Origin of the sequence: Methanobrevibacter gottschalkii DSM 11977 (genome assembly GCF_003814835.1) — an archaeon.
Taxonomy (GTDB): Archaea; Methanobacteriota; Methanobacteria; order Methanobacteriales; family Methanobacteriaceae; genus Methanocatella; species Methanocatella gottschalkii.
The window spans coordinates 1-115343 of sequence record NZ_RKRG01000004.1 but is presented as its reverse complement, the minus strand read 5'-3'; the positions used below and the strand labels follow the sequence as shown (position 1 = coordinate 115343).

The following is a 115343-nucleotide window of genomic DNA, read 5'->3' as shown; positions in this document are numbered from 1 at the left end:
TAAAACATATTCTATTTTATGTATATTGTATTTGAAGGAATTGATGGTGCTGGAAAATCAACTCAAATTCAATTATTAAAGCAATGGCTTGAAGATAACGGGTTTAGAGTTGAAACGTTAGTTGAACCAACAGATTCAGAAGTTGGAAAACTAATTAGAAAAATATTGCAACGTCCAGATGCAACAACAGACAATGTTCAAAAAACATTGGGGCTTCTCTTTGCAGCGGATAGGATGTTAATAATGGATAAACTGGAAGATAAATCGAAAATAATTATTTCAGATAGGTCTTTTATTTCAAGTTTAGCTTATCAAGAACCTGTTGATTGGATTGAAGTTTTAAATAAGTATGCTAAAAAGCCTGATTTATTAGTTTTACTTGATTTGGATGTTAAAAAATCAGTTGCAAGAACCTCTGGTGAGGATACATTCGAAAATGAGGAATTTTTAATCGGTGTTAAAGATAATTATTTAAAATTAGCTAAAAATTATACAAGTGAAATTATTGACGCAAATAATGGTGTAAATAAAGTATCTTCAGATATCAAAAAAGTGATTGCACCATATCTCGGAATCTGTCCGGATTGTATACAATAAAAAATAAAGGAGATTATTCTCCTTCTAATTCTTTTAGTCTGTCACGAATTCCAGTTTCTAAGAATTCTTTTACTTTTATAAGTTCATCATATTCTCCGATAAGTTTGGGTCCAAACTCAGTCTGCTCTAATTTAATATCAAATTTTTCGAATGCATGAGCAAGCATTTGTTCACCAACACCATTTGGCAAACCCATTTCGAATTCTTCTTTTTCTTCAACCATTTAGTTTTCCTCCATGTATTCTCTTACAGGAGCAAAGAATTCAATTAAGAAATCTTTAATTCCATTTTTTAAATCCATTGGGTGTAAATTACCTTCACTAAATTCTTTTATTAATTCATCATGTGTGAGTTCAATGTCTCCACCGAATTTTTCAGGTCTTTTAATGAGTAACTTTTCTTCATTTGGATAAACAAATGTTTCTGCAATTTCAATCATTGGATTGCCTTTAATTTCACCCTGTGGACAGTAACTTTTATTGATTTTTTTAGTAATATCTTTAATGGAGTCATCAACTGCAATATAATTTCCTTTACTTGAAGACATTTTTGCATCTCCATCAAGACCATGTAATAATGGGGTGTGAATACAAATAGGAACATTTTCCCCAATTTTCTCTAAGTTTTCACGTGCCAACATTTGGATTTTTCTCTGTTCCATACCTCCAAGAGCAATGTCTACTTTAAGTGCAGCCATATCTACAGTTTGCATAATCGGATAAATTACACTAGCTACTTTTGGATTATCATCTGCACGACTTACTTGATCCATACTTCTCCTTGCTCTTTTTAAAGTGGTCATTGTAGCTAATTGATAGACTTTATCAGTATAATCGGGTTCTAATTGGAATGATGAACCGTAAATATATTCAGTTTTTTCATCAAGACCGAGAGCTTGAAAACATTTTTTATTGTACTCAGCAGTTTCAGCAATTTCTTCAATAGTTCCTTTTCCATTTAAAAATGCATGGTAATCTGCTAGGAGGATTTTTATTTTGAATCCTAATTTTTGCAATTGTTTGAGTTTTTGTACAGTTACAGCATGTCCTAAATGGATTTTACCAGAAGGTTCGTAACCTGTATAAGCTATAGGTTCTTTTTTAGCAAGTACTTCTTTTAATTCTTCAGTGTCTATAACTTCTAAGGTTCCCTCTTCGATTAACTGAATCTTTTCTTCAATATTCATTTTATCACTTAGTTTAGTAAATATGTGTAATTATCGATTTTTATAAGTCTTATTTCGTCTCCAATATTATAATTAGCAAATTCATCTTTCATTTCTAAATCAACTGCGGAGTAATCAGCAGGGTCTAAAATTTGTATTGTACTTGGAGACATTGAAATTATTGTTGTTGTTTCAATATCTGATGATTTTTTAATAAGTTTAATTTTTTCCATATTTTTTAATGGAATATTCTGTTTTTTACCTGTTTTAATATCGTTACCAACAATTCTATTCTTATCAATACTTGTTACTTGAATTAGTTTATCTTCAAACATGATAAAGTCATTAATTTCAAATTCAGGTATTCTAACTGAAATCCAAATTCTGTATAATCCTTTTCCAGTAGATTTATCTTCACTGATAAGTCTTGGAGATTCTTTAATTGTTCCTCCAAACTCTTCTTTTAAAGCCTCAGCAACTTTTCTACCACTTTTCAGTGATCCAATGTAATAATCATGACCTTCTTTAGGTTTTGCTATTTGTGGGCAATATGCTAATTTGTCATTTTTTAGTTGTTTTATTAAAGTTTTTTCAACTATTTCATCAGCTTTGTCATATTCTTCGCTTTTTATTTCTCTTTTATCTGCTCTGAATTGTATGACTGATTCATAATATCCAGATTGTATTTTACTGCATGTTGGACAAACGGTTTTTAAAATTTTAACTTCAGTTTCTTGAGTTTCTTCAATTTCAGTTCCTTCAACATCTCCAACAATTTCTACATAGCATTTGGCGATTGTACCTTTCATTTGGTCAATTTCTAAATTAATAATTTCATTTGAGACTTTATCATCTATTTTTATGTTTCGCTCAAGTGCTCTGTAAATTATTTCTTCTTCGGGAATGAATTCTTCGCTCCATTTTCCTTCTTCAAGTTTACTATTACAATGGCTACAAATTTGAACTTCGATTCTTTTAGGCAGTTCAATCATCTGAAAATCTTTTAAAAAACAGTTTATGCAGATGTTGCCAATCATTTTTTTATCAGTACTTCCACACTCTGGACAAAACATATTATCAATAAAAAAATAAGAAAAAAGGTAAAACTATAAAGATTTTAAAGGTGCTGTTGCACCGCATGCAGCACATTTAAGTAAGAATATTCTACCTTCTCTGATAATTCGGGTATCTGGTCTGTTACATTCATGACAAATTACATATTTATCTACATAATCTTCAATTCTTTCATTAATTAAGTAATGAGTAAATTTACCTTGTAAAATTGCTCTTTGACCTTCAATATTTCCTGCAGTACCTAATTCTCTCATTAAGAATTTTAGTAAGTGTTGCGGATCTCTGTTTAAACCTTCTGCAACATCTTTGAAGTTTTTAATGAATGTTCTATTACCTTGAATATCTGAATAAGCTTTAGGGATTTTAAATCTTTTATGTTCAAATACTTCAGGAGGTAATTGGTCAATTGCTCTTTCTAATAAATCTTCGTATTTATCCATATTATCTCTCCTTGAAAATTAGTATAAATATAATATATTAAATTTTATTTTAATCCTTTATTAATGTATTGCTAATTAAGGACATATTCAATTTTTTTGAAATTTTATTTAATTGAATTTTGTTTTGTATTTTCTTTATTTTTCATCCTTAATTATTTAATAAAATTTTTAATATAATCCTAATATGTTTCAACGAATTTTACCAATTATCTGAACTGTAATGATTCATTTAGTTTTGTTTTTCTATTTTCATATTTAACATCAAGGATTATGATGTCGAGTGTTCGCCAAAAGTAATTTTTTTGATGCAAATTTTTCTTTGTTTTTGAATTGGAGTACTTTTAATCAGTTACAAAAATTAATTTTAGATTTTTGGCGGACACCCTGTCAAAAAAAATAAAATGTGGAATTTAAACCACACGTTTGAAGTATCCATTCACTGGCTGGTATATGACTCCTTTCTGGACCAAGTTTTTGACAATTTGTTCTGTTTTATCTTCACTTACTCCATATTTGTCACTCATATTGGATATTAATACATTTAAAGGAGCTTGTCCAGCATATTCTTCTTCAAGCTGTTTGATTTCTTCTGTTACTCTTTGTATTTTATCTCTATCTGATTTTGGTGTTCCACCACTTACGATATCAGCATCTAATTCTCCAGTTTCAGGATCAACACCAACTTCCTTAAGACAAGCTAACTGTAATCTAACAGCTTTTTCTGCATCTTCTTTATCAACAGTTTCTTTAAGTTTAATTTTAGCACTGGCTTCGGATAAACGGATAATTGCTTCTAGTTGCCTTGCAGTAATAGGAACTGCTCCTTGTTCTTCAGGATTGCTGTTTCTTGTACTCACATAAAATTCTTTTAAAACTTCATTAGCTTCTTCTGTTAATCTTGGATTAACATTTTTACGAGCATAAGCGATATATTTTCTAAGTAATTCAGGTTCAATTTCGTAATCAACAGTGTTGAATTGGTGAGTTTTTAAAATATGCTCTGCTAATTTTGAATCTCTTTCTTTACTTGGTTTATCTTCAATTACAAAAATCAAATCGAAACGAGAAATAATTGGGGCAGGTAAATCAATTTGTTCTGCAAGCACTTTGTATCTGTCAAATCTCCCAAATTTGGGGTTTGCTGCTGCAAGTACGGAACATCTGGAATTTAATGTTGCCATAATGCCTGCTTTTGCAATACTTACGGTTTGTTGTTCTAATGCTTCGTGAAGTGCTGATCTATCTTCCGATCTCATTTTATCGAGCTCATCGACACAAACATTACCTTGATCTCCAAGCACTAATGCTCCTGCTTCAAGAGACCATCCTCCAAGTTCATCTCTTACAGCTGCAGCTGTTAAACCTGCACCGGTTGTACCTTTACCACTTGTATAAATACTTCTTGGAGCGAGTCTAGAAACATATTTTAATATTTGGGATTTACCAATACCAGGATCCCCAACAATAAGAATATGGATATCTCCTCTTAATTTGGTTTCATCTTCTAGTTGTTTAGCGGCCCCTCCAAATAACTGTAGGGCTATCGCTTCTTTTACATCCCTATATCCTCTAATGGATGGTGCTGTTGATTTGATGATTTTATCATAAATATTAGGGTCTTTTGATAATTCGATGATTTGTTCTTCATCTTCTTCGGAAAGTTGCAATTCTTCAAATTCTTGTTCAAGGGGTTCAATATGATTTACATAAATGTAATTTTTAAATTTACCGCTTCTTTCCTCTCTGAAAGTTTTTAATGTTCCGGTAATTCTTACTTTATCTCCGGGATTTAATTTATCTACTAAATCATCTTCTAATATCATTAACATCTGTTTAGGTTCAGTTCCTCCAGATAAATTTTCTAAAGGTTCTTGCATTCTTGCAGTCTGCGTATCAACATATTTTGATTCTTCTTGAAGTAATCTAAATGATCGTCCTCCACATTCGCTACATAATGAAGGTTCTATTATTCTATTTGCTGAACTTTGTTCTACTTCATGTAATCTCATACAACCTCTACATTCAAACACTCCAGTTTCAATACGGGGTCTGATTTCATCAGTTTTTCTTACAATCCCATCTGCAGCAACAAAAGTTCCGATATATTTACTTAAAAGTGTTTTTAAGGGAATAATGTTACTTAAATGTTCAAAACGAATGTTGATATCTGCATCTTTAACAAGTGGATCAATATTTTTTATAGCTATTTTAGCAGCATCGATAACTTCTTCTGGTTTATCTATTAATAAATCTGCTAAGTCAGGATCAAATATTTCTAATGCACGATAATCTACATTAAGTGATCGTTCATCAGGGTATTGTTCAAGGATTTTGAATACGTCGTCCTTATATGATGTAGCAAAAAATTCTTCAAATTTTGCAATTGATGTTTGTGATTTAGTAGTTGAATTCATTATCTTATTATTATTTTTTCATAGTTAAAAAGAATTTTGTTATTGTAAGATTAGTAATAAAAATTATATACTAAAATTAATATACTATAATCTAATATTTTTTTATTAAATTATTCGAGGATAATATGAGAAAATCTAGATTAAGTTTATTTAAATCTACTTCTATGATGATTTCTGTTGTTGGAATCATAATGATAATTTCAACAATTATCGTTGTGGCATATGTGGGGTATAGTATTGTTTCATCCAGTATTACTAATGATATATCCTCTGGAACACAATATGATGAGCTTGCAGAACTTAAAGCTGAATACAGCAATTTGTCTGTTAAATTTGATAATATTAAATCAACATATTATGCAGGTGATGCTGATGATGTTAAAGTTTATAATGATGCTAAACTAGAGTTATCTCGGGCTAATTCCGCTATTGAAAATGTTCAAAGTGCTTTAGATGCAGATAAACCATCTAATGATGTTGATAGTAGAATTGTTTTTGCTAAAGAAAAACTTGAATCTGCTGAAAAGGCTTATAATAGTCTCTAATTTTTTCTTTTTTTTCTATTTCGTTTATTTGGCATATATTCTAAGCCAATAACATACATTTCAGAACTTTTTTTACGTGATGATGCTGGTTTTGTTGTTCTCACATGTCTGAATTTTCCTTTAAGAGAATCTAGCATGTTTTTATATTCGGGACCTTGGAATACTTTCATTACAAGATTTCCTTTTTCTTCTAATATGTTTTCAGCAATTTCGATTACAACATTAACTAAATCAATAGATCTAAGCTGATCAATATTCTTAATTCCGCATAATGATGGTGATGCATCAGACATTACTACTTTTGCTTTTCCTCCAATGAGGGTCATGATTTTTTCTTGAATTTCAGGTGTTGTGAAGTCTCCTCTGAGCCCATAATAATTTTCTTCATGGAATTTTTTGAATCTATTTAAATCCACTCCAACAACAATTCCTTCATCTCCAACTTTTTCAAGAGCAACTTGAGACCATCCTCCAGGTGCTGCTCCAAGATCAACGACTGTGTTTCCTTCTTTGATTAGTTTATATTTTTTATCAAGTTGTTTGAGTTTATATGATGCTCTTGAGCGATATTCCTCTTGTTTAGCTTTTTTATAATATGGGTCATTATGTTTTTCCATCTGCCATCTGCTTCCCATTTCAATCCCTCTTATATTTGTCAAAGTCAAGTGCACTACAGACAGGCGCACCAATTTTTTTAATTTCTACATTTACTTCTTGTTTGTTAATTTCAAGTAACATCACAGTTCTATCTGCAAGCCTTGGCACAATTGGACTGCCTGGATTTAAAAGTAAAACACCTTCTATTTGTTCAATTTTTGGTTGGTGTGAATGTCCAGATACTAAAATGTCGACCTGTAATTGTTTTGCAATATATAATAATTGTTGTGTGTCTGCTCTAGGATAAACTTCTCCATGCACTAAACCAATTTTCAGGTCTTCTGCAGTGATTACTTTTGTTTTTGGAAGGTCAATTCCATTTATTCTGTCCATATTTCCTTGTATTACTATAGTTGGTGCTATTTTTTCCAATTCTTCTATAACTTTCATAGATGTTAAATCTCCAGCATGCAATATTAAATCAACATCTTTAAAAGCATCAATTACTTTTTGCGGTATTTCTTTTGCTCTATCAGGAATATGTGTGTCTGAAATTAAACCGATTAACATAATTCTTCAATCCTCATTTAATCATTTAAGGTATTTGTTTATCATCCTTTTTAATCATATTTGATTAATCAAATAAAAACTATTATTAATTTAGAAAAATATATATAACATCATCATTCTTTTTAGGAGAGATAAAATGGGAAAAGTTAAAAAGGAAGATATCTTGGATATCTTGGCTAAATATGACAAAAGTGAAATAACAATAGCTACCCTTGGAAGCCATACCTCCTTACATATTTTGCAAGGTGCAAAAGAAGAAGGATTTAGAACAGCTATTGTTTGTGAAAAAGGAAGGGAAATTCCATATCAAAGATTTGATGTTGCAGATGAATATATCCTTGTCGATAAATTTAAAGACATTGTAAATGAAGATGTTCAACAAAAACTTAGAGATATGAATGCTATTGTGGTTCCTCATGGATCTTTTGTTGCATATGCTGGTTTGGATAATGTTGAAGATAAGTTCAATGTCCCTATGTTTGGTAATAGGGATGTACTTAGATGGGAGGCTGAAAGGGACAAAGAAAGACAATTGCTTGTTGAAGGTGGCGTAAGAATACCTTTCAAATATAATGGTCCTTCAGAAATTGACAGGCCAGTAATGGTTAAGTTCCCGGGTGCGAGAGGTGGAAGAGGTTACTTTGTTGCCTCATCTACTGAAGAATTTGATGCAAAAATTGAAGCTATGAAAGCACGTGGATGGTTAGAAGATAAAGATGTAGAAGCGGCACATATTGAAGAATATGTTTCCGGTTGTAATTACTGCATACACTATTTCTATTCTGCATTAGATGATACTGTTGAATTAATGGGTATGGATACAAGATACGAATCCAGTATTGATGGTTTTGTAAGAATGCCTGCAAAAGATCAATTGGATATTGATTTAAGTCCTTCTTATGTTGTTACTGGTAACCATCCTGCTGTAATTCGTGAATCTTTACTTCCGCAAGTATTTGATATGGCTGATAAATTAACTGAAAGTGCTAAAAAGTTAGTTGCACCAGGATTGAATGGTCCTTTCTGCATGCAAACTTTAGTAAATGATAATTTAGAAGTAATCTGTTTTGAAATTAGTGCAAGAACTGACGGCGGTACAAATACATTTATGGATGGTTCTCCTTATTCATATCTAACTTATGGTAAACCAATGAGTATGGGTAGAAGGATTGCTCTTGAAATCAAACGTGCGATAGAAAGAGAAGAATTAGAAAAAATAATAACATAAACTGTTATTATTTTTTATTTTTATTATTTTTTTAAGAGTTTATTTAAAATCCTTTTTTTAGTTTCAGTTGTTTTAATTTTACTTTTGTTTCTTGTTTTTGTTTTTACCGATTTTCTGTTTTTGATTATATTGTTCTAATGCTTTTATGCGATCTCTTTTAGCCCATGCACCAACAAAACCGATAAATGCACCAACAGCAATAACGGTCAGGGTCACTGCAAGTATTCCATTTTCTGTTGTAAAAAATCCTTCTTTAAATGTTCCTAAATATCCTTGTAATGTTAATATTGCTACTGGTGTGGATGCTAATGCTCCCATTGCAGTTCCAATTTTGATGTTTGATTGTCCATATCCTGCATAGATAAGTCCTATCGCTGAAAAGGGATATAACCAATCCCAATACTGGTATCCTATTAATATACATGCTGCAGCTATTGCAGCTCCAAAAACTAATGCCTTTATATTTATCTCTGAAAACATATTCATATTTTCTATCTCCAAAAACTTATTTTTTAGAAGCTATTATTCCACCTAACGCTCCAGTTATTCCCATTACGATTGAATAATAAATTAAATAACCTAATACTATGGTTATGCTTGTAATTCCTGAGAGGGTAAATCCAGTTAATCCTCCGAAAATACCGAATAAACTTCCACCTAAAGTTGCAACTAAAACAAATAATATAGCACAAACAATGGTTCCTAATGCTCCAGCAACAGCAGCATTCCATAAGCCACTAAGTGCTCCGTCATGTGCGATATAACCTGTGATGAATCCAACAAATAATAATCCAATAAATTCATATTGTGCGAAAAATGATTTAACTATTACAGCTAATATGAAACCTATAATCACTGCTTTCCATTTAGTCATAATATCACTATTCTATATAATTATTTGATTTCATTAATAAAAATATTTATTTTTTCTTCTGGGTTTTTAATGTCTTCTGCAGTAAAAAACATGGTGGAAATTTGTTCTTTTCCAGTTATTTCTGAGATATTTTTTAAGGTTTTTTCATATCCGTTGCCCATGCATGTACAGAATGAAGCTACATTTTTGAAGTCTTTATTGTATTTCATCAAGTAAGTGTAAATTGGAGTTGCTATATTTGAAGCCCAAACTGGTGTTCCAATGATAATTAAATCATAATCTGTTGGATTTTTTGAAATAATATTAATGTCGCTTGTTCTTCCCATTGAAGCATTCATTCCACCTTTTAAAAATCCAAGTTTTCCAGAATATTTGTCGTCGTCAGTTATTTCTTCAATATCACAATTAATTTTCTCTTGAATCATTTTAGCTATTTTTTTAGTTACATCTGTCCTGGAATAATAAACGAGTAAGGTTTTCATTGTATCACCTAATAAATGTCTTTTAATTTATCTTTAATCTGATCAAGTATTGCTTTATGCATTCTTTTTGTAAATTCTGCTTTGTCATTCTGATTTAGAATATCTAAATATCCTTGTGAAACTAAATTAAATGCAAATGGGCTTGGTATCACAGTATTTATGGTTTTTATTTCCATGGATTCGTTATCAATCATGTTTATTACTTTCAAAGCATTTTTAATATCCATGTAATCTTCAAGCGCTTCTCTTCTAGCTTCTTTTAATATTGAGAAATTATCGTCCATGTCCTGAACAAATTTTAGCAATATTTTTCCACGAACTTGTTGACGACCGGCTGATTTGGATTCTCCTTTGTATTTCCTTAGAGTCATTAGAGATCTTCCAGCACAGTGTCTAAATCGTGATGCAAGTGTTTCTGTTTTGTTTAGGGAATTTGTTAATATTGTTTCAAAGTTTTCAGGGGTTAATTGTTTAAATGATTCTAATCCACCAATTTTACCATCTGAACTCAAATAAAAACCATTGTCTGTAATTGAAATTGTAATATTTGTATTATATTGATGTGCAACAACATATCCAACAGCACGTGATAGGGCATCATTTACTTTTCTTCCAAATAATGAATGAAATATTACAAAATTTCTTCCACCAAATCCTTTATAGTATTCAACGAGTAAAAGGCGATTACTTGGAATTTTGGCATATTTATATTGTTCAACAAAATATTCATAAATGGAATTAGCTGCAAAATCATCAACATATAAGTAATCAAAAATAAAATCCATTATTTCTTCTTTACTTCTTCGATATTCAAATTTGGTTTCCATATGGGATCTGAAACGTTGAATATCCATTGCAAGGTCAAAAGATAATGGTAACTGCTGTGAAAACCATGAAGGTATTGTTGGAGGTCCACTTGCAGGAGTTACATTGATTGTCATTCCTTTCCCATAGTTGAATCTATAAATCCTACCTCCTAAAACGAAAGTATCTCCTTTTTTTAATCTTTCCATGAAGTTTTCTTCGATTTTTCCAACAGTTTCTCCATCACATTTGACCAAAACACCAGAACTATCAGGTATTGTTCCAATATTAGTTGAATAAATCATTCTGGCTAATTTCCCACGTTTTCCAAAAGTATTTTCTTTATAGTCAATCCAAATCTTAGCGTAAACATATCTCTCTTCAAGTTCAGGATATTCGCCGGCCATGTAACTTAATACATCTTCATAATCATCCCTTGGTAAGTTTTTATAGCAATAGCTTTTTTTTATCACATCATAAGCATAATCAATGTCCCATGGATTTTCAATACTCATTCCATAGATATGTTGGGCTAGAACATCTAAACAGTTAGTTGGAATATTAATATTGTCTATTTTTCCTTCTTTTGCATTTTTAAGCAAAACAGAGCATTCAACTAAATCGTCACGATTCGTTACAATAATTCTGCCTCTAGATTTTTCATGTAATTTGTGTCCGCTTCTTCCAATTCTCTGAAGTGCTCTTGCAACAGATTTGGGTGAATTTATTAAAACAACAAGGTCTATGTATCCAATATCTATTCCAAGCTCAAGAGATGTTGATGAAACTACTACTTTGAGTTTTCCTTCCTTTAATTTATTCTCTGTGTCAAGACGAACTTCTTTTGAAAGTGAGGAGTGATGGGCCATTATATTTGAATCATTATAATTCATAGGATACATTTTCTTTAAGTTATAAACAAAACGTTCTGTTCCGCTACGGGTATTTGTAAAGATTAATGTAGTTTTATTTTCTTGGATTAAATCATCTAATAAATCGTACATCCCAAGACGAGTATCTTCTTCATCTGCTATTACAATGTCACTTACAGGACACATTACCTGCATATCCAGTTCTTTTAAATAGTTGATTTTAACAAGTTTACAGTCACGTTCAATACCGTATTCATAACCTACAAGGAATCTTGCAACTTCTTCAAGCGGACTTACAGTTGCTGAAAGTCCAATCCGAGTATATTGTCCAATTAAGTGTTGCAATCTCTCTAAAGATAAACTTAAATGAACTCCACGTTTATTTTCGGCTAGTGAATGTATTTCATCAACAATAACATATTTAACTCCACTTAATTTTTCTCTAAACTTAGGGGCAACAAGTAATATGGATAATGTTTCGGGAGTTGTGATTAAAATGTGTGGAGGTTTTTTAAGCATTTTTTGTCTTTGATATTGTGAAGTATCACCTGTTCTTACAGCTTTTCGTATTCCTAAATCTTTTCCAGCTATTTCTTCAATTCCTTTTAATGGTTCTTCTAGATTTTTTTCAATATCATTATCTAATGCCTTTAGAGGTGAAATGTAAATGCAATACACTTTATCTTCTAGTTGATCGGTATCGGCAAGTGTTGTTAATTCACTAATTATGGATAAAAATGCAGTTAATGTTTTTCCAGATCCTGTTGGTGATGAAATTAGAATGTTGTTCCTTTTGTGAATGTCTATGATTGATTTTTTCTGTGCAGGTGTAAAATCTTCGAATTGTAAGTCAAACCATTTTTGAACCCATGGATGTAAGGTTTTAAAAATTTGTTTTTTAGAGTAGATTTTAGTTTGCTCTTCAATCATTGTTACTATGCCTCATTTTTTCTTTTAATATTATTATTTTTTTAATTTTTATAGTATTTAATTATATTTTTAAATATTTTATGTTCAGTTTAATAACATTCAATTAACTTTCTTCTTAAATGGATATATTTTAATAGTTTGTTTGGCCAGTTAGAACTATTATTTTGAATATTTTATAATTATTATTATATTTTATTAAATATTTTCTGTATATTTTATTGTTTTACTTAATAATAATAGTTAAATAGTTTAAATTATAATATATTTATTCATGGGCTTATGCCTAGGTGGTATAGAAAATGAAAAACTATTTTGATATTAAAGACAAAGTTGCAGTTATTACTGGTGCTTCTTCTGGTCTTGGCTGGCAAATTGCTCAAGCATATGCAAGCCAAGGTGCAAAATTAGCACTATTTGCAAGAAGAGAAGAAAGACTTCAAGAAAATATCGCTGAAATAGAAAAAGAATTCGGAACCGAAGCGATCTATGCCGTATGTGATGTTGGAAATTATGACAGTATCACTGAAGCTGTTGCAAAAGTTATGGATGCTTATGGAAGAATTGACATTTTAGTTAATGCGGCAGGTATGGGAAACAACAAAATGGTTACTGATCAATCCAACGAAGAATGGGAAAGACACATTCACATTGACTTAAGTGGTGTTTATTACATGTGTAAGGCTGTTGGAGAAGTCATGATTGAACAGGAATATGGTAAAATCATTAACATTGGTTCAATCCACTCTAGAGTTATCTTCCCTGGTGGAGGAATTAGTGCATACTCCTCAGCTAAAGGTGGGGTAATGAACTTAACTAAAAACTTGGCAGTTGAATGGGCAAAATATAATATTACTGTAAATGCTATTGGTCCTGCAGTATTTGAAACAGAATTGACTGTTGATTCAATTGAAATGGATGGATTTATGGATCTTATTAAAGCATATTGTCCTGCTGGTCGTTTAGGTAAACCTGGTGAATTAGATGGTATAGCTATTTACTTAGCATCTGATGCATCTAGTTTCTGTACTGGTCAATTAATTTGTATTGATGGTGGATGGACTGCTATTTAAATAAGAGATTTTTTCTCTTATTTTTTTCTATTTTTTTTAAAAGATTATATATTTTTAAAATCTAACTTATTATCATGTCTAATTTAAGTTTTGATGAAGCTATTTCTAACTTATCTGCTGAAGATGTTGGAGTTAGAAAAGAAGCTATAAAATCATTAGTTGGAATTACTGATGAAAAAGCTATTGAACCATTAATTAAAGCTACTACTGATGATAATGCACAAGTCAGATTCAAAGCGGCTGAAATTTTAGGAAATATGGGTGATTTGGCTGTTGATAAATTAATCAATGAATTTAATAATGCTGAAGGTAAAGATAAAAGATTTTTGGCTTTTGCACTTAAAGAAACTGAAGATAATAGAATTATTCCTTATTTTGTTGAAGCAACTGAAGATGATGATTTTGGAGTTAGAAAAGTTGCTGTACGTGCTTTAGGAGAACTTCAAGCTATAAATGAACTTGAATCAATTTCAAAATGCCTTAAAGATGAAGATTGGGGTGTTAGATTAGCTACTATTCAAGCTTTAGGTGATTTTGCAACTGATGAATCAATTAAATTAATTAAAGATGCTAGAAAAAGTGAAGATGATAAGGACTTCAAAAAGTCTTGTAATAAAGCCATTAAAAAAGCTGAAAAAAGACAAAAAGCAAAAGCATCTGGAAAAGCCATAGTAAAAGTCATTCCAATGAGCACTATTAAAGAAATGGAAAAGAGCAATATACAAAAAGCCATTAAAGAATATGAACGATATGTTGAAGCAAAACAAGCAAAAGATGCTCCATACAAACGTTTATGTGTATTGTATAGGAAAGCTAACGACTATGAAAATGAAGTTAGGGTAATTGAAACTGCAATTGAAGTATTTGCAGATAATGATAAAAAATTATCTTACTTTGAGAAAAGATTAGCTAAATTAAAATAGTTATCTTAGAATAATCTTGTAGATGTCATTTCTTTTATTTTTTATGAGGGGTAACTCTTCCCTTATTTTTTTTATTTCATTTAAATCAATTTCTGAAATTATCAAACTCTCTTTTTCACTAGCTTGAGCTATTACTTTTCCCCAAGGATTTACAATAATCGAATGCCCGTAACTATGATAACTAGCATTTTTATTTAATGCAGGTGCAACGCCAATGCAAAATGCTTGATTGTCAATAGCTCTTGAGCGAAATAGCAGTTCCCAATGGGAAGAACCAGTTGTCATGTTAAAAGCACCAGGATAAACTAGTATTAATGCTCCATTTTCAACCATAATTCGTGCAAGTTCGGGAAAACGGATATCGTAACAGATTCCAATGCCTATTTTTCCAAATTCAGTTTCAGCTACTGTAACTTTATTGCCTGCAGTTAACACATCTGATTCTTTGAATGTTACTTTTCCTTTAACATCAATATCAAAAAGATGCATCTTCCTGTGTTTTGCAATAACATTTCCTTGTTTGTCAAAAAGATAGCTAGTATTATACAATTTATTCTCTTCTCTTTCAGGAATGGATCCTGCGAGAATGTATACTTTGTTTGTTTTAGCTAATTCAGAAATCTCGTTAAGTGTAGGACTATTATTTTCTTTTTCACCATACTCAATAAATTTATCGTTTGAATATGGGCAATTAAACATTTCGGGCAATATTATAAAATCAGCATTTTTAGATACGCTTTCTTTAATCATTGAATGTGCTCTTTTGATATTTTCTTTTTTGTTATCAACAACATTCATTTGACATAAAGCGAGTTTAATTTTTGTCATTTTAAACACTTAAAAAATAGAAAAATGTATGATTTAAATCATACTTAAGCTATGTCTGCAGAATTTATCACACTATTAATTTCATCAGATGTAATGGAATTGACGGAATCTCCAGAAAGTCTGAATACATATAGTTCTCCATTACTAAACATTGAAACATATCTTGTGTAGTTTCCATCAGCGTTTTCTAAGATAATATTTGATGCATTTCTACCATCTAATGTTATTGTTTCAAGAAGGGTGACAGAAGCACCTACACTTTGAGCATGTGTGATTCTATTTTGGTTTATTTCTTTTAAAGATGATGCACTACTGCTGACATTGTAATATTCAACAGTTGTGTTGTTTGCTGCTTTATAAAATATAGCTCCTGGATGTTCTTCATCAGTTTGGTTTAGTTCCTGCCAATCACCAGGATATTTGAATGAAAATGATCCTGCACTATATTTTTCTGTGTCAACATTTTGAATCGGTGAAGATTTATTGGTTGATCCAGTTAAAAAGATTCCACAAATTAAAATTAAAGTTATAACTAAGATTATTCCAATAATAAGCTTTTTCTGTTTTATAATAGTAAGTGTACTTTCGTCATTGGAAGGTTCCTTTTTGTGTTCTTTTTTGAAGATATCTTCTCCTTTAGGCACTGAATTTTTAGCTTTAGGGAATTTATATCCACAGTTTCCACAAACTGGGGCTCCATCATAACTAGGATTTCCACATTCGGGACATTTTTTCACAGTTTAACCTCCATTAAATTTTCATTTGTTAGTAACAATATTTATAATAATGTTTTTATTCTTATAAATAGATATTTATAATCGTGATAGAATGCTTAGTGAAGAAATGATTGATATTAATGATATAAATTATGCTATTTATAAAATTGGGCATTGGGAAAATAACTATGAAATTAATCAAATTGGTTTATCTAATGAAATTCCGGTTACTAAAAATACTTTAAAGCATGTAAAACTTTCAATGGTAGAAATTAGGACTTCTAGATTTGAATTATCTGATAAAATAGTTAATGGTTTTGTAGCTATTGCAATTCATTTAAATTCCAATGTTCAAAACATGGAATTGGATGAACTGATTGAACTTGAAGAAAAAGAATATCAAAATATTTTAAAGGAACTTGATAATCTGGAATTATTGGATGATAATGAATCCATTCCTTTGGATAGTGAAGACTATCTTATTTATAAATTGGAAAAAGATTGCCATGTAACGAAATCTGTTCCTGCTAATTTGTACACCATAAATTATCATAACAATGAATTGAAGAAAATTGAAGATGCATTAGATTAAAATGCATCTAATGTTACTTTTTTATCTCTTTTTAACTCACGTGGAGGTTCAATAGATACAAACTCGATACCTTCATTTTCCAGTAATTCCAAAGCATCATCCATAATTGAAGGTGCAACAAGCAGTCCTCTAATTTTTTTCTTTTGAGATTCACACTCTTTTAAATAATCATTGTCTGTATTTTCTAAATCCTGAAGATATCTTCTAAGTTGTTTCACTGCTGTAATTCCAGCTTTTCGTGCTTTTAATTCAAGAACCATTAAATTATTATCACTGTCTTTTCCTAAAATGTCTATAAATCCATGTTCCACACTATATTCGCGGGCAGTAGGTGTAAAACCTTCTTCAATCATGTGTGGTTTTTCCATTATCATGTCACCCATATCTTTTTCATATCCTGCCTGTTCAAGTTCCTCAAAGTCTTCAATATTTGCATAATTTATAAATTGGATTTTTCTAATTTCTACAGTCAGCAATTCTTTTGGAGTTCTTCTATGGCTTTCTAAGAACAAATTGTCATTTTTAATGTAACTTCTGGTTCTTGATTTTGGAGGTTGCCAATTCACAGGTTCTACTTTTTTTTCTTGATGGATTAAAAATGTTCCATCTGGTTTAATCATAATTATACGTTCTCCCCAGTTGAGTTCACTTAATGCCCTTCCTTCATAACTAACTTTACAGCAAGCAAAGATTAGTATTGTTGTTTTTTTACGTAGAGCTTCTTGAACCAGATCATATCCATCTTCACAACTAGGCTTTTCTAAAATTTTATATTTCATTACAATAACATTGTTTAGTTTAATTTAAATAATTTGTTTTTTAAAGAATAACTTAATTTAATTTGATGTGGGGGATTATAATTTACGATGAAAATTATTTTATATCAAAAAATGAATATTTTACATTGAATTCATTTGAATTTGAGAATGGTGGTGTATTAAATGATGTAAACGTGGAGTATATGTCATTCGGAACTCCAATTTATGATGACAATGGAATTATAAAAAATGCTATTGTCTATTGCCATGGATCTTTAGGCAGTTACTCTTCAATAAAAAAACTTGCACCATTATTAGGTGAAAATGATGCTTTTGATGAAAATAAATATTTTTTCATTTGTATTTCAGCGTTAGGATCACCAGGGTCCTGTTCCCCATCAAGCACTGATTTAAAAAATAAATTCCCAAAATATTCTATCAGGGATGTTGTAAAATTTCAAAAAAAATTTTTAGCTGAAAAATTTAACATCAATCATGTTTTAGGGATGATTGGTAATTCCATGGGGGGTTTTGTTTGTCTTACTTCAGCAATAAATTTCCCAGATTATGCAGATTTTATTATTTGCGGTGTTAGTAGCTATAAAGTTGCGGGGCATGATTTTATACTATCACAATTTGTAAATGAAATCATTGAATCTGATCCGGATTATAATAAAGGAGATTTGACTTATTCTTTAATTAGAACATTAAGAATAGCTTGTTTGGCTGAATTTAATTTTGGATTATCAAAAAAAGCATTAAGGGATATGTCTAAAATTGAATTAAGTTCTGAATTTGAAAATTTTGGTAATGAAAGTATTGAAACAGATATTTATGATTTAAAATATTGTAATGAAGCATGCATGTATTTTGATGTTGAAGAAGAATTGGGCAATATCAAATCAAAAACATTAATAATTGCATGTAATCAGGATCCTCATTTTCCACCTGAATTGGATGCTATTCCAATGTCTAAAATGATAAATGGGTCTAAATTAGTAATAATGGATTCAGATTTAGGGCATTTATGTTTTAATGAATTGGATACTATTTCAAATGAATTAAAGGAGTTCATGGAGGGATTGGGTGATTGTTAAAATTTTAAATTATGGTGATGTTGGTAATCTTAAATTCATTGAATATGGCATATATGGATTATTATCAACTCAAATTGATTATCTTATGGAAAATTTAGAGGAGGAAACCTCAATTAATGAGGATGTATTAATCATTAAAATGTATTTTGAAAGTAAGTTATATCCTTTCCAAAGTGGTGCTGCAAAATTCAGATTAGATGATTTCGTCGCTCGTGAAGAAATAGAAATGGCTATGTTTTTGTCAAGTTTTTTAGAGGATATGGTGTGAAATTATTTATATAATTAACATATTATATTAAATTAATTAACAATGTGGGGTGTTAGTATTTTTCGAGAATTAAATATTGAATTTAGCAATTTTATCATGTCTTCTTTTGAATTTGAATCTGGTAGAATTCTTAAAGATGTCAATGTTGAATATAGTACTATGGGATTTCCAAAATATGATGAAGATGGAAACATTACTAATGCGATTGTATTTTGCCCCACTCTTAAAGGGGAACGTTCTGTTTTAGCTAATCTTCATAATGCTTTGACTATGGATAATATTTCTAATGATGATGAGTTTGCTTTTATCCGTGATAAAAAATATTTTTTTATTAGGATTGTTTCATTAGGTTCTCCGGAGTCATGTTCTCCTTCCACCACTGATTTAAAACATAATTTTCCTAATTATACTTTTAGAGACTGTGTTAATTTTAAAAAACAGTTTTTAAAAGAAAAATTTAATTTGGATTCAGTTTTAGCTATTGTTGGTGAAGGAGTAGGGGGTTGTGAAGTATTTACCTGGGCTTGTGAATATCCGGATTATATGGAATTCATATTATCCATGAATAATCTGGCTAAACTATCTGGAACTAGTTATATATTTTTCAAAAGCATGGAAAGTGTATTAGAATCAAACGATAAAATTTATTCTGATGTATATGATCCATCTTTGTCCAAATTGGTTGTTGCAGTTAACAAGATGCTGTTCTTAAATTATTTATCAAGAAACATGCTTTCCAATTTATCAAGGGATGAACTTGATGCGTTATTGGATAATTTTGTAGAAGATGGTTTATTCAGGGATGTTCATGATTTGAAATACCTTTGTGATTGTCTTTTAGAGTATGATGTGAATGATAAATTATCTAATATAAAAGCTAAGACCATACTTATAGCAATAGAAGGTCAATTTTTGGTAAATGTTGAAAAAGAAGTTTTACCACTGGAAAATGCAATTGATGATGTGGAGGTTATGGTGATTCAGTTAGATGAAGGGGAATTTGATAATGGGGAGTCATATTCTTCTGTTTTTAAAATATTTTCATTTTTAAATGAATATGGAGTAGAATAAAAAAGCTAATTCAAATTAGCTTTTTTTTTTATTTTGATACATCAAGCATATGTTGAACAGCTTTTTTTGATTTATCAGCAACATCTTTTGGTAATGTGACTTGTGGAGCTTCGTTTACAAGTGAATCTCTTATTTTTTCAAGTGTGTGCAATTTCATTGTTTCACAAATAGCTCCTTCAAGTAAAGGATATAATTTTTTTCCAGGTACTTCTGCATTGATTCTTGTAATCATGTCAATTTCAGTTCCAATTACAAATTCTTCTTTATCACTTGTTGCAATGTATTTTAACATTCCTCCAGTGGACATTACTTTATCACATGCTTTTTGAACTTTAATATCACATTCTGGGTGACAAATTATTTCCGCATTAGGATATTGTTCTCTTTTAAGCTCAACATCTTCAACATGGAATAATCTATGAACATAACAATGACCATCTTTAGGCACAGGAATGATTACCTTATCGATTTTATCGGCTACATGAGTTCCTAAATTTTTATCTGGTCCAAATAATATTTTATCATGAGGCAAGCTTTGTGCAACTTTTACTGCATTAGCTGAAGTACATAATGTATCTGCATGTTGTTTAGCTTCAGCAATACTGTTTACATAAAGGATAACTCCTGCATCAGGATTTTCTTCTTTTGCTTTTAAAAGCACATCTTCAGGCAACATATGTGCCATTGGACATTCAGCTTCTAATGTTGGAATAACAATTTTTTTATCGGGGTTTAATATAAATGCGGTTTCGGCCATGAAATCTACACCACAAAATATTACTAAATCTTTATCATCAATTTCAGAAGCTTTAATACATAATTCTAATGAATCTCCAAGAAAATCTGCGATTTCTTGAACTTCTTTTGGCTGGTAATTATGTGCAAGTATTATTGCATTTTTTTCTTCTTTTAATTTTAAAATTTCTTTTTGAAGTGTATTACTCATCTTTTTCACCCATTTTTGTAAATTTTCTAATTTCGTTTGTAATTGTTAATTTATATTTATCTTTACTATTAAATTCTTTTACCCAAAACGATACTTTGAGCTGAGTTTCTTCAAAAGTGATTCCTTTTGAATAAACGGATGGTTTTGGATTTTTTAATATTCCATCATATTCTAATATTTTTTTAACAATGTATTTTTCAAATTCCTCAACATCAATATTTAATGACAATCCGGTTTGGATGTCTACTCTATATTTTTCAGGAGTTTTAAAGTGTAAGTAGGGGTAATTTGTCAATGTGGAGTTTGGAATAATCTTTTTAACACCACTGTCATCAGAAATAATAGTTGATCTAAGGGTTATTCTTTCAACAATTCCTTTTTTATTGTTTATTTCAATTGTATCCCCAACTTGAATACTTTTTCCAATAATCAATGTTATTCCTGAGAATAAATTTGATATTAAATCTTTAGCAGCAAAACTCAAAGCTATACCTGCTATTCCCAAACTCAATAATGTTCCTGCCAGATTTATTCCAAAAAATTGTAAAATAATCATTAATGCAATAAAATAGATTATATAATTTATTATATCTCTTGTAAGATAAATTGCAGCCTCATTGTTGTGAAAACGTTTCATTTTATTCATTAAAAAGGCAATTAGTCTAGTTAAAAAAGATGTGGCGATAATAACTATTAAAATATAAATTAACGTCCATGCAGGATTATTTAATGTTACTGATATGTTCATAATATCCTCTTAAATCTCTATTTTCATAAAATCTTTTGCCAGTTTTGTATTCTTAAAAATTTTTTTTGCTTCTTTAAGTAAATCATCTAATGTTGCATATCTCGTACTGAAATGTGTTAAAACTAATTGTTTGGAGTTACTTTTTTTAGCTATTCTTGCAGCATCCGAAGATGTTGAATGGAAGTTTTCTTCTGCTTTATCGGCATCTTCATTCATATATGTTGATTCATGGATTAAAATGGTTGAATCTTTTGCAAAATCAATCATTTCTTCACAGGGTGCAGTATCACCAGAATAAGTTATTTTAATTCCTTTTCTTGCAGGCCCTAATACTTGTTCAGGTTTGATTATTTTACCATTGATTTCTATTTCTTCACCATTGTGTAATTTTCCAAAAGCAGGTCCAACAGGAACGCCTAATTCAATTGCTTTTTGACGGAGAAATCTTGGTTTTTTAAGTTCTTCTACAGCATATGCTAAGCATGGAACTTGGTGATTGACATGTTGTGATCGGATTATGTATTCTTCACAACATTCAATAGTTTCTGTACCAATTTCAATAAATTCAATTGGAAAATCAATTTTACAATATCCTAAGTTTAATATTGCATTTTTTAATGCATTCAAACCTTTTGGCCCATATATTGTTAATTTAGTTTCTCTGCCTCTAAAATTCATTGACTGTAATAGTCCTGGAAGGCCTAGAATATGATCGCCATGATAATGACTAATAAAAATCTTAGATATTTTCATAGGACTTATTTTAGCAAAAATTAATTGTCTTTGTGTTCCTTCACCACAATCAAATAATATAATCTCACCAAATGCTTTTAGAATAATTGCAGGGTGATTTCTAGTATAAGAATGTACTGCTGATGAAGTTCCTAAAAATATAATTTCCATGTAATCACTTATTTTTATATTATAAAAATATTATATACTAATATATAATAAGTAAATTTTGGTGATTTTTTGGATAGAATAATTGAATATATGCTTGAAGAAGATAAGGGATTTGGAGATATTACTTCTGAAGCACTTGTGGAAAAAGATTTGGAAGTTAATGCATATATCATTTCAAAAGATGAAGGTATTTTGGCAGGAATGAACATTGTCAAAGATTTATTTGAAGAGTTTGATGTTGAAGTTGTATATAATTTAGAAGATGGGAGTAAAATTACAAAAAAAGATTTATTGATGTCTGTTAAAGGTAATGCAAGGACAATTTTACTTCTTGAAAGGACTGTGCTCAACTTATCAATGAGGATGAGTGGAGTGGCCAGTGCCGCTAGTTATTATTCTTCTTTAGTTAAAAATCATGATGTGAGAATTGCTGGAACTCGTAAAACTTCTCCGGCATTGGCTAAATTTGATAAATATGCATTAAAAGTAGGTGGTGTAGATACTCATCGTTTTAGTTTGGATGATATGGTTTTAATTAAAGATAATCATATTGCCGTATTCAAATCTCCTTTAGATGCTCTTTTAAAAGCAAAAGCTAATGTTAGTTTTTCTAAAAAAATCGAAATTGAAGTTGAAACATTATCCGATGCCATTGAATGTGTAAAAAATAAAGCGGATATTGTGATGCTTGATAATATGAGTGGAAATGAAGTTAAAGAGGTCATCGATGAACTTGAAAAATTAAACATTCGTCAAAATTCTTTAATTGAAGTTTCTGGCGGTATTACTGAAGACAATATCATGGATTATGTTGAATCTGGTGTGGATATTATTTCAATTGGTGCTTTAACCCATTCCTCTAGAAGTTTGAATTTCAGTTTGAAAATTGAATAAATTATAATCTTAAAGATAATTTTTCCTTAAGTTCTTCATCACTCATTTCGGTGATGAAAGTTTCATCATTACTAATTGCTTTTTCAGCCAGATTCAACTTATTTTTACTCATCTCATCAATTACTTCTTCTAATGTTCCTTTTGTTATAAATCTATATACCATAACATCTTTTTCTTGACCAATTCGATGTACACGATCTGTTGCTTGATTTTCTATTGCCGGATTCCACCATAAGTCATAATGAATAACATTTTGTGCGGCAGTTAAATTTAATCCCACACCTCCAGTTTTAAGGGTTGCAACTAAAATTTTATGATCTTCATCTTCCTGGAATGTTGAAATTATATCTGATCGTTTTTCTTGTGTAAGTGAGCCATGTAAGAATAAAACGTCTGTTTTTAATTTCTTAGAAACTAATTTTTTAATAATCTCACCCATTTTGGCATATTGGGTAAATATTATTACTTTTTCATTAACATCTAAAATATTTTCTAAAATTGTTATCAATAACTCCATTTTTCCAGATTCATTAATTTTAGGATTATCTGAACGCAAATATTGTGCAGGGTGATTGCAGGCTTGTTTTAATCCAGTTATAATATTTAAAATAATTCCTTTTCTTTCAATACCTGTTTTACCTTCCAAATCTTCAAAAATTCCTTCCATTATTGCATTATAGAGTAATACTTGTTTTTTGGTTAAGCTACAGTATATGTCATTAACAATTTTGTCGGGAAGCTCATCTTTGATGTTGTCATCAGTTTTAAGACGTCTTAACACAAATGGCTTAGTTATTGTTTTAAAATTTTCTAAAGTTGATGTTTCTTCCAACCTTTCGATTCTAAAAACATAATCTCTTTTGAAATTGTCTAATGTTGATAAATAGCCTTTATTTACAAAATCAAATATTGACCAATAATCAGTTAGTTTATTTTCAATTGGTGTTCCTGTAAGAGCAATTTTATTAAATGCAGGAACACTTTTTATTGCTTTTGTTTGTTGTGTGTTTGGATTTTTAATGTTCTGAGCCTCATCAATAACACATATGAACCATTTTTTATCTAAAAACATATCTAAATCCAGTCTAATTACTCCATATGATGTTAAAATAATGTCATATTCATCTAATGGGAATGTTCTGTTAGCACCATGATAAATATAATAGGAAAGTGTAGGCGTGAATTTTTTAATTTCATTTTCCCAGTTGGATAACAATGTAGGAGGTACTATAATTAAGGATGGCTCATAATCATAATGTTTTTGCTCTTTAAAGTGAAGAATTGCAGTTAAAACTTGTATTGTTTTCCCAAGACCCATGTCATCAGCCAATATGCATCCAAAGTTATATTTAATGTTCTGAACTATCCAGGAATAACCTATCTTTTGGTATGCTCTTAATTCACCGGTTAATTCTTTTGGAATATCATAAACTCTTGTTTCATTAACAAGTTTTTTGAATTTTACATATTCTTTAGAATTGTTTAAATGTTTTTTAAATATTTCTTCAGATTTTGCATCCATGATTTTCTTCTCTTTAAATTATATTAAGGTATTTGTTATATTTTTTCACAATTGATTTAATCTTTTTGTAGGTCTTGTTATAATTAAATACAATTGCTTATTGAATGTGATTTTCAATTAAATTGAATTTATTTTTTTAAAATATCTCATTTTTTAGTCAAAAAACAAACTTTAATAATATGGTAAAATAATATATATTAAAGATAGAAAGTAATTTTATATTTTTTTATGATGGTGATTTAATGGTAAAAATAGCTAAATTAGCTTTAGAAGATGGTACTATTTTAAAAGGTGAGGCATTCGGTTATGAAACCACTAAATTGGGAGAACTTATTTTTTCTACTGGTATGGGTGGTTATACTGAATCTTTAACTGATCCGTCTTTTAAGGGAGAAATTTTAATGTCTACTTACCCATTAGAGGGAAATCATGGTGTAAGTGAGAAGTGGTATCAATCAGATAAAATTCAAGCGGAAGGTTTTGTTTGTCGTGAGGTTTGTCGTGAGGTTTCAAATTTCGGACCTCAAAAAACATTGGATGATTTTTTAAAAGAATTTAAGACTCCCGGAATTAGTGGGATTGATACTCGTGATTTAACACTTAAAATTCGTGAAAGAGGTTCTCTTAAAGCGGCAATAACAACTGAAAATATTTCTGATGATGAACTAATTAATTTAGCTAGTTCACAACCGAGTATTGAGGATATGGATGTTGTCCCGTTAGTGTCTACAAAAGAAATCAAAATGTTCAATGGAGATGCTGATAGGAAGGTTGCATTAATTGATTGTGGTGTTAAAAAGAATATTATTAACTCATTTTTAGAAAGGAATATTGGTGTAATATTATTCCCTTATGATACTGATTATAAAACTGTTTTAGATTATTCTCCTAATGGTTTAATGATTACATCTGGACCTGGAAATCCTGATAGGGTATCTGAAACTATTGAAACCATGAAAAAGTTATCAAACAGATTACCGATTTTTGGTATCTGTATGGGTCAACAACTAATAGCTAAATCTTTTGGAGCTAGATCATATAAAATGAAATTTGGGCACAGGGGAGAAAACCAACCTGTTAAAGATTTAAATACTGGAAAAGTATTTATTACTTCACAAAACCATGGATTCACCATTGATAAAGAATCATTAAAAGAAACTGATTTAGTATTAACTCAAATTAACTTGAATGATGGAACTCCAGAAGGTATATCACATAAAGAATTGCCATTACATTGTATACAGTACCATCCTGAAGCAGGACCTGGCCCTAATGATACAAGGAATATTTTTGACAAATTTAATCAAATGATGGATGATTACTAAAAAATTTAATGAGGATTATAATATGCCAGTTGATAAGGATATTAAAAAAGTATTAATTATTGGTTCTGGACCTATTCAAATCGGACAAGCAGCGGAATTTGATTATTCAGGATCACAAGCATGTAAATCACTAAGAGAAGAGGGAATAGAGACAGTTCTTGTTAACAGTAATCCGGCTACAATTCAAACAGACATTGACATGGCAGATACTGTTTACACAGAACCATTGACTCCGGAAGTTGTTGCTAAAATTATCAAAGAAGAAAATGTAGATTCAATATTGCCAACTATGGGTGGGCAGACAGGATTAAATATCGCAACAGGTCTTGGAGATTTGGGATTGCTTGATGGAATTAAAGTTTTAGGCTCTGATGTTCAGACAATTAAAGATGTAGAGGATCGTGATTTATTCGCAAATCTTATGGATAAAATTGGTGAGGAGATTCCTAAATGTCATGCAGTTGAAAGTGTAGAAGCAGCACTTGAAGCAGTAGATGATATTGGTTATCCAGTTATTGTAAGGCCGGCATTCACCTTAGGTGGTACTGGGGGTGGAATTGCTCATAACGAAGAAGAATTAATTGAAATTGCAACTCATGGATTAGATATGAGTTTCATTAATCAGGTACTCATCGACGAGTCAGTTCTCGGATGGAAAGAAATAGAATTTGAAGTAATGAGGGATAAAGAGGATACTTGCATCATTGTATGTACTATGGAAAATATAGATCCTATGGGTATCCACACAGGAGACAGTGTTGTTGTTGCCCCTATTCAAAACTTATGTGATGAAACTATCCAGAAGATGAGGGATGCATCCATTAAAATTATCAGAGCACTAGGAATTAGAGGCGGATGTAACATCCAATTTGCACTTAACCCAGAAACTGATGAATACAAAGTCATCGAAGTAAATCCTCGTGTATCTAGAAGTAGTGCTCTTGCGTCTAAAGCAACAGGTTATCCAATTGCTAAAATCTCTTCTAAAATAGCTTTAGGATTAACTTTAGATGAAATTAAAAATGACATTACCAAAGAAACACCGGCTTCTTTTGAACCAGCTATTGATTATGTTGTTATTAAAATTCCTAGATGGCCTTTTGATAAATTCAAAGGTGTAAGCCGTGAAGTTGGAGTTCAAATGAAAGCAACTGGTGAAGTAATGGCTATCGGAAGAACTTTTGAAGAGGCATTCCAAAAAGCACTTAGATCACTTGATATGGGATTCGACGGTTTTGAATACATTGATTACACTGAAGAAGATTTGGCGCATCCTACTGATAAAATCTACTTCCAAATTTATTCAGCTATTAAAGATGGGATGGATATTGATAAGATTAGAGAAATTACCAATATTGATAACTTTTTTTTATATAAAATCAGAAACATTGTTAACTTTGAAGATAGTGTAACTGCTGATAAATTAAACGATGAAGATTTCTTAAGAAAAGCTAAACAAATTGGTTGTTCTAATAAAAGATTAGCTGATTTATCTGGCCAAACTGAAGAGTATATTAAAAACTTACTTTCAAGATATAACATTAAACCATCATATAAAATGGTAGATACTTGTGCTGCTGAATTTGAAGCAAAAACTCCATATTACTATAGCAGTTATGATAAAGGAAATGAGCTTGTATCAACCAACAAGAAAAAAGTTGTAATCCTTGGAGCGGGACCAATCAGAATAGGTCAAGGTATTGAATTTGATTACTGTTGTGTACATTCTTCTTTAGCTTTAAAAGAAGAAGGAATTGAAACTATTTTAATCAACAATAATCCTGAAACTGTAAGTACTGATTATGATATTTCTGACAAATTATTCTTCGAACCACTTACATTTGAAGATGTAATGGGTGTTATTGAACAAGAAAAACCAGATGGGGTAATTGTTCAATTTGGTGGTCAGACATCTATTAATTTATCAGTGCCATTGGCAAATGCTGGTGTTAAAATCTTAGGTACTCCATATGAGAGCATTGATAGAGTTGAAGATAGGGAATTATTTGCTGAACTTTTAGAAAAATTACACATTCACCAAGCTCCATATGGAACAGCTAATTCATTTGAAGAAGCAAAAGAAATTGCAGAAAAAATCACTTTCCCGGTTCTTGTACGTCCATCATATGTAATTGGTGGAAGAGCTATGGAAATTGTTTATGATAACAATGAACTTGAAGAATATATGAAAGAAGCTGTAAAAGTATCTCCAGAACACCCAATTTTAGTTGATAAGTTTTTGGAAGATGCTATTGAGCTTGATGTAGATATTTTATGTGATGGTGAAGATGTGTTCATTGCAGGAATCATGGAACATATTGAAGAAGCAGGAGTTCACTCTGGAGATTCTGCATGTGTAATACCTCCTCAAACAATTCCTGAATATATTTTAGATACTATTCGTGAAAATTCAACCAAATTAGCTCTTGAATTAAATGTTAAAGGATTAATGAACATTCAATATGCAGTAAAACTTGATGAAGAAATGGTTTATATTATTGAAGCTAATCCTCGTGCAAGTAGAACTGTACCATTTGTAAGTAAAGCAATTGGTGTTCCATTAGCAAAAGTAGCAACTTGGATTATGCAAGGAGCTAAATTAAGAGACTTCGATTTAACTAAAGAAATTAAATTAAATCATGTTGCAGTAAAAGAGTCTGTATTTCCATTCTTAAAACTTCCGGAATCTGATACTGTTCTTGGTCCAGAAATGAAATCCACTGGTGAGAGTATTGGTATTGATGAAACTTATGGCATGGCGTTCTATAAATCACAACTTTCAGGAGGTATGGAATTACCTAAGGAGGGTAAAATATTTATCAGTGTTAAAGAGGCAGATAAAAAGAAAATCAGACCTATTGCTGAGACTGCAGCTAATTTGGGTTTTGATTTAATAGCAACTGATGGTACTGCTGATGCTACTGGTATTGATTCGGTTGAAAAGATATTAAAAGTATCTCAAGGTTCTCCTAACATTAGAGATGCTATTTTAAACAAAGAAATTGATTTGATTATTAACACTTCTGAAGGTAAACAATCTGCTAAAGATGGTTATATAATTAGACGTCTTGCTATTGAACTTGGTATTCCATATGTTACAACACTTGCAGGAGCAAGAGCAGTTTTAAATGCAATAAAAGCTATTCAAAATAATGAAATCAATGTAAAATCTTTAAATGACTATGTTGGTGGAGAATAATTTTTCTCTATCTTCTTTTATCTATTAAATAAATATTCTTCGATATTGATTCCGCAGGAAGGACATTCGGTCTCTCCAATTTTTAATCTATTTTTACATTTAGGGCAAAAGTTTAACTGTACTTCATATTCAACTGCTGGATCAATAATTATATTAACTTCAATTTTTTTAGTGATATTTGTTTTTAAAATATTTTTATCCCACTTGTTGGCCATTAATATCTTTTTGTAGTAAAAAGCTTCGGTCATTGTATCATATTGGCCAATTGTTTCATCGCCTTTTTGAATGTAGAATTTTTTAATTTTGTGGTTGAAGAGAATTTCTCCTTCTCTTTCTTTTTTATTAACTTTGGTTCCTTTAATTCTACCTTTTGGTCTTTTTTCAGGGAATGGTGGTAGAACCATATTTTCATACTTGTTTTCAAGATCACATTCAACAAGCAGATCATAATCAAAATTACAAAAAAATAATGCATCTCTTTCATATAATGCGTCAGATAATTTTTTAAACTCCCCATAATCTTTATTGTTGTACTTAACTCTATACACATTACCAGTTCTTATGATATTCCTGTAAAAGTATCTTATTTCTTGAGAGTTGATAGTATCACCTTATGCTTTAAAAAGACATGTAATATTTAATAATACAACTTTAAAGTGTTCTCTAAGTTATATTTTAATTTTGTTTTTTTGATTTAATAAAGATAATTATATTAATAAAAAAAATTAGACTTTCCTTTAATGTTTACTATAGCAAATGGAATCATATTGAAAGGTAAAGATTTGGTTCCTACTCGTGAAAATATTGTTGTTGATGATGGAAGAATCATTGAAATTGGAAAGGGATTCCTAGAGGGTAAAATTATTGATGTTGATGGGTCTGTAGTTTGTCCTTCTTTTATAAATGGCCATATGCATATTGGTGATTCTATTATTAAGGATGAGGGGTATGGTTTATCTTTAAGTGAAATGGTGAAACCTCCCAATGGGGTTAAACATGTTGCATTATCCGATGTTAGTGATGATGAATTGATACAGGCGATGAAATATTCAATGTGGGATATGGTTTATGGTGGAACAACACATTTCATTGATTATCGTGAAGGTGGATTAAAAGGTGTTAAACTTTTAAGAAAGGCATCTGAGGACATTCCCATAAAACCAATTATTTTAGGCCGTGACGATAGTTTTTATGGTGATGATCCAGATTTAAGCAAAGTTAAAATAGCTATTCGCAAACTTCTTAAATTTGCAGATGGCATTGCTCCAAGTGGTTTTGGAGAAATAACAATGGATGTTGCAGAACTTATTTCAAAGGAATGTGAAAAAGCAGGTAAAATTTCATCAATTCATGTTGCTGAATCTGAATTGAATCAAATTGAATCTCTTAATGCTTGCGGATTAAGTGAAATCGAAAAGGGAGTTATTAATAATTTTTCTCAGTTGGTACACCTTACTAATCCAAAAAATGAGGATTTAAATTCAGTTTCAGTATCTGCTCAAAATGTTGTTGTATGTCCAAGAGCAAATGCAACATTGAATGTGGGAATAGTTCCTTTAAATAAAATGCTTGATTTAGGAATAACACCCTTGCTTGGAACAGATAATGTAATGATTAATTCACCGAATATGCTTCGTGAATTGGAATTTACTTTAAAAATAATCTCTGTTTATTATAAAAAGTATATTGATCCTTCCAATCTTTTAAAAATGGCAACAACAAATATTTGCGGATTCGGAATTAACAATGTTATTGATAAATCACTAATAACTGAAGATAATTTAGCTGAATTTAATGTATTCAATTCTTTTTCCAAAAATCCTTACCTTAATATAATAAATCGTTGTGAAACGAAAAATATATTATATAGGATTAATAGAAGAACAATCATATAATATAATGGATATGAATCTGTATATTATGGAGGATGTTAATAATGTATAAAAAAATATTGGTCCCAACAGATGGATCAGAATTCGCAAAAAAAGCTCAAAAACATGCTTTATTCTTAGCAGAGATATCTGGGGCTGAGATAATTGCTATAAGTGTTACAGAGAATAATTTTGTTAACGGACTTCCATTAGATGATGAAGTATACCAGTTAAATCAAATCTTAAAAGAAAGATCTGAAGAAAATCTTAAAGAATTTGATAAATTAAATGAAAATGATTTGAAAATTACTCATATAGTTAGAGAAGGGTCACCTGCTAAAGTTATTCTTGAGGTGGCAAAAGAAGAAAATATTGATTTAATAGTAATAGGTAGTTCTGGTAAATCTGGATTCGATAGATTTATTATGGGTAGTGTAGCAGATAAAGTTGTTAATTCAGCTAAATGTGCAGTGCTTGTAATTCATTAAATTTAATTTACCATTTTATTATTGTATTTTTATATAGGTGTTTTTTATGTTAGTTAAAAGAACAATGTCTAAAAATGTAGTTAGTGTTTCTGTTCCAGGTAACAGAGACAAAGTTTTAGACTTAATGAGGAAAGAAAAAAAAGCAGTATTGCCAGTTGTTAAAGGAGACACTGATATATTAGTAGGAATAGTTACTCGTTCCGATTTAATTAATAATCCTGATGAAGAACAAATTGCAATGTTAATGAGTAGAGATTTAATCACTGTAAGTCCTGGTGATGATGTAATTGATGCTGCTCGTAAAATGATGGATAATGATGTTAGAAGAGTTCCTGTAGTGGATGATGATGGAAAATTAGTTGGAATTATCACATCTTTCGATTTAGTATCTAATGCTTTAACTAAAACTGAAATTAATGATGTTGTTGAAAATTATATGATTACTACTGTTCCAACAACTTGGGAAAAGGCTCCATTAAATGTAGCATTTGAATCTATGAATCAATTTGGTCTAAAATCTATTTTAGCACTTGATGATGATGCTAAATTGTCTGGAATTTTAACTGAAACAGATTTCATTTCTGAAATTGAAATTATCTCTGAAAGAAGTGAACACAGTTCTACTGTGGGTACTGAAGGAGATAAATGGTCTTGGGACAGCACTTCAGTATTGTACATCGAGAAAAATCATTTAAAATTCACTGATAAAACTGTTTGTGATGTTGCTGTAGGTAATGTCGAAGTAGCTAATTCTAAAACTAAAGTTTCAGACTGCGCTAAAAAAATGAAAACCTTAAACATTGAACAAATTCCTGTTATTGGTGTTGAAGGTAATTTAGTTGGTCTTGTAAGGGCTAGTGATTTAATCAAAGCATTAGTTCCACAAGAATAGTGGTATAATGGCTGTTAATCCAGTATTAGTGATTAAGGTAGTTGATAATACTAGTGTTGGCGTTCGTGCGAGATTATATGATGATTTCTCTGAACACAACATTGTTTTAAACTCTGTTCTTACTTATTGGTGGGCAAATAATATGCCTCCAGCCGTTAAATTTTTAGAACTTTTTGATTCTGTTATCAAAAGAACCATCAATGAAATAATGCCTCATAAAACATTAAATTTAAAATATGAGGTTAAAGCAGATGATATTTTAGAAAATGCTTCTCAAATTGAAATAACTTTGATTTCTATCTCGGCAGATGGTGTAGGGTTTAAAATTGATGGGAAATCTGTTTTCTTAAAAGATTTAAGAAAAGTTGAAGAGGATTTTGAACCTAAAGAATTTTCAACAACTTTTGATCAATGCATCGAAACTCCGGATATTGTTTTAAAAAAATATAAGGAAATGAAAAACTAAATGTTCCTTCTCAATTTGGTTAGAACATGCATAAATTTATTTAATGCATCTTCATAGTTCTTAAAATTATTTCCTTTTATTAATCCCGTATCAAAAATATCAATATTTTCTATTTCTATTTTTTCTTTTGTTTGGCAAATAATTTTATTTTTTAATTGTTTTTTTGTATCGGCAATGTTGATTGTGAATGGAAGTTTATATGAAAATGAACCATCAATATAATTAAGAATAATCTCTCCATTATTTTTAATTTCTGATAAGTTTAATGATACTTTTTCATATCCTTGTTTTTTTAATTCATCATTAATCTGTTTAAATTTATTTTCATTAATAATTTCATCAATCTTGTCAACTTCACACATACAAATGCTTCCAAGATCTCTAACTTTTACAGTTTCGCACTCAGTATTTGATAAAATATAATCTTCACAATAACTAATATTTTCAATTTTTTCTTTAGTTATTGGGGTGTTAGTTTTAATTCTTGTTGCAAGACAAGTAGTAGATTTTGAATAAGGAATATTGTTTTTATCTAAGTATTCATGAATTTCTTTTGAAGTTAATTTTGCTTCAATTAATGGTGTTTTAAATTCATTAGCATAAGTAATTAAAATTCCCGGACGATTATCGACTAGATCACTAATGTTATTGCCATCACAAATATAATCAAATCCATTTTCATTTGCAACTTTTTTAATTTCTCCATACATCAAATTACGGCAGGTATAACATCTTTTAGGAGTATTTTTTAAAAAATCAGGGTCTTTATAGAAATCTATGTCAATAATTTCATGTTTAACTCCTAAGGAGGATGTTACTCTTTTTGCATGTTCAATAAATTCAGTCGGCATCAGATGATTATCTATTGTTACGGCTAACGTATTTTTTGCAAACATTGAAGCTAAATAAATAATTAATGTAGAATCACTTCCCCCTGAAAAACCGATAGCCACATTCTTATCTTTTAAGATATTCCTAACGATATTGATTTTATCTTCTAATCTCATTCAATCACATATTTAATATGGCTTAGTAATGCTTTTGCATCTTCTTTTTTGATATCTTCTGAAGTACGAATAAAATTAATTAGTTTTTCTTTTTTATCCCTATTCAGACCAGATTTTGATAATGTCTGAGCATAGTTTCTTTTAGGATAATAAGTTTCTTTTGTAATTCTGATTAACTCGTCTTTTTCTTCTTGGGTGAGGATATTTTCATTTACAGCATTAGTAAAAACATAATTCATACTAATTAAAGGAACTGAAATGGCTTCTAAGGTATCTGAGTCAAGCATTACTGCAACATCATCATCTGAAGTGACATTTCCACTTGCATATTCATTATAACAGTATCCCACACCCTCCATTCCGAGTGTGTCAAGTTCTGATGCTCTAAGTGCACCCATGCTGGAAGAACCATAAACTTTAACTCCTTTTTTCATCACACTAAGAATTTCTCTATGTCCTACTGCAGAGTTTTGGTGAAATACACCATCTATTATTGCTATTATATCAGGATTCTCTTTAATGTCATGACCCAAATCTCCTCTTTTAATAGGTTTTTTGTAGATTACCTCGATGTTATCATGTGAATCTAAAATTTCTTTTGCTTCATCAAAAGGAATTGAAAGTCCTGTATAAATTATGATTTTCATAGCATCATACTCTTAAAAATCTGTATCCTGCACGTGTTGGATCAAGAGCATATATTTCCATTTCAGGAATTATTACTCTTACAACACTAACATTAAGTTCTGGTCTTGTTAAGTTAGTGTATAAAATCTGTTTAATGTCATTAGCTATTAATTCTTTTTTCACGATATCTAAATCGGCATTGATTGATGTTGTGGATTTATTTTCAATATCCTGGAAGTTGATTTGTTTTTCTTCCTCTCTGAAGTAGTATTTATTTATTCTTTTCATCCTTTCATAGCCTGCTTCACGTGCAAAATCTGCTCTTACGGTATCTTCACGAGCACCATTGATTTGTGTTGCTCTACTTTGAGCAACTTCTGTTAAAGCCCTTAAGACTGCAACTTCAGGATCTAAATGTGTTCCCATGCCTAATGTCAATAGTCCTGCATCTTTTGTAATGGTGTCATCTGCTGAAGCGGCTATTGTTGGAATTTTAATGTCTGCTGTAAAATCCATTAATTTAATTTTAATTCCATTAGACTCGAATTTATTAATTATTGTGTTAATTAATTCACTTTCAATGCTATCTAATTTAATTTGCGAATAATTTTTATGAGTTAACTCAAAAATACTCCATGCATCTCTCTCAATTACTTCAAAGATTCCATGCAAAATGGCTTCATCTAAAATATTTCCGGATGCAAGGCCATTGGTGTTTGATTTAAATAAACTTTGAACATTATTTTCATGATTATAAGGGTGGAATACTGCATTTGAAGGAACATAATATTCCTCACCCGAAATTAAATCAGTTGCTATATTCCATTCAAGAGGTATTTTACTAATATCCTCTTTTTCATATTTTTGAGGCAGATTTAATGTTTTAGGATTGGCATATTTTCCTTTCTGAGTAATTGCACTGGTTGTTGCAATTAATGTTTCATCAGCTTCTTGTTTTTCAGCGGAATATCTCTCAAAACCTTCCATCATAGCTGAAGCTTTTGCATGGTCTTTTGAGATTCCTTTTCCACCATAAATGCTAATTGCTCCATCTTCTGCAGTTGGTCTAATTGCAGTGAAAACAGGCATTCCTATCCTATCTAAATCAGTAATGTCTGCAATACGTGTAATTCCAGCAATCCTTAACTTATTTTCGTTAATTTCAATTGTTTTTTTCGGTGCAATAACTCTGTGTGTTCCTTCGAAATATGTGAGCTTCTCTGTCATTTTAAAATCCTAAAATAATTCTTACTATGGTTTCAACACCCATTGTCATAGACATCACTGTCATTATTCCGGCAATAGCAATTGTAATAGTCCAGATTCCAGCATTCCATGTTAATACTTTAGATCCATCTAAGTTTCCAATTGGTATTAAGTTGAATGCCGCAAGAAAACTGTTGATTGAATAACCTACGGAACAAATAATGAATATTAATACTGATGTTTCGGAGTTAAATGCAGATGGATAAATTGCAACACATATTGCTAAAAATATTAATGCAAGAATAATGTTGACAACAGGTCCTGCAATGGATATTTTACCATTAATCTCATCAGTCATATAATTTGCATAAGTATATACTGCACCTGGAGCTGCAAATACGAATCCTAAAAATGAACTAACAAGTGCAAATATCAATCCCTGAGGCCATAATTTAAATTCTGCCCAATATCCATATTTCATTGAGACAAATTTATGCCCAAGTTCGTGCAGAATGAAACCTGCTCCCACACCAACCATAACAATTGGTAAAATGCTAAGCACAGCAGAGGGGTTTCTTCCACCATTTACTATTGCAAAACTGAGAGAGATAACGATAAACGCAATTATTAAATCTCTTATTTCACTACTTGTAAATTTAAACATAATGTTAAAATATCTAATTTGACTTTAATAAAAGTATCCTTTATTTTTTTATAATACTTTTTTCTAAATTATTAAACATGAACTTACATTTAAATAATATTCTAAAAGACATTAAAAAAGACGGTGTTCAAGCTTATTTACTTACACAATTTACAAATATCGAATATATTTCAGGATATAAACCGACCAGTTTTGCTTTTTGTATACTTAAAGAAAATCCAATCATTTATGTGTCTGGAATGGATATGGAAATTGCAAATCGCGATTCAACAATCGAAGTTAAACAATATGAATCCTATGATTTAATGATAAAAGAGCTAAAAGAAGAAGGAATTAAAAATCTTGCAATTGAACCAACACTACCTTACAGTACTTATGCCCGTTTTAAGGATGATTTTGAAATATCTGATAAATCATATGTTGATAAGCAACGTATGATTAAAACACCTTCTGAAATTGAAAAAATCACAAAAGCCACAGAAATAGCTCAAAAATCATTTTTACAATTAGATATTTTAAATAATAATGGAACAGAAAGGGAAGTGGCTTTTAATCTTGTTCGTTACATGATTGATAATGGAGCTTCAAAAGAATCATTTGAAACAATTGTAACAAGTGGAGCTAATTCAAGCCTTCCCCATGCGATTCCTGAAGCTAAAAAATTGGAAAGGCCAATTTTAATTGATTGGGGAGCTATTTTTAAGGGATATTGTTCTGATAATACTCGTACAATTGTATATGCTGAAAGCCAGCAAGAAATTTGGGATATTGTTGCAGAAGCTCATGATAAGGCAATAAAATCTGTTAAAGTGGGTATGAAATGTTGTGAAGTTGATAAAGTTGCTAGGGATATTATTGCTGAATATGGTTATGGTGATAATTATATTCACTCAACAGGCCATAGCTTGGGGTTAAATATTCATGAGACTCCAGGTTTTTCCGCTCGTGATGAAACTGTCATTGAAAAAGGTATGGTAATAACAGTCGAACCGGGAATATATTTGGAAGGGAAATTTGGAGTTAGACTTGAAGATACTGTGATCATTTCTAAAAAAGCAAATGTTATTGGCGATTTGCCACTTAATATTGAATAAATTTCATTAAATTATTGGATTTTCACGATGTTGAATGGAGCATATTATAGGTTTTAATGTAATTTAGTATTGTGTAATATTCCTATTATGTTTAATACACATGAAGATATTTGATAATTTTCAATTCTTTATTGTTATTTTTAGGATTTTTTTAAAATGAGATATTATATTTGCTTATGTTCTCTCTTGATTTTACAGTGTAATTTTTATTTAGAAAACAACCAATACTTTATATTATTTAAAATCTAATTTTATTTCATGAAATTTAATATAATCAATAATTTAACTTTATTTTTAGACAATAATGTTCCTGAGAAATATTTATTTAAAATAAATGAATTTTTGCTGAGTGGGTCTATTTCTACAGAAGCAAGTAAAGTTTTATCTATAATTATAATTTTCATTCTTGTAACAGAAATTTTTCTAGTAATTGCATTAACTCTCTTTAATTTGCCATTTTCAATATTAATATTCCCATTTTTCATAATTCCTATAATTTTTACATATATTATTGTCCAACAAGAAAAAAGAGCTCAAGAAATTGAGCATACTGCACCAGATTTTTTAAGACAACTTTCCAGCATGCTTCAGGTGGGTTTAAGCTTTGAAAATGCAATGGAGGACATGTCCCATTATTCTAGTGGACCACTTTATGATGAAATCAGAAGGGCAATAATTGAAATTCGGATGGGTCAAAATTTTGATGATGCATGGCGTGCAATGTCTAAGCGATTAAAATCAAAAGAGTTAGAGCGAATTTTTGGTATTATATTGGATGGTAGGAAAAGTGGATCAAGTATTTCAACAGTATTACTCGATGTTTCAAATGATTTAAGGGATTTAATGGCACTTAAACGTGAGAGAAAATCAGCTGTTATGATGTCAGTCATGTTTTTATTAATCTCGGCAATTGTTGCAACTCCATTTGCAATGGGTATGGTTAGTGTTTATTCTAATTTTATGCAAAGCTATGGAATGGAATCTGAAATGATTATTTCCGCCCCATTAGTTGGTGAAATGTATCTTATAATTCATTCTTTTTTGGTTGGATTCATAATAAGTGTTATAATGTATGGTGAGGTAAAAACGGGACTTAAGTTTTCCCTGCCTCTTGTAGCAGCATCTTTCGGAATATTTTATATAATTTCCACATTTGGCGGAACACTGTTTATGGGGGGTTTTTAATGGATGATAGTGCTCAAACATCAGCGGAGTTCATTTTACTTTTTGGAGGAATATTTGTAGTGGTTTTACTGGTTATTTATATGTATAATAATTATATGGATGATTTGGGTGGTGAAATTAAGTCAAAAGAAGTTAATGAATTCAATAATCAATTAAATGCTCTTAAGGTTTATTTCAAATAGTCAGATATTTATTTCATTAAATTGTATATTATACTATGAATTTGGTTTTTAAATTTATTGAAAAGTATTATTGTTTAATTCTTTTATTTTTAGTTGTCATTGCTTTAATTTATCCAATTTCATTTAATTGGGTTTTAAATAGCTATGGTAATCTTAATATTTTAAATTTGCTTTTAAGCATTGTTCTTTTCACTATGGGGACAACCCTTAAGGTGGATAATTTCATAAGTGTGTTTAAAAATCCTAAAGAAATTATTATTGGAATTTCATCTCAATATATTATAATGCCTTTTTTAGCATTTGCTCTTGCAAGTATTTTTTCCCTTGATGCAGCACTAACTGTTGGAGTTATCTTAGTTGGCACAGTTCCGGGGGGTACTGCTTCTGATGTAATAACATTTCTTGCAAAAGGAGATGTGGCATTATCAGTATCTTTAACAGCAATATCTACTTTTTTATCACCTATTGTAACTCCTTTGATAACTTTGGTGTTAATCGGCAATCAGATTGCTTTCAATCCGGTGGATATGTTTTTATCTATTGTTCAGATTGTAATTGTTCCTGTCATATTGGGATTATTGCTTAATTATAAATTCCCCTCATTTTGTAAAATTTTAGAGGAATATCTGCCGGGAATTTCAGCAATTGTAGTTTGTGTGATTGTTGCAGGGATAATGGGTGCAAATAAACAAGCTATTTTAACATCATCTCTTGTTATAATGGTAGTTATCATAACTCAATATTTCTTAGCAATGGCATTAGGTTGTTTGATGGGTTATTTATTTGGAATGAAAAGGGAACATATTATTACAATAGCTATTGAGCTTGCTTTTCAAAATTCTGGATTGTCAACCAGTCTTGCAAAAACTCATTTTCCAAATTTATTGATTGCAACTGTTCCTGGAGCATTATATTCTGTTTGGCAGAACTTTGCAGGTTCAATAATTGCTTATTTATTAAACAGTTATTTTATTGAAGAATAAATAAATTATTTTTTTAATTTTTATGAATTTTAATATTTTTTCTAGAATTAGATTTTTTTCTAGGAAATATTAATTTTCCATGATATTCGGCAATATCTATTGTTATTTTATAAAAACAGTCATGTTAAGTTTTTACATGCAATAAATTTTAATTGCTATTTCATGTGGAATATAATTCTTGGTATGAACCATACTCCTAAAATGGAAAGTAAACAACATGCAATAATTGCTGGAGGATATATGAAATAACCAATAATCATTCCAATTGAAACTGTGATTATAGTTGCATACATCGGATAGTGCTTACTTAATGCAATATGCAATGCAATATTTCCAGGATCTGCTTGTTTTAGGAAGTTACCAATTATCATTGAAAGGATTGCAGTGATGATAAAGCTCAAACCATACAAAAATTGTGGTAGGAATAAATAGAAGTTTTCACCAACAAATGAGGTAAGATATGGTAAAAATGAAAATACAAATAATGTAATTGCCATTGTCCAAATAACTTTATAATCTATCTTATTTACAAGATGGAATATATTATTGTTGTAATTCCAAAAGTTAAAACATACTATAAAACTGACTGCATAAATCAGAAACTCATATTTTAAATCAAAAAGAGCTTCCCAACTGCCTGTGCTTGCAAGGGGAATTTCCAAAACAATCATTGTAATTATAATTGCTAAAATTGCATCAAATAATGCTTCAAATCTTTCAGTTTCCATTATTACATCCTCTTTTTATTTTACTGAGAGAAATCCAAAAAATAACTGCAAGCAGACAGCTAACATAGATTCCAGGAGCATAAATTGTATAAGTTAGGATAAATCCGATGATTAAAATAATTAATGGGATACTTTGGATATGTGAATCAAAATTCAATTCAATCAACTGTTTATTATAGGGGTTGCTTCTATAAATTGATTTAGTAGCCAATCTATTGAAAATATGTGTAAAAATGAATATTAATCCGAACATTGTTTCTGCAGGTATTGAATTAATATCATTAGCAAGCCAAAGAGTAAAATAGGGTAATAATGAAAGGATAAATGTCATTGCTCCATAACTCCAAACAGCTGAATTGTCAATAATATCTATAATTTTAAGCAGATTATGATTGGCATACCAAAGGTTGTATAAAGTTAAAAAACTGATTAAATATGCAATAAATATTGTATTTAACTTTAAAATAGCACCAATCGTTGGGGTTGCTGGTTGGGGAACTTTTAAAACAAGAACTGTTATGATAATTGCTATGATTGCATCAAAAAATGTTTCAAATCTTGTAGTTTCCATAGGTGAATATTTAATATTTCTAATATAAAATATTAATTAAAGGTGATAAAATGGATATGTTAATCGGCGGAAAACACATTTCAAGTGAAGATTTAGAAGATGTAATTAATCCGTATACTGGTGAAGTAATTGATACTGTTCCAATTGCTCATAGACAGACTGCTGAACTGGCTATTGAATCTGCAAATAATGCCAGAGAAAGTTTATCTGAAATGTCAGCATTTAAAGTTTCAAATAATTTGTTCAATGTTGTTCTTAAATTAAAAGAAAAACGTCAGATGTTTGCCGAATCTTTAACTTTGGAAGTTGGAAAACCTATAATTGAATCTCTACTTGAAGTTGATAGGTCAATTGAAACATTAAAACTTGCAGCTGAAGAAGCAAAAAGAATTTATGGTGAAAGTGTACCTTTAGATGCAGGAATGGGAGGTAAAGGATTTTTTGCATTTACTCAAAAGGTACCATTGGGTGTTGTAGTGGCCATCACCCCATTTAATTATCCTCTTAATTTGACAATCCATAAAATAGCACCAGCAATAGCATGTAAAAATACCGTAATTGTAAAACCGCCAACAGAAGCACCATTAACAGTTATGAAATTCTGCGAATTATTAAATGAAGAATTTCCAGATGGTGTTGTAAATGTTGTTACAGGATATGGTTCTGAAGTTGGAGATCATTTGGTGGTATCTCCGGAAGTTAACAAAATTTCTTTTACTGGAAGTGTAACAACCGGACTCATGATTTCACAAAAAGCAGGAATGAAAAAAACTACTTTGGAACTTGGCGGAAATGACCCAACAGTTATTTTAAAAGATGCTGATTTAAATAATGCTGTAAAAGGAATTGTTAATGGAGCATTTTTAAATGCAGGTCAGGTTTGTATGGGTGTTAAAAGAGTAATTGTAGAAGATGAAATTGCCGATGAATTTGCAGAGAAATTAGTGGCTGCAACTCAAAAATTAGTCATGGGAAATCCATTGGATTCTAAAACAACTCTTGGAACATTGATTTCCGAGAAAGCTGCGATACAAGTGGAAGAAACAGTTAATAATGCTGTTAGTATGGGTGCAAAGATATTAACTGGAGGTAATCGTGATGGTGCATTTTACGAGGCCACTGTAATTGATAATGTTACAACAGACATGGATTTAATTTTAAATGAAACATTTGGTCCGGTAGCACCTATTATTCGTGTTAAAAATGTAGATGGGGCTATTGAAGTTGCTAATAACACGGATTATGGTCTTCAGGCAGGTGTATTCACAGGTGATTATGCATCTGCAATGAGATGTGCTCAAGAAATTGAAACTGGAACGGTTTTTATTAATAAACAGTCCACATTTAGAACTGATAATATGCCTTTTGGGGGATTTAAAAACAGTGGTGTTGGCAAAGAAGGAATAAAATATGCAGTTGATGAAATGACTAAAACAAAATTAATAGGTCTAAATTTAAGATAATAAAAAATAAGTTAATTAGACTTATTTTAGATAGTTTTCAACAAGGTTGCGTGTTTCGTTAAGGGATTCCATTGGAATTCCTTTTGGCATTTCACCAAGTTCTCCTTCAACACTTTTAAGTATATTTCCATTCATTCCAAGGAACATTCCTTCACTTACAATGTCACTAAAGGATTGTGGTGGGAGTAGGGAGACACCAACTTTGTTATCATCTTTAACATTTAAATCGTTAGTGAGGACTGTAATTGCACGTTTTCCAAGATTCACATTACAGATCAGTAATTTGTCATTTTTAGGATGTTTAGTAACGCTCATTACCTCCCCAACTCTAATGTCAACCCCAATAATGGGATCATTAATCGGACCAAGAGATAATCTGTCTTTTAAGCCAATAATTGTATCTAAGAAAAATCTTACTTTTGCAATATTTTCTTGGGTTTTTTCCCTATCTTCTTTAGGAGCATTACTTAAGAATTTCTTATTCCAATCTGGACCTCCTAAATATTCAATAATTTTTTCCCCTTTTTCTTTTAATGATGCAACATCCGGAGAGTTTACTAATTCCTCTCCTTCGAGGTAGGAATAAATTAATGATTGGAAATCGCTATTCATTTGTTTTCCTAAATCAATAGCTTGTTTTTTGTTCCAACTTCCTCTAAAAGAAGCTGTTGGAATGAGATTGAGATAATTTTCTCTTGCTTTACTTGCTACTAAAATTCTATAATCTTTTGTTGTATCCCACATTTCAAGTCTCCTTTTAATCTAAATTATACTTTAAATTTATAATTTAATAAATTTTTTGTAGAATATGACTTATTTAAATCAATTGTAAATAAAAAACTATTTATATTAACAATAAAATAAATTTATACATATTTATTTAATATTATGTGGTGTAAAAATGGTAGAAGTTTCAAAATTACGCAGTTTAGATATTTATACTAACACAGGACATTATGTTGGTCGTGTAGAAGATGTTGTTCTTAATATTAGGTTAGGAACTATTTCAAAATTACAGGTTAGAGCTATTGAACAAGAAAGAAAACCTGCTGGTGTTCTTAACTCTTTTTTAGGAAGTATCCGTGGGGAAGTTCCGGAAGAAAATGATATGAAATCTTTCCAAAATGATTTATTAACAGTGGACTTTGATAAGGTTCAAGCTATTGGAGATATCATGTTAATTAACCCTAGAGATATTAAAAAAATAAACCCTGAACCGCAAGTTCCTGATGCTGTAGCTCCAAAACAACCTGAAACTCAACCACAAGAAACTCAAGTTCAATTTGATGCTGAAAGATTATAGATTTATCTTTCATTTATTTTTTTTAAAATTTTTTTAAGAGTGTTTTTTATGAAAGTCGGTATTATAGGCTGCGGGGCTATTGCTAATATTATTACTGGCAGCATCGCTCCTGAAAATAATGGTATTGAAATTGCATACTTTTTTGATAAAGATGTAGAAAGAGCAGAGAATTTGGCAAGTTTGGCTGGTGGTGTAGCAGTACTTAATTTTGATGACATGTTGAATGATGTGGATTTAGTTTTGGAATGTGCTTCACCAGATTCAGTTAAAAAATATGCTCCAATTATTCTTAAAAAAGGAATTGACATGATTACTATGAGTATTGGTGCATTTATGGATAAAGATTTTTATAATGAAGTTTTAAAAATTGCCAGAGAGAATAATGCTAAAATACATTTGCCATCTGGTGCTGTTGTTGGCCTCGATGGAATTAAAGCGGTAGCTAAATTCGGTCTTAAAGAAATTAATCTTGTAACCCGTAAATCTCCAAGATCTCTTGGAAAAAATATTGATATTGAGGAAGTTTTATTCGAAGGAAAAGCTTCCGAAGCGGTCAAACAATTTCCATTAAACATTAATGTAGCGGCAACAATTAGTATGGCATGTAACAGGGACATTGATGTAAAGATTATTGTTGATCCTAAAGTTGATAGAAATGTTCATGAAATTACTGCTAAAGGGGATTTTGGTGAATTTAAAACAACCACAATGAATTTCCCTTGTGAAGCTAACCCTAAAACAAGCATGTTAGCGGCACTTTCAGCAATTAGACTACTTAAAAGTTTCAATGAAACCATTAGTGTGGGTATGTAATGAAGGAGTATGAAGTTTATTCTTCGCTGAAAGTTCCAATAAACTCTAAAATTATTGTTCGTTTGGATGGTAGGAATTTTCATCAATTAGCTCGTGATTTAAATTTAATTAAACCATATGATGAAAATTTCTATAAAGTTCTTTCTAAAGTTTGTGAAGATTTATTTAAAGAGTTTTCACCTATTTTTATTTATGCATTCTCAGATGAAATAAGTCTTCTTTTAGATAATATTCCCTTCAATGGCAGAATCGAAAAAATCGATTCAGTAATGGCCAGTTTTGCATCCAGTTCTTTTGTTATTAATTATAATGCCAAATTCAAAAAACCACCTTCTTTTGACTCACGTGTTATTCCAATTTCAGATGATGATGTTTTAGAATATTTCAAATGGAGACAGGATGAATCCTGGAGGAACTGTGTTAATTCCCATGGCATATTTCACCTTAGATCTAACTATCCGGAAAATCTGTCAAATAATAAAATAAAAGGCATGAACTTAAGTGATATACATGAATTATTATTCCAAAATGGCATTAACTTAAATGACATTGACACTTATAAAAAAAGAGGAATTGGAGTATATAGGAAAAATAAAAAAGTTGTAGGTTTCAACAAAAAAGAAAATAAAAAACAGATATCATACAGAAGTTATGTTTGCACAGATTGGAATCTTCCAAAATTTAACAAAGAATTCTTTAAGAACATGGGTGTTTTAAAATGAGTTTTATTTCAAAGTTATTCGGAAATAATGATGACGAATTTGAAGAGGTTAGAGTTGATCGGGAAGTTCTGAACTCTGTAATTTATTATTCAAAACAGGCATATCCAAATGAATTTTTAGCATTTTTGGATGGTAAAATTAAAAACAGGATATTGTACATTACTGGTTTAATATTTATTCCTGGTGAAACCTGCGAGACTGGGGCTGTCATTCACAGTGAGATGGTTCCAATGAATACAAAATACTTTGGATCAGTTCACTCACACCCTGGACCAAGTGCAAGTCCGTCAGATGCTGATTTGATGACTTTTTCAAAAAACGGATATTTTCATATGATTGTATGTTTGCCTTACTCTTACAATACATTTAAAGCATATGATAGGCATGGAGAATCTATTGATTATATTGTTGGTGATTATGCTTATTTGGTCAATGATGATCTTGATGAATTTTTTGATGAGGATGATGTACTGACTGATAATGATGAGTTTAAACCAGGATTTTTCGATGAAGATGATGATGAATTTTTCAAAAATCTTGATGAGGAAAAAGTCAATCACTATGATGAATTCGAAAAAAGGAATCAAATAAACAATCAACTACCGAATAATGTAATAAAAATAGAACTTAATAATGATGGCAATGTCAAAAAAATTTCAAGGCGATTTAAAGACTGATTTTTTAAAGAAAAAAATAAAAAACAATCATGGTGAAAATTGTTTTTTATAATTCAATTCCAGTAGCTTCATAAACATTATCTAAAGCTTGGATTTCACTAATTACTTCTTTTGGCACTTCTTTATCTAAAGTTAGAACCATAATTGCTCTTCCACCTTTTTCATCTCTTCCAACTTGCATAATTCCAATGTTTACATTATGCTCGCCTAATTTAGTACCAATTTTACCAATACTTCCAGGAACATCTTCATATTTAGCAATGAACATGTGTCCTTTAGGAATAACATCAACCCAATAATCGTTTACTTTTAAAATTCTGGATTCATGTAATTGGGTTCCTTCAGCCGTGAAGGTTTCATTTTCACTTTTAGCAATAACTTTAATTAAGGATTCATATCCTTTTGAATTATTTTTTCTACCTTCAGTAATGCTGATTCCTCTATCTTTAGCAACTAATGCAGCATTAACTGCGTTTACTGGTGAACTTAAGAATGGATTTACAGCACCTTGAATGACAGTTCTGGATAATATTTCGAGGTTATCAATTTCGGAAAGTTCTCCGCTGTAAATAATTTCAATTTCTTTGAGTTTGCCATTAATTCCTTGAGAAACAAAACAACCTAATTTTTCACATAATTCCATGTATGGAGATAATTCATTGTAAGTATTTTTATCGATACGTGGAAGGTTCAATACATTTTTAGGAGTATTTCCATTTGCTAAATCTATAATTTCATCAGCTACAATAATGGCAGCATCTCTTTGAGCTTCTTTAGTTGAAGCTGCTATGTGGGGTGTTAAAACAATATTGTCAAGTTCAAATAATTTTGAATCTTCAGCAGGAGGTTCTTCTTCATACACGTCAAGTGCAGCACCACCAATTTTATCATTAACCAATGCATCATATAATGCTTTTTCATCAATGATTCCACCACGAGCACAATTTACGATAAATGCAGTATCTTTCATTATTTCGAATTGTTCTGTGGAAATTGAGTGTTTAGTTTCAGGTGTAAGGGGTACATGGATTGTAATGAAATCTGCATTTTTAAGAACAGTTTCTAAATCAGTTAAATCCACACACATTTGTTTTGCAACTTCTTCTGGTAAATATGGATCGTATGCCATTGCATCCATTCCAAACGCTTTACATCTATTTACTACTTGAGATCCAATTCTTCCCATTCCTATTACACCAAGGGTTTTGTTTCTAAGTTCCACACCCATGAATTTTTTCTTTTCCCATTTTCCTTCTTTAACAGATTTATCTGCTATAGAAATTTTACGTGCCATACTTAAAATTAATCCCATTGTGTGTTCAGCTACAGTAACTGAAGTTGATTCTGGGGAATTTACAACCATGATTCCTTTTTCAGTTGCAGCATTAAGGTCTATATTGTCTACTCCGACACCTGCTCTTGCAATAATTTGTAAATTGTCTGCTTTTTCAATAATGTCTGCAGTTAATTTTGTACGGCTTCTTACTACAATTCCATTGTATTCATGGATGGTATCTGCTAATTCATCAGGAGTAATGCTGGTGTTAACAACAACATCAGCTACTTCTTTTAAATTTTCAATACCCTTTTCGTTAATAGCATCAGCAATAAGTACTTTCATTTTTTCACCATAATATTTAATTTTAAATGATTTAATAATAGATATATATTTTATATTATTTAAAATGTTTTAATTTTAATGTATTTTATCCATTAATCAATTATTTTTAAAAATAAATGTTATTTTTATCTTATTTTTCGGTAATTTGTTTTTTTATAAAAAATTATATATGTCTTGAAATTAATTATTACATGGTGATAATTATGGTTAGTATGGAAGAATTCCCAATATCAAGTGCAAATTTTATTTCAGGATATAAGATTGTTGAAAATAAAGGATTTGTATATGGTTTAACTGTACGTGCAAGAGGTATTGGTGGAGACATTGGTGCTGGTCTTAAAGGACTTTTGGGTGGAGAAATTAAACAATATGTTACTATGATGGAAGATTCAAGAGAAGAATCTATTCAAAGATGTATTGAACATGCAAAAGAATTGGGTGCAAATGCAATTATTTCTGTAAGAATGGACTCTGATAGTATTTCTCAAAACATGCAAGAAGTTTTAACTTATGGAACTGCAGTTATAATTGAAAAAGAATAGTGTTTTTAATGTTTTTTGATGATTTAACATTTAAAGAAAAAATAATTCCAAAAACAATTCTTGGATACTCTCCATTTGTTGCTGAACCATTTTTGGGGCATCGCTCCATGTTATATAAAAGGGATTTGTATGATAATCCACAAGCTATTGCAGATGTTATTGTAGAATCATATAATCAGGGAGTTAGGGCTATTAATCTTTTTAATGATTCCCAATTACTTAAAGCATATGATATTGCATGCGATCAGGGTTGCAATATGAAGGTAATAGCTACTATTGGTAAAACTGAAGTTGATTATTTAAATCCAAATTATGAAATTGCAAAAGAAACCGATTGGGATGATGATATTGAGTTATTTAATAGCTATGATTGTCCATTAATGTTAGTTGATGAGTTTATTGTCGATGCTTATGACTGGAGATTAACTTCAAAGATATTGGATTGCATTAATGATACAGATTCTCTTTCAGGATTAATCACGGCATTTCCACTTAGGACAACTAATTTAATTCCTGAAAATTTAAATATGGATTTATTTGATTTTTATATGGTTCCTTTCAATGCTATTTCTTATATGATGGATATAACTGCTTTTAATGCATCTCAAAGGGAAGAATTCAAACAAAAATTAACTAGTTTAAATAAAAAAGTAATTGCTTCTAGGATTTTTGCATGTGGCATTCTAAAACCGAAAGAAGCATTTGAATTCTATAAAAAAATAGATTACATTGATTTAATTTCAATTGGTGTGGCTAAAGTCGAAGAAGCTCGTGAAGATTTTACTCTTCTAAAAGAATATTAAAAATTAACAACTTCATATTCTTCAAACGGGACGAGATTTTTTTCTTCAAGAGAATTATTCAAATCTGCTAAACCGTTAATTAAATCTTTTATATTTTTATTGGATGGTTTTTTACCAGTGATTTGCAGGTATTGTCTTGGTGAAATTTCACAAAGTTCACAATCAAAATTACAGCATCTGTTTTTTTCTTCACAACCATATCCCTCTTGAGATTCATCAGTTCCGATTACAATATCATCTAATATTTTTGAAACTCTGTCATCTGATGCAAACATAGCTATTTTTTGAGTTTTACCACAGATTCCAATAGCTGTTTGTCCTTTAAAGTTGCAAATCCATTTGATTGGGTGGTTTTCCATTTTTGTAATTTGTAAATTTTCCATAAGATCACACTAATTTTCTTTTCTTTCTCTAATCATCTTTAATAATTCTTTTGAATTTTCAAACTCTTTTAACTCCCAAGATTTGATAACTGGGATTTTACCAATAGATTCTTTAATTTTATCGTTATTTATTATAAAAACAGGTTCTGATGTTGTAACCAGTGATAAGTCTTTTAGAGGAATAGCCATTCTTTTCAAGGTTTTTTCAGTTCTGTTTTTTTCAACATTTGCCATTAATGGTGAATGTTTGTCTGAAGTTTTCATTTTTGCAACAGCATCGAAGGGGCTTTTGTTAGTTGATAGAACACCATAACCTAATTTGGATAAGTCTTTAACATCATCACTATATTCAATTTTATCTTTTTGAGGTTGTTTTAACAAATCAATGTCAAGGGTAACTTTTGTATTTAATATTTCTTCTAAAATCATTGCAGTTTCAGTATTTGCACGGACAATGCCGTTTTCATATTTATACATTGTTGCGCGGGATACATGTGCAAGGTTTGCTAAATCCTTAAGTGACATTGAATATTCTTCACGGTACTGTTTTATAACATTACCATCAATTTTAACAAAATAACCTCCGCGATCAGCTAATATTTCAGGATATTCATTGTATAAAATCATATTTTTAAAAGTTTCAAATCCAATTGTTGGAATGTCATATCTTTCATAGATTACTCCTTCTTCAAGGATACCATTTCTTGATTTTTCTCCGATAATTATCGGGGAAGCAAGGAATATATTTGCTAATTGATTCATTTCATGAGCATTCTGTTCATTAATGCTGTCAATATTTAAAAATGTTTTTAAAAGTAAAATTAACAAGTTTTTTCTCGCTACAATATCAAATGAACCGTGTTCATAGATATCTGAGGTTTTAAAACCTTGGGATTTTAATAATTTTTCAGTTTGTTGTAACAAGTTTCCTCGAGTTAACATAGTGATTCCCCTAATTAAACTATATATTGTTTTAACTCTAATATATTTGTATATTTAAGGTGATTATAATTAATATTTTACATATTGGAATAGATGATACTGATTCTCCTGATGGAATGTGTACTACATACTTAGCAAGCCAGATTATTAATAAATTTGAAGAAAATGGAATCAATTTAGTGGATTATCCACGTTTGATAAGATTAAATCCTTTTGCTCGTTTTAAAACTCGTGGAAATGGTGGGGTTAGTTTTAGGATTCCAAAGGATGATAATGTGGATTTAGCTAAAAAGATTGTTCTGGAAGAAGTTGAAAAATTATCCATGTTTGACTGTGATAATACAAATCCTGGTGTGATTTTCTATGATGGAGAAATTACAGAAGAGATGGAGAATTATGCTTTTAGAGCAATTTATAAGTTCATCACTATTGAAGAAGCTGAAAAGCTTGCAAAATCTGTTGGCTGTGAAATTCACAAATTCAAAAAAGGAAGAGGAATCATCGGATCTGTTGCAGCTATCAGTTTACCGTTGAAAGATTATACTTTTGAACTGTTAACTTATCGTGCATCTGAGAATTATGGAACTAAAAGACAAATTGATTATGATTCTGTTTATAAAATGGATAAAGAAACCTTTCCCGATACTTTTGAAAATATTGATTATTCTGAGGAGTATATTGCAATTGAACCTAAAACACCATGCCCTGTGTTATATGGTATCAGATCAAATAATGTTGAGTCCCTTAAAATCGCAAAAGATATTGTTCAAGTTTCAGAACCTATTGCTGATTGGTGTATTTTTAAAACAAATCAGCATACTGATATGCACATTCAAAAAGTTAGTAACATTTCCTCTATGGAACAATTTGGATGTTATGAGATTATTGGAGAAGTTAAAAACAAACCTAAGATTATTGATGGAGGGCATATGTTTTTCTATATCTCTGATGATTCTGGTGAGATTGAGTGTGGTGCATATGAACCAACTAAAAATTTTAGAAAATTAATTTCACATTTGCGTCCGGGGGATATTATAAAGGTCTTTGGTGGGATTGGCGAACAAAATACATTTAATATTGAGAAATTTCAAGTTGTTAAATTAAATGATACTGAATATAAAAATCCAATTTGTGAATGTGGTAAAAGAATGACTTCTGCTGGTAAAAATAAGGGATTCAAATGTAAAAAATGTGGCAATAAAATTCAATCAGATAAAAAAGTTCCTATTAAGGTAACTCGTTTTTTAAAAAATGCTCAATTTTATGAAACACCTGTTTCTGCAAGGAGACACTTATCAAAACCAATCTGTAGAATGTATTTAGATTAAATTATATTTATTGGGTTAGTTATACTTAATATAACTAATTATAATCTATTTTGTATTGTTCACTTTTTATGAAATAAGTTGTTATTTTTCATTATTTTTATTCTAGTTTTTAGAACTTTTAAGAACTATATCCTATCAATTTATATATGATAATTTTAAGAGTATAATTTAATAAATTATCATATTGTTTTTAAGGGGTTGTCAATAATATCAAAGAGAAATAATGATACGGAAGATATTAGGCATATTTATCGTGATAAAACTGATAGGCGTATTTTAAAAAAGAACCCATGGAAGGACTATGGATTGCACATTAGTGTACTTATTTTGGTTGTAATTGCAGAGCTTATTGGACCAATGAAGATTCCTGTAGCAAAAGGAGTCGAAATTTCAATAATGCCTTTGTTATACACAATGATTCTAGGTTTAATATTTTATTTAGCAAAACCAATTACTTGGATTCAAAGAAAGCAATCTAGAGTTGCTGAAGGAGCAATGATGCTATTTATTGGTGTTTTAATTGCAAAATTAGCAGTTTCTAGTGGCCAATCTATTCATTTAATTTTTGAAATGGGTCCGGCTTTAATGCTGCAGGAATTGGGGCATTTAGCTACAATTTTAATTGCACTTCCTATTGCATTATTGCTTGGATTTAAACGGGAAGCTATTGGTATGACTTCATCTATTGGTCGTGAACCTGAAGTTGCAGTTGTTGTTGACAAATATGGTTTTAATTCACCGGAATCAAGAGGTATTTTCGCACTTTTTATTGTTGGAACAATTATTGGGACAGTATTCATTAGTTTCTTAACTAGTATCTGTGTTTCAGTAATACCGCTACATCCATATGCATTCGCTATGGCCAGTGGTGTAGGCAGTGCAAGTATGAACGCTGCTTCACTAGCTCCGACTGTTGCGGCATTTCCACAATTAGCAACTCAAATTGAGGCATTTGCAGGATTCAGTAATTTGCTCTCTTTTTCCGTTGGTATTTATATTGTAATATTTGTTGCAATTCCTTTAACAGAAAAATTATATGGGATTTTAGAACCTAAAATTGGAAGAGACCCTATTGTAGATGAGGAGGAGGGGTAAATGGTTGATATTATTGATGGTTCAGAAAATATATCAGTTCATGGTATTTTAAACTGGGTTTTGCTTTTAACTATATTCTCAATCATTACTGTTGTTGGAAATTACATTGGTTATAAACATCCTATTGGCGATGCATTAATTGGCATGTTCTTATTATCATTAATTACGCTTATTGGTGTTTGGATGGAGAGATATTTGCCATTGGATATTTCTTCAATTATTTATATCAGTATAATTGGTATTGTCCTTGCATTTCCTGGAATGCCCACATCTAAGACTTTACTTTACTATGTTTCTCAAGTTGAATTAATATCCATTGTTACAGTATTTTTAGCATATGTGGGTATTGGTATGGGTAAAAGTTGGGATGAATTTAAAGCATTAGGTCCAAAGGCAGTTATTATTACAATTCTTGTTATTGCATCCACATATCTGGGTTTAGCATTGGTGGCACAAGTTATATTGATGTTGACTGGTGTTCAAATCTGAACTCTTTTTTGTCATGGAATGCCAAATTGGTAAGCTATTTTTCCATGTTAAAATCATAACTTACCTATTTTAATACTACTTTTTACATATATTTATGATAGGTGTTTTATGTTTTTACAAAATATTTCTAAATTTATATCGAACTATCGTTATGAACAGGCAACGGTGGAATCACTGACTACTGTAAAAGCTGCTTTTTTAGATTTTTTTGGAGTAACATATAGGGGAATGAGTGAAGAAGCGCCCTCAATTGCATTAAATACTATTGAAGAGATATTGCCAAAAAGGAATTCAAATCTTACTGCATCCATCATTGGCCAAAATTTCAAAACAGATATTTTAAGTGCTGCTTTTGTAAATGGTATTGCGGCACATGTATTGGAATTGGATGATGGTCATAGGGGGGCTCAACTTCATTTGGGTGCAGTAATATTCTCAACAGCTCTTGCAATTTCAGAAGCTTATGACTTAACCGGCAGGGAATTTTTGGAAGGTGTTATTGTAGGTTATGAAGTTGGAATTTTACTCGGTCAACTTGTAAATCCAAAACATAGAAATAAGGGATTTCATACAACTGGAACAATAGGAACATTCATTGCAGGGGTAGTTGCTTCTAAATTATTAAAACTTGATGAAAAACAGACTTTAAATGCATTAGGGTTATGTGGAACTCAGGCTGCTGGTCTTTTAGAATCTGATCATGGGGGATCCATGGGTAAAGTATTGCATGTTGGAAAAGCATCATATAATGGTATTTTATCAGCATTTCTTGCTAGAAATGGTTTTACTGGTAGTGGAACTATATTTGATGGAGATGAAGGTTTTTTAAAAACAATGGTTTTAGATAACACAAATCATGATATTGATGAGTTTTCTTTTGAAAATGCTCTCAAAAATATTGGAAAAGTAAGGGTTAGGGATATCTATTTTAAAAAATATCCATTCTGCAGACACTTGCATTCTTCAATAGATACAGCATTAAAGCTTAAAGCAAGTATTGGGGATGAATATAATCATATTCAAAATGTTGCAGTTAAAACATATGAAATTGCAGCAGAACACAACAATTTCCATCCTAAAAATTTGGAAGAATTAAAACAAAGCCTTCCATATGCTGTTGCTATTTCTCTTGTTGTCGGTGAAGTTAGTGTTGATAAAATTAATCAATTAATCGAATTTGGTCTTTTAGAAAATTATTCTACTGTTGATGATGTGAATGCTATTAAAAACATTGTAAATGGGATGATTATCTTATCAGATGATAAGTTAAATGAGTTATATCCTTCTAAAAGACCTTCAAATGTCATTATTAAATTAGATGATGTTTTCAGAAATGGAATTTTCCAAAATATCACATTCCTTCCAAAAGGTGATTTTGAAAATCCATTACAATTAAGAGAATTAATTGATAAATTTAAAGGTTTGAATCCTCATTATGATATTAAAAATCTAACAGTTATTGATTCTCTTGAAGATTATAATATGAAATATGTTGTTCGTAAATTGAAAGGGTAGATAATATGGAGAATACAAAAAAATTCCTCAAAAAAATTGGTATAAAGGAAGTTTACGATGACTTTAAATCAGATAAGCGTTTTGATGATGGGGGACAATATCGTTTTGAAGTTCCTGGAATTCAATCCCCAAAAACAATGGAGGCTCTTTTAACCGAATCAATCAAACAGGGCATTTTTATTCATAGGGTAACTCAAACTAAAGGAATCATGATGTTGACTGATGAAGAGATTGGTAAGATGATTGATTTAGCCATTGACTACGGATGTGAATTGTTCTTGGCAGTAGGTCCAAGAGCAACCTATGATACCTCAGCAACAGTCCATACTAAAGAGGGAAGCAGAATAGGATATCGTCTTAGAGGTTATGATAACCTAGTTTATGCAATTGAGGATGTAAAAAGAGCTTGCAGATTAGGTGTTCGCGGAATATTGCTGTATGATGAGGGACTGCTTTGGGCATTAAATCAAATGAGGGCAGAAGGTGAAATTCCAGAAAATGTTCATTTTAAATTATCTGCTCATGCAGGTCATTCAAATCCTGCTTCTGCTAAACTGCTTGAAGCTCAAGGGTTAAATTCACTTAATCCTGTAAGAGACTTGCAAATTTCAATGCTTGCAGCTATTAGATATGCCTGTAGTATGGCAATTGATCTGCATACTGAAAATCCAAAATCAACTGGAGGGTTTATTAGGCATTATGAAGTTCCAAAATTTATTAAAGTTGCATCTCCTGTTTATTTAAAAACTGGTGGTTCGGTTGCAGCAAATCATAACTGGGATACAACGGAAAAAGAAGCATTAGCTCGTATAAAACAAGTTTCACTTGTAAAAAGGATTATTGATGAATATTATCCGGATGCAATAGTATCTCCTGTGAAATCTAGTGATTTGTCTATTCCAGAGTGATTATATGGATATTTTGGAGGATATTTCAAAAACAATCATTGATGCATCAACAACTCTTTCCCAAGACAAATTCAATGCATTGAAAAGATCTATTGATGCAGAAGATAATGAAAATGCTAAATGGGCATTGGAACAAATTTTAGAGAATTATAAGGTAGCTCAAGATATTAAATTCCCTTTATGCGATGATACGGGCATTCCTCATGTAATTATTGAAATTGGTGAAGATAGAGAAATTTCAGGAGATCTGCTCAATCAGATTCATAAGGGAATAGAGTTAGGTTTAAATAATCTTCCAGCAAGACCAATGGCTGTAATTGGAGATGAAGTTCAAAGAATTGAACAAAGTAAAGGTTTATTTGAAAAACCTGGAATGCTTCGCCCAGTATCTATATTAATAGACACGGCAAATGATGAATCAACATATAAAAGGGACATATCTTCTGATACGTTAAATATTCATTTTTTACTTGAAGGCGGGGGTCCAGAAATTAGAGCTAACACATTTAGGGTGTATCATAAAAGATCTTTTGACAATGTAATTAATACCGCATGTGGCTGGCTTGAAGAATCTCTAAGAATGTTGGGTTGCACTCCATCAATCCCATCAATTGGTATCGGTAGAACACATTTTGAATCAACTTCTCTTCTTTTAAAATCCATTGCTTATGGGAATTTAGATAATCAAAGTGAACATGAACAAAAAATAACTCAAAGATTAAATGAAACTTGTATTGGGCCTATGGGGTTTGGCGGAAAAACCACGGTTTTGGGTACTTATCTAAATATTGGAAATCAGAGAGCAAGTGGTGTTAGAATAGTGTCTGTTAGGCCGTCTTGTTTTGTTGAGCCAAGAGTAGCAACATTAAAATTGTAATGTTTATATATTATTTAATAACTTAATATAATTGATAAAATAGGTAGCTTAAAATGCAGGAAAATAATTTTAAAATTGATAGGCATTCTTTAAAAACAGCGATTTCACGTGTTGAAACTGATAAAATCGTAACAAGAGGGTATAATCAAAGAGATTTAATTGAAAAAATAAGATACAGTGATATGGTTTTTTTACTTTTAAAAGGAAGATTGCCTTCCATTATTGAAGGAAAAATATTTAATCATGTTCTTGTTTCATTTTGTGATCATGGTGTGACTCCACCAAGTACTCAAACAGCGCGTATCGTTACCTCTTCAGGTTCGCCAGTCAACTCAGCAGTTGCCGGTGCATTATTGTCTTTTGGACATAAGCATGCCGGTGCTATTGAAAAAACAATGGATTTATATCAATCAAAAATCAATTCATTGTACTTAACTGATGATGCTGAAATTGATAACAAACAAATTGCTGGTTTAGCTATTGAAATTTATCAAGAATATATACTTAAAGATAAAAAAGTACCTGGTTTTGGTCATAGGTATCATAATATTGATCCAAGAGCAGATAAATTAATGGAAATTGTCATTAAAGAAGGTTTTATTGGACCTCATATAAAGTTAGCATTAGCTCTTGAAGATCTAATTTACCAAAAAAAGCAAATTCGTCTTAATGTGGACGGTGCAAATGCGGCTATTTTATCAGATTTAGGTTTCACTCCAGATTTGGGATTAGGAATATTTATAATTGGTAGAATTCCAGGAATTATTGCACACATTCATGAAGAAAAAATGAATGAAGATGAATTTAGAAGATTTTGCGATCTTGATGACGTAATATACCAACAAAGAGGTAAATAACATGGAATTTATAGATGTGATAAATGAAAGATACAGTGTCAGAGGATACTTAGACAAAGAAGTAGAACAAGAAAAACTAGAATTTGTATTAAAAGCAGCAACAATAGCTCCGACAGGAGTCAACAACCAACCTTTTAAAGTCTATGTCATTGATTCTAAAAAATATAAAGAGAAATTATCTAAAATTTATAAAGCTAAATGGTTTGTTGAAGCGCCATATGTATTGGCCGTTGTTGCATTAAGAAATGAAGCATGGGTAAGACCATGGGATTCTAAAAACATTGCAGATATTGATGCCACTATTGTAATGGACCACATGATTCTTGCAGCTACTGACGTAGGGCTTGGAACATGCTATGTCGGTGCATTTAAGAAAAATTATGCACACAAATTCTTGGGATTAAATGAAAATGAAGAAGTAGTGCTATTCACTCCTCTTGGGTATGGTAATGTTGAACCTCGTGAGACTCCAAGAAAGGATTTAAATGATTTTGTAGTATACAAAGATTAAAATGAAACTTTTTATATTGTCTGCTAACGATTCAAGAGATATGGATGACATATCTCAAAAATTATCTTTAAAAAAATTCAAAATTACTCAAACTGAGAACAATTATATTTTAATGTGTAAAAAAAGGTATGGGAATATTTTAATCCATGCAATCTGTTTAATAATTGCTCTTTCATATGTTTGGCCAGTTTTAATAGTAAATGTTATTTATTTTACTTATTCATATTTATGGGCTTCTCCAAATGTATTAATCACTACTGAGAGTCTAGATGATGAAGGTAATCCTTTGGAATTCAGCAGCATGGATGAAATATTAAAAAAAGCTACAGCTATCCTATAATTTCATCCACACTATATTCTTCTATTTTTCTTATAACTAATGGATTTTTAGCATTCACATATTCGGATTCTTCACCAATCTTTGCATCAATAAATATTTTATCAACACTTGGTTCAGAGAATAATGAGATGATATCAGATATAAATTCATCATAATCCTTTTGAATATTTTCGTCACTAAAACTTAATTGCGGGAGTTCTGATGTCCATAAATCACTTCCCGGTGAGAATCTTTTATTTACTATTTTTTCATCTTTTATTTCACTGTCTAATGTAAGTGAAAAATTATTGTTTAAAATTATCCAGACTGCTCGTTCCATATGTATTAATTTTATATGAAATGATATAAATATTATGAAATTAAAATAAAAAGTAGTGTTATCATGGCAAATATTAAAATGTTCAAATTACTAGGGGTATTAGTCTCTTTATTGTTAATCATATGGGGAATTCTTCCATTCTTAAGACATCAACCAATAACAACAGATGTCATTGCTACTGCAATCATATTGATTATGATAGCTGTTGCTTACATGATTATCATGTTCAATCCAAGTTGGACAAAGGCAGTTTTCTTCTTTGAAGGTATTATTATTGCTGTTGCAGGATATATGTTACTTGCATTTCCATATAACTTAGAGTTCGCATTAGTGGGTGTAATTATAATTGCAATTGCTATTCTTGCTTATTTACAGAAATTACCTCCTAAAATATTAAGATTGTTTTATAGATAATTAATTTATCTTTCATTCTTTTTTTTATCTATCTTTTATATATGAATTTATCATTTTGAATACTTTTTTTCTTTTATTTTTAATTTTAGCTATTATTTTAAATATTGAATAGTAAAAGATATATATATTGCACAACAAAATTAAATTCACCATGGTGATTAATTATGGCAGAGATATCAGACGCAATCGCAATGATAAAAAAAGCAGAATCTGATGCTGAACAACTTATTGCGGATTCACAAGCGCAATCAAAAGATATGATTGCTGATGCAAACTTAAAAGCTGAGGAATCCGTTTCAGAAGTTAAAATTTCAGCAGAAGAAGAAGCTCAAAAAACTGTTTTTGATGCAGAAGATAAAGCTAAAAAAGAAGCACAATCTATCTCTGAACAGTCCAAAGTTGAAGTTAAATCTTTAAAAGATAAAGCTATGGGCAATGTTGATGAAGCGGCTTCTATTATTGTCAAAAATATATTGTAGTGTGAGTTTATATGTTCAAGACAGCTAGAATGCGTAAAATTAGAATTGTTACACTTGATAAGTATGTAGCACCTACAGTGGATGCTCTCCACGAATCAGGGCTTATACAAGTCAGTGATATTTCTGAAAGCATTCAGCAAGATCCTGAATTAGCAGAATTAGTAACTCCTTCAAAAGCTACACCTTACACAGGTAAGTTATCTTCACTTCTCATGAAAACAAATGGTATATCTGAACTATTAGGAAATTCTATATCAGAAGGCCATGGGTTAAAAGACACTTTAATGTCTTTTATTAGTCCTGATATGCCAGTTCAAAAAGAAGTAGAAAAATTGGATACTCCTGCTTTTATTGAAAAAGCTGAAGAAACTTTAGCTAAGGTGGAAAGTAAGACAAGTGTTATTGAAGGCAAACTTGCTGCACTCGACTCAGAAACAAGTGAACTAAAGTCTAATAAAAGTTTGGCTAAACGTTTATCTCATTTTGACATGGATTTAGCGCTTTTAAAAGATTCAAAGTACACTTCTACTACTGTTGGAAGGATTAATGCTGAATCTACTTCAGAAATCAAAAATGAATTAAGTAACTTGACTGATGAATTAGAAATATTTACTGTTCCTATGGATGATGATGACGGTGAAGTCATTGCTGTAGTGACATTAAAAGAATTTAGTGATGATGTTTATTCAACACTTCGTAAATTCGACTTTGAGAAAATTGAAGTAGCTAATGTTGAAGGCACTCCTCAACATATTATTTCAAGTGCTGATTCTCGTTTATTGACTATTGAATCAGAACGTGCTGCTGTTAAAAAAGAATTAAGAGCAGTCGCTGAACAATGGGATGATGAAATATTAGCTCTCAAAGAACAATTAGAAAATGAAAAAGATAAGAACGAAATTCTTTCATCTTTTGTTCAAACTAAAGATGCTTATGTTCTTGAGGCATGGGTACCTGTAAAAGATACAGAGGAAGTTGAACAATTAGTTGAAAAAAGTTCTGAGGGACATTGTGCCTTTGAAACAATTGAAATTGAAGGTACAGATGATGAAGATGTTCCTATTTTACAACAAAATGGATGGTATGCAAAACCTTTCGAATTCCTCGTAGATATGTACTCTCCAGTACGTTACAACGAAATTGATCCAACAATATTTGTTGCAATTACATTCCCGTTCTTCTTCGGTTTCTGCTTAACCGATGCAATTTATGGGTTAGTTGTATCTGCAATTGGTGTAGTAATTATTAGAGGTTTAGGTAAAGTTAAAGAATCTATGCGTTCATTTGGATGGATTTTGGTTTGGGCTGGTCTATGGGCTGTTATTTTAGGTTTGTTAACTAATGGTTTTATTGGGGACTTCCCAGAAAGAATTGCAGGATTCCGTTTACCAACTGTATTTGCTCCAGTCGAAGCATTCAAACATCCTGATACTATTTTATTAATAGCTATCGGAGTCGGTCTTCTTTACACTAATGTTGGATTTTTACTTGGTGCTATTGACAACTTGAGATACGGTAATGTGAAAGAAGCTATTGGATCTCAGCTCTGCTGGTTTGTTTTCGAAGCTGGTATTATTCTCCTCGCTTTAGGTTACATGATGCCTGCAATCGGCATGGTTGGCATGGCTTTAGGTGGAATTTTAATTATTGCAACTATTGGAATGTTGGTATGGGCTAATGGCGCATATGGTGTTATGGATATTTTCGGTTACATGGGAGATGTTTTATCTTACGCACGTCTTTTAGCATTATGTTTGGCTACTGGTGGTATTGCTATGACAGTAAACATCTTAGCGCAAATGTTAAACAACATGGTTCCGCATGTAGGTATAGTACTTGCGATATTTGTCTTTATATTTGGACATATTGCAAACTTTGCTTTCCAGGTATTAGGTGCATTTATTAATTCTTTACGTCTTAACTATGTAGAATTTTTCTCACAATTCTTTATGAGTGGTAAAGGAAAATTCGAAGCTTTTAAAGCAAATAGGACATTTACAAAACTTAAATAAATCAAAAATTTTTCATTTATATCTTAAATTAAATTATAAAATCAATATTATTTCAAAGGTGAATTAAATATGGTAGAAATTGCTTTAGGTACTGCTTTAGCAGCTATTGGTGCTGGAGTAGCAATTGGATTTGCCGGTTTAGGTTCCGGTTTAGGGCAAGGTATGGCAGCTGCTGGTTCTGTAGGAGCAGTGGCAGAAGACAATGACATGTTTGCAAGAGGTATTATTTTCTCTGCATTACCAGAAACTCAGGCTATTTACGGTTTCTTGGTTGCAATCTTATTATTAGTATTCTCAGGATTATTAGGTGGAGGTCAAGGATTACCTACTGAAGCCGGTATTGTAGCTATAGGTGTAGGTGCATCTATTGGTTTTGCCGGTTTAGGTTCCGGTATGGGACAAGGTATGGCAGCAGCATCCTCTGTTGGTGCTATTGTTGAAGACAATGATATGTTTGCTCGTGGTATTATTTTCTCTGCATTACCAGAGACACAAGCTATTTACGGTTTCTTGATTGCTATTTTACTTATGGTATTCGGTGGAATCTTAGGTTAAGGAGGCAATTTATATGAGCTCAGGCACAGATAAAATTGTTTCAAGCATTATGTCTGAAGCCCAAGAGAAAGCTGATGTAATCATTCAAGAGGTTAATGCAGAAGTTTCAGCTATTCAGGCAAAAGCTGATAAAACTGCTGAAGTTGAAAAAACAAGAATCTTAGAAAATGGTAAAAAACAATCTGATATGAGATATCAGCAAATTATCTCTGAAGCTAAGATGAATGCTCGTAGAGCAAAATTAGGCGCTAAAGAAGAAGTAATCGAAGCTGCTTTCAGTCAAGCTGTTGGTGAATTAAAAGAAAAAGCTTCTTCCAGAAGTGCAGATTATGAAGATTCATTAATTAAAATGATTAAAGAAGCTGCTGATGAAATTGGCGGTGATGATTTAATTATCCAATTAAATGAAGCTGACACAAATCAATTTAAAAGTGAAATATCTTCAGGTAATGCTTTCGAAATTGAAGGAATCAAATTCGAATTAGGTGAACCTATCAATACTATTGGTGGAGCAGTCTTAAAAACTAATAATGGAGATATTGAAGTAAATAACACTATTGAAGCAAGATTAGATAGATTTAAAAGTATCTTACGTAGTGAAGTTGCTAATGTATTATTTAAATAAATTGGGAGGATAAATTATGGCAGATCAAATTGCTACTTTGATAAGTTCTGTAGGACTTACACAAGAAACATTCTTAGTGCTCTGTGTAATCTCATTACTTGTTGTTGGTGCAGTAGTAGTAATCATTACATCTAGACCAATTTTGGACATTTATCCTTATCTTAATCCAAGTGCAAGAGTAAGAGCTAGAAAAGGAAGATTGTTTGATGAAAAACAAATTTCTGAAATTGTTGAAACCAGCAATATTGAAGAAGTTGAAAATTATCTCAAAGGTGTTCCTGAATATGCTGATGTTTTAGATGAATATCCCCTTGATAAAGCATTAGATGTTGAACGTGCTAATACTTACGAGTTTATTGCAAGATTAGCTCCTAAAGATATTAAAGCTCCTTTCGCAGTAATGTCTAAAAAAGCAGATATTGACAATATCAAAAGTCTTTTAACTGCAAAAGAAGTCGGTTATGATGCTGATGAAACCAAAGAATTATTAATTCCTTGTGGTGCTTTATATAATGACTTAGAATCTTTAGCTGATGCTGAAAATGTAACTGATATTGTTACAAGTTTGGATAACACAGAATATGCTGCAGTTTTAGAAGATGCTCTTCCACAATATGAAAATACTAACATGATTCTTCCATTAGAATCTGCTTTAGATAAATATTACTTGGGCAAATTATTACGTTCTACTGATGTTCCTTCTGATGAAAATAAACAAATTTTATATGCATATGTTGGAACTCAAGTGGATGTAACTAATCTTAAACTAATTATAAGGGCTAAAGAAGATGGCCTTGATTATGATGCAATCTCTCCTTATATATTAGATGAAGGATACCAATTACGTGAATGGAAACTTAAAGATTTAATGGAATCTCCTGATGTTACAAATGTAGTGTCTGGATTGGAAGGTACCAAATATTCTAGTGCATTAACTGATGTGGTTCCAGTTTACAATGAAACTGGCTCAGTTGCAGTATTTGAAAAAGCATTGGATGTTTATGCTTCCGAATATTCAAAATCTTTAGCATCTAAAAAACCATTAGGTATTGGTCCAATTATTGGTTATTTAAGTCAAAAAGAAAATGAAATTAAAAATTTAAAAATTATTGCAAGAGCAAAAAGAGAAGTTGATTTCCCTAATGCTAAAATCATGGAGATGTTAATATGAGTTCAGTAGCAGTTATTGGTGATATTGACACCGTTTCTGGTTTTAGACTTGGTGGTGTCAAACAGGCAGTTGTTGTAAAAACTTCTGAGGAAGCTATTGCAGCTTTTGATAAATTTTTAGAAGACGAAATTTCAATTATTATCATTACTCAATTAATGGCAAATGAAATAAGAGAACATATTAATAGGAAAATTGGTTCAAGTGTTTTACCAATGATAATTGAAATACCTGGTAAAGATGGGTCCTCTGAAGGATCATCTGATCAAATAAATGACCTTATTAGAAGAGTTATCGGGGTAGAGATGGTTAAATGATTATTGAAGGAAATATTATTAAGATTGCTGGGCCTGTTATTGTCGCAGATGGTATGAGAGGGGCTCAGATGCTTGAGATGGTTAGGGTAGGTAACGAAAAGCTTATTGGAGAGATTATTGAGCTTGAAGGTGACACTGCTACTATCCAAGTATATGAAGAAACAGCAGGTATCCAACCTGGTGAAGTAGTTGAATGTACTGGTGGAGCATTATCCGTAGAACTTGGTCCTGGTGTAATGAGTTCCATTTTTGATGGTATTCAAAGACCTTTAAGAATTATCAGAGAAGCTTCTGGTGATTTCATTGCTAGAGGTATTGATGTAGATTCCATTAATAAAGAGAAAAAATGGGAATTCAAACCTGTTGCTAAAGTCGGAGATGTCTTAAAAGCTGGAGATGTACTTGGTGAAGTACAAGAAACTTCTGCAGTATTGCACAAAATCATGGTTCCTCCTGCACTTGAAGGTGAAGTTACTGAAATTGCAGCTGAAGGTGAATACACCATTTTAGAGGACATTGCTGAAGTTGGTGGACAAAAAGTACAAATGCTCCAAAAATGGCCTGTTAAAAAAAGCCGTCCTTATGTAAGAAAATTAGATCCAGATGTACCTTTAGTAACTGGTCAAAGAGCACAAGATACTTTCTTCTCTGTAGCTAAAGGTGGAGCGGCAGCTATTCCTGGTCCTTTCGGATCCGGTAAAACTGTTACACAGCAACAATTAGCTAAATGGGCAGATGCAGATATCGTTGTATACATTGGATGTGGAGAACGTGGTAACGAAATGACTGAAGTACTTACTGAATTCCCATTCCTTGACGACCCTAAAACTGGTAACCCATTAATGGACAGAACTGTTCTTATTGCAAACACTTCAAACATGCCAGTAGCAGCTCGTGAAGCATGTGTATACACAGGTATTACTATTGCTGAATATTACCGTGATCAAGGTTACGATGTAGCGCTCATGGCTGATTCAACCTCCAGATGGGCTGAAGCTATGAGGGAGATTTCTGGAAGATTAGAAGAAATGCCTGGGGAAGAAGGTTATCCGGCATACTTAGCATCCAGATTAGCTCAATTCTACGAAAGAGCAGGAAGAGTAGAAACTATTGGTTCCGAACCTCATGTAGCATCTATTTCTGTTGTTGGTGCAGTATCTCCTCCTGGTGGGGACTTATCTGAACCTGTTACTCAAAACACATTACGTATCTGTAAAGTGTTCTGGGCATTAGATGCATCTCTTGCAGATAAACGTCACTTCCCTTCAATTGACTGGTTACAAAGTTATTCATTATATGTGGACAGTATTGAAGGCTGGTGGGCTGATAATGTAGCTGCAGACTGGAGAGCAACCCGTGACCAAGCTATGGGTTTATTGCAAAAAGAATCTGAGTTACAAGAAATTGTACAATTAGTTGGTCCTGATGCTTTACCTGAAACTGACCAAGCTACTTTAGAAACAACTCGTATGTTAAGAGAAGACTTCTTACAACAAAATGCATTTGACGATGTAGACACTTACTGTGCTCCTACTAAACAATACCAAATGTTAAAAACTATTCTCTTATTCTACAAAGAATCTCTTGCAGCTGTTAACAGAGGAGCTCCAATTGCAACTATTGCAGCTTTACCTGTTAAAGAAGAAATTGGTAAAATGAAATACATACCACAAGATGAATTTGATGCAAAAATTGCAGATATTCAAGCTGCAGTTGTAAAACAATGCAGTGAGGCTTAAATATGAATACAAATATTAAAACTAGAGAATATACTACTGTATCCGAAGTCTCAGGTCCTTTAATGGTTGTTGAAGGAGTAGAAGGCGTTGGTTACAATGAAATTGTAGATATTGAAACACCTACTGGTGAAAAAAGAAGTGGACAAGTTCTTGAAGTAACTAAAGATGTTGCTGTTATCCAAGTATTTGAAGGAACCACTGACTTGAACACTAAAGATACTAAAACCAGATTTACTGGTCAAACCGCAAAAATTGGCGTATCCAGAGACATGATGGGACGTATTTTTAACGGTATCGGTAAACCAATTGACGGTGGACCTGAAATTATTCCTGATGAAGAATTAGATATTAATGGGGCTCCTATGAACCCTGCTTCCCGTGAATTCCCTGAAGAATTTATTCAAACTGGTATCTCTACCATTGACGGAATGAACACATTAGTGAGAGGACAAAAACTTCCTATCTTTTCAGGATCTGGTTTACCTCACAATGACTTGGCTGTACAAATCGCTAGACAAGCTAAAGTATTAGGTGCTGATGATGAATTTGCAGTAATTTTTGCAGCTATGGGTATTACTAACGAAGAAGCAAACTTCTTCATGAGAGACTTCGAACGTACTGGAGCATTAGAAAAATTAACAGTATTCATGAACTTAGCAGACGACCCTGCTATTGAAAGAATCTTAACTCCAAAAATGGCTTTAACTACTGCTGAATACTACGCATTTACCTTAGGCATGCAAGTGTTAGTTATCTTAACTGATATGACTAACTACTGCGAAGCTTTAAGGGAAATTTCCGCAGCAAGAGAAGAAGTACCTGGAAGAAGAGGTTATCCTGGTTACATGTACACAGACCTTGCAGGTATTTATGAAAGAGCAGGACGTATCGACGGTAAAGAAGGTTCAATTACTCAAATGCCTATCTTGGTCATGCCTCAAGACGATATTACCCACCCAATTCCTGATTTAACTGGTTATATTACTGAAGGACAAATTGTATTAAGTAGGGAACTCTCAAGAAAAGGTATTTATCCTCCTGTAGATGTGCTTCCTTCACTTTCCCGTTTGATGAGTGGTGGTATTGGTGGAGACAAAACAAGAGATGACCACAGTGGTGTATCTGACCAACTCTATTCTGCATATGCAGAAGGTCGTGAATTAAGAGATTTAGTTGCGGTTGTAGGGGAAGAAGCACTTACTGAAAGAGATCAAAAATTCTTAGAATTTGCTCAAGCATTTGAAGACCAATTCATTACCCAAAGTAAAGATGAAGATAGATCTATCTTCGAATCTTTGGATCTTGGTTGGAATTTACTCAAAATCTTACCTAAATCCGAGCTCAAAAGGGTTAAAGAAGAATTCATTGAACAATACCTTCCTAAAGATGAATAATCTCATTACAGTAATGTAGGTGATTAAATGGCACAAGATATTATAGATGGAATTAATCCAACTCGTATGGAATTGTTATCTCTTAAAAACAGAACTAAACTTGCTATCAAAGGGCATGGTTTGCTCAAGGAAAAAAGGGATGCTTTAATTAAAGAGTTTTTTGATATCTTGGATCGTGTCAAAGGTATTCGTGAAAACGCAGAACAAAGTCTTAAAGAAGCAAATGATGCTTTACTTGAAGCTCAAATTGCAATGGGTGATTTAGCTGTCAGAAAAGCAGCATTATCTGTTAAAGAATCTATTGATGTGGAAATTACATCAAGAAGTGTTATGGGTGTTGCTGTGCCTGTAACCAATGTTAAAATGGAGGAAAGATCTATTATTGACAGAGGTTATGGATTTTCTGATACCACTATCCAGTTAGACGAAGCTGCTAAGAAATTCGAGGAATCATTAAAGTATTTAATTGAACTTGGGGAAGTAGAAAAAACTATTTTCTTACTTGCTGAAGAAATTGAAGCTACTAAACGTAGAGTAAATGCTTTAGAACATATTATGATTCCTAGATTCCAAAATACTGAAAAGTATATTGATATGAGACTCCAAGAAATGGAAAGGGAAAACTTCGTAAGATTGAAAATGATTAGATCAACTATTGAGAAGAACGAAAAAGCTGCTGCTGAAGCAGCTGCTGCAGAAAATGCAGAATAATTCTTATTCTTTTCATTTTCTTCTATTTTTTATTATTTTTTTTAATTAAAGTTTAAAATATTGTTTATTTTTAAAATAAGCTATTATAATTTATTTACTGTAATAAATTTTTTTACTAGAAATTTTTTAAAGAACGGTGCAAACATGAAAAGAAATCCAATTGACCAATTTATGAAAGATCCGGACAATAAGGCTAAAATATTTATCTGGATGACACGAGCAATGATTATAACTACATTTATGATTACAATTGGAGTTATATTATTTATTTTATATCTGATTGGTGTAATTTAGCTTTCTTATTAATTAGTTCACTAGCTAATTCTACTTTTTCGTATAATTTTTTAAAATCCTTATCGCTGTCTATGATTGTGAGTAATGGTTCTGATTTTTCAGTTATTGATCCTATGTGCGGCAGGTCATAAATGTTATCCAAATTTATTTTTTCGTATTTCATTCTTGTTGGTGAGTAGATAATTTTTTTATAGGAATAACATTTTGGTTCGGGAATATCAACAAGTTCACCTCTGCATGCTTTAATGTGTGCATCAAGCATATTTATTCCAAGTGTTTTTTCCACACATTCAAATGTACCTTGAAGTCTTGGGTTAAGTTCAATTACATACAGTCCTTTTTCATTAATGATATAATCGACACCATTAGAACCGAGGAGATTAAATTCAAGTGCCAAATTCTCTGAAGTTTCATTCATCTCTTTAATAATGTCATCTATTCCATTAAATTCTGCCATTACTGATTCATTGGTTAAGGGCAGTATGTTTCCAGCGTATATGAAATTATCTTGTTTTCCAAAATCATTCAGTGTAAGTAATCTTGAGTTCATTATTGTTTTTGCAGCATGGGCAGTTGATAAAATTGATGAACTTACATTGATTCCTGTAACATATTCTTGCAAAATGAATTCGCTATCATTAAATTGAAAATCACTTACATTATTTAAGAGATTTATATTATATCCACCACTTCCTTTTACAGGTTTCAAAATAAATTGACTATTCGGATAACTCTTATCAATTTCAATTGCTTCATCTACATCAGACAACTTAAAAGTCATGGGAGTTAAGAATTCATTTTTGATCTTTTTGAAAAATTTAAATTTGTTTTCAATATCACAAACATTAGTTGTTCCCAAAATTTTCCTTTTGTGTCTTTTAGAAAAATCACTTGGAGACACACCGGAAATGGGAATGATATAGTCAACTTCATCAAGATAATCTTTTGAAAATTCTAAAATGTCGAGGTTACTAAACTGATTTTCAAAAGCACCGCAACTTTCACCATACTTTTCCTTTAAAATAATTTTTTGATTTTTAATGGTTGGTGTGTCTGAAGTTGAAAAATAACTGGTGGAAAATAGTTCGAAATCAAGCTGGAGTGCACTGTTAATCATGCTTCTTGTATCAATTCCAATAAGTAACAATTTTTCCATAAGATATCAAGTAAAAAAAGTTATTAAAAGTAATAGTCCCGAGCGGAGTCGAACCGCCGTCTCCGGGTCCAAAGCCTAGAAGGATTACCACTACCCTACGGGACTATACATGCTGTAACATATACAACATTTAATATATATTTATAATGTACTATTTATAGCTATCGGTTATTTTTCCATTTATTGGAACTTAATACTTTTTTTCTTTTTTATTCATGTGTATCTGCCAAAAGTAAATTAAACTATGCAAAATTTCCTTTATTTTACAATTAAATCATCATGTGTTTATCAAATAGTAATTTTTGAGTTTTGACAGACATTATTATGCGGATTTGTTGAAAAATATGAGTTTAATTCATTTAATAACTTATTAAATATCATTGGTTAAATGAGTCTTTTAAAGAATGTCCACCAAAAGTAATTTTTTCGATGCAAATTTTTCTTTGTTTTTGAATTGAAGTATTTTTAATCAGTTTCAAAAATTAATTTTAGATTTTTGGCGAACATCATAAAATTAAAATATTTAATGAATTTTATTAGCTGTGAGTACATATAGACTGTTTAGTTAAGAATTCCATTCCTTGGAATTGATGAAAAATAAATATTAATATTATTGTTATGTTAATTAATTTAAGGAAATATGCTCCTAATTTAGGTATAAAAATTATGTCCTCACAAATTTTTTTAATAAAGAAAAATAAACTCTTTAAATGCAATTTTAAGGAAAAATTTAGCAGTGTTTGAATTGAATATTTTTAATGAAATTATTCAAAACGGAAATTACAGTTTTAGGAAATGAAAATACAAAAGGATTAGCATTAAATGGTCGTTGTTCTCATGGTAAATTTCAGGACATGCTCGAGAACATGAATTATTACTTGGAAAAAATACATAATATATAGTTTATAAATCTGATCCAATCAATAGGAAAGCAATTGTTATTTTACTGGATGGGTTATTATGAAAGAAATTAATATTGTAGAAATAATTAAAAATAAAGATAAATTAGAAAAACACGAAGGATATCTTCCCATACCCATTTTACATTGGATTGACATAGGTAAATGGGAGATATTTTTAGAAAAACATGATAAGAAGTTATATTAGCAATGGTTAGATATAAATTGGGAAGAAAGACAAGCTATACGAAAAGATGAGTATGATTATGTGCAAGCTGTTGAAAAATGGATTGAAAAAAACCCACAATTTTCAAATTTTATAATTGAAAGTTCAAAAATAAAATTCACAAAAGAAGACAATACAATTATTGAAAAATATTTCAGAGATATGGAAAAATAATATTTTTTAAGTTTTAATTGAATATTTTTAATGCATTTATTCAAAAATTAAATATGGGTCTGATATTCAATTGTGTAAATGAATCAATAGTCAGCATTGATTAAATACAGATAATGAAAGCACGGAATTTATTTTAAGTTATATTTGCAATAATATTGATTATATTAAAAATGATATCTGATAAATATTTGATTAAATAAAAAAATAAAATAAGGAGTTTAAAGTCCTTATTTTAAATTATTTTTAGTTTTTTAGCAGTTTTGTAATCTACTTTTCCAGTTGTTTTAAGTTTATTTGCTTTTTGGAAATGTTTTACGGCAATTTGAGTATATTTTTGGAAAATTCCATCTATTTTCAAGTATCTTCCATTGTACTTAAGGTAGTATCCATTGTTTTTCAAAGTCTTTTGAATTTTTTTAACTATTGCCTTATTTTTGCTACCTTTTGCTACTGTTTTCCAGGCAGGTGCTTTTATTTTTATTTTAGCTTTTTTGATTAGTTTGTTGTAATATTTATCTCCTGAATATGTGATAGATGCAGTATATGTTCCTTTTTTATTCAATTTATTAAATTTGAAAGTTGCTACACCGTTAGTGTTTGTTGTTGCAGTGTAGGTTTTTCCATTAATAGTTAAAGTAACTTTTGTGTTTTTCATTACAATTCCTTTGTTGTTCTTGAGAGTTATAGTGTATTTTTTGGTTTTGTCCTCAAATTTAAAGATTTTTGTTTTTGCAGTTATTGTTGGTGTCGCTTTTTCAACTACAACCTTAAAGCTGGTAGAATAGGGACTATAAATATCATTTCCGGCAAAACTTACTTTTGCAGTGTATGTTTTCGGAACTAAACTACCTAATGCTATTTTTATTTGTCCATTTTTATAAGTTGTGTATTTTTTAGCCCCATTCAAGTCAACAGATAATGTTGCATTGTTTAATGGATTTTTTTCACTATCTAATAAAGTAATTTCTAAGTATTTATCAGTGTTATAAGTAGTGATAATGTTATTTGCTGAAATAATAGTACTTATTTTTATAGCAGTTACATTTTTTGAAAAAGTATTGTTTTCATTGAATACGTTATTTCCACTATATGCAACTGATAATTCATAATTTCCTATTTTGGTGATATTTAATAATATATTTTCAGCTTTACCATCTGTAATATTTATCTCGTCAATTTTTTCTCTATTTGCATAGATTATTAAACTACCATTTTCTACTATTCTGTCAGTATTTTTACCAGTTACTGTAATGTTTACTGAGAAGTTTCTGATTGTGTAATTGTTTACTACAAGGTTTACAGTAGCGTTAAGTTTATCAACCCTAAATTTGGTTTCTGCTACTGGAGAATCAACATACCCTAAAGTATCATTTCCAAGATAAAAACCAGTTATATTTACAATTTTACTGATATTTGTTTTATCTGCAGGATATATGTAAGTAGTAATGCCAGTTTTCACTGTTACAGTAGTGTTGTATTCATTACCTTTATTATCTTTGATTGTTAATTTAACAACACCACTTAAAGGATTATTATTAATATCAGTTACATTGATGCCAACAGTACTGATGCTATCAATAATTGTATCAGTCGAATTAAGTATAAGCTTAGTTTCTATTGGAATGATGTCTAATCCAATTGTATATTCTACATTTTCCACTTTGGCAGATACATTGCCAGTTCCAACACTGGAAGCAGTATATTTGATAGTTTCTCCTAATTTAGCAATATTCTTATCAATATTACCATTTGTTGCAGTGATTGTTAAATTAAGATTTTTAAATGGCGCATTATCATATTTAGAGATGTTTCCTGAAGTTGAATTATAGGCATATAATTTAAAGATAATGTCTGCAGTGTTTGAAACTGAAACTGTGTTGGGATCTGTTGTTGCATTTAAAAACAACCAATTATTACAAAACTCATTTGGTTTATAAGTATAATTACTTGCATTATTCCCAAACCAATTATTATCAATATTATAATTTCGAGTAAAGTCAAAACCAATTGAACAACTCATGAAAATATTGTTGTTTATTTTACATCCATCACCTTGCACTGAGTAAATATCATTATTCACAAAAACACAATTGGAAATTGAAGCGTAATTAGTTGTATTCAAATTTATAGCTCCTCCTTGATTGGCAGTGTTTCTTATGAAAGTACAATCAGATATTGTATTGTCCCAGGCTTCCAAGCGAATTGCTCCACCAGACGGAGCATAGTTATTTATAAAAGTACAATTAGTAATGATTCCATCAAGTGACTTCCAGAGAATGGCTCCACCACCAAAAAAGAAGTTTTGCATTCCATTTTTAAAAGTAATATTTTTCAATGTTACCTTGCCTGCTTCCACATCGAAAATTCTTGTTTGTCCTTTGGCGTCGATTGTATGACCTTTCCCATCAATAGTTATATCCTGAGTAATTTCTATTCCAGAACTATATCCAGATTCCTCATATTCATAATCATTTTCTAATGTTATTGTGGAACCGTATCCTGCGTTGATTTTATTTTCCAATGCAGCAAATGTTCCATTGTCAGTTTCACTTTTTATTTCTTCATCTTCAATATTGATAATTTCATCATCATTATTGTCTTCTAAAAATAGTTCTTTCTCATTTGCATATCCCCTAAAAAATATTTTTTTTAAGATATGATTTAATTATAAATATTTCTAAATTTTATATTTTTTCATTTGATTTTTTGAATATTTTGATTAAAAATATTCAATTTAAAATATTTTTTACTACTTTTTTTTAAATATTTACTAATATGTTTTTTGTATTTTAATTGTTTAATTTTATTTTTCAAATTTATTAAATATCTTTATATTGAATGGTATTTATGAATATATTATAAATTTATATTATTTTATTATTTTTTAGTTTATTATTTAAATATATTAAAATATATTTATTTTTTAATAACATTTATAAAAAATGTATTGAAATATGTTTATATATTATAATTTATATACAAAATTATTAGTTGGATAACTATTTTAATTAATGATTTATTAGTATTATTAAAGAAAAGATATTTAACTAAAAATTTCTATTACTTAAAAAAGGGTCACGTGATTAAATAGGAAAGTCTTTTTAATTTTTACAATTATTGTAATTTTACATTGGAGTGGGGTTAGTTCATCTAATGATAATATATTGTTGTTAGTAATATTCAGGATAATATCATGCTAAAGAATATGATTTATTAGGTGTTTGGAATTCAATTGGAAACATATGATCTTAAGAAAATTATATTGCGAATATACATCATCCAATACTCTTAATAAAATATACTGTTTCATATTATCACTTCAATAATATTTGGGGGAATTCTTAAATGTTCAATTCAAAGTTTTTAATATTAATTATTGGTGTTTTAATAATTGGTTTGGCATTATCCTGTTATTTCTATTCGTCAGATAATTTCCATGAGTCTGATTCTAGTTTAAATGAAAGGCATGATGATGTGGTTTATCTCTGGATGTTGGATGATAACGGAAAGTTGAAACTGGTTCCGACAACTGAAACTTATTCTGAAGGGTCTGCAAGTGATCCAGACTAATTGGGAATTCATTGGTTGATAATAATTTCTTTAAACTTTTAAATGATATTAAAATATCATTTAATTCTCTTTTTATTATAAAATTTGTGAATATCACATTTTATACCCGTAAATCTAGGCATAGGTTTCCTCAAAATATATTAATCTATTTTAGAAGTTGTTAAAATCATATTATTAAACATCCTGTTAAATAATGGATTGAATCAATTATGGATTATTTTTAGTGAAAAGATTATATATGATGAATTAAAAATTTAGGTATACCTAAATATTATAATTTGAAGAGGTGTTTTCATGAAAGAAAAAGTAAATCTGTCTGGTGTTAGTGAAACAATGCTAGTTCCATTATATTCGAGAGCATTGGAAAGCAATAGAAAAAATCCTGCATTCTATGATAAAACTGCAATAGGAATTGTTAAAAATCTTGATTACAATTTTAAAGAACGATTTAAAGAATCTAAAAATAAAATGAACTTTTGGGGATGTGCGGCAAGAACTATTATATTGGATGATGAGGTTTCTAAATATATTAAAAATAATCCGGAATGTTCTGTTGTTAATTTAGCATGCGGTTTGGATGATAGATTTAGTAGGGTCGATAACGGTAAAATAAATTGGTATAATATTGATTTTGAAAATATAATTTCGTTAAGGGATAAGCTCATAGATAAAAAAGACAGAGTTACAGATATTCCTACTTCAGCACTTGATTTTTGTTGGATTGATAAAATTGAAAATAAAGATAATGTACTGATTATAGCTGAAGGTTTTTTAATGTATTTATCTGAAGAAGATGTAAAAAATTTGTTTTTTAAGATTTCTGAAAGTTTTGGAAAAGTTGAACTGCTTTTAGAATTAATGACTCATTGGATGGTAAAAAACCAAAAGAAACATGACACTGTAAAACAGACTGGAGCTGTATTTAGATGGGGTATAAATGAAACCGAAGACTTTGAAATGATTTGTCCAATGTTTAAAATGACTGGGGATTATAATTTAACAAATGTGATGAAAAGATATTCTCCGATTTTTATTACAATTGCATCTCCATTTTTAAAACCTAGAAATAACCGGATTGGAAAATTTGAAAAATTAATTCTATAATATTATAATCTTCTAAGTTTTTTTTTTTAACTGCTTTTATAATCTTAGGGGATTTTGAAGAATTTTAGATATAAAATTATGAAATTAAATCGAGAAACTAAATTCGTTTTCCAATCTTTTGATAAAATAAACATTTCTCATGCCATATGCAGTTAAAGCAAATTTCACAAACACTCTCTTTTGTATTAAAAATATGTTCAATTCTTTTAAATAGCTCAACTGAATTATATTCTTTTGAGGAATCTAATTTTTCCAATACTTGATCGTCCATTAAAACAATTTTATCATTTTGAGCTTCATTCTCACATATATTGTTTCTTAAATTGGGACATGCTTTACAAATATCGTCAGGAGAGTTTGTTAATTTAATAACTGTCTCTGGTGATTTTCGCTTTGAATTAATATCAGTCATGTTTTTTGTAAATTTTTCATCGTATCCATAGCCTTGAAAACCTTTAAGACACAATAAATGATGTCCTCTTAAAATAAGTTTCATTATAATCAATAAAAATAAAATAAAAAAAGAAAGGTTGAAATAACCTTATTCTTTTGGTAAAAATACTTTGGACACGGATGCCGCACCTAATATTTTTACAATATCTCCGGCGATAAATGGTACAAGTCCCATCATTAAAAGATCAACAATACCAACGCTTGTGCCTTGAGTTAAGTTTAACCATAATGCAAGGCCTAAAAGTCCTGGAATGTAAATTAATGAGAAATTTGCAATACCAATTACAGCCGCCATTTTTTTGAAATTACGAGCATCAGCATATTTTTCAGTTATTGTTCCGATAAAGCAGGATGCAATAATAAATCCAATAAGGAATCCGCCAGTTGATCCGAGTAATGTTTCAAATCCACCGGTCATTCCTCCAAACCATGGAATAAATGCTACACCTAAAACAACATATAAAATTTGGCTTAGACATCCATATTTTTTACCTAATAATAAACCAGAACATAATACTGCAAATGTTTGAGCAGTAACTGGAACTGGAGTCCATGGTAATGGAATAATTATTTGTGCCATTATACCAGTAAAACATGCCATCATTAATGACATGAGTACTTTGGTTGCAGTACCAGCATCTTGAATTCTTTCAAAAACATTTTTTCTAGTACTGTAGTAGTTTTCAATATTAATATTCATTTTATTCCTCCAATTCAATAAAAATAATAAATGAGAATTATTTGATTCTCAGTTTAATTAATAGTTATAATTTTAACATTATGCGGTTTTTTAACAATATTGACGGATTTAAATGCTACTAATTTTTTAATGCCTTTTTCTGAGGCTGCATCAACTAATCTTTGGCTGATAACTCCGTCAAATATCACAGCATCAGCAGTTCCTTCTATGTTTTTAATTTCTTCATAGATGTTTTCCACTTCAACTTCTTTAGTCATATTTAATGCTTCATCCAATATTGCTCCAACACCGGTTCCTTCGAATTCTCTAAGCATGTCTTTCATTAGACTTACTTCATCATCTTCAATAACCGGTTCATCTACAACATGCTGTTCTTCACGGCGGTTATTATTGTATTTTTGTTTTTTATCGTATTTAGTGTTGTTTCTGTTATTATTACGATTTTTGATGTGTTCTTTTTTAGGATTTTCATTTAAGATATTGGTGGTAGCTAGGAATTGTGCTGTAGGAACTTTGTCCCTAAGTGCGACTAAAACTTCGTCTTTTTCCAAATCTTCAACTTCTTTTCCTTTTGGAGCACGTGTAATAAAGTCAACATCACCAATTTGTAAAAGTTCTTTTAAGATGAGTTCTCCACCTCTATCTCCATCGACGAATGCAGTTGTGGTTCTTTTTTTACTTAACTCACCAATGGAATGGGGTACACTTACACCTTCAACAGCGACAGTGTTTTTAATACCGTATTTGAGTAAGTTTAAAACATCACTACGTCCTTCCACTACTATAATCGCATCAGATGAGTGGATGGCAGGGCCGGCAGGTAATCGATCTTCTCCATATTCGGAGATTTCATGAACTCTCATTGCCTCTCTTACTTCTTCAATCATTTTAATGCTGGTAGGACCAACGCTTTCAACCATGTTTTTGTAAATTTCTTTAGCACGGTTGACAACTTGTTCTCTTTTAACCGCCCTTACATCTTCAACTTTGGTGGTTTGAATTTCAGCTTCACAAGGACCTACACGATTAATAGTTTCAAGAGATGCGGCAAGGATGGCAGTTTCAACTCTGTCCAAACTTGATGGAATTACAATTTCTCCTTTTGCTCTTCCACTATTGGAATGAATGTTAACTTGAATTCTTCCGATTCTCCCAGTTCTTTGTAATTCTCTTAAATCCAAATCATTACTGAGTAATCCTTCAGTTTGCCCAAATACAGCACCAACAACATCAGGTTTTTCTACAATACCATTAGCAGTAATTTGAGCATGAATTAAATATTTTGTTGTAGTTAATTCTTCACCTTTTCCCATTTTTAAGCCTCCTAAGCTTATTAATCGGGATAATTTATGTAATTTTAAAAAAAATTATTTGGTAAATTTGCATAAATTATACGATAATCATATATTTCATCAGTCTTGACGACCTATCATACACTAAAAAAAGAGTTTATACATGTTACAGTGAGCCTGCTATTAAGGTTTTATTGTATTGGTAATTTTTATTGTTTCTTAATAATGTTTTTTCCTTAATAATCTTGCTTCTCCTGTCTTTTGAATAAATTAATAATGAATTTAATAATAATGATATGTAAATTAACTCTGATTGAGTATATAATAATTATAAGTATTTCTTAAAAATACTACAATTATTATTTATTAGTAAAACTAATATATAAATTGTATTATATTAAAGTGAAAAGATTGGTGAGGTTATGTCAATTAGTCCAAAGGATTTATTAAATAAAAATAAAAATTTGAACAAACGATTAGATATTAGTGAAATTTGTTTAGATAATGTTACAATTAATGATTTAAAATTTAATGGGGATAACTATGATGAATATATTAATCTCCATTCTCTTTTAGAAAATATATCGACATGCCAGGTTTCAGATGCATTTAACGGGATTTCAAGACAATCCGGTGTAATTCAAAAGATAAAACCAATTAATAATCGAAGAGTATTCGGCAGAATATTTACAGCAGAAACTACTAGTGGGGACTGGGGAACTTCTGCAATGGCAATTGATGAGGCTGATGAGGGAGACATATTATTCTTTAAAGTTGACAGTGAGGAGATGGCAATTTGGGGTGAGCTTGCTTCAACTTGTGCTCGTGATAATGGAATTAAAGCTACCGTAATTTACGGTTCAGCACGTGATTTGGATGCATTGTTGTATATGGATTATCCAGTATTTGCATCAAATTACTGTCCTAATGCAGGGTTGGCTCTAGGTTTAGGTAGCTTAAACGAATCATTGGATATAGAAGGATTTAAAGTTAATCCTGGAGATTTTTTAATTGGAGATGAATGTGGTATTGTTGTAATTCCTCAAGAATTGTTTGTAAAAACAATGTTTGCTTCTTTAGATATTAAAATTAAAGAATCCCTCATCATTGATAAAATTGCATTGGGAAATACATTATCGCAGATTGTGGGTCTTGGAAAAAAATAGTAAAACATTTAAATATATTCAATGTTTATATATAAATATATCGATAACTTTATATATTACTTCTTTATTATATATAACTGATACAGATTTGATTTTATGAAATTATTAGGCAAAAGTTTGCATATAGCAAATTCAGGAAAATTAATTGCTCGAACAACCAAGACACCTTCACCGGGAGCTATAGTGTTTGATAGTAATAAGAAAAAAATTGGTAAAGTAGGCTATGTTTTTGGACCTACTGCGAATCCCTATGTATCAATTAGATTATTTAGACAAGCAAATAGGGAAGAAATTGAGAGAAACTGTGGTGAAAAATTATTTGTATCAAAACCAAAATCCAAAAAGACTAGAAAAAGGAGGATGAGATCACGCCAAAAGAAACCACAAAACAAAAAATAGATGAGATTCCAAGAAGAGGAAGACGTGGAAGAAGAGCACAAATGGCTAAAGCACAGGAAGAAGAACTTAAAGAACCAACAGTATGTCCTGAATGCGGATCAACTGAATTAATAGGGGACTATGAAAGAGCAGAAGTTGTATGTTCTCGTTGCGGATTAGTTATTGATGAAAATCTTGTGGATATGGGTCCTGAATGGAGGGCATTTGACCATGAACAAAGAGACAAACGTACAAGAGTGGGTGCTCCAATTACATACACCATTCACGATAAAGGTTTAAGTACCATGATTGATTGGAGAAATAAAGACATCTATGGTCGTGATATTCCTGCAAGAAACAGGGCACAATGGTACAGATTAAGAAAATGGCAAAGGAAAATTAGAATTTCCGGAGCAACCGAAAGAAACTTAGCATTTGCATTAAGTGAACTTGATCGTGATTCCTCAAGATTGGGGCTTCCAAGAAGTGTAAGGGAAGCTGCAAGTGTAGTGTACAGAAGTGCAGTAGATAACAAATTAATCAGAGGAAGAAGTATTGAAGGAGTAGTAGCAGCATCATTATACGCTGCATGTAGACGTTGTAATGTTCCACGTACTTTAGATGAAATTGCCGAAGTATCCAGAGTAACTAAAAAAGAAGTGGGCCGTACATACAGATTCTTGACTCGTGAATTAAACATTAAATTACCACCAACTTCTCCAGTTGATTATGTTCCTAGATTCGCATCAGAACTTGGACTTTCTGGTGAAGCACAGTCCAAAGCTATTGAAATTATTGAAAAAGCAATGGAAAAAGGATTAACTTCAGGAAGAGGGCCGACAGGTGTAGCGGCTGCAGCATTATACATTGCATCTGTTTTGCTTGGAGATAGAAAAACCCAAAGAGATGTAGCTGAAATCGCCGGTGTTACTGAAGTAACTATCAGAAACAGGTATAAAGAACTCACAGAACAGTTAGAAATGGGTGTTACTTTATAAACACCTTTTTTTACTTTTTTTATTAGTTTTATATTTTAGTTAATTTTAAGCATGGCATAATATTACAATGGATGAATTATGGCAAATTCAGACTTGTAACTATTTCCGGTTAAATTAGCTTTCACATTTTGTATAATTCTTTTCATGATTCATGTATTCTAATTGAAAAGATTCTTCTTCAAATATATTATATTTAATAAATTATAAGTGTAATTAGTCTAATTTATCAACTATTTCTTCTCCAACATCTGTTAACCTGTATAAACGTCCTTTTCTTGCTTCTTCATTAATACATTCAGCTATTCCACTTTCTTTTAATTCACGAAGGACTTTTGAAATATGATTTGGAAGTATTCCTGCTTCTTTTGCAATATTGGTTGGTGTTTTTACATCATCTTTAAGAGCTTTCATTGTTTTCACACGGTAAGAACTGATATTTACATATGCAAATTTTTTTAATGTTTCGTCATCCATAATGTTTTCCCCTGAAATTCCTTATCATTGTTTAATAACTTGTAGGTACTATATAAAATTAATGTAACTTTTAGGGTATTATTGTGTTATATCTGCATAATTTAATTGAATTTTTTTGACTTTTGTAATAAATAATATTAATTATTTCGGGGATGTTTTTGAAACAAAAAGTTATTTTTTATATTATTGGCTGTCGACGAAAATTAGTTTTAGTCATGAAAGCTTTTCTTTATTTTACAATTGAAGTTTTGAATATTTCAATTAAAAAGATTAAATGCAGACAGGATTAATGGAAATATTTTAAAGTGAATTCTATAAAATACTGGATTTAAAAACATTATATGGAAATTTTGTTAATGAATATTTATGTACAAATTTTTAGTAAAATATTATCATTTGTATTTATTGTGGAATATTTGATATTTACAATATTTAATTAATTGGATTTTATCTTGTTTTTATATTTTTAATTGAACATTATATATTTATTTTTATTATTTTTAAAAATAATTTAAGTTTTTAGGTTTTATAAAATAATATGGAAACATATTTATATATATATAATGAATAAAGTTAGTATTATCGATGTGTTGATTTAAATGGGTTGAATAATGCAATGGTTTTTGTAATTGTTTGATATTTTTTTTTACATTCAGGCATATTAAACAAAACCTATTTAAAGATATGCGTTGAATAAAATTAGGTGATATTATGGCAACTTTCAAAGGTTTTGCAATGAAAAAATTAAATGAAACTGGTTGGGTTGAAAAAGAAGTTCCTGAATGTGGGCCACTCGATGCTATTATTAAACCTACATGTGTATCTCCATGCACTTCAGATATTCATACTGTATGGGAAGGAGCAATTGGAGATCGTAAGGACATGATTTTAGGTCATGAAGCAGTAGGTGAGGTAGTTGAAGTTGGTAAATTGGTACAAAACTTTAAACCGGGTGATAAAGTAATTGTGCCGGCAATCACTCCAGATTGGGATGATGAAGCTGCACAAAGAGGTTTCCCTTCACAAACCATGGAACCATTAGGTGGATGGAAATTCTCAAACTTTAAAGATGGTGTTTTTGGTGAAAGATTCCATGTAAATTTAGCAGATGCAAACTTAGCACATATGCCAGATGGGTTGTCAGATGAAGGAGCATGCATGTTAGTGGACATGTGGTCTACTGGTATGATGGGTTCTGAAAATGCTGATATTCCGTTAGGTGGAAGTGTACTTGTCATAGGAATTGGAGCTGTAGGACTTTCAGCTATTGCGGGTGCAAAGTTATTAGGTGCTGGAAGACTATTTGCAGCAGGAACAAGACCAATTTCTGTAAAAGTAGCAAAAAAGTATGGTGCAACTGATATAATTAATTATAAGGAAGGGCCAATTGATGAACAAGTAATGGAATTAACCGATGGTGCAGGAGTCGATTCTGTAGTTATTGCCGGAGGTAATCTTGAAAACACATGGAAAGAAGCAATTTCAAGTGCAAAAGCAGGAGGAACTGTTTCTAATGTAAATTATTTGAGTGGAGCAGACAATGTTTTAATACCTCGTGTTGAATGGGGTTGTGGTATGTCTAACATAAACATTAAAAATGGATTATGTCCTGGTGGTCGTGTTAGAATGGAAAGACTAGCCGATCTTGCTTTATGTGGTAGACAAGACCCAGAACTTTTGGTCACTCACAAATTTGAAGGTTTGGATAAAATTGAAGACGCACTTTATTTAATGAAAGAAAAACCAAAAGATTTAATCAAGCCTGTTGTAATGCTTGATTTGGATTAAATATTTTGAAAAGGTAAATAATCAAATTATTTACCTTCTTTTTTTTATTAAATGGTGAATATGGAAGTAGATATTATAGGAGGAACTTATTCGCAAGGATTATGAATTGTTAAATGTTTAGCAATTGAAGGTGTAGATATAATGTCTTGTAAAAAAGAAGTGATGAAAATAGTTTAAAAGATTAAAAATTATAATGTTTTGATGTGAGAAATGGCAAATAAATATTGTTTTGTTCTTGAAAAAGAATGAATAATTGAAAAATAAATAATTCCTCTTTTAATCGGATTAAATATTAAATATAAATCTCATTATGGGGTAGAATAACTGGTATAAATTTTTAAGAGGGTAATAGAATGATTATTGTTCAAGCTAAAGCTATTCCTAAAGATGAAACAAGTAAAAATAGAATAATTGAATTTGCTCAAGATTTGATTAAAAAATCGAAAGAAGAATCTGGTAATATTGATTATAATTTATTTGTTAATACAGATGATAATACATTATTATTTGTTGAACAATGGGATTCTGTAGAAATTCTCAAAAATCACTTGAAAACAGAACATTTTATAAAATTTGGTGAAAACATATCAGATTTAGTTGTAAGTGATTTAGAAATTAATGTATTTGATGCAAATTCAATATCTTTATAAGATATTTTAAAAAAGGAGGTATCGATATCTCCTATTTTATTTTTTATATTTTCTTTTTATAAGAATTACTATTTTTTTTAATTTTAATTTAATTTTTGAGTTTGACAAATGTTTTATTATTTCAAAAGAGAAAAAGCGCAGGAAAAACATCTATCGGACAATAATGGTGGATTTTTTAGTTAATGCATTGTAATATTTACTACCAGCATATCCAGTTGTAGCAGTAAATTTACCTTTATATAATAGTTTGGTAATTTTAAATGTTGCAATTCCTTTATAATTGGTTGTTGCATAATAATATCTATGATTGACATTTAATGTAATTTTTTTATTTTTCATAATTTTTCCTTGTTTGGTTTTTAAGGTTATGCTGTATTTTTTGATTTTAGTTGATTTTTTGAATGTTTTTGAATTTGCAGTTATTTTTGGTGTTGACTTTTTAATAGTAATTTTAACTGTTTTTGATGATGCGTAGTAATTGGAATCTTCTGCAAACTTTGACTTAATAGTGTATTTTTTAATAACAAAACCGTTTCGTGTATCAATTTTAATTTGACCATATTTGTTGGTAATTTTTGTAGCATATTTTTTACCATTAATAAAAACACTTACCTTAACACCACTCACAACTTTGTTTTTAATATTTTTTAAGGTTATAACTACATAATCACCATAATGGGCAGTAGTTGTAGGCTTTATATAAATAGTTGTCTTAGTTTTTTTGAGGGAGCTTCTGTATGCATCATGTCCTGATTTTGCTGCATTGTTTTTAAAGAAGCAGTATTCACCGGCACCTCCATACATTCCTCCGCCATGATTTACTGCATAATTATCACTGAAATTACAGTAGTGGGCTGAACCTTTATAAAGTGCTCCACCATTATTCTTTGCGGAATTCTTATTAAAATTACATTGAACAGCAAATCCTCCATATAATGCTCCACCATTCTCTTTTGCAAAATTATTGGTGAACTTACATTTTGTTGCAGAGTTTTCAAAGAGTGCTCCGCCAGTCACTGCGGAGTTGTCAGTAAATATGCAGTTTGTTGCATAACCTTTATACATTGCTCCACCTCTACCATTTAATACGTAATTGTTAATAAAATTACAGTTATTGGCGTTACTTAGATGTATTGCTCCACCATCTTTTACTGCAGTATTATTAAGGAAATTGCAGTTTTCTGCATTACAAACTCCATAAATTGCTCCGCCATTGGTGCTTGCCTTACCGTTAATGAAGTTAATGTTCTTAAAAACTGCCGTACAATCTTCTTTTATAATAAAAATACGGGCAAGATAATTTCCATCAAGTGTATGACCTTTACCATCAATAGTTATATTCTTGGTAATGGGAACTCCATTAGCAAATTCGGAATCTGTCTCATTATCATATCTATAATCATGCTCTAAATCAATACTGGTGTATGGAGTTATTGCTTCATTTAACTGAGTAAATGTTCTTGGAGCATCCATTGGTATATTGCTTGTGCTGTTTAACCCATCGGCTCCAATAATGTCACTTTCAGTATTGTCAGCAGCACTTACAGTTGAAATTGCCAATAAACCTAATAGTACTGTAATCAGTATTAATTTTTTGCTCAACAAAATTCCTCTCCAAAATAACTTTTATAATTTAGTTATATTTATTATAATATATCTATTTTTTTAAGATTGGGAATAGTATTATTCAAATTTCATTTAATTTAAAATTCATATTTGATTTTGACTGTTTGGATATATAACACTGTAAATTGTTATTTTAATCCTTGTCTGATGGCAAGTTACTGTTTTGAATATTTTTCAATTCTATATTTTAATTCACGCACAATTCCATCATTGTTTGTTTTTTTAACTTTATCAAGTCTTTTTTGATATTTTGAAAGTCTTGATAAGAATTTTTTAACTTTAGAAGCATTCATAACTTCATGGTATTCTCCGTAACCTAATTTTTGAACATAATATCCATTTAATGTTTGTTCGAAGTTTCCAATAGCGGGAACAGAATAAATTGGTTTTTTAAGATGTATTGCTTCTGATATGAATGTAAATCCTCCATTACAAATAACCGCTTTAGATGATGCCAAATCATCGTAGAAAACATCTTCATTAAACTCTTTATAAGTTAAATTGCCATCTATTTCATTTTTATTAAATCCATAAACAATGAACTTTTCATTATTAAGAGATTTTAACTTACGAACAAGTTTTCCACTTTCTTTACTTGTTTGATAAACAATTACATGGTCACCTTTACTAGGCTTTAAATTTAAAATATCTTCACGTATAATTGGAGGGTAGATTATAGCATTCTTTTTAGGTTTTAATTTAGGATAAAAAAAGCTTGTAAGGATATGTACTTTTGGTTTAACAACATATGTTTTAATTACTCCTTTTGCTTTAACCATTTCAACATATTTGTCTTTTGGATAATCGATTTTAGTTTGAGTAATCATATGGATGTTATCTAAACTAATTAATGGAATATTTAGAAGTTTAGAAACCATTGTTGCATAAATTTCAAAATCTGTTACAATAACATCTGGTCTAAGTTCTCTTGCTTTTTTATATAAAGTTTCATATCCTGTTTTTATATTGCCGGGATTTCTTTTCAGAGCATTTGAAAGGGTTTTTAAATTATTTACTTTATTGTTAATGTATACTGTGTTAAATCCTCCAATTTTATAAACATTATTGAATTTGGATTTTAAATATTCGTAAGCTCTGTCACTTGAAAATAAGTAAACATCATATTCATCTTTAATTTTATCAACGATTACTCCAGTTCTTATTGCATGACCCATTCCTTCGCCACAAACACAGTAAAAGACTATTTTTTTATCTCTTTCAGTTTTAGTGTTTAGAAGGGATCTTGCTTTGTTGACTTTTTCTTTTGATTCATCATAAGTCTCTTTAATTACGTTAATTTTTTCTGCACTTTTTTCAATTCCTGACATTTTTGATTCAGCAATTCTATCATGTCCATGGTCAAATTTATAATTTAACTCATTAGCATCAGTTCTTTTTCCTAAAAAGTCATTTACAGTGCTTTTACCGTACTGTCTGATTAATGTTGTAATTCCTTCTTCTTCAAGTCGCCTTGTTGAAACACCAATTTTAGCTTTTCTTAATACTCTAAAACGTTCTTTTTTTGCTAATCGTTCAATATAATCAGTATCTTCTCCAAAAGTTAGGGATTCATCAAATCCATTACACTCTTCGTGCAATTTTCTTTTGGAGATTATTCCATAGCATCCTGCACCATGAGGTTTAATGTTTTCAACACTAACCATGAAGAAATTTGCAAAATCATGGAATAGTTTATCTTCAACTTTGTTTGAAAGTGGTTCCATGCGGGTAATTGCTATTCCAAGTCTCTCCATTTTAAATTCATATACAACATCTCTTAGATACTCATCTGTTAATTTTAAATCTGAGTCAAGAAAAAGTAAAATATCTCCTTTTGCAACATTAGCACCATTATTTCTACCTATTGCAGGTAAGCCTCCATCTACTATTATACAACCATATTCTTGTGCTATGTTTCGGGTATTGTCAGTTGAATTTGCATCAGCTACTATAATTTCATAATCCTCAAAGCTTTGTTTTTTAATGCTCTCTAGGAGAATTGGGAGGTATTTTTCTTCATTGTAGGTAGGTATAATAATGCTTAAAATCATATGTTAAGGTTTATTTTCTAAATTAATAAGTTTTTTTAAAAATGGATTTTTTAGCCTTTAAGTATTAACTCATTATGTTATTTTTCTGAAGGTTTAAAGGATTTCTAAAAGAGATTTTTTTTACTTTTTTAATTTAAACCATCTATGGTTCGTATGTATGAGTATTGACAAAAGTATATTTGCTGTTTATTTAATGTTGTCATGGGTATGTTTTCTTTTTTTGTTTTATCTTATTTTAAACTCGCCGGTTGAAGTCATTATTAATATTTATCAGTTTTGGCATGTTTTTTTATTTGATTTCTTCTTTTCTACTTAACGCCATCATTGCAATGATAGTCAATATAAATCCGCAAAACATCAGAAATGTTGGAATTTCTGAGTAGAATATTAATCCAAATATAAGTGCTGCAAACGGTTCTGCTCCAGATAATAATATTGAAGCTATTCCTGAATCTATATGCTCTAAACTCACAGTTGAGAAAATATATGGAAGGGCAAATGAAAATGTTGAGTGCATTATTAAGAATATTATAACTAAAATGGGATTAATTGAAATGAAATTTGTGATTTGTCCAAAGTTTGTAAATGGAAGCAATCCCATTGAAATAATTGTAATTGAATAAATAAGTATTGTAAATGTGTGTTTTCCATTTTCAATTGATTTTTTAGAAGCCATTAAATAAATCGCCCAGAATAATCCCGCACCAATACCTGCAGTGATTCCGTAAAATGGAATGTTGCTTAAACTAGTTTCCAAAACACCAGTCATTAGAATACAACCAAATATGGCTAATGCCATACAAATTATTTTTTTTCTTGTAATTTTTTCTTTAAATGTAAAATAAGCAATTATAATGACATAAATTGGTGCAAGTGATAATAAAACTGCAGCTAATGAAAGGGGAATATTTCCCATTGATTCGTTGTAGCACAAATTAAGTCCTACAATACATATTCCACAAACTAAAAATAATGAAATGTCTATTAAATCTATTTTTAACAAACTTTTATCAGTTACTAAAATTGCTATCATTATGGGGATTATTGCTATTGAAAACCTTAAAAAAAGAAGCGTTGTTGAATCAATTCCATTTACCATTAATGTTCGAACAAATACTCCACCGGATCCAAACATTATTCCGGCTAGGATGGGTAAAATAAAATAGATTTTTTTCATAGACTTTAATTGAATTTGGGTATATAAAATTTTATCTAAAAAGTAAACTTTTTTATACGATTGTTTATATAAAAGTAATTTTAATTGGTGATTATATGTTAAATTCAATTTTTAAATATTCTTATGGTGTAATAGTTTGTTTAATCATCGCTATTCCATCCTTAATTTTGGGGAATTTATTTCCAGTTATTGGCGGTCCAATTATTGCGATTATCTTAGGAATGTTGATTGCTTTTGCATGGCATGAAAAAGAAAGTTTTGATGAAGGAATAAGTTTTACATCTAAATATGTCTTACAAACAGCAGTTGTTCTTTTAGGATTTGGATTAAACTTGAATATAATTTTAAAAACTGGAATTCAATCTCTTCCAATTATTATTGCAACAATTTCCGTCGCTTTAATTGTTGCATTTATTATGCAAAAAATTCTAAATATCGAGGAAAAATCAGCAATACTAATCGGTGTTGGTTCATCGATTTGCGGGGGTTCAGCTATTGCTGCAACAGCACCTGTAATTAATGCAGATGAAGAACAAGTTGCACAGTCAATTTCTGTAATATTCTTCTTCAATGTTCTTGCTGCAATTATTTTCCCATTTTTAGGAAAAATAATTGGTTTTTCAACAGTTGATGGGGGACCATTTGGTCTATTTGCAGGAACTGCAATTAATGACACTTCATCTGTAACTGCAGCCGCTGCTACCTGGGATAATATGTGGGGACTTGGAAGTCAAACTCTTGATAAAGCAAGTACTGTTAAATTAACACGTACATTAGCAATTATTCCAATCACTTTAGCATTATCAGTTTTCACTTCAAAAAAATCAGAGTATGTTGGTGGGGAATTTTCACTTAAAAAAGCATTTCCAATGTTTATTTTATATTTTGTAATTGCTTCCGTTATCACGACTCTTGCAGTAAGCTTAGGTGTGGATGCAAATGTATTTTTACCATTTAAAGAATTAAGTAAATTCTTTATCATATTGGCTATGGCTGCTATTGGATTACATACTGATATTGTAAAATTAGTTAAATCCGGAACAAAACCAATAATTCTTGGAGCTACCTGTTGGATTGCTATTATTATTGTAAGTATTTCAATTCAGTTTACTTTAGGGATAATTTAATTATTCCATGTTCTATTTTTTTAGTTATATTTATATCTTATATTATCATACTATAATCATGAGTTTTAAAGATTTAATGGAAAAGAGATATTCTGCTCGGGATTTTAAAGAAGATTCAATTCCAGATGAAGATTTATGTGAAATTGTAAAGACTGCTAGTATGTCACCATCATGGGGTAATACACAACCCTGGAATGTTCATATTGCAACTGGAAAGTCTTTAGATAAAATCCGTGAAGCTTGGATTAGTAAAAATGCTGATGAAATACCTGGTGATTCTGATCTGCCAACTGGTCACAGAGAAGATTTTGGAATGCGTGCTTTAAAAAACATGGCAAATCTTGTAGAAACTATCGGTGAAAATCCTGAAATCCAAAAGGAGTTTAGGGCTGCTCAACCAATACTTTTCAATGCACCTGCGTTGCATATATTACAATGCCAAAGACATCTCCAATGTGGTCGGTTTATGATTTAGGTGCTTTTTCAATGAGTTTAATGCTTGCTGCAAGTGAAAAAGACATTGATTCAATTCCAGCTTATGAACTTGTTAAATATCCGGAAATTTTACGTGAAAATATGCAGATTTCTGATGATGAGAGTATCATTGCAGGAATTGCATTAGGCTATGCATCTGACAGTAAACTCAATGATTTTAGGGCAGAAAAGTTAGATGTGGATGAAATATTAAAAATCTATAAATAGGAATATGCATTCCAAGAAACTGTGTAGTACTTGCAGGAATTATTTAATGGTACTTTTAAATCATTAATTAATTCCATTTCATTATAATTGGAATCTACATGATATGTTTCATTGCTTATTTTTTCTATTGGAATGTCTCCAAAATCAACATTATCTGTCATGTTGACTATTTCTACTGTATAATAATCGGGTTCTGCACCAGCAAAAGCTACAGTAAATCTTAAAGCTATAACAATAAGAATTATTAGGATTGGTAAAAATCTATTGAATAAATATTTTGCTTCACTTAAACCAATATTTCTATATGATGGTTGGATATTTTCATTAGCCTTTAATAATTTTTTATCTTTTATGATTTTTCCTAAATGTAAGTTTAAGTAATATCCATTTCTATAAACAATCCATAATCCTAAAAGACCTACAAGGGAGGGTGTGGCCCAAAGACCTCCATCAAATGATCCGATAAGAAGACAACTTGAAAAAAAAGCAATTAAAAAGTTTGTAAACCATGGTCTTTTTTGATTTGCTAAAATAAGTGTGATAAATAAAATTGGAATGATTAAAACCACTAAAAAACTAATATCTGGGACATATGCATATAGTCCAACACCTGTATTGATGTTGCTTTGAATGAATGGTCCAATTATTTTAGTTAAAACTTCACCTAAAATGGACTTTAACAAATGAGTATGTAAAATACTTGTAGAACTCATCGTGCTGGACATAGAACAAAACACAGTGTTAAGTTTGATTCCCATTTGTAGTCTAAATACAACTTCCAGAAGATTTCCAAATACAAGTAAAACAAATCCGATAACAATTGATATTTTCAAATATCGGGTAGCATCGATTTTTCTGGGTATTACTTGTGATAAAATTAGAAGCAATCCTAAAAGACCAAAAAATATAATGTCTTTTCCTTTCGATGATCCCATTAAAAATAAATGAGTTACCGGTCTTATAAGGGGATTTAAGAGGTCAGATACAAATATGAATGCTCCAATCAATAAGAATAAAAATCCAACTAAGATAGTTTTATTAACTTTCATTAACAATAATTTAATATTTAATACTTTAAATAAGTGATGTTATGTTTACAATCGAATATTTTGTAGGTTTGATTTTAATTGGTATATTTGCAGGTTTCGCATCAGGACTTCTAGGTGTTGGTGGAGGATTTTTAATAACTCCTCTTCAATTTTTCTTATTAAAGTATATTGGTGTTGCACCAGATCTTGCTATACTAATATCTTTTGGAACAAGCCTTGCAATCATTATTCCAACATCACTTAGTGGTGCTTATAGACACACAAAATCAATGGATAATATTTTAAAACCAGGAATTCGTTTAGGTATTTTTGGAGTAATTGGTGGTTTTGTAGGGGGTTTCGTTGCATCAGCACTTCCTTCAAGAACATTAGAAATTATATTTGGTCTTTTATTATTATTCATAGCTTTTAACAATATTGTTAATATTAATAAAGAAAGAGAAAAAGCTAGAATTCCATTTAATTGGACAAGTATTGGACTCATTGGTTTGCTTGTTGGATTTTCATCTGGACTTTTAGGAGTCGGTGGAGGAATATTTTTAATAGCTATTTTAACAGCACTTCTTGGATTTTCAATGATTGAAGCAATTGGAACCTCTTCAATATTTATTAGTCTAACAGCAATCGGGGGATTTTTATCTTACATGATTACTGGTTGGGGAGTAAGCACATTTCCATATTCAATAGGTTATGTAAATATCATTAACTTAGTTTTAATTGCATGTTTTTCTGTACCTATGGCGTCATTTGGTGCAAAAATGGCACATAGGGTTCCTCAAAAGAAGTTAAAAATAATATTCTCAATAGTAATTTTGTACATGGCATTGAAAATGTTAGGAGTATTACCTTAAGGTGGTTTGATGAAGGAAAATAGAAAAATTGGAGAAAATTTTGATGTTAATGATGCAGAAGATATTTTTGATAAGTTAAGGAATGTAAAAGGGAAAACAAAGCCTAAAGGTGAAAGTAAATTTAAGAATATATCTTATCTTATGAATGAAGCTCAGTACTTGGAAAAAAATGGCCAACTTGGTGAAGCTGTTGAGTTATACAAACAGATTATTTTTATTCTACCAGATTCTATAAAAGCTTATGAGGCAATAGCCAATATTTATCAAAAGCAAGGAGACATTGATTCTGAAAAAGAGATTTTAAAAAAAGCTATTAGTAACTGTAAGGAAAATGATGAGTTTAAAAAAAGATTAAATGAAATAACTTGAAATTTATTTCATTCAACTAACTATTTTTTGCTAGAATCCGCCTATTAATAATTTGGCTATTAAAGTTGCAACAAAAATCACGATTGAGAAATAAATAATCAATCTGCCATGTTTTCGATATGTTGGTTCTTCTTTTTTAAAGAAAAACAATATTGCTCCATATACTAATCCAACAATAGGGATTAACAATGCTACAATATATCCAATTATTGATACAATCATTTTTTTATCCATATTTTTCACCTTTAATTTATATATACTCCCATTCCCATTGCACTTATCTGGTAACTTTCACCACCAAATCCAATTTTAATGTATTGAATATCTAAATCAATAATGCCATTACCACCAGCAGCTTTTATTTTATCAGTTAAACCAATTAAACATTTGTCTTTTCCTGATTTTAATATTGTCAATGTGTGATTTTCCCTTTCTTTGGGATTTAAATCCAATAGGTCAGGTTCTTTTTCTAAAATCACTGTAGACTGAAACTGACCTAAATTAATAACATGTTTATCGGGAACATCAGTACTGGTCATAAAAATAACTCCAAGGCTATTAATTTCTTGATTATTTCTGAGTTCATCATAATATTCAATAGCTTTAGGTTTGACTTCAAATGGCTTTTTAAGAATGTATTTGTATATTATATGTTTTATTTTAAGATAAATTCTTGTAAGTGTTTTTTTAACAAATCTTAAAATGTAAAAGATAGCTCCAATTATAATAACAAGTAATATGTAATTGATTAATGTAGGGAATGCTGCCTGTAAGATTACTGCGGTTGCTCCGAATGTGATAAAATTTGCACCAAGTGTAGGATTTACTAGAATAAAACTATAAAATGTTGTACCTGCAAAAAGAATAAATGCGCTTATAGCACCGGTATCACTACTCAGCATTCTTTCTGCAAGCATTGTTTCAGCATATCCTGCAAGCAATGGTGCAAAAATCAATCCTAAATTCCAGCCTAAAATTGCTATATTCAAGTATAAGAATAATACATAGACTGCAGTTCCAACAAAAGTGCCGAAAATTATGCATATGAGTCTTTCTTGTAAATTTTCAGGTTTTTCCGGTACTTTAAATTTCATGTTATTCACATTTCACAGCAGTACCATAAGCAGTTACAAGAATTGTATTTCCCATAGTGCCGCCGAGATTATCGTAAGATATTTTAAGTCCAATTATAGCATTTGCACCTAAATTTTCAGCTTTCTCTTCCATACTTTTAAAAGCAATATCTCTTGCTTTTTTTAATTCTTCTTCATATTTGGATGTTCTTCCACCTACAACATCACGAACACCCGAGAATAAGTCTTTATAGATATTTGATCCGATGAGTGATTCACCAGTAACTAATCCTTTATATTCAACTATTTGTTTATTAACGAGTGTATTTGAAGAGGTTAAAATCATTTATATCCCTATTTCATAAAGGTCATAATTGCCCATATTATTAAGAATATTGCAATTATTATGTACAATATAATTCTAGTTCTTTTAGTCTGTGCTAATCTTGCATCCCAGACTTTTTGACAATCTGGTGAGCATACAAGTTCATTTAATGGAATTGGAGTTCCACATATCGGACAATGTTTGTGAGGTTCTACTGCCATTTTTTCATCTCCTTATATTTTAAAAAATTCTTTAGTATTTCTGCTAACTTGCTCTCCAAGCTCTTCAGCATCTATTCCCATGCAAAGTGCAATTGTTTCGAGGATATGAGGTAAATATTTTGGTTCATTTCTATTTTTTTTAGGTTTAAATTCGAAATTTTTTGGTATTAAAAAGGGTGCATCTGTTTCAATCATTAATTTTTCAGGAGGAATTGCACTTACTGCTTCTTGAAGATTTCTTCCTCTTTTCATATCGCAAATCCATCCGGTAACACCAATAAAACAACCTAAATCAATATAATTTTGTGCTTCTTGTTTTGTTCCAGTAAAACAATGCACTACTGATTTTTCAATAACATTATCATGTCTTTTTAATATGTTGTATAAATCTTCATGTGCTTCTCTTTCATGTAAGAATAATGGCATATTTATCCTTTCAGCCACTTCAATTTGAGCTTCAAACCATTTTCTTTGCAAATCTTGTGGGGAGAAGTTTCTGTTATAATCAAGACCGCATTCTCCAATAGCCACAACACAATCATTTTTAGCTATTTTTTCAAGTTCGAACATTGTGTGTCCATTGCATGTTTTAGCATCATGTGGATGGACACCTGAAGTTGAAAACAAAGTTCCGGGGTATTTTGAAGCATATTCAGCTGCCATCTGGCTTGAATGAACATTAGTTCCTGTGATAATGAATTGGTTAACACCTACTTTTTTTGCTTCCTCAATAAGTTCAACTCTGTCTTTTTTAAATGAAGAATGCATTAAATTCAGGCCAATATCAACAAGATTATCCACTAAATCACCTATTCGTTAATAATTTTTGTTCCTACAGTTTCTCCGTTGACTGCTTTAATTAAGTTTTCTGGTTTAAAACCGTTTGTAATAACAGTTTCCAAATCAGATCTTTTAATCATCTGAACAGCAGTAGTGTCGAAGAATTCATAAGTTCCAGCTTTAACATCTTTATCACTTAAAAAGTTAAGCAATTCAGTTGCGGTAATTTCAGAAACAAGCTCTGCATCATCAAATTTATTGGGATCTTTTGTATACATTCCATCAACAGAAGTTAAGTTGATGAGTTTATCTGCTTGAATGTATTCTGCTAAAATTGCAGATACTGCATCAGTACTGTGTGCAGGTTCAGTTCCTCCCATTACTATTATTTTTCCAGTAGCTGAGAATTCTAAAGCTTCTTGGAAATTGTGAGGTACTCTTTGATATGCCGCATCACCAAGGGCTGAAAGCATTAATTTAGCATTGATTCTTGTTACTTCAATTCCAATGTCATCACATTGTGCTTCACCGGCACCTAAATCACGAACTACATTAATATATTCTCTAGCAGGTTTTCCACCACCTACTACAACGAATAATTCATGTTCAGTAGATAAATCTTTTAAAATAGCACTATATTCCTGAAATTTTTTACAATCATATTCTTTAAGTAAAATTGATCCTCCAATTGCGATTACAATTTTCATATATTCACCTTATCTATATGGTATCTTTTAGATATTATTTAAATTTTAATAAATATTGACTTGATTAGAATAAGACTATCTTCTTGCAGTTATTGAAATGATAAATGATATTCATTAAATTTTTCAAATCATGTATAACTGTAATGTATTGGAATACTCGAATGAAAGTTTTGCATATTGGGCAGGTTTAAATGTCTGCTAAGATTTCAGATGTGATTGGCGGATGTACTCAGATCAGTAAATGATGTGATGGGATAGCGGATTTTAGTTTCATAAATTTTAATAATGATAATTTAAAGATTTGTTGATAATGAATTTTCAAGAACAAATTTACATTAGAAAATCTTGCCGTAAATATATGGATGATGCTATTGACATGGATTTGATTCATGATTTTATGGAATCGGTTAAGCTATTAAATAGCGAAATTAATTATAATTATGAAATTCTAACCCATGAGGAAGTTAATGTTCGTAACCGTTGGTCTGCTCCTTACTATTTAGCTATTTACTCCGAGAAAAAAGAAAATTATTTAACAAATATAGGTTTTATTTTCCAACAACTTTGCCTATATCTTCAAAGCATAAGTATTGGAACTTGTTGGGTTGGAATGGATGTTCCAAAGAATAAATCTTCTGATTTTGTAATTGCAATAGCTTTTGGTAAGTCTGATGAGATGACAAGGGATTTATCTAAATTCAGAAGAAAAGAATTATCTAAAATCTGTGATTATGAAGATGAAAAACTAATTCCTGCACAGCTTGCTCCATCAGCTATTAACTCACAGCCATGGTATTTTAAACATACAAATGAGGGTTTTGATGTTTATCAGGTAAAACAGAATATATTGAAACGTCAAGTTCTTAAAAAATGGAATCCAATTGATATGGGAATTGCTTTAGCCCATATGTATGTGTCTAATGAAAAAAGATTTGAATTTGAAATTAAAGCTAATTTTGATAGTATTGAAGGTCATACTTATATTGGAAGTATTAAAATTTAAAAAAAGAAAAAATAAGAGGAATTATTCATCCTCTGAGGTTAATCCTTTAAATAAGGTACCTGCAATAATTGCACCAATAATCGGTGCTAAAATAAATACCCAAACTTGTTCGAGTGCTTGTCCACCGAGGAATAGTGCAGGTGCTATACTACGTGCTGGGTTAACAGAAGTTCCAGTCAATGGAATTCCCATAATATGTACAAATGCAAGAGTTAAACCAATAACTATGCCTGCAACCGCACCATTTTCTGCTTTTTTAGTAACTCCAAGAACTGTAAATACAAATACAAAGGTCAGAATTATCTCAACAATTATTGCTCCAAAAACATTTAAACCTACACTGGATGCAGATCCAAATCCATTTTGACCAAGTCCTGTGGCTTCATAACCTCCAAGAACTGGTGCAGAGTTAATAATAATAGCTAAAAGACCAATTCCAATAATTGCACCAATACATTGGAATACGATGTACATAACTAAATCTTTTGTTTCTAATCTTCCATCAATCCACATACCAATTGAAACAGCAGGGTTGATGTGACATCCTGAGATGTCTCCAATAACGTAGGCCATAGCAACAATTGATAAACCAAATGCTAATGCAATACCAACTGTACCTAACATGGAACCTGCAATAGCAGCACTTCCACAACCGAATAATACAAGAACCATTGTTCCTATTAATTCTGATATATATCTTTTCATAATAATTCCTCTATTTTCTTTTAAATCTTTTAATTCTTTTCATAAGCATATATGCTAGGAATAACACAACAAATATTAATACAAATGGTAATATATGTAATAATATTGAATCGTTTACTTTATCAAAGTGATACTCACTTTCAAAGCCCATATGATTTGCATCAGTATGATTTTGAACTATTTTAGCAAAATTATATGTTAAATCATAATAGCTTATATGGGCTCCTTCATATTCAATCGAATCTGGTGCTTTTCCATTCGCATCCATATAATTTTTAACTATTCCTGCCATTTTGAAATAATCATAAACACTGTAAGTGTCTTTGGTTAAAAATGAAATTCCTAATGGGTTGTCTGGTTTTTTATAGTCTTTAGGAATGTCAATTCCATCACCATTGAGATAAGTACTGGTCTGATAAAGTAATTGTGGTGTTGAATAGGAACCATATGGTCCATTCATTTCTTTATCTCCACTTTCAACAAGCATTTTACTTGCATCAGCCATTCCTTTTGGGGATATTTTATTTTTTACTATTAAATTATCACTTAATTCTTTTGTTGAACTGTTGTCATAGTTATTAACAATATTGACTATTTTCTCAGCTATTTCATGGTTCATTTTATCATCATATTTATCTAAAAGACCATTATTATCAATATTGTCCGGATAGTCTTTAGCAAGTTGGATATATTGTATTCCTGCATTGTTAAGAAGTGTTCCGGGGTCACGCACTCCTGCAAGTGATTCATTTGAATAATTGTCATCCCATGCTCTTCTCAAAAAATTAGAATGGTTATCTAAGTCAAAATCACCAGTGTTTATAAAGATAATTTGTTTGTTTCCAGCAGTTGCTGCAGATGCAAGTTGTATGTAGTTTCCAGCATCTGATGCTGCTATGTCAATACTCACATCACTTGTTACACTTATTGATCGCCAACCTTCTCCAGGTCCTGGAGCTTCGTTATCGACGATTACTTGAATTTCACCGTTACTTATCTCTTCAACATAATTCTTAATTGAATTTAGCATATTTGTATCAGTTTTTTCATCTATTAAATTATCTGATGTAATGAATGCAGTTTTTGATGCACACACTCCTTGCACAATTGGTGCAGCTATTAACAGAATCATTAATATTATCGCTATTTGTTTTTTCATTATTCCAATCCCTATGTTAACTAATAGTTATTTATCAACTTTATCCATAAAATATTTTGTTAAGATAACTTTAAAATATTTCTTTTTAAATCTAATATTTTTTGATTATATTAATTTTAAATCATTTATAACAAAAAATTTAAATAAATTGCTATTTAATAGATTTTTTGAGGATTTAAAGAGATTATCTTTTATTTTCAGTTAAATTTTGTACGGATTTAAAAAAGGATATTTCTTTGTATTAAATTGAAGAATAATATTTGATTTTGGCATTAAATTTGATTTAAAATTTTTTGTGTAAAGTATCTAATTTATAGATTACCTTTAAATTAAGATTATTCTTTTAAAATTTGATAAATATGATTTGCCCTTTTTAAAAAAGAACTTGAAATAAGAAGTTTAATTGCTGATTAATAACTTTTGTTAATTAATGGTGATAATGTCCTCGATAGAGGTTAGAAAATGTTAAACAAAATTCAAAAGATAGTTATTGGCAAACCTTTCCTCATTTCATTAATCTTTGTTTGTCTAATCTTTACTTCTCTTGGAGTTAGCATTGAGCATTCATATGCTGCAGATTTAAACGAGAGTGATAAATTGGGGTCTGGTGTAAATGTTGAAGATAAACTAGAAAATTCTCAGAAAAATAAATCAATGTCGGATACTAATCAAAATCCCGCATTAAAAGCAAAAACTTATTCAGTAAACGGAGGTACTTTTAGGGATATTCAAAATGCTATTGATAAATCAAGTGCAGGAGATACAATAAAATTAAGCGGTAAATTTGTTTCAAAAGGTGATGATACCATTTCTATGTCAAAGAAATTAACAATCACTTCACCATCCCAAGCAATTTTAGATGGTAAAAATTCAACAACAATTTTAAAAATATTTACAGGAGCAACACAATCTAAATTATCGAATCTGAGATTTGTAAATGGATATTCTGATAGTAAAGGCGGTGCTATTGTAATTTCAGCTAAATCAATTGCATTTGACAAGTGTGTTTTTGAAAATAATTATGCAAATTTAAGTTCGGGAGCAATACATACTCCATATAGGGCAATAGCTACACAAGGTATGTTAATTAAAAATTGTAATTTCACAAATAATGGTGCAGGAATTGCCGCTGGAGCTTTAGGAATATTCGGACATGATTTTTTAATTGAGAATTGTGCTTTTAGTTCAAATTACGTTAAAGGATATGGCGAATGTTATGGCGGTGCTATTCAGATAGGATTGGATACGGAACCGTCTTATGGTAATGTTAGAAATTGCAGATTTATTAATAATAAAGCTATATCCTCTACTGGCTTAGGTCATGCAGGAGCAGGATGTGTTAGAAATGGTTCTTCCTATTATAACTGTATTTTTATTAATAATAGTGCGGATTGGGGTGCTGCTTTGACATATCATGCATCTGGCAATTTAAATAATTGTACTCTGATTAATAATACCGCCACTAAATATGGTGGTGCTGTAGCTATTATGATGAATTACCTGAATTTCATGAATTTAAATATTACAAACAGTATTTTTAAAGGAAATAAAGCTCCTTTAGGTGGTGCGGTTAAATTGGATGGGTTAAATATAAAAATTGAAGAATCCACATTTGATGATAATTATGCATCTGAGTATGGTGGTGCTGTTAATATCAATGCAACAAATGTTAAAATCATAAATTCTAAATTTAACAGAAATATTGCAAATATTGATGGTGGTGCTGTATTTATCAAAGGTAAAGACACTACAGTTAAGAATTCAAAATTCATATCAAATGAAGCAATACCTGATGTTAAAAAATTAAATGATGGATTAGGTGGAGCTATTTATGTAAACAGTACAAAAGTGCTTGCTCAGAATAATGAGTTTAAACTAAATACTGCAAGAAATGGAAGTGCAATTTACTTTGATAGAAATGGTCTTGAATTTAAACTGGTAAATAATACATTATATCAAAATCAGGCTTGGGTTTACAGGTTACCGATTTTTGCTCATGATATCTATTATGGGGAGTCAGAAAACATCAAATCAGTAATTTATGGAGGGAATAACATTGCAGATTTTGATAATTTAAAAGTATCAAATGCAATTTATAATGCAGCCAGCAATAATAAAATTGAAATTGATGGGGAACACCCAGTTTTAGGAGCAACTACCAGCGGTAAGTTATATCAGGATGACCGTGAATATAATGTGAGGGTATTGATGATGGTAAGACATGAAGATGGAACTATTGTATACAATAACTCTTTAAACACTAACTATCTAGGTGCAGTATCTGGTAAGCTGGATAATTTAAAGCCTGGAAAGTATTATGTTACCGCAAAACATTTTGAAGATAATTACTACAAAGCAATTGCCAATACAACCGTATTCAATGTTCTTCCAAAAACTGATAATAAAATCTTAAAATCAAGTAATGGAAACTCAATTGCTTATAAAGACACAGTCATCTGGACATTGAATATTACAAACAATGGTCCAAATGATTCAACCGGTGTTGTAGTATATGATGTACTTCCTGAAGGATTAATTTGGGTAAATGATGACAGTAATGGAGCATATAATCCAAAAACTGGTGTTTTAACAATAGGATCTTTAAAAGTTGGTGAAACTATAGTTTTAAATATAATGACTAAAGTTAATGCTACTGGAAAAATTGTAAACAAAGCTAATGTAACTGGAAATGAATATGATATTAATTTAGACAATAATCATGATGAAAAAGAAATCAACGTACCTCCTACTGTTGATTTGGCAATAATTAAGAAGGTCAATATCACCACTCCAAACTATGGTGATTCGGTTATCTGGACATTAACAGTTTCTAATTCCGGTCCTGATGTTGCCCATGATGTAAAAGTAACAGATATTTTTTCAGATTCATTAATTTGGATTGAAGATGACTCTCTTGGAAAATATAATCCGAAAACTGGAATTTGGAATATTGGAACTTTAAACAAAGGCAAAACAATTGAACTTAATATTGTCTCACAAGTTAATCAAACTGGAAATATTACAAATAATGTTTCTGTGACATCTCGTGAACATGATATTGATTTATCAAATAATGTAGCTAATAAAACTATATTTGTTATTAAATCAGGAGATTTGTCTATTTTAAAAACAGTTAATGTAAGTGATGCTAATTATGGTGAAATAGTTAAATGGACTCTCACTGCATATAATAATGGTCCCAACAAAGTTAATGGGGTTACAGTTCAGGATATTCTTCCTAAAGGATTAATGCTTCTTAACTACACGGCAAGTAAAGGATTTTACGATGATGGCGTATGGGTTGTGTGTTGTCTTGAAAAAGGAAAAACTGAAACTTTGGAGTTAATATGTAAAGTCAACAGAACAGGAAATATTACAAATATTGCTAAAATCTCAGGAATAGAATATGATCCTAATCTGGACAATAATCTAGACAATGAATCTATTATTGTTCCACCTGCATCGGACATTTCAGTCATAAAACAAGTTGATAGTAAAAATCCTTACTTTGGAGATATTATAACTTGGATTATTGAAGTTACAAACAAAGGTCCGGATAGGGCAACTAATATTAGAGTAACTGATGAATTGCCAGAAGGTTTAATATTTAAAGACTATGTTTCAACTTGTGGTGTTTACCAAAACGGTGTTTGGTTCTTAGATTATCTAAATGCAGGTGATAGTGAATATCTAAATATTAGTTGTCATGTCGGGCAATTGGGCATTATTGTAAATGATGTGTCTGCAATAGCAAATGAATTTGACATTAACCTGTCAGATAATCATTATAATGAGTCAATTAATGTATTGCCAGTCTCAGATCTTTCAATTGAAAAATTTGTCAATGTTTCAAATGCTAATTATAAAGATTTGATAAAATGGACACTGATAGTTTCAAATAATGGTTTTAATGATGCAACTGATGTTGTTGTTGAAGATATTTTACCTGATTCTTTAGAATTTATTAGTGCAAATGGTGATTATGAAGAGGGTATTTGGTATGTTGGTGATTTAGGTGTTGGTAATTCAAAAACATTAGATATAGTTACAAGAATCATTAAAACAGGAGATATTACTAATGTAGCCGCTGTATATTGTAGTGAAGACGATCCCGATTTGTCAAACAATGAAGCTGAGGATACTGTTCATGTTGGGCCTGCAGCTGATTTGTCAATTACAAAAACAGTTTCTAAACATGCATATGAAATTGGACAAATACTTACTTACAATATTAATGTAAATAACAATGGTCCTGATGATGCGGTAAATGTTAAAGTTAGTGAAGAATTCCCTAAATCTTTACATCTGAAATCATTTAAGATGTCAGCTGGTGAATTTAATGCTTACAGTAATGTTTGGTCAATAGATAAACTTGCAGCTGGTGGTGAGGAAAAATTACGCATGGAATTTGAAGCGTTGTCTGAAGGAATCTTTAAAAATACTGCTTCTGTTGTAAGTGATACTTTTGATAATGATTTGAATAATAATCATGATTCGGCTTTAGTTAAAATTATTGCTAATACTTCAGATAAAATTATAAATGATTTAACTGATAATTTTACTAAAAGTAATGTTGTTAAAGCTGAAAATATCAAACAGCCAGTTTATTGTCTTGAAAAACATTCTACTGCAAATTTCATAGAATTACTATCTATTTCTGTAATTGTTTCTATGATTTTTGGAGGAGGTGATATTTTTAGAAAAAGGTAAATTTAAAGTAGCTTTTAAGCTACTTTTTATTATTTTTTTGATTGTATTTTCAAAGTTATGCAACTATCAAAATTATTAATTTTATAACTAATTATTTTATATGCTGATTATATAAATGGCTATATACTGCTTCATTTATTTAATTTAAACAAAACTTTTAAATAAAACTTATGATAAATACTATATTACATATTGGTAAACGGATATTTTTTTTAAAAAATAATTTGATGAATCAATATTATAAATAAAACACAAGAGGTGTAATTATGTCTGAAGAAGAAATGATGGAAGAAACTTCAGAAGAATTCATTGATGAAGATGGGGAAAAATTGCCTTTCGCTAAAGCAGAAGTTGTTCGTTTAATGAAAGAAAATCTTGATGATGACAAAATGATTAGAGAAAGAGTAAAAGTAGAAATGAACAAATTTTTAGGTGATGTTTTAAAAAATGTATGTAAACAATTAAATGATTATCCATACACCACTGTTGAATACGAAATGCTTAAAGAATCTACTTACCCTTACACTAACATTGAAAGGATAAACCAGGAAAAAGAAAGAATTTTATTACATTTGGAAGCTATTAAAGCAGATTGTAATGCATTGGCTATGGATGTGCAAAAAACATTAAAATTAAAAGATGTTGTAGAGGAAGATACATTCAGCTTCACAGCACCTAGTGAAGAAGACGAAGAAGAATAATTCTTCTTTATTCTTCTATATGACTAAAACCTGTTTTTAATGTATTTAATTCATTTTCAGGAATTTCGGAAATTTCAACATTATCACTTACAACATTACTTTGACCAAATGGATCTAAAATAATTAAAGTTGCAGTTCCGTTTCCTTTTTTAAGATTTTGTATTTCTTTAAGAGTATTTGTTCCGTTTTCTTGTGAAGCATCATCATCAAATAAGTTTAAAGCTTTTTTAACTGCATCTTCAAAACGAGTGAGGATACCTTCAACATTTGTTACATACCCTTCAGATTTTGGACCAGGTTCTACTTTAACACCAAGTTCGGGGATTAAAACAGTTGCTGACTGTGATCTAACAACTCTGACGGATAAATTGTTTTTATTTATTTCAATAACATATCTGGCAGGATCATTTTGCTCTAAGGCTATAATGTCGCTATGTTTAAATCCGCAATCAGGACATTGTATTGTTGTTTCTAAAACTTTTCCAAAATGAGGTATTTCGATTTCTTTCATTATTGATTTGGCAACACCTTCAACAGAGCAAGCAGGACATTTTATAATCATTTCATTAATTTCCATTTCATTCATCTAAAACATATCCTTTATTTTGTAATTCTTTTATGATTTTATCTAAGTTATCTTGATTTGAAGCGCAAATTCTGGCCTCTCTGAATTCAGATAATTCGTATAATTGTGATAAGTATTCTTTTTTATCTTTATTTTCATTAATACTATTTATAAATCTATTTGCGGATTTTGTATCGTAAACATCAATATTTCTAATTAATGGTTCTTTAAATCCTTTAATGTTATATGTAATTTTTTCAAGAGTACCGTTGTTTTTATTGCTTATGATATCAACAACATCTTCTAATTCATCAATTGTGTTAATTAATTTGATTGTTGTGCATGATTTATTTATTATGGATAAGATTCCCTCTAAACTTGATTCAATGGATTCTGTATCTATGATGGTAACATTATTATTTTGAGCTTGAGTCAATAAGTGGTCATGTATGATTCTATTCTCTTTAAAGAAATCTAGCTGTTTTCCACCTCTGTGGATCTGAATAGCTCTTTTAACAAATCTTTCTTTATGAGACTCTTCATCAGAAATTAAAATGAAAAAATAAATATTTGCTTCATCTCTAAACTGTTCTATATTTATTAATCCTGGAACGAGATGAACTCCTTCAATAATGATATCATCATAATCGGTAATTGCTCTTTGAATAATCTTTTCCAGAGCAGGAATTACATATGATGCGTGATCATCAAATCCGGCAGATACAAGTTCATCATAACTGTCGTATCTGCTTTTATTTCTAATATGTTTGTATGCATCATAAGATGAGCTGTGAAGAGCAGGAGCATATTCTTTACCAATAATACCGCGAACAACGGCTCTTATAAAATCACTTTCAATTAAATGTTTTATATTTAATGCTTTTGCAAGTTCAGCAGAAATAGTTGATTTTCCAATTCCTGATGCACTTCCAATCAGTATAACATAAGGTTTTCTCATGTTAATTGTCTCCCAAGATTTATTTATTTTTTTATTTATTTTAATGTATTAATTAATTTTATTATTTTCCGATTTTTTTGATAGTGTTAGTTGTAGTAATAAATTTAAATTATAATTTATAAAACATATAATTAATTTTGTATTAAGCAATATTGATAAATTTTAAATGAAATTGTATAAAATTAATGATGAATTAGTTGGTATATATGCTATTTAATAGAGGTGTGTTGATGTGAAGAAGTTTTATAAAGCAGTTTTATTGTTGACTTTTTGTTTTTTTATTTGTTTGGACTGTGTTTGTGCAGTTTCAGATAATGTAGTTGAAAATGATACTTTAAGTGTTGATTGTCAAGTAGGAGAATTGTGCTCGGATACTATTGAAGTTTCATCAGATAACTATTATATTGATAATAATGTTGTTAATTCATCAGATATTAACTTTACAGATGTTTATTCCGGTAATGTTGTGAAAAAAGTTAAATCTACAGTTAAAACATCGATTACTGCAAAAGATATAACTAAATATTTTCAAGATGGTACAAGTGTTAAAGCTTATTTGAAAAATTCAAATGGTAAAGTTTTATCTGGAAAAAAGATCACTGTTACTTATTCTGGTAAAACTTACTCTCGTACAACTGATTCCAAAGGTTGTGTTAGTTGGGATGTTAAAAAAGGGCCTGGAACCTATTCGGTGAAATTTTCTTTCAAAGCAAGTGGTTATAAAAGCAGCAGTAAAACAGCAAAAGTTACAGTAAAAGCAATGCCAACAACATTAACAGCCAATAATCTTGTTTTTACATATGGTGATACAAACAATAAATTAAAAGCAACACTAAAAAATAAAAAAGGCAAATCAATTGTTAATAAAACAGTTGTTTTTAATTTCAGTGGTAAAAAATATATTAAGAAAACGAATTCTAAAGGAGTTGCGTGTCTAACAATTACTGCAAAACCAAAAACATACCCTACAGCCATCTCATTTACAAATGCTAATTATGTTACAAGCAAAAAAAACAATAACAGTAACAGTTAAAAGTATCCCTACAAGTTTAACAGTAAATGATTTAACATGTAATTATGGGGAAGATAATTCTTATTTATATGCTACTTTAAAAGACACTAAAAATAATAAATTTCTAAATGGGCAAACAATCACTTTTAAAATTAATGATAAAATTATAAATGTTGTTAGTGATAATAAGGGTAGAGCCAAAATCAAAATTGATGAAAAACCGGGATTATACAATGTGATTGTTTCATTTACTAAAAGTCCATATGCAAGTATTAGTAAAAAGATTAATGTTAATGTAATATCATTCAATCCAACTGTGAATTATGATGGGGGATTTTACAATAAGTCATATTTAAATTTATCATTAAATATCAATAATGCTAAATTGATTAAGTATTGTTTGAATAATGATAGTTGGAGTCAATCTGATAAATCAGTATCATTTATTTTAACAAATGGGATCTATGATTTATATTATAGTAATGGTAGTGGGAGTATTTTCCATGAACATTATTTGATTGACAATAATTGTCCTGTTGTTTGGAGTAATTTTGGTTCAGACTTATATGATTCTTCTATTATTGTTAATTTGTCCAGTTGGGATAATCTTGATGCCAATCCTAAAATTTATTATTCGTTAGATGAATCCAATTTTAAATTGTATGAAAATTTATTGAATATTTCAAGGACAACATTATTAAAATTTTATTCAATTGATTTTAATGGTCATAAAAGCGAAACAAAAACTTGTAATTATATTTTTGAAAAAATAGGTAATTTGAATTCAGGAAGAGGATTTACAACAATCCAATCAGCAATTGATGATTCAAATACCCATAATGGTGATATAATTAAAATTAGTGAAGGTTTATACAATGAACCATTAACTGTTAATAAATTCGTTACTATGATTGGGATTAATGCTACTTTAACAAGTAGGGATCCTTCCCGTCCAGTTATTGGAATTACTGGTGGTGGAAGTAATAGTGTTATTTATGGATTTAAAATTAAAGATTCGGAGCATGGTGTTGTTATTTATCATGCAGATAATGTTTCTGTAATTAATAATCAATTTATCAATGTGGTTAAATCTATAGAAATAGATGATGATAAAAATACTTTGGTTGCTTATAATTCTATTGATTCAGATAAATTTTTAAATTTCATGTCTGGTGTTGCTATTAGAAAATCAGATAATCTAATGGTTTTTAATAATAATATTTCATTAAATTCTGATACGGGTGCTGGTGGAATCGTTGTTACAAATATTACTTCAAATAATATTTCTATTGTTAATAATAGAATAACCAATAAAAACAATTTAAATGGTATTGGATTGTATGTTATCTGTTCAAATGTAAGTATTGATTCTAACAATGTTTCTAATTTTAATGCTGGATTGTATGTTGTTTCATCTAATTCTCATGTAACTCACAATGAATTTAAAAATAATAATCATGGAGTATTTTTAAGAGTCTCAGTTAATAATACTTATGCTTTTAATAATATTCATGATAATATATTATGTGGTTTTGTTTTAGATACCTCTCTTTTATCGTATAATGATTCATGTTACTTGAATAGATTATGTGATAATTCTCAATATGATTTTTACTCAGAAGCAAACAGTGATTATGTAATTAATGATAATTGGTGGGGTGAAAACACTCCTAAAATTTCTATTAATCGTTCTATTCTTGCTAACATTTATAATGCTACTGGAAATGTAATTATGAACTCTTGGATGGTTGCACATTTATTTTCATCTTCTTATAAAATAAATGAAAATAACAATATTGAAAGAGCTAAATTTTATGTTGATTTAACTTATAATAATATAGGAAATGATTTGTCATATAAAGGTTATATTCCAAATAATTTAAAATCTTTTATTGGAGTATTTAATGGGGATGGAGCTAAAAAATCCAATATTTCATATTTGCATGAGGGTAAATCTTTTGTTGATTTTGAATTAAATGATTTATTTAAAAACCATGAAAATATCACTGTCATGTCTATTTTTGACAATGTAAAAATACTAAACTCTTTTAATAAAAAGGTTACAATTGATATAATGCTATTTTCTTCTGCATGGGATTTTGAAAATAATTATTTTGTAAATAAGACTTATCAGATTCCATTCAGCAATAATGCTTCTTGGATTACATTTTGCTGGTCTGAAACAGGATTATTTACTGGTAAAATTTATGTAATAGTTAATGGTGAAATCTTAGATGAAATTAATATCCACAATCTTTTTTATCAAAAATTTAAAAATAATTATTCCACAAATGTTTTTGAAGCTATTAAGTTGCTGGATACTGTTTTTGCCAGTACGAAAGAAGGTGTTTGGGCACCTAATGGTTATTATTTCAGTTTTGCAAAAGCAGCTAATATTGATTTTAGAGATTATAATTCTGTTTATAATAGATTTTTAAATTATATTAAATTATATTATGATTTAACAGACTCTGATTTAAATTTTGTTAAAAATTATAAAGGTTTTTTCATTGATTTTATTGATATGACTATTGATTTTCATGGTGATATGACTCCAGATATTAACTTTGATTATAATGGAGTTCATAAACTTTTAAAGCCTCCATCTAGTTATGCTCATCGTATAAGTAATATTTATTACACTGATATTGAAGATGAAAATAATATTAGTATTGGTTATGAAGGTATGCGCAGTTTTGCAATTGTTAAAGATAATTTAACTAATGATGATTTGCAATTTTGGTTAAATCAAAAAGAATTATATGCTCCAGGTTTGATGAAAGCCGCTTATGGTACTTTTTTAACTTCTTTGTTAGTGATTTATGAAAATGACCGTGTGGCTGATGAATCTGCAATTAAATTTAATGTGACTTGGTCTCGTATTAGTCCTGTTTGTGTTTCTTTGTGTAATGATTATAATTGTTTATATGTTACTGGGGAGTCTGATCATGGAATGGGTCGGGAAGCGATAGGAAATATTAGTGATGTTTGGAAGTTTAATTTTGCAACAAGTTTCAGTTTCAGTCTGGTGGAGCAGTTGGTCGGTAATAATATTTGGAATGATACGACAATAGGTAGTGTTACTCTTGGTTTAATTGAAAGTTATTTTAATAATGAAACAATGGAAATTTTTACAAGTAACGGATATATATTTATTAAATGTGAGAATGACGGTAATACTTTGTTGTTTTTAGATTTGAAGACTGGAATTGTTCGGGACTATTTCAGTTATTATGGTTTACTTGGGACAATGCCATGTTATCATGATAACATAACAGAAAATGCATGGAAATATGGAAATAATCTATTAAATAATATGGGCAGAGAATTCAATGATTTAAAAAATATTTTTGGTATTGGAGTAATATCTGCAACGTTAATTGGGGAGGTCGAATTCATTGGTTTAGAAATGAGTGGAATTGGATCAGCTTTAATTGAAGGATCTGAAATTGGATTATTGTTTGGGGAAATTTCAATTGCTCCAATCATGTTAATATCATTGCCAATTATCATGTTTTTATTCCCTGAACAGGTTAATGAAGTATGGATGAACTTTGCAAGCTTATTTAATCCATATTATAAGGATTATCCTGATATTCCAATTTATGAAAATACTTATCCTGCAAATATAATAAATCCTCCTAAATTAGTATTAGATGGTAAATCATCAGATGATTATATTATTTCACAACTTAAAAATAATAGAAATTTTAATAATAAGTATAAAAGATATAATTCTAATGTTAATAAGGATAATATAAATTTTAAAATAAAAATAGGACCTATTCCTAGTGGAAAAGGTCCAAAGGATATGGATAATCTTGGTTCAGCTGAAGAAGTTGGTAAATATTTAAAAGAATTATATAAAAATTATAAAGATGCGAAAAGTAAAGGTGAAGTATTAAAGTTTGTAAAATCTAATATTAAAGAATTATTTGCTTTGTCTTTGTATTTTGAATCAATTGAAACTGTAAATTTATTAATAAATTTGTTTTTATATGAAATAGAAAAAGATAAGGGATAGGTGGATTTTTCATGTTTAAGGATAGGATAGTTAATTATTATATTGATAAATCGATGGAATATGGTCATAATCATTTAAATAAAAAAGCAATTAGATGTGTTGATAAAATATTGTTCTTTGATAAGAATAATGCTAGGGCTTTGTCATTTAAAGGGCTTTATTATGCTTTTCTTTTTGAAAAGGAGAAATCGTTTGAATGTTTCAGTGAAATTCTTAAAAATAATCATGATGATGTACATTGTTATTATAGAAAAGGATTGGCATGTATGGAGTTAATAGAATATGAACAAGCAGTGGATTGTTTTAAAAAAGTATTGGATGTTGATCCCCATCATCCAATAGTTTTAAGGTACATTAGTTCATGTTATTTGTATTTGGGAGAATATGATTTAGTTTTTAATTCCATTAATGATGTATTAAAAGATGATGGGGAAAATCCTGAACTATTACTTAGTTTAAGTCTTTATTATGATGCTTTGGAAATGTATGATGAATCATTAAATATTTTAAATAAAATAATAGAAAAAAATCCTAATGATAATGATGCATTATTACAAATGGCTACTGTTTATGAAAATCAAGAAATGTATGATGATGCATTAAAATATATTGAATTGGCTTTAAATATTAATGTCGATAGTATTGTTTTAAAATCAATAAAATATAATTTATTAGCTCATGTTGGTGATTTTGAACATTCTTTACAGGGTTTTGATGAGATTTCTAAAACATGTTTTGATGGTTGGGGTGTAATGGAATTGTATTATATTTATTATGGAGGTGCATTGGAGGTAATGGGGAAATATGAGGATGCATTAAATTTATATGATGAATATTTGGAAAAATACCCAAATTTCCCAAAAGAAATGATTGAAAATATGAAGGAAGATGCCTTAAAGTTGATTAAGTAAGTTTGATGTGAGTTAGTTCCATATTGATCCGGTTTGTGTTTCTTTATGTAATGATTATTGCAGATTTACTTGGAACATATGGTTTAAATGAAATGGCTGAATACTATAGAACAAATAAGACTTTAAAAATGATTTTTTGATAGTATGTTTTATTTAATTTTTGGGGAAAATAGTAAAATTCCATTATTTTTAAATAAATATAATATGAAAAATCCATGATGAAACTATTTAATATTTCTAATTATTTGAATTATCTATTATTGTATTTTTTTTAATGGAGAAGATTATAGTCATTTAAAGTATAGAATATACATCAATGATGAATAGTAATGTTTAATGGAGTAATTTTAAGAATTGGGAATTTTAATGTAGGGAATTGATGTTGCTTTAAAAGTTACCTGATGGTAAATTTCTAGGGATACTCAAAAAGTAATCCATAAAATGATTAAATGTATTTCAATTGGAAAATAAATAGGATATATGTTGAATATTAGAATTTTAGATGGTGAGCTTCCAAAAATAAGTTATTGTCAGGAGGTTTTATTTTGAGTAGTAAAATAAGAATTTTTAATAATATATTTAATTTTTATAATAAATGGAAATTTCGTGATGCTAGGAGATTTTTAAAAAATGGAGATTATGATAATGCATCAGATATTTTTTATAAATTATTAAAGAAAAATTACAAGGTCATTCTTGTTTTATCTATTTGATAGAGATTCATGATAAATTAGGAACATTGGATGAATTATTGGTTATAATTGATGATTTACTACTTGATGAAAGATATGATTATAATGAATTATTAGTTCAAAAAGGAAATATATTATCTATTCAAGGAAAGGATAAAATTGCAATGAAATGTTTTGATAAGGTGTTGCAAGATGATTCAACTAATTTATGGGCTTATTATTTTAAATGCTATGTTTTAAATAAATCTGATGATTTAAGTAATTTTGATAAGTTATTTTCAATGGTTAAATCACAATCTCCAGATGAATATTATATATGGTTATTAATAGGAGTACTTTTTTCCCGTAACGACAGATTTGATGATGCATTATACTGTATTGATGAAAGTATAAATAGATATGATGGACAAGAAGATAGTTGGTTGTACAAAGGATTGATTTTTTATGAAATGGGCAAATACGATGAAGCGTTGTCTGCTATTGATATTGCTTTAAAAATTAATCCAAAAGATTCTTATCTTTATCTTACAAAAAGTGTTATTCTTAATGCAATGGAAAAATATGATGGAGCAATTTTTTATTCTAATAAATGTTTAGAATTAGATAAAAATAATGTATTGTGTTTGTATAATTTATCCCTGTCTCTTTATAATCAAAATAAATTTGATGAATCATTAAAATATTGTGAATCTGCTTTAAAAATAGATCCTAACTATTGTTTATCATTGAATCTTTATGCTGAAATTTTACGCCATAAAAAAAAGGTTTGATGATGCATTAGTTGTCATTAATAAAGGATTAAATTCATGTTCAGAGGGTATTGATTTTTTAAAGTTGAAATTGCTAATTTTAAGTGATTTAAGAAAATGGGATGATGTTTTATGTTTGTCCAATGAAATTTTAAAAATTGAAAATGATTGTGAATTGACATGGAATTTAAAATTTGACGCACTTGAAAATCTAAATAAAGTAGATGAATTAATTTTAGCATACGATGAAGTTTTTAAAATTTTTGAAAATGATTCAGATTTAAAAAAAGATAAAACTGAAAGATTAAATAGGTTATAAAGTTTCTTATAATGTGACAACCATATAATGTTAAGGATTAGTGTAATTTATTTAAGAAGAAAGAATATTGTGACAGAAATAACTACAAGAATAAAATTAAATGCAAATGGTTATCAAGTAGGAAATACCATTCATTAAATACTATTCTCACTAAATACTCGTAGTTCCAATGAGCAGATGATATGGGTTCAGCTGAAGAAGTGGGTAAATATTTAAAAAAGTTATATAAAAATTATAAAGATGCGAAAAGTAAAGGTGAAGTATTAAAGTTTGTAAAATCTAATATTAAAGAATTATTTGCTTTGTCTTTGTATTTTGAATCAATTGAAACTGTAAACTTATTAATAAATTTATTTTTATATGAACTAGAAAAAGATAAGGGATAGGTGGATTTTCATGTTTAAGGATAGGATAGTTAATTATTATATTGATAAATCGATGGAATATGGTCATAATCATTTAAATAAAAAAGCAATTGATTGTGTTGATAAAATATTGTTTTTGGATAAGAATAATGCTAGGGCTTTGTCATTTAAAGGGCTTTATTATGCTTTTCTTTTTGAAAAGGAGAAATCGTTTGAATGTTTCAGTGAAATCCTTAAAAATAATCCTGATGATGTACATTGTTATTATAGAAAAGGCTTGGCATGCATGGAGTTAGAAAAGTATGAACAAGCAATCAATTGTTTTAAAAAAGTATTGGATGTTGATCCTCATCATCCAATAGTTTTAAGGTACATTAGTTCATGTTATTTGTATTTGGAAGAATATGATTTAGCTTTTAATTCCATTAATGATGTATTAAAAGAGGATATGGAAAATCCTGAACTATTACTTAGTTTAAGTCTTTATTATGATGTTTTGGAAATGTATGATGAATCATTAAATATTTTAAATAAAATAATTGAAAAAAATCCTAATGAAGATAATGCATTATTACAAATGGCTATTGTTTATAGAAATCAAGAAATGTATGATGATGCATTAAAATATATTGAATTGGCTTTAAATATTAATGCCGATTGTATTGTTTCAAAATCAATAAAATATAATTTATTAGCTTATGTTGGTGATTTTGAACATTCTTTACAGGGTTTTGATGAGATTTCTAAAACATATTTTGATGGTTGGGGTGTAATTGAATCGTATTATAGTTATTATGGCGAGTCATTGGAGGTAATGGGGAAATATGAGGATGCATTAAAGGTATATGATGAATATTTGGAAAAATACCCAAATTTCCCAAAAAAAATGATTGAAAATATGAAAACTGATGTCAAAAAATTAATTAAACAATGTTAATGTTGTTTTAATTATCAAAAATAGATATGTTGCAGATATTTTTATTATTAACTATTTTAAAGGCATTGATTTGAATCATATATTTTTTATAATTAATGAAGATTATAGAATATTTTCAATGAAATATTTAATAAATAGGATTAATTTAATGGATAGGGGATTTTTCATGTTTAAGGATAGAATAGTTAATTATTATATTGATAAATCAATTACATATGGCTCTAATTATTTAAATAAAAAAGCAATTAGATGTGTTGATAAAATATTGTTTTTGGATAAGAATAATGCTGAGGCTTTGTCATTTAAAGGGCTTTATTATGCTTATATTTTTGAAAAGGAGAAATCGTTTGATGTTTCAGTGAAATTCTTAAAAATAATCCTGATGATGTACATTGTTATTATAGAAAAGGATTGGCATGCATGGAGTTAGAAAATTATGAACAAGCAATGGATTGTTTTAAAAAAGTATTGGATGTTGATCCTCATAATATTATAATATTAAACGAGATTAGTTCATGCTATTTATATTTAGAAGAATATGATTTGGCTTTCAATTGTCTTAATGATATATTAAAAAAAGATGAGGAAAATCTTGAAGTTTTGCTTAATTTAAGTCTATTATAATGATTTGAAAATGTATACTGAATCATTAAATATTTTATAGTTAAAAACCTAACTTTTAAGAATGTATTTCGATACCCATTTATTAAAGAATGATTCATTATTTATTATCTTATAATATTCTTTTTTAAATAATTTTATTAATTCTTCTTTTGTTTCGACAAAAGTAGTGTATGTGATTCTTTTTATTGATT

The 115343-nt window shown here is 30.0% G+C and carries 124 protein-coding genes and 1 tRNA gene; 74 read left to right on the top strand and 51 right to left on the bottom strand.

The window, feature by feature from the left end; translation table 11 throughout:
• Positions 1–18 precede the first annotated feature (18 nt).
• Complete coding sequence (gene tmk / locus EDC42_RS08940) at positions 19–597, top strand: dTMP kinase (protein WP_069573782.1); 579 nt, start codon at positions 19–21, stop codon at positions 595–597.
• A 13-nt stretch (positions 598–610) separates the two neighbouring features.
• On the opposite strand, the gene EDC42_RS08935 is transcribed toward tmk, so the two are convergent.
• The 5 genes from EDC42_RS08935 to mcm all read right to left on the bottom strand — a co-directional run bounded on the left by EDC42_RS08935 (position 611) and on the right by mcm (position 5690).
• Positions 611–820: a hypothetical protein gene (locus EDC42_RS08935; RefSeq protein ID WP_069573777.1), complete on the bottom strand. Its 210-nt coding sequence runs from the start codon at positions 818–820 to the stop codon at positions 611–613.
• Positions 821–1783, bottom strand: coding sequence for a tyrosine--tRNA ligase (locus EDC42_RS08930; protein WP_069573773.1), 963 nt, complete (start codon positions 1781–1783; stop codon positions 821–823).
• 8 nt (positions 1784–1791) lie between these two features.
• Positions 1792–2835 (bottom strand): 60S ribosomal export protein NMD3, encoded by a 1044-nt coding sequence (locus EDC42_RS08925; protein WP_069573770.1) that lies wholly within the window; start codon positions 2833–2835, stop codon positions 1792–1794.
• 33 nt (positions 2836–2868) lie between these two features.
• Positions 2869–3276, bottom strand: coding sequence for a translation initiation factor IF-2 subunit beta (locus EDC42_RS08920; RefSeq protein WP_067040760.1), 408 nt, complete (start codon positions 3274–3276; stop codon positions 2869–2871).
• Positions 3277–3686: 410 nt separating this feature from the next.
• Positions 3687–5690 (bottom strand): minichromosome maintenance protein MCM, encoded by a 2004-nt coding sequence (gene mcm / locus EDC42_RS08915; RefSeq protein WP_069573767.1) that lies wholly within the window; start codon positions 5688–5690, stop codon positions 3687–3689.
• A 125-nt stretch (positions 5691–5815) separates the two neighbouring features.
• Here mcm and EDC42_RS08910 point away from each other — a divergent pair, with 125 nt between their 5' ends.
• A complete protein-coding gene (locus EDC42_RS08910) occupies positions 5816–6235 on the top strand; it encodes a hypothetical protein (RefSeq protein WP_069573763.1) in 420 nt (139 codons plus the stop codon).
• Here EDC42_RS08910 and EDC42_RS08905 read toward each other — a convergent pair.
• Both EDC42_RS08905 and EDC42_RS08900 read right to left on the bottom strand, forming a co-directional pair.
• The gene (locus tag EDC42_RS08905; RefSeq protein ID WP_069573758.1) at positions 6232–6870 is read right to left on the bottom strand and encodes an RlmE family RNA methyltransferase; all 639 of its coding nucleotides are present in this window, start codon (positions 6868–6870) and stop codon (positions 6232–6234) included. The genes EDC42_RS08910 and EDC42_RS08905 overlap by 4 nt on opposite strands.
• A gap of 1 nt (position 6871) precedes the next feature.
• A complete protein-coding gene (locus EDC42_RS08900) occupies positions 6872–7402 on the bottom strand; it encodes a metallophosphoesterase (protein WP_069573755.1) in 531 nt (176 codons plus the stop codon).
• 136 nt (positions 7403–7538) lie between these two features.
• Between EDC42_RS08900 and EDC42_RS08895 the strand changes: the two genes are divergently transcribed.
• On the top strand, positions 7539–8630 hold the full coding sequence (locus EDC42_RS08895; protein WP_069573751.1) for a formate--phosphoribosylaminoimidazolecarboxamide ligase: 1092 nt from the start codon (positions 7539–7541) through the stop codon (positions 8628–8630).
• A 78-nt stretch (positions 8631–8708) separates the two neighbouring features.
• Here the strand turns inward: EDC42_RS08895 and EDC42_RS08890 are convergent, their stop codons facing one another.
• Genes EDC42_RS08890 through EDC42_RS08875 form a run of 4 tightly spaced genes read right to left on the bottom strand, consistent with a single transcriptional unit; the run spans position 8709 to position 12592 of the window.
• Positions 8709–9116 carry a hypothetical protein gene (locus EDC42_RS08890; protein ID WP_069573746.1) on the bottom strand — a complete coding sequence of 136 codons (408 nt, stop codon included), beginning with the start codon at positions 9114–9116 and terminating at the stop codon, positions 8709–8711.
• 19 nt (positions 9117–9135) lie between these two features.
• Entirely contained in the window at positions 9136–9504 is a 369-nt protein-coding gene (locus EDC42_RS08885) for a DUF5518 domain-containing protein (RefSeq protein WP_069573743.1), read from the bottom strand.
• A gap of 20 nt (positions 9505–9524) precedes the next feature.
• The gene (locus EDC42_RS08880; protein WP_069573739.1) at positions 9525–9986 is read right to left on the bottom strand and encodes a flavodoxin family protein; all 462 of its coding nucleotides are present in this window, start codon (positions 9984–9986) and stop codon (positions 9525–9527) included.
• Positions 9987–9994: 8 nt separating this feature from the next.
• Complete coding sequence (locus tag EDC42_RS08875; RefSeq protein WP_069573736.1) at positions 9995–12592, bottom strand: ATP-dependent helicase; 2598 nt, start codon at positions 12590–12592, stop codon at positions 9995–9997.
• 299 nt (positions 12593–12891) lie between these two features.
• Here EDC42_RS08875 and EDC42_RS08870 point away from each other — a divergent pair, with 299 nt between their 5' ends.
• Both EDC42_RS08870 and EDC42_RS08865 read left to right on the top strand, forming a co-directional pair.
• Positions 12892–13662, top strand: a complete 771-nt coding sequence (locus EDC42_RS08870; protein ID WP_069573733.1) for an SDR family NAD(P)-dependent oxidoreductase — start codon at positions 12892–12894, stop codon at positions 13660–13662.
• 74 nt (positions 13663–13736) lie between these two features.
• Positions 13737–14585, top strand: coding sequence for a HEAT repeat domain-containing protein (locus EDC42_RS08865; protein ID WP_069573730.1), 849 nt, complete (start codon positions 13737–13739; stop codon positions 14583–14585).
• Here the strand turns inward: EDC42_RS08865 and EDC42_RS08860 are convergent, their stop codons facing one another.
• On the bottom strand, positions 14586–15413 hold the full coding sequence (locus EDC42_RS08860) for a carbon-nitrogen hydrolase family protein (protein ID WP_069573726.1): 828 nt from the start codon (positions 15411–15413) through the stop codon (positions 14586–14588).
• Between the two features lie 44 nt (positions 15414–15457).
• Complete coding sequence (locus tag EDC42_RS08855; protein WP_069573723.1) at positions 15458–16150, bottom strand: PsbP-related protein; 693 nt, start codon at positions 16148–16150, stop codon at positions 15458–15460.
• A 91-nt stretch (positions 16151–16241) separates the two neighbouring features.
• Here EDC42_RS08855 and EDC42_RS08850 point away from each other — a divergent pair, with 91 nt between their 5' ends.
• On the top strand, positions 16242–16721 hold the full coding sequence (locus EDC42_RS08850; protein ID WP_069573721.1) for a hypothetical protein: 480 nt from the start codon (positions 16242–16244) through the stop codon (positions 16719–16721).
• Here the strand turns inward: EDC42_RS08850 and nucS are convergent.
• Positions 16718–17500 carry an endonuclease NucS gene (gene nucS / locus EDC42_RS08845; RefSeq protein WP_069573719.1) on the bottom strand — a complete coding sequence of 261 codons (783 nt, stop codon included), beginning with the start codon at positions 17498–17500 and terminating at the stop codon, positions 16718–16720. The genes EDC42_RS08850 and nucS overlap by 4 nt on opposite strands.
• 125 nt (positions 17501–17625) lie before the next feature.
• On the opposite strand from nucS, the gene EDC42_RS08840 reads away from it, so the two are divergent.
• The 3 genes from EDC42_RS08840 to EDC42_RS08830 all read left to right on the top strand — a co-directional run bounded on the left by EDC42_RS08840 (position 17626) and on the right by EDC42_RS08830 (position 19915).
• Positions 17626–18576: an alpha/beta fold hydrolase gene (locus EDC42_RS08840; RefSeq protein WP_245988595.1), complete on the top strand. Its 951-nt coding sequence runs from the start codon at positions 17626–17628 to the stop codon at positions 18574–18576.
• On the top strand, positions 18566–18844 hold the full coding sequence (locus tag EDC42_RS08835) for a DUF5750 family protein (RefSeq protein WP_069573709.1): 279 nt from the start codon (positions 18566–18568) through the stop codon (positions 18842–18844). Before EDC42_RS08840 ends, EDC42_RS08835 begins: the two co-directional genes overlap by 11 nt.
• 96 nt (positions 18845–18940) lie before the next feature.
• A complete protein-coding gene (locus EDC42_RS08830) occupies positions 18941–19915 on the top strand; it encodes an alpha/beta hydrolase family protein (RefSeq protein ID WP_069573707.1) in 975 nt (324 codons plus the stop codon).
• 28 nt (positions 19916–19943) lie between these two features.
• Here the strand turns inward: EDC42_RS08830 and nadA are convergent, their stop codons facing one another.
• From nadA to rnz, 3 genes are read right to left on the bottom strand one after another with little or no spacing between them, the layout of a single operon-like run.
• On the bottom strand, positions 19944–20861 hold the full coding sequence (gene nadA, locus EDC42_RS08825; protein ID WP_069573705.1) for a quinolinate synthase NadA: 918 nt from the start codon (positions 20859–20861) through the stop codon (positions 19944–19946).
• On the bottom strand, positions 20854–21609 hold the full coding sequence (locus EDC42_RS08820; protein ID WP_069573703.1) for a mechanosensitive ion channel family protein: 756 nt from the start codon (positions 21607–21609) through the stop codon (positions 20854–20856). Before EDC42_RS08820 ends, nadA begins: the two co-directional genes overlap by 8 nt.
• 9 nt (positions 21610–21618) lie before the next feature.
• Positions 21619–22512, bottom strand: a complete 894-nt coding sequence (gene rnz, locus EDC42_RS08815; RefSeq protein ID WP_069573701.1) for a ribonuclease Z — start codon at positions 22510–22512, stop codon at positions 21619–21621.
• A gap of 69 nt (positions 22513–22581) precedes the next feature.
• On the opposite strand from rnz, the gene nadC reads away from it, so the two are divergent.
• The gene (nadC, locus tag EDC42_RS08810; protein ID WP_069573699.1) at positions 22582–23406 is read left to right on the top strand and encodes a carboxylating nicotinate-nucleotide diphosphorylase; all 825 of its coding nucleotides are present in this window, start codon (positions 22582–22584) and stop codon (positions 23404–23406) included.
• A 1-nt stretch (position 23407) separates the two neighbouring features.
• Here nadC and EDC42_RS08805 read toward each other — a convergent pair whose 3' ends face one another.
• Positions 23408–24928, bottom strand: coding sequence for a DEAD/DEAH box helicase (locus EDC42_RS08805; RefSeq protein WP_069573697.1), 1521 nt, complete (start codon positions 24926–24928; stop codon positions 23408–23410).
• A gap of 242 nt (positions 24929–25170) precedes the next feature.
• Between EDC42_RS08805 and carA the strand changes: the two genes are divergently transcribed.
• Positions 25171–26253, top strand: coding sequence for a glutamine-hydrolyzing carbamoyl-phosphate synthase small subunit (gene carA / locus EDC42_RS08800; RefSeq protein WP_069573695.1), 1083 nt, complete (start codon positions 25171–25173; stop codon positions 26251–26253).
• A gap of 22 nt (positions 26254–26275) precedes the next feature.
• A complete protein-coding gene (gene carB / locus EDC42_RS08795) occupies positions 26276–29452 on the top strand; it encodes a carbamoyl-phosphate synthase large subunit (RefSeq protein ID WP_069573798.1) in 3177 nt (1058 codons plus the stop codon).
• Positions 29453–29469: 17 nt separating this feature from the next.
• Here carB and EDC42_RS08790 read toward each other — a convergent pair whose 3' ends face one another.
• Positions 29470–30000, bottom strand: a complete 531-nt coding sequence (locus tag EDC42_RS08790) for a DUF2089 domain-containing protein (RefSeq protein ID WP_233144858.1) — start codon at positions 29998–30000, stop codon at positions 29470–29472.
• 192 nt (positions 30001–30192) lie between these two features.
• Here EDC42_RS08790 and EDC42_RS08785 point away from each other — a divergent pair, with 192 nt between their 5' ends.
• The 4 genes from EDC42_RS08785 to EDC42_RS08770 are packed head-to-tail and all read left to right on the top strand — an operon-like array spanning position 30193 to position 33169.
• Complete coding sequence (locus tag EDC42_RS08785) at positions 30193–31347, top strand: amidohydrolase family protein (protein ID WP_069573688.1); 1155 nt, start codon at positions 30193–30195, stop codon at positions 31345–31347.
• A gap of 41 nt (positions 31348–31388) precedes the next feature.
• A complete protein-coding gene (locus EDC42_RS08780; RefSeq protein ID WP_069573686.1) occupies positions 31389–31811 on the top strand; it encodes a universal stress protein in 423 nt (140 codons plus the stop codon).
• A gap of 46 nt (positions 31812–31857) precedes the next feature.
• The gene (locus EDC42_RS08775; RefSeq protein WP_069573684.1) at positions 31858–32703 is read left to right on the top strand and encodes a CBS domain-containing protein; all 846 of its coding nucleotides are present in this window, start codon (positions 31858–31860) and stop codon (positions 32701–32703) included.
• Positions 32704–32710: 7 nt separating this feature from the next.
• The gene (locus tag EDC42_RS08770) at positions 32711–33169 is read left to right on the top strand and encodes a hypothetical protein (RefSeq protein ID WP_069573682.1); all 459 of its coding nucleotides are present in this window, start codon (positions 32711–32713) and stop codon (positions 33167–33169) included.
• Here the strand turns inward: EDC42_RS08770 and EDC42_RS08765 are convergent.
• From EDC42_RS08765 to EDC42_RS08750, 4 genes are read right to left on the bottom strand one after another with little or no spacing between them, the layout of a single operon-like run.
• Positions 33166–34176: a 7-cyano-7-deazaguanine synthase gene (locus EDC42_RS08765; protein WP_069573680.1), complete on the bottom strand. Its 1011-nt coding sequence runs from the start codon at positions 34174–34176 to the stop codon at positions 33166–33168. The two genes, EDC42_RS08770 and EDC42_RS08765, sit on opposite strands and share 4 nt — an antisense overlap.
• The gene (locus tag EDC42_RS08760) at positions 34173–34823 is read right to left on the bottom strand and encodes a TfuA-related McrA-glycine thioamidation protein (protein WP_069573678.1); all 651 of its coding nucleotides are present in this window, start codon (positions 34821–34823) and stop codon (positions 34173–34175) included. The genes EDC42_RS08765 and EDC42_RS08760 overlap by 4 nt, the downstream gene beginning before the upstream one ends.
• A 4-nt stretch (positions 34824–34827) precedes the next feature.
• Positions 34828–36030, bottom strand: a complete 1203-nt coding sequence (locus EDC42_RS08755) for a YcaO-related McrA-glycine thioamidation protein (RefSeq protein ID WP_069573676.1) — start codon at positions 36028–36030, stop codon at positions 34828–34830.
• 1 nt (position 36031) lies between these two features.
• A complete protein-coding gene (locus tag EDC42_RS08750) occupies positions 36032–36673 on the bottom strand; it encodes a site-2 protease family protein (RefSeq protein ID WP_069573674.1) in 642 nt (213 codons plus the stop codon).
• 77 nt (positions 36674–36750) lie between these two features.
• Between EDC42_RS08750 and EDC42_RS08745 the strand changes: the two genes are divergently transcribed.
• The 4 genes from EDC42_RS08745 to EDC42_RS08730 all read left to right on the top strand — a co-directional run bounded on the left by EDC42_RS08745 (position 36751) and on the right by EDC42_RS08730 (position 40117).
• Positions 36751–37767, top strand: a complete 1017-nt coding sequence (locus tag EDC42_RS08745; RefSeq protein ID WP_069573672.1) for an aminopeptidase P family protein — start codon at positions 36751–36753, stop codon at positions 37765–37767.
• 258 nt (positions 37768–38025) lie between these two features.
• Positions 38026–38952: a type II secretion system F family protein gene (locus tag EDC42_RS08740; protein WP_123833456.1), complete on the top strand. Its 927-nt coding sequence runs from the start codon at positions 38026–38028 to the stop codon at positions 38950–38952.
• Positions 38952–39134: a class III signal peptide-containing protein gene (locus EDC42_RS08735; protein ID WP_069573344.1), complete on the top strand. Its 183-nt coding sequence runs from the start codon at positions 38952–38954 to the stop codon at positions 39132–39134. Before EDC42_RS08740 ends, EDC42_RS08735 begins: the two co-directional genes overlap by 1 nt.
• 35 nt (positions 39135–39169) lie before the next feature.
• Complete coding sequence (locus EDC42_RS08730) at positions 39170–40117, top strand: bile acid:sodium symporter family protein (RefSeq protein ID WP_069573350.1); 948 nt, start codon at positions 39170–39172, stop codon at positions 40115–40117.
• Positions 40118–40272: 155 nt separating this feature from the next.
• Here the strand turns inward: EDC42_RS08730 and EDC42_RS08725 are convergent, their stop codons facing one another.
• Positions 40273–40845, bottom strand: a complete 573-nt coding sequence (locus EDC42_RS08725) for a TMEM175 family protein (protein WP_069573355.1) — start codon at positions 40843–40845, stop codon at positions 40273–40275.
• On the bottom strand, positions 40835–41416 hold the full coding sequence (locus EDC42_RS08720) for a TMEM175 family protein (protein ID WP_069573363.1): 582 nt from the start codon (positions 41414–41416) through the stop codon (positions 40835–40837). The genes EDC42_RS08725 and EDC42_RS08720 overlap by 11 nt, the downstream gene beginning before the upstream one ends.
• A 50-nt stretch (positions 41417–41466) precedes the next feature.
• Between EDC42_RS08720 and EDC42_RS08715 the strand changes: the two genes are divergently transcribed.
• Positions 41467–42879, top strand: a complete 1413-nt coding sequence (locus tag EDC42_RS08715; RefSeq protein ID WP_069573370.1) for a lactaldehyde dehydrogenase — start codon at positions 41467–41469, stop codon at positions 42877–42879.
• 21 nt (positions 42880–42900) lie between these two features.
• Here EDC42_RS08715 and EDC42_RS08710 read toward each other — a convergent pair whose 3' ends face one another.
• Positions 42901–43623 carry a tRNA-binding protein gene (locus EDC42_RS08710; RefSeq protein ID WP_069573377.1) on the bottom strand — a complete coding sequence of 241 codons (723 nt, stop codon included), beginning with the start codon at positions 43621–43623 and terminating at the stop codon, positions 42901–42903.
• A gap of 157 nt (positions 43624–43780) precedes the next feature.
• On the opposite strand from EDC42_RS08710, the gene EDC42_RS08705 reads away from it, so the two are divergent.
• From EDC42_RS08705 to EDC42_RS08690, 4 genes are read left to right on the top strand one after another with little or no spacing between them, the layout of a single operon-like run.
• Entirely contained in the window at positions 43781–44182 is a 402-nt protein-coding gene (locus EDC42_RS08705) for a PRC-barrel domain-containing protein (RefSeq protein ID WP_069573384.1), read from the top strand.
• A 48-nt stretch (positions 44183–44230) separates the two neighbouring features.
• A complete protein-coding gene (locus EDC42_RS08700) occupies positions 44231–44995 on the top strand; it encodes an aspartate dehydrogenase (protein WP_069573393.1) in 765 nt (254 codons plus the stop codon).
• Positions 44995–45717, top strand: a complete 723-nt coding sequence (locus EDC42_RS08695; RefSeq protein ID WP_069573398.1) for a tRNA(His) guanylyltransferase Thg1 family protein — start codon at positions 44995–44997, stop codon at positions 45715–45717. The genes EDC42_RS08700 and EDC42_RS08695 overlap by 1 nt, the downstream gene beginning before the upstream one ends.
• Complete coding sequence (locus tag EDC42_RS08690; RefSeq protein ID WP_069573405.1) at positions 45714–46394, top strand: Mov34/MPN/PAD-1 family protein; 681 nt, start codon at positions 45714–45716, stop codon at positions 46392–46394. Before EDC42_RS08695 ends, EDC42_RS08690 begins: the two co-directional genes overlap by 4 nt.
• A gap of 46 nt (positions 46395–46440) precedes the next feature.
• On the opposite strand, the gene serA is transcribed toward EDC42_RS08690, so the two are convergent.
• On the bottom strand, positions 46441–48015 hold the full coding sequence (gene serA, locus EDC42_RS08685) for a phosphoglycerate dehydrogenase (protein ID WP_069573414.1): 1575 nt from the start codon (positions 48013–48015) through the stop codon (positions 46441–46443).
• A 203-nt stretch (positions 48016–48218) separates the two neighbouring features.
• Here serA and EDC42_RS08680 point away from each other — a divergent pair, with 203 nt between their 5' ends.
• Together EDC42_RS08680 and EDC42_RS08675 are read left to right on the top strand one after the other, a co-directional pair.
• Positions 48219–48557: a heavy metal-binding domain-containing protein gene (locus tag EDC42_RS08680; RefSeq protein WP_069573422.1), complete on the top strand. Its 339-nt coding sequence runs from the start codon at positions 48219–48221 to the stop codon at positions 48555–48557.
• A 107-nt stretch (positions 48558–48664) separates the two neighbouring features.
• The gene (locus EDC42_RS08675; RefSeq protein ID WP_069573524.1) at positions 48665–49360 is read left to right on the top strand and encodes an aldo-keto reductase family protein; all 696 of its coding nucleotides are present in this window, start codon (positions 48665–48667) and stop codon (positions 49358–49360) included.
• Here the strand turns inward: EDC42_RS08675 and EDC42_RS08670 are convergent.
• Together EDC42_RS08670 and EDC42_RS08665 are read right to left on the bottom strand one after the other, a co-directional pair.
• Complete coding sequence (locus EDC42_RS08670) at positions 49357–49743, bottom strand: hypothetical protein (RefSeq protein WP_069573430.1); 387 nt, start codon at positions 49741–49743, stop codon at positions 49357–49359. The genes EDC42_RS08675 and EDC42_RS08670 overlap by 4 nt on opposite strands.
• Positions 49744–49752: 9 nt before the next feature.
• Positions 49753–50685, bottom strand: coding sequence for a transcriptional regulator (locus tag EDC42_RS08665; RefSeq protein ID WP_069573437.1), 933 nt, complete (start codon positions 50683–50685; stop codon positions 49753–49755).
• Between the two features lie 59 nt (positions 50686–50744).
• On the opposite strand from EDC42_RS08665, the gene EDC42_RS08660 reads away from it, so the two are divergent.
• The 9 genes from EDC42_RS08660 (at position 50745) to EDC42_RS08620 (ending at position 58605) form a co-directional block, all read left to right on the top strand.
• Positions 50745–52013 carry a tRNA(Ile)(2)-agmatinylcytidine synthase gene (locus EDC42_RS08660; RefSeq protein WP_069573441.1) on the top strand — a complete coding sequence of 423 codons (1269 nt, stop codon included), beginning with the start codon at positions 50745–50747 and terminating at the stop codon, positions 52011–52013.
• Positions 52014–52211: 198 nt separating this feature from the next.
• Positions 52212–53108, top strand: coding sequence for a DUF3100 domain-containing protein (locus EDC42_RS08655; RefSeq protein WP_245988593.1), 897 nt, complete (start codon positions 52212–52214; stop codon positions 53106–53108).
• The gene (locus EDC42_RS08650) at positions 53109–53597 is read left to right on the top strand and encodes a hypothetical protein (RefSeq protein WP_069573446.1); all 489 of its coding nucleotides are present in this window, start codon (positions 53109–53111) and stop codon (positions 53595–53597) included.
• A gap of 108 nt (positions 53598–53705) precedes the next feature.
• Positions 53706–55112 carry an MmgE/PrpD family protein gene (locus tag EDC42_RS08645; protein ID WP_069573449.1) on the top strand — a complete coding sequence of 469 codons (1407 nt, stop codon included), beginning with the start codon at positions 53706–53708 and terminating at the stop codon, positions 55110–55112.
• A gap of 5 nt (positions 55113–55117) precedes the next feature.
• Complete coding sequence (locus tag EDC42_RS08640) at positions 55118–56020, top strand: peptidase (RefSeq protein WP_069573454.1); 903 nt, start codon at positions 55118–55120, stop codon at positions 56018–56020.
• Between the two features lie 4 nt (positions 56021–56024).
• Positions 56025–56897 (top strand): fumarate hydratase, encoded by an 873-nt coding sequence (locus EDC42_RS08635; RefSeq protein WP_069573458.1) that lies wholly within the window; start codon positions 56025–56027, stop codon positions 56895–56897.
• A 53-nt stretch (positions 56898–56950) separates the two neighbouring features.
• Positions 56951–57754: a citryl-CoA lyase gene (locus EDC42_RS08630; protein ID WP_069573462.1), complete on the top strand. Its 804-nt coding sequence runs from the start codon at positions 56951–56953 to the stop codon at positions 57752–57754.
• Position 57755: 1 nt separating this feature from the next.
• Complete coding sequence (locus tag EDC42_RS08625; RefSeq protein WP_069573466.1) at positions 57756–58265, top strand: nitroreductase family protein; 510 nt, start codon at positions 57756–57758, stop codon at positions 58263–58265.
• 1 nt (position 58266) lies between these two features.
• Positions 58267–58605 (top strand): hypothetical protein, encoded by a 339-nt coding sequence (locus tag EDC42_RS08620; RefSeq protein ID WP_069573469.1) that lies wholly within the window; start codon positions 58267–58269, stop codon positions 58603–58605.
• On the opposite strand, the gene EDC42_RS08615 is transcribed toward EDC42_RS08620, so the two are convergent.
• Positions 58595–58924 (bottom strand): hypothetical protein, encoded by a 330-nt coding sequence (locus EDC42_RS08615; RefSeq protein ID WP_069573474.1) that lies wholly within the window; start codon positions 58922–58924, stop codon positions 58595–58597. The two genes, EDC42_RS08620 and EDC42_RS08615, sit on opposite strands and share 11 nt — an antisense overlap.
• A 63-nt stretch (positions 58925–58987) precedes the next feature.
• Here EDC42_RS08615 and EDC42_RS08610 point away from each other — a divergent pair, with 63 nt between their 5' ends.
• The 11 genes from EDC42_RS08610 to EDC42_RS09520 all read left to right on the top strand — a co-directional run bounded on the left by EDC42_RS08610 (position 58988) and on the right by EDC42_RS09520 (position 68632).
• Entirely contained in the window at positions 58988–59338 is a 351-nt protein-coding gene (locus EDC42_RS08610) for a hypothetical protein (protein ID WP_069573479.1), read from the top strand.
• Positions 59339–59502: 164 nt separating this feature from the next.
• Positions 59503–59817, top strand: a complete 315-nt coding sequence (locus EDC42_RS08605; protein ID WP_069573483.1) for a V-type ATP synthase subunit H — start codon at positions 59503–59505, stop codon at positions 59815–59817.
• A gap of 11 nt (positions 59818–59828) precedes the next feature.
• Positions 59829–61829: a V-type ATP synthase subunit I gene (locus EDC42_RS08600; protein WP_069573487.1), complete on the top strand. Its 2001-nt coding sequence runs from the start codon at positions 59829–59831 to the stop codon at positions 61827–61829.
• 69 nt (positions 61830–61898) lie between these two features.
• A complete protein-coding gene (locus EDC42_RS08595; protein ID WP_069573492.1) occupies positions 61899–62384 on the top strand; it encodes a V-type ATP synthase subunit K in 486 nt (161 codons plus the stop codon).
• A gap of 13 nt (positions 62385–62397) precedes the next feature.
• The gene (locus EDC42_RS08590; protein ID WP_069573497.1) at positions 62398–63009 is read left to right on the top strand and encodes a V-type ATP synthase subunit E; all 612 of its coding nucleotides are present in this window, start codon (positions 62398–62400) and stop codon (positions 63007–63009) included.
• A 16-nt stretch (positions 63010–63025) separates the two neighbouring features.
• Positions 63026–64180, top strand: a complete 1155-nt coding sequence (locus tag EDC42_RS08585) for a V-type ATP synthase subunit C (protein WP_069573502.1) — start codon at positions 63026–63028, stop codon at positions 64178–64180.
• Positions 64177–64494 (top strand): V-type ATP synthase subunit F, encoded by a 318-nt coding sequence (locus EDC42_RS08580; RefSeq protein ID WP_069573507.1) that lies wholly within the window; start codon positions 64177–64179, stop codon positions 64492–64494. Before EDC42_RS08585 ends, EDC42_RS08580 begins: the two co-directional genes overlap by 4 nt.
• Complete coding sequence (locus EDC42_RS08575) at positions 64491–66233, top strand: ATP synthase subunit A (protein ID WP_069573511.1); 1743 nt, start codon at positions 64491–64493, stop codon at positions 66231–66233. The genes EDC42_RS08580 and EDC42_RS08575 overlap by 4 nt, the downstream gene beginning before the upstream one ends.
• 2 nt (positions 66234–66235) lie before the next feature.
• On the top strand, positions 66236–67627 hold the full coding sequence (locus EDC42_RS08570) for a V-type ATP synthase subunit B (protein WP_069573514.1): 1392 nt from the start codon (positions 66236–66238) through the stop codon (positions 67625–67627).
• Positions 67628–67654: 27 nt separating this feature from the next.
• Positions 67655–68338 carry a V-type ATP synthase subunit D gene (locus tag EDC42_RS08565; protein ID WP_069573519.1) on the top strand — a complete coding sequence of 228 codons (684 nt, stop codon included), beginning with the start codon at positions 67655–67657 and terminating at the stop codon, positions 68336–68338.
• 144 nt (positions 68339–68482) lie between these two features.
• A complete protein-coding gene (locus tag EDC42_RS09520) occupies positions 68483–68632 on the top strand; it encodes a hypothetical protein (protein WP_170151658.1) in 150 nt (49 codons plus the stop codon).
• On the opposite strand, the gene EDC42_RS08560 is transcribed toward EDC42_RS09520, so the two are convergent.
• Positions 68604–69788 carry an ATP-grasp domain-containing protein gene (locus EDC42_RS08560; RefSeq protein ID WP_069573520.1) on the bottom strand — a complete coding sequence of 395 codons (1185 nt, stop codon included), beginning with the start codon at positions 69786–69788 and terminating at the stop codon, positions 68604–68606. The two genes, EDC42_RS09520 and EDC42_RS08560, sit on opposite strands and share 29 nt — an antisense overlap.
• 33 nt (positions 69789–69821) lie before the next feature.
• Positions 69822–69893 (bottom strand) — tRNA-Gln (locus tag EDC42_RS08555).
• A 653-nt stretch (positions 69894–70546) separates the two neighbouring features.
• Here EDC42_RS08555 and EDC42_RS09515 point away from each other — a divergent pair.
• From EDC42_RS09515 to EDC42_RS09745, 3 genes are read left to right on the top strand one after another with little or no spacing between them, the layout of a single operon-like run.
• Positions 70547–70690, top strand: a complete 144-nt coding sequence (locus EDC42_RS09515; protein ID WP_158005573.1) for a hypothetical protein — start codon at positions 70547–70549, stop codon at positions 70688–70690.
• A gap of 58 nt (positions 70691–70748) precedes the next feature.
• On the top strand, positions 70749–70895 hold the full coding sequence (locus EDC42_RS09510; protein ID WP_158005574.1) for a hypothetical protein: 147 nt from the start codon (positions 70749–70751) through the stop codon (positions 70893–70895).
• A 60-nt stretch (positions 70896–70955) separates the two neighbouring features.
• Positions 70956–71087, top strand: coding sequence for a hypothetical protein (locus EDC42_RS09745; RefSeq protein ID WP_255360558.1), 132 nt, complete (start codon positions 70956–70958; stop codon positions 71085–71087).
• Positions 71088–71319: 232 nt separating this feature from the next.
• On the opposite strand, the gene EDC42_RS09560 is transcribed toward EDC42_RS09745, so the two are convergent.
• Entirely contained in the window at positions 71320–73608 is a 2289-nt protein-coding gene (locus EDC42_RS09560; protein ID WP_123833455.1) for a peptidoglycan-binding domain-containing protein, read from the bottom strand.
• Between the two features lie 824 nt (positions 73609–74432).
• On the opposite strand from EDC42_RS09560, the gene EDC42_RS08545 reads away from it, so the two are divergent.
• Positions 74433–74657, top strand: a complete 225-nt coding sequence (locus EDC42_RS08545) for a hypothetical protein (RefSeq protein WP_069574832.1) — start codon at positions 74433–74435, stop codon at positions 74655–74657.
• Positions 74658–74951: 294 nt separating this feature from the next.
• Entirely contained in the window at positions 74952–75761 is an 810-nt protein-coding gene (locus EDC42_RS08540; protein ID WP_069574831.1) for a class I SAM-dependent methyltransferase, read from the top strand.
• Positions 75762–75858: 97 nt separating this feature from the next.
• Here EDC42_RS08540 and EDC42_RS08535 read toward each other — a convergent pair whose 3' ends face one another.
• Genes EDC42_RS08535 through dnaG form a run of 3 tightly spaced genes read right to left on the bottom strand, consistent with a single transcriptional unit; the run spans position 75859 to position 78227 of the window.
• On the bottom strand, positions 75859–76257 hold the full coding sequence (locus tag EDC42_RS08535) for a DUF1284 domain-containing protein (RefSeq protein ID WP_069574830.1): 399 nt from the start codon (positions 76255–76257) through the stop codon (positions 75859–75861).
• A gap of 45 nt (positions 76258–76302) precedes the next feature.
• Positions 76303–76908, bottom strand: a complete 606-nt coding sequence (locus tag EDC42_RS08530; protein ID WP_083234862.1) for a biotin transporter BioY — start codon at positions 76906–76908, stop codon at positions 76303–76305.
• A 59-nt stretch (positions 76909–76967) separates the two neighbouring features.
• Positions 76968–78227: a DNA primase DnaG gene (gene dnaG / locus EDC42_RS08525; protein WP_069574828.1), complete on the bottom strand. Its 1260-nt coding sequence runs from the start codon at positions 78225–78227 to the stop codon at positions 76968–76970.
• A 401-nt stretch (positions 78228–78628) separates the two neighbouring features.
• Here dnaG and EDC42_RS08520 point away from each other — a divergent pair, with 401 nt between their 5' ends.
• The 3 genes from EDC42_RS08520 (at position 78629) to EDC42_RS08510 (ending at position 80748) form a co-directional block, all read left to right on the top strand.
• Positions 78629–79372 carry an RraA family protein gene (locus tag EDC42_RS08520; RefSeq protein ID WP_069574827.1) on the top strand — a complete coding sequence of 248 codons (744 nt, stop codon included), beginning with the start codon at positions 78629–78631 and terminating at the stop codon, positions 79370–79372.
• Positions 79373–79468: 96 nt separating this feature from the next.
• Positions 79469–79771, top strand: a complete 303-nt coding sequence (locus EDC42_RS08515) for a Gar1/Naf1 family protein (RefSeq protein WP_069574826.1) — start codon at positions 79469–79471, stop codon at positions 79769–79771.
• Positions 79738–80748 carry a transcription initiation factor IIB gene (locus EDC42_RS08510; protein WP_369815345.1) on the top strand — a complete coding sequence of 337 codons (1011 nt, stop codon included), beginning with the start codon at positions 79738–79740 and terminating at the stop codon, positions 80746–80748. The genes EDC42_RS08515 and EDC42_RS08510 overlap by 34 nt, the downstream gene beginning before the upstream one ends.
• 213 nt (positions 80749–80961) lie before the next feature.
• On the opposite strand, the gene EDC42_RS08505 is transcribed toward EDC42_RS08510, so the two are convergent.
• The gene (locus EDC42_RS08505; protein ID WP_069574824.1) at positions 80962–81222 is read right to left on the bottom strand and encodes a winged helix-turn-helix domain-containing protein; all 261 of its coding nucleotides are present in this window, start codon (positions 81220–81222) and stop codon (positions 80962–80964) included.
• Positions 81223–81933: 711 nt separating this feature from the next.
• On the opposite strand from EDC42_RS08505, the gene EDC42_RS08500 reads away from it, so the two are divergent.
• Positions 81934–83010 (top strand): NAD(P)-dependent alcohol dehydrogenase, encoded by a 1077-nt coding sequence (locus tag EDC42_RS08500; RefSeq protein ID WP_069574823.1) that lies wholly within the window; start codon positions 81934–81936, stop codon positions 83008–83010.
• Positions 83011–83363: 353 nt separating this feature from the next.
• Positions 83364–83660, top strand: coding sequence for a putative quinol monooxygenase (locus EDC42_RS08490; RefSeq protein ID WP_069574822.1), 297 nt, complete (start codon positions 83364–83366; stop codon positions 83658–83660).
• Positions 83661–83810: 150 nt separating this feature from the next.
• On the opposite strand, the gene EDC42_RS08485 is transcribed toward EDC42_RS08490, so the two are convergent.
• From EDC42_RS08485 to EDC42_RS08475, 3 genes are all read right to left on the bottom strand, one after another.
• A complete protein-coding gene (locus tag EDC42_RS08485) occupies positions 83811–85262 on the bottom strand; it encodes a hypothetical protein (RefSeq protein ID WP_123833454.1) in 1452 nt (483 codons plus the stop codon).
• A 179-nt stretch (positions 85263–85441) separates the two neighbouring features.
• A complete protein-coding gene (locus EDC42_RS08480) occupies positions 85442–87337 on the bottom strand; it encodes an MJ1255/VC2487 family glycosyltransferase (RefSeq protein ID WP_069574820.1) in 1896 nt (631 codons plus the stop codon).
• Positions 87338–87626: 289 nt separating this feature from the next.
• A complete protein-coding gene (locus tag EDC42_RS08475) occupies positions 87627–88514 on the bottom strand; it encodes a DMT family transporter (RefSeq protein WP_069574834.1) in 888 nt (295 codons plus the stop codon).
• 95 nt (positions 88515–88609) lie between these two features.
• Here EDC42_RS08475 and EDC42_RS08470 point away from each other — a divergent pair, with 95 nt between their 5' ends.
• From EDC42_RS08470 to EDC42_RS09760, 3 genes are read left to right on the top strand one after another with little or no spacing between them, the layout of a single operon-like run.
• Positions 88610–89641, top strand: coding sequence for a YeiH family protein (locus tag EDC42_RS08470; RefSeq protein ID WP_069574819.1), 1032 nt, complete (start codon positions 88610–88612; stop codon positions 89639–89641).
• A 58-nt stretch (positions 89642–89699) separates the two neighbouring features.
• Positions 89700–90116, top strand: a complete 417-nt coding sequence (locus tag EDC42_RS09765; protein WP_158005587.1) for a nitroreductase family protein — start codon at positions 89700–89702, stop codon at positions 90114–90116.
• Positions 90117–90127: 11 nt separating this feature from the next.
• Positions 90128–90343 (top strand): nitroreductase family protein, encoded by a 216-nt coding sequence (locus EDC42_RS09760; RefSeq protein WP_342773157.1) that lies wholly within the window; start codon positions 90128–90130, stop codon positions 90341–90343.
• On the opposite strand, the gene EDC42_RS08455 is transcribed toward EDC42_RS09760, so the two are convergent.
• Positions 90334–91392 (bottom strand): hypothetical protein, encoded by a 1059-nt coding sequence (locus EDC42_RS08455; RefSeq protein WP_233144884.1) that lies wholly within the window; start codon positions 91390–91392, stop codon positions 90334–90336. The genes EDC42_RS09760 and EDC42_RS08455 overlap by 10 nt on opposite strands.
• 41 nt (positions 91393–91433) lie before the next feature.
• On the opposite strand from EDC42_RS08455, the gene EDC42_RS08450 reads away from it, so the two are divergent.
• Both EDC42_RS08450 and EDC42_RS08445 read left to right on the top strand, forming a co-directional pair.
• Positions 91434–92243 carry a sulfite exporter TauE/SafE family protein gene (locus tag EDC42_RS08450; protein ID WP_069574818.1) on the top strand — a complete coding sequence of 270 codons (810 nt, stop codon included), beginning with the start codon at positions 91434–91436 and terminating at the stop codon, positions 92241–92243.
• 9 nt (positions 92244–92252) lie between these two features.
• Entirely contained in the window at positions 92253–92612 is a 360-nt protein-coding gene (locus EDC42_RS08445) for a tetratricopeptide repeat protein (RefSeq protein WP_069574817.1), read from the top strand.
• Between the two features lie 30 nt (positions 92613–92642).
• On the opposite strand, the gene EDC42_RS08440 is transcribed toward EDC42_RS08445, so the two are convergent.
• Genes EDC42_RS08440 through pyrH form a run of 6 tightly spaced genes read right to left on the bottom strand, consistent with a single transcriptional unit; the run spans position 92643 to position 95718 of the window.
• Positions 92643–92846 (bottom strand): DUF4870 domain-containing protein, encoded by a 204-nt coding sequence (locus tag EDC42_RS08440; protein ID WP_069574816.1) that lies wholly within the window; start codon positions 92844–92846, stop codon positions 92643–92645.
• A gap of 11 nt (positions 92847–92857) precedes the next feature.
• Complete coding sequence (locus EDC42_RS08435) at positions 92858–93706, bottom strand: hypothetical protein (RefSeq protein WP_069574815.1); 849 nt, start codon at positions 93704–93706, stop codon at positions 92858–92860.
• Between the two features lies 1 nt (position 93707).
• Positions 93708–94031 carry a heavy metal-binding domain-containing protein gene (locus tag EDC42_RS08430; protein WP_069574814.1) on the bottom strand — a complete coding sequence of 108 codons (324 nt, stop codon included), beginning with the start codon at positions 94029–94031 and terminating at the stop codon, positions 93708–93710.
• Between the two features lie 8 nt (positions 94032–94039).
• Positions 94040–94231 carry a DUF2116 family Zn-ribbon domain-containing protein gene (locus tag EDC42_RS08425; protein WP_069574813.1) on the bottom strand — a complete coding sequence of 64 codons (192 nt, stop codon included), beginning with the start codon at positions 94229–94231 and terminating at the stop codon, positions 94040–94042.
• 12 nt (positions 94232–94243) lie between these two features.
• Positions 94244–95032 (bottom strand): TatD family hydrolase, encoded by a 789-nt coding sequence (locus EDC42_RS08420; RefSeq protein ID WP_069574812.1) that lies wholly within the window; start codon positions 95030–95032, stop codon positions 94244–94246.
• Between the two features lie 8 nt (positions 95033–95040).
• Positions 95041–95718 carry a UMP kinase gene (pyrH, locus tag EDC42_RS08415; protein ID WP_069574811.1) on the bottom strand — a complete coding sequence of 226 codons (678 nt, stop codon included), beginning with the start codon at positions 95716–95718 and terminating at the stop codon, positions 95041–95043.
• Between the two features lie 310 nt (positions 95719–96028).
• Between pyrH and EDC42_RS08410 the strand changes: the two genes are divergently transcribed.
• On the top strand, positions 96029–96721 hold the full coding sequence (locus EDC42_RS08410; protein WP_069574810.1) for a nitroreductase family protein: 693 nt from the start codon (positions 96029–96031) through the stop codon (positions 96719–96721).
• A gap of 21 nt (positions 96722–96742) precedes the next feature.
• Here EDC42_RS08410 and EDC42_RS08405 read toward each other — a convergent pair whose 3' ends face one another.
• Together EDC42_RS08405 and EDC42_RS08400 are read right to left on the bottom strand one after the other, a co-directional pair.
• Positions 96743–97426 carry an MIP family channel protein gene (locus EDC42_RS08405; RefSeq protein ID WP_069574809.1) on the bottom strand — a complete coding sequence of 228 codons (684 nt, stop codon included), beginning with the start codon at positions 97424–97426 and terminating at the stop codon, positions 96743–96745.
• Between the two features lie 10 nt (positions 97427–97436).
• Positions 97437–98585: an adhesin gene (locus EDC42_RS08400; RefSeq protein WP_069574808.1), complete on the bottom strand. Its 1149-nt coding sequence runs from the start codon at positions 98583–98585 to the stop codon at positions 97437–97439.
• A 462-nt stretch (positions 98586–99047) separates the two neighbouring features.
• On the opposite strand from EDC42_RS08400, the gene EDC42_RS08390 reads away from it, so the two are divergent.
• Together EDC42_RS08390 and EDC42_RS08385 are read left to right on the top strand one after the other, a co-directional pair.
• Positions 99048–103295 (top strand): DUF11 domain-containing protein, encoded by a 4248-nt coding sequence (locus EDC42_RS08390; RefSeq protein WP_069575504.1) that lies wholly within the window; start codon positions 99048–99050, stop codon positions 103293–103295.
• Between the two features lie 266 nt (positions 103296–103561).
• Positions 103562–103996: a hypothetical protein gene (locus EDC42_RS08385; RefSeq protein ID WP_069575505.1), complete on the top strand. Its 435-nt coding sequence runs from the start codon at positions 103562–103564 to the stop codon at positions 103994–103996.
• A gap of 7 nt (positions 103997–104003) precedes the next feature.
• Here the strand turns inward: EDC42_RS08385 and EDC42_RS08380 are convergent, their stop codons facing one another.
• Both EDC42_RS08380 and EDC42_RS08375 read right to left on the bottom strand, forming a co-directional pair.
• A complete protein-coding gene (locus EDC42_RS08380) occupies positions 104004–104573 on the bottom strand; it encodes a ZPR1 zinc finger domain-containing protein (RefSeq protein ID WP_245988591.1) in 570 nt (189 codons plus the stop codon).
• Between the two features lies 1 nt (position 104574).
• Entirely contained in the window at positions 104575–105519 is a 945-nt protein-coding gene (locus EDC42_RS08375; protein ID WP_069575507.1) for a 3H domain-containing protein, read from the bottom strand.
• Between the two features lie 232 nt (positions 105520–105751).
• Here EDC42_RS08375 and EDC42_RS08370 point away from each other — a divergent pair, with 232 nt between their 5' ends.
• From EDC42_RS08370 to EDC42_RS08330, 9 genes are all read left to right on the top strand, one after another.
• On the top strand, positions 105752–106552 hold the full coding sequence (locus tag EDC42_RS08370; protein WP_069575508.1) for a carboxypeptidase-like regulatory domain-containing protein: 801 nt from the start codon (positions 105752–105754) through the stop codon (positions 106550–106552).
• Positions 106515–110555 carry a right-handed parallel beta-helix repeat-containing protein gene (locus EDC42_RS08365; RefSeq protein ID WP_069575509.1) on the top strand — a complete coding sequence of 1347 codons (4041 nt, stop codon included), beginning with the start codon at positions 106515–106517 and terminating at the stop codon, positions 110553–110555. Before EDC42_RS08370 ends, EDC42_RS08365 begins: the two co-directional genes overlap by 38 nt.
• A gap of 11 nt (positions 110556–110566) precedes the next feature.
• A complete protein-coding gene (locus tag EDC42_RS08360) occupies positions 110567–111466 on the top strand; it encodes a tetratricopeptide repeat protein (protein ID WP_069575510.1) in 900 nt (299 codons plus the stop codon).
• A 709-nt stretch (positions 111467–112175) separates the two neighbouring features.
• The gene (locus tag EDC42_RS08355; protein WP_069575511.1) at positions 112176–112928 is read left to right on the top strand and encodes a tetratricopeptide repeat protein; all 753 of its coding nucleotides are present in this window, start codon (positions 112176–112178) and stop codon (positions 112926–112928) included.
• Positions 112894–113226 carry a hypothetical protein gene (locus EDC42_RS08350; RefSeq protein ID WP_069575512.1) on the top strand — a complete coding sequence of 111 codons (333 nt, stop codon included), beginning with the start codon at positions 112894–112896 and terminating at the stop codon, positions 113224–113226. The genes EDC42_RS08355 and EDC42_RS08350 overlap by 35 nt, the downstream gene beginning before the upstream one ends.
• 182 nt (positions 113227–113408) lie before the next feature.
• A complete protein-coding gene (locus EDC42_RS08345; RefSeq protein ID WP_069575513.1) occupies positions 113409–113612 on the top strand; it encodes a hypothetical protein in 204 nt (67 codons plus the stop codon).
• Positions 113613–113622: 10 nt separating this feature from the next.
• Positions 113623–114528: a tetratricopeptide repeat protein gene (locus EDC42_RS08340; protein WP_069575514.1), complete on the top strand. Its 906-nt coding sequence runs from the start codon at positions 113623–113625 to the stop codon at positions 114526–114528.
• A gap of 166 nt (positions 114529–114694) precedes the next feature.
• Positions 114695–114958, top strand: a complete 264-nt coding sequence (locus EDC42_RS08335) for a hypothetical protein (RefSeq protein WP_069575515.1) — start codon at positions 114695–114697, stop codon at positions 114956–114958.
• Positions 114949–115152 carry a tetratricopeptide repeat protein gene (locus EDC42_RS08330; RefSeq protein ID WP_069575516.1) on the top strand — a complete coding sequence of 68 codons (204 nt, stop codon included), beginning with the start codon at positions 114949–114951 and terminating at the stop codon, positions 115150–115152. Before EDC42_RS08335 ends, EDC42_RS08330 begins: the two co-directional genes overlap by 10 nt.
• The last annotated feature ends 191 nt before the right edge of the window (positions 115153–115343 follow it).

Excerpts from the sequence above, each read along its gene's own strand:
- tmk (WP_069573782.1), top strand. The coding sequence starts at position 19 with ATGTATATTGTATTTGAAGGAATTGATGGTGCTGGAAAATCAACTCAA.
- EDC42_RS08935 (WP_069573777.1), bottom strand. The coding sequence starts at position 820 with ATGGTTGAAGAAAAAGAAGAATTCGAAATGGGTTTGCCAAATGGTGTT.
- EDC42_RS08930 (WP_069573773.1), bottom strand. The coding sequence starts at position 1,783 with ATGAATATTGAAGAAAAGATTCAGTTAATCGAAGAGGGAACCTTAGAA.
- EDC42_RS08925 (WP_069573770.1), bottom strand. The coding sequence starts at position 2,835 with ATGTTTTGTCCAGAGTGTGGAAGTACTGATAAAAAAATGATTGGCAAC.
- EDC42_RS08920 (WP_067040760.1), bottom strand. The coding sequence starts at position 3,276 with ATGGATAAATACGAAGATTTATTAGAAAGAGCAATTGACCAATTACCT.
- mcm (WP_069573767.1), bottom strand. The coding sequence starts at position 5,690 with ATGAATTCAACTACTAAATCACAAACATCAATTGCAAAATTTGAAGAA.
- EDC42_RS08910 (WP_069573763.1), top strand. The coding sequence starts at position 5,816 with ATGAGAAAATCTAGATTAAGTTTATTTAAATCTACTTCTATGATGATT.
- EDC42_RS08905 (WP_069573758.1), bottom strand. The coding sequence starts at position 6,870 with ATGGGAAGCAGATGGCAGATGGAAAAACATAATGACCCATATTATAAA.
- EDC42_RS08900 (WP_069573755.1), bottom strand. The coding sequence starts at position 7,402 with ATGTTAATCGGTTTAATTTCAGACACACATATTCCTGATAGAGCAAAA.
- EDC42_RS08895 (WP_069573751.1), top strand. The coding sequence starts at position 7,539 with ATGGGAAAAGTTAAAAAGGAAGATATCTTGGATATCTTGGCTAAATAT.
- EDC42_RS08890 (WP_069573746.1), bottom strand. The coding sequence starts at position 9,116 with ATGAATATGTTTTCAGAGATAAATATAAAGGCATTAGTTTTTGGAGCT.
- EDC42_RS08885 (WP_069573743.1), bottom strand. The coding sequence starts at position 9,504 with ATGACTAAATGGAAAGCAGTGATTATAGGTTTCATATTAGCTGTAATA.
- EDC42_RS08880 (WP_069573739.1), bottom strand. The coding sequence starts at position 9,986 with ATGAAAACCTTACTCGTTTATTATTCCAGGACAGATGTAACTAAAAAA.
- EDC42_RS08875 (WP_069573736.1), bottom strand. The coding sequence starts at position 12,592 with ATGATTGAAGAGCAAACTAAAATCTACTCTAAAAAACAAATTTTTAAA.
- EDC42_RS08870 (WP_069573733.1), top strand. The coding sequence starts at position 12,892 with ATGAAAAACTATTTTGATATTAAAGACAAAGTTGCAGTTATTACTGGT.
- EDC42_RS08865 (WP_069573730.1), top strand. The coding sequence starts at position 13,737 with ATGTCTAATTTAAGTTTTGATGAAGCTATTTCTAACTTATCTGCTGAA.
- EDC42_RS08860 (WP_069573726.1), bottom strand. The coding sequence starts at position 15,413 with ATGACAAAAATTAAACTCGCTTTATGTCAAATGAATGTTGTTGATAAC.
- EDC42_RS08850 (WP_069573721.1), top strand. The coding sequence starts at position 16,242 with ATGCTTAGTGAAGAAATGATTGATATTAATGATATAAATTATGCTATT.
- nucS (WP_069573719.1), bottom strand. The coding sequence starts at position 17,500 with ATGAAATATAAAATTTTAGAAAAGCCTAGTTGTGAAGATGGATATGAT.
- EDC42_RS08830 (WP_069573707.1), top strand. The coding sequence starts at position 18,941 with ATGTCTTCTTTTGAATTTGAATCTGGTAGAATTCTTAAAGATGTCAAT.
- nadA (WP_069573705.1), bottom strand. The coding sequence starts at position 20,861 with ATGAGTAATACACTTCAAAAAGAAATTTTAAAATTAAAAGAAGAAAAA.
- EDC42_RS08820 (WP_069573703.1), bottom strand. The coding sequence starts at position 21,609 with ATGAACATATCAGTAACATTAAATAATCCTGCATGGACGTTAATTTAT.
- rnz (WP_069573701.1), bottom strand. The coding sequence starts at position 22,512 with ATGGAAATTATATTTTTAGGAACTTCATCAGCAGTACATTCTTATACT.
- EDC42_RS08805 (WP_069573697.1), bottom strand. The coding sequence starts at position 24,928 with ATGGATGCAAAATCTGAAGAAATATTTAAAAAACATTTAAACAATTCT.
- carA (WP_069573695.1), top strand. The coding sequence starts at position 25,171 with ATGGTAAAAATAGCTAAATTAGCTTTAGAAGATGGTACTATTTTAAAA.
- carB (WP_069573798.1), top strand. The coding sequence starts at position 26,276 with ATGCCAGTTGATAAGGATATTAAAAAAGTATTAATTATTGGTTCTGGA.
- EDC42_RS08785 (WP_069573688.1), top strand. The coding sequence starts at position 30,193 with ATGTTTACTATAGCAAATGGAATCATATTGAAAGGTAAAGATTTGGTT.
- EDC42_RS08780 (WP_069573686.1), top strand. The coding sequence starts at position 31,389 with ATGTATAAAAAAATATTGGTCCCAACAGATGGATCAGAATTCGCAAAA.
- EDC42_RS08775 (WP_069573684.1), top strand. The coding sequence starts at position 31,858 with ATGTTAGTTAAAAGAACAATGTCTAAAAATGTAGTTAGTGTTTCTGTT.
- EDC42_RS08770 (WP_069573682.1), top strand. The coding sequence starts at position 32,711 with ATGGCTGTTAATCCAGTATTAGTGATTAAGGTAGTTGATAATACTAGT.
- EDC42_RS08765 (WP_069573680.1), bottom strand. The coding sequence starts at position 34,176 with ATGAGATTAGAAGATAAAATCAATATCGTTAGGAATATCTTAAAAGAT.
- EDC42_RS08760 (WP_069573678.1), bottom strand. The coding sequence starts at position 34,823 with ATGAAAATCATAATTTATACAGGACTTTCAATTCCTTTTGATGAAGCA.
- EDC42_RS08755 (WP_069573676.1), bottom strand. The coding sequence starts at position 36,030 with ATGACAGAGAAGCTCACATATTTCGAAGGAACACACAGAGTTATTGCA.
- EDC42_RS08750 (WP_069573674.1), bottom strand. The coding sequence starts at position 36,673 with ATGTTTAAATTTACAAGTAGTGAAATAAGAGATTTAATAATTGCGTTT.
- EDC42_RS08745 (WP_069573672.1), top strand. The coding sequence starts at position 36,751 with ATGAACTTACATTTAAATAATATTCTAAAAGACATTAAAAAAGACGGT.
- EDC42_RS08740 (WP_123833456.1), top strand. The coding sequence starts at position 38,026 with ATGAAATTTAATATAATCAATAATTTAACTTTATTTTTAGACAATAAT.
- EDC42_RS08735 (WP_069573344.1), top strand. The coding sequence starts at position 38,952 with ATGGATGATAGTGCTCAAACATCAGCGGAGTTCATTTTACTTTTTGGA.
- EDC42_RS08730 (WP_069573350.1), top strand. The coding sequence starts at position 39,170 with ATGAATTTGGTTTTTAAATTTATTGAAAAGTATTATTGTTTAATTCTT.
- EDC42_RS08725 (WP_069573355.1), bottom strand. The coding sequence starts at position 40,845 with ATGGAAACTGAAAGATTTGAAGCATTATTTGATGCAATTTTAGCAATT.
- EDC42_RS08720 (WP_069573363.1), bottom strand. The coding sequence starts at position 41,416 with ATGGAAACTACAAGATTTGAAACATTTTTTGATGCAATCATAGCAATT.
- EDC42_RS08715 (WP_069573370.1), top strand. The coding sequence starts at position 41,467 with ATGGATATGTTAATCGGCGGAAAACACATTTCAAGTGAAGATTTAGAA.
- EDC42_RS08710 (WP_069573377.1), bottom strand. The coding sequence starts at position 43,623 with ATGTGGGATACAACAAAAGATTATAGAATTTTAGTAGCAAGTAAAGCA.
- EDC42_RS08705 (WP_069573384.1), top strand. The coding sequence starts at position 43,781 with ATGGTAGAAGTTTCAAAATTACGCAGTTTAGATATTTATACTAACACA.
- EDC42_RS08700 (WP_069573393.1), top strand. The coding sequence starts at position 44,231 with ATGAAAGTCGGTATTATAGGCTGCGGGGCTATTGCTAATATTATTACT.
- EDC42_RS08695 (WP_069573398.1), top strand. The coding sequence starts at position 44,995 with ATGAAGGAGTATGAAGTTTATTCTTCGCTGAAAGTTCCAATAAACTCT.
- EDC42_RS08690 (WP_069573405.1), top strand. The coding sequence starts at position 45,714 with ATGAGTTTTATTTCAAAGTTATTCGGAAATAATGATGACGAATTTGAA.
- serA (WP_069573414.1), bottom strand. The coding sequence starts at position 48,015 with ATGAAAGTACTTATTGCTGATGCTATTAACGAAAAGGGTATTGAAAAT.
- EDC42_RS08680 (WP_069573422.1), top strand. The coding sequence starts at position 48,219 with ATGGTTAGTATGGAAGAATTCCCAATATCAAGTGCAAATTTTATTTCA.
- EDC42_RS08675 (WP_069573524.1), top strand. The coding sequence starts at position 48,665 with ATGTTATATAAAAGGGATTTGTATGATAATCCACAAGCTATTGCAGAT.
- EDC42_RS08670 (WP_069573430.1), bottom strand. The coding sequence starts at position 49,743 with ATGGAAAATTTACAAATTACAAAAATGGAAAACCACCCAATCAAATGG.
- EDC42_RS08665 (WP_069573437.1), bottom strand. The coding sequence starts at position 50,685 with ATGTTAACTCGAGGAAACTTGTTACAACAAACTGAAAAATTATTAAAA.
- EDC42_RS08650 (WP_069573446.1), top strand. The coding sequence starts at position 53,109 with ATGGTTGATATTATTGATGGTTCAGAAAATATATCAGTTCATGGTATT.
- EDC42_RS08645 (WP_069573449.1), top strand. The coding sequence starts at position 53,706 with ATGTTTTTACAAAATATTTCTAAATTTATATCGAACTATCGTTATGAA.
- EDC42_RS08640 (WP_069573454.1), top strand. The coding sequence starts at position 55,118 with ATGGAGAATACAAAAAAATTCCTCAAAAAAATTGGTATAAAGGAAGTT.
- EDC42_RS08635 (WP_069573458.1), top strand. The coding sequence starts at position 56,025 with ATGGATATTTTGGAGGATATTTCAAAAACAATCATTGATGCATCAACA.
- EDC42_RS08630 (WP_069573462.1), top strand. The coding sequence starts at position 56,951 with ATGCAGGAAAATAATTTTAAAATTGATAGGCATTCTTTAAAAACAGCG.
- EDC42_RS08625 (WP_069573466.1), top strand. The coding sequence starts at position 57,756 with ATGGAATTTATAGATGTGATAAATGAAAGATACAGTGTCAGAGGATAC.
- EDC42_RS08620 (WP_069573469.1), top strand. The coding sequence starts at position 58,267 with ATGAAACTTTTTATATTGTCTGCTAACGATTCAAGAGATATGGATGAC.
- EDC42_RS08615 (WP_069573474.1), bottom strand. The coding sequence starts at position 58,924 with ATGGAACGAGCAGTCTGGATAATTTTAAACAATAATTTTTCACTTACA.
- EDC42_RS08610 (WP_069573479.1), top strand. The coding sequence starts at position 58,988 with ATGGCAAATATTAAAATGTTCAAATTACTAGGGGTATTAGTCTCTTTA.
- EDC42_RS08605 (WP_069573483.1), top strand. The coding sequence starts at position 59,503 with ATGGCAGAGATATCAGACGCAATCGCAATGATAAAAAAAGCAGAATCT.
- EDC42_RS08600 (WP_069573487.1), top strand. The coding sequence starts at position 59,829 with ATGTTCAAGACAGCTAGAATGCGTAAAATTAGAATTGTTACACTTGAT.
- EDC42_RS08595 (WP_069573492.1), top strand. The coding sequence starts at position 61,899 with ATGGTAGAAATTGCTTTAGGTACTGCTTTAGCAGCTATTGGTGCTGGA.
- EDC42_RS08590 (WP_069573497.1), top strand. The coding sequence starts at position 62,398 with ATGAGCTCAGGCACAGATAAAATTGTTTCAAGCATTATGTCTGAAGCC.
- EDC42_RS08585 (WP_069573502.1), top strand. The coding sequence starts at position 63,026 with ATGGCAGATCAAATTGCTACTTTGATAAGTTCTGTAGGACTTACACAA.
- EDC42_RS08580 (WP_069573507.1), top strand. The coding sequence starts at position 64,177 with ATGAGTTCAGTAGCAGTTATTGGTGATATTGACACCGTTTCTGGTTTT.
- EDC42_RS08575 (WP_069573511.1), top strand. The coding sequence starts at position 64,491 with ATGATTATTGAAGGAAATATTATTAAGATTGCTGGGCCTGTTATTGTC.
- EDC42_RS08570 (WP_069573514.1), top strand. The coding sequence starts at position 66,236 with ATGAATACAAATATTAAAACTAGAGAATATACTACTGTATCCGAAGTC.
- EDC42_RS08565 (WP_069573519.1), top strand. The coding sequence starts at position 67,655 with ATGGCACAAGATATTATAGATGGAATTAATCCAACTCGTATGGAATTG.
- EDC42_RS09520 (WP_170151658.1), top strand. The coding sequence starts at position 68,483 with ATGAAAAGAAATCCAATTGACCAATTTATGAAAGATCCGGACAATAAG.
- EDC42_RS08560 (WP_069573520.1), bottom strand. The coding sequence starts at position 69,788 with ATGGAAAAATTGTTACTTATTGGAATTGATACAAGAAGCATGATTAAC.
- EDC42_RS09515 (WP_158005573.1), top strand. The coding sequence starts at position 70,547 with ATGAAATTATTCAAAACGGAAATTACAGTTTTAGGAAATGAAAATACA.
- EDC42_RS09510 (WP_158005574.1), top strand. The coding sequence starts at position 70,749 with ATGAAAGAAATTAATATTGTAGAAATAATTAAAAATAAAGATAAATTA.
- EDC42_RS08545 (WP_069574832.1), top strand. The coding sequence starts at position 74,433 with ATGTTCAATTCAAAGTTTTTAATATTAATTATTGGTGTTTTAATAATT.
- EDC42_RS08540 (WP_069574831.1), top strand. The coding sequence starts at position 74,952 with ATGAAAGAAAAAGTAAATCTGTCTGGTGTTAGTGAAACAATGCTAGTT.
- EDC42_RS08535 (WP_069574830.1), bottom strand. The coding sequence starts at position 76,257 with ATGAAACTTATTTTAAGAGGACATCATTTATTGTGTCTTAAAGGTTTT.
- dnaG (WP_069574828.1), bottom strand. The coding sequence starts at position 78,227 with ATGGGAAAAGGTGAAGAATTAACTACAACAAAATATTTAATTCATGCT.
- EDC42_RS08520 (WP_069574827.1), top strand. The coding sequence starts at position 78,629 with ATGTCAATTAGTCCAAAGGATTTATTAAATAAAAATAAAAATTTGAAC.
- EDC42_RS08515 (WP_069574826.1), top strand. The coding sequence starts at position 79,469 with ATGAAATTATTAGGCAAAAGTTTGCATATAGCAAATTCAGGAAAATTA.
- EDC42_RS08505 (WP_069574824.1), bottom strand. The coding sequence starts at position 81,222 with ATGGATGACGAAACATTAAAAAAATTTGCATATGTAAATATCAGTTCT.
- EDC42_RS08500 (WP_069574823.1), top strand. The coding sequence starts at position 81,934 with ATGGCAACTTTCAAAGGTTTTGCAATGAAAAAATTAAATGAAACTGGT.
- EDC42_RS08490 (WP_069574822.1), top strand. The coding sequence starts at position 83,364 with ATGATTATTGTTCAAGCTAAAGCTATTCCTAAAGATGAAACAAGTAAA.
- EDC42_RS08480 (WP_069574820.1), bottom strand. The coding sequence starts at position 87,337 with ATGATTTTAAGCATTATTATACCTACCTACAATGAAGAAAAATACCTC.
- EDC42_RS08475 (WP_069574834.1), bottom strand. The coding sequence starts at position 88,514 with ATGAAAAAAATCTATTTTATTTTACCCATCCTAGCCGGAATAATGTTT.
- EDC42_RS08470 (WP_069574819.1), top strand. The coding sequence starts at position 88,610 with ATGTTAAATTCAATTTTTAAATATTCTTATGGTGTAATAGTTTGTTTA.
- EDC42_RS09765 (WP_158005587.1), top strand. The coding sequence starts at position 89,700 with ATGAGTTTTAAAGATTTAATGGAAAAGAGATATTCTGCTCGGGATTTT.
- EDC42_RS09760 (WP_342773157.1), top strand. The coding sequence starts at position 90,128 with ATGAGTTTAATGCTTGCTGCAAGTGAAAAAGACATTGATTCAATTCCA.
- EDC42_RS08455 (WP_233144884.1), bottom strand. The coding sequence starts at position 91,392 with ATGAAAGTTAATAAAACTATCTTAGTTGGATTTTTATTCTTATTGATT.
- EDC42_RS08450 (WP_069574818.1), top strand. The coding sequence starts at position 91,434 with ATGTTTACAATCGAATATTTTGTAGGTTTGATTTTAATTGGTATATTT.
- EDC42_RS08445 (WP_069574817.1), top strand. The coding sequence starts at position 92,253 with ATGAAGGAAAATAGAAAAATTGGAGAAAATTTTGATGTTAATGATGCA.
- EDC42_RS08440 (WP_069574816.1), bottom strand. The coding sequence starts at position 92,846 with ATGGATAAAAAAATGATTGTATCAATAATTGGATATATTGTAGCATTG.
- EDC42_RS08435 (WP_069574815.1), bottom strand. The coding sequence starts at position 93,706 with ATGAAATTTAAAGTACCGGAAAAACCTGAAAATTTACAAGAAAGACTC.
- EDC42_RS08430 (WP_069574814.1), bottom strand. The coding sequence starts at position 94,031 with ATGATTTTAACCTCTTCAAATACACTCGTTAATAAACAAATAGTTGAA.
- EDC42_RS08425 (WP_069574813.1), bottom strand. The coding sequence starts at position 94,231 with ATGGCAGTAGAACCTCACAAACATTGTCCGATATGTGGAACTCCAATT.
- pyrH (WP_069574811.1), bottom strand. The coding sequence starts at position 95,718 with ATGAAAATTGTAATCGCAATTGGAGGATCAATTTTACTTAAAGAATAT.
- EDC42_RS08410 (WP_069574810.1), top strand. The coding sequence starts at position 96,029 with ATGAATTTTCAAGAACAAATTTACATTAGAAAATCTTGCCGTAAATAT.
- EDC42_RS08405 (WP_069574809.1), bottom strand. The coding sequence starts at position 97,426 with ATGAAAAGATATATATCAGAATTAATAGGAACAATGGTTCTTGTATTA.
- EDC42_RS08400 (WP_069574808.1), bottom strand. The coding sequence starts at position 98,585 with ATGAAAAAACAAATAGCGATAATATTAATGATTCTGTTAATAGCTGCA.
- EDC42_RS08390 (WP_069575504.1), top strand. The coding sequence starts at position 99,048 with ATGTTAAACAAAATTCAAAAGATAGTTATTGGCAAACCTTTCCTCATT.
- EDC42_RS08385 (WP_069575505.1), top strand. The coding sequence starts at position 103,562 with ATGTCTGAAGAAGAAATGATGGAAGAAACTTCAGAAGAATTCATTGAT.
- EDC42_RS08380 (WP_245988591.1), bottom strand. The coding sequence starts at position 104,573 with ATGGAAATTAATGAAATGATTATAAAATGTCCTGCTTGCTCTGTTGAA.
- EDC42_RS08375 (WP_069575507.1), bottom strand. The coding sequence starts at position 105,519 with ATGAGAAAACCTTATGTTATACTGATTGGAAGTGCATCAGGAATTGGA.
- EDC42_RS08365 (WP_069575509.1), top strand. The coding sequence starts at position 106,515 with ATGTTACAAGCAAAAAAAACAATAACAGTAACAGTTAAAAGTATCCCT.
- EDC42_RS08360 (WP_069575510.1), top strand. The coding sequence starts at position 110,567 with ATGTTTAAGGATAGGATAGTTAATTATTATATTGATAAATCGATGGAA.
- EDC42_RS08350 (WP_069575512.1), top strand. The coding sequence starts at position 112,894 with ATGCTGAAATTTTACGCCATAAAAAAAAGGTTTGATGATGCATTAGTT.
- EDC42_RS08345 (WP_069575513.1), top strand. The coding sequence starts at position 113,409 with ATGGGTTCAGCTGAAGAAGTGGGTAAATATTTAAAAAAGTTATATAAA.
- EDC42_RS08340 (WP_069575514.1), top strand. The coding sequence starts at position 113,623 with ATGTTTAAGGATAGGATAGTTAATTATTATATTGATAAATCGATGGAA.
- EDC42_RS08335 (WP_069575515.1), top strand. The coding sequence starts at position 114,695 with ATGTTTAAGGATAGAATAGTTAATTATTATATTGATAAATCAATTACA.
- EDC42_RS08330 (WP_069575516.1), top strand. The coding sequence starts at position 114,949 with ATGGAGTTAGAAAATTATGAACAAGCAATGGATTGTTTTAAAAAAGTA.